The sequence below is a fragment of the Oryzifoliimicrobium ureilyticum genome (genome assembly GCF_037199735.1).
Taxonomy (GTDB): domain Bacteria; phylum Pseudomonadota; class Alphaproteobacteria; order Rhizobiales; family Rhizobiaceae; genus Rhizobium; species Rhizobium ureilyticus.
In genome coordinates, this window is sequence record NZ_JBBBVQ010000022.1 from 1 (window position 1) to 105717 (window position 105717).

Below are 105717 nucleotides of genomic sequence, written 5' to 3' on the forward strand. Positions count from 1 at the left end.
ATCGAAGACGCTCATCCATGACCGAAGTCTCTCTCCACGGCATCTACACCTCCCGATAAAGTCGGAAAGTGTAACCCATGTCTCCGGTACGATTTGTCACCTATCTCTCAGGTCGCACAAATTTCCCGTATGTGTCATGCAAACCTATCGCAGCGCCGTTTTTGCAATGCGTTGAGCCAGGCGGCGCCTGCGACATCCGCATAACCGACCAGGCAGCGTGGTATATGCACCGCGCTGTCGTTCAATGCGTTGTTTGGGATCTGCAGCAGGATCGTCCAGCTATTCAAGACAAGATGGGGATGCGCGATAGGCGTAGATCGCTTTACCGCGATAGGCACCATTTGCCGGACTCCATGTCTCGACAAGGCTGGCTTTGTCCGCTTGGCAGGCAAAAGGACGCGTCGTAACAAAGAGGACCTCGTTAGCAACAGAAGCCGGCAGAGGAAATTCCTGCTCGTAATAGTTTTCAGGAAAGGCTTTCGGGCGCGGAGCGTAAAACCGAAAAGGCTCACTCCTCAGCGTATAGAAAAAGTCTGCATTGAGATCGCGGCTGTCCGTCACAATGACATTCAATCCGGTTTGCCGCGCCAGATATGCGACGTGGTGACTGATCTCCGCCCGACCGAGATAGCGCTGCATGATCTGCCGTCCGTTCGGAAGCGTGAGGCTCTGCGGAAAGATTGTCAGAAACGGAAAGACAAGACAGATGGCTCCGTTGATCCCGAAGGAGATGCGAAGCCCCTGCGGCCAAAGGCGCTCGAAAACAATAACCGCAAGGATCGTACCGGCCACATAGGCCGTCACAGCCCAATTTGCGTAGGCGCCACCGAGAAGAGCCTGCAAGGTAATGAGAAAAACTACCGGCACTGAAAGCAGGAGCAAGAGCTTTTCGTCTTCCTGACTTTTATTCCGCATGAGGCGCACGAGCGCCCAAAGAAGGGCAACAAACACGAGCGGTCCGACGACGGCAAATTGCGCCGCAAAGAAAGTGAGGCCGTCTGCGACCCTGATTTTGAAGTCGCCCCAATGCGCGATGTTCTGTGTGTGCCGGATGGTGGCATTGCTGTGCAAGGCGTTCCAGATCAGGTTGGGCGACACGGTAAGAGCAGCAGTTACCACCGCGACGAGAAAGTCGCGTATTGCAATTCGCGCGCGCGGGATAAGATACGGCGCTGTAGCTCCGCCCGGGAGCAGGAAAAGCAGAGCGTATTTGGAAAGGAAGGCAAGGCCAACGGCGGCACCGAAGCCTACCGCGCCACCAAGGGATGGCCTTAGCGTCAGCCGCAGATAAGCAAACAGCGCGAGCGCCACGAAGAAAAGCAGGACGACATCCGTTGAGAAAAAGACGGAGGAGAAGGCGACGCCCGGCAGCGTAATATAGGTCACGCCGACCCAGCCCTGGTTCCTGGAGCTGACGAAGCTCTGCGAAGCCCTCATGAGAAGTATGGCGGTTGCAGCATGCAAGATAGGCCCCGGCAGGCGCAGCCAGAATATATCGTTCGAGCCCGAAAGACTTGTTGAAAGCCACAGAACCCAGGCAATCATAGGCGGCTTTGAGTAATAGCCGAAATCAAGATGTTGCGACCAAAGCCAATACTGCGCTTCGTCAACGAAGAGGTTGGTTCTGTCGAAGAAAAGGCAGGCAACCCTGAAAACCGTCAGGGCAAGGATAATAAATAAGCCACGACTTACAGACATGGTGAGCGCTTTCGACTGAAAACTGCGCGCCCGATATATCGGCCTCGGCAAAAATGCCAGAGACCGGGCTATGCCGGATCGCGCAAATCCTCGTCATCAGCATTTTCAAGGCTGACCGCGGCTTTCTGGTCACGGTTTGCCTTGTCGAAGGCCTCGACAACCCAATCAAGAACGGCGGTGACATTCAAATCGCCGTTCGTTTCGATTGCCATCACCGGTGAAATGGCCATCGGTTTTGCGTGCCTTGCAAGTTCGACCAGTTCGGGGACATAGGCTAGGCCGGGATGGCCCGGGAGCCTTTCGGCGGCCCTAGCCGCATATCGCTCTCCGACAAGGTCCGGCGGCGCATGGCACCAAACTTCAGCAATTTTAGTCACCCCTGCGGTTTCGATGTGATCGCGCAGCACCTCCAACGGCTGAAATCCGAACCAAGCATCCACGATAAACGTAGAGCCGGGCGGCGCATCGCCGATGGTGGAAAAGATGGCTTTGTAGCTTGCCCGTCCCAAGACGCGGTTGAAGGGACGATCAACTCCGTCAATGAGCTCGAGAAAGGGGTTCTTGATCGTGTCGAGGGCCAGCAAAGGCCATCCGCTTCGCACGGAAAGCTCCCTTGCAAGCAGACTCTTTCCCGATGCCGGCACGCCATTGACCATAACGAGGCGCTTGCCCTCTTTGAGCACGGATCCCTTTTCAGCGCTGAGGTCCAGCGCCGCGAAACCTGCGCCGATGACACCGGCGTCGTCTTGTAAGGATGCGCAGCGTATGTCGATGTCGTACCAGCTCGGTTCAGCTGGTAGAAATTCCAACGCCTGGCAGGCAGCTGCGCCCATCCCACCGCCCAAGAGCACAAGCTCTGGATCGAATGCGGCCGAAAGGCTCTTGATAGCAGCACGCAGGGGAACGGCCCAGGCATGAATGACCGATATTGCTTGCCGATCGCCATCCCGTGCTTTGGCCAGGACATGTTCGAAGCGCGTATCGGCCTGGTAGCCGGCTTCTTTGATATGAAGCCCGAGCGCGGTGCCCGATGCCTCAGTTTCGACGCAGCCTTTTTGCCCGCAAAGGCAGGCCTTGCCGGCGCTATGGTTGACGATAATATGGCCGAATTGGCCGGCCGTCTTCTTGCCGTTGACAATACGACCGTCGTAAAGCACCGCGCCGCCGATGCCTGTTCCGATCGTCAACATCAGGACGTTGCGGATACCGGCTGCCGCGCCTACACGCGCCTCGCCGATCAAGGCCATGCTGCAATCATTGGCAACGATGGTGGGAAGATCGAAACAGCGCTCGATTTCGCCTTTCAAATCGACCTTCGACAGATCGAGATAGCCGCCGGAAAGAACAGCGCCGGTCCAGCCATCGACCCGACCTGGAACTCCGATCCCGATCGCCGCGACATCGTCCGCCCCTAAGGCGGTAATCAGGTTCTTGATAATCCGCAGAGCTTCATCGGGGCTTCGGCTGCCGGCAACGGCATGCTTTTGGACGATGGCACCATCATGCGAAATCTTGGCAGCTCGAATATTAGTGCCGCCGATATCTACACCTATTCCACAAAAGCCTGCTGACATGAGGCACTCTACGCGGCAACGCTTTGCTGGCGGTAACGGCGAATGATTGCCTGAAGGTCGCGCAAGCGAGACACGGCAACCGTCGAGAGTTTCTCGCGAGACACGTTCCGATCGAGCGAAATGCAATCTTTCCACAAGGAACGGCCGGCAATAACGCCGCAAGCGCCGTTTTTCATAGCCGCCTCGACTTGGCCCAGGAAGGTCTCGTGATCGACACCAGCAGAAAGGACGGCCCACGGAACGTCACCGGCAATGCGCGTTACTTCCGCGCAGGAGGCCTCAGACCCAGGATAAGGAAGTTTCAGCACCTTGGCGCCCGATGCCAGGCAGGCGCGGGTGCCTTCCTGGATAAGCATCGGGATCTTCGCCTCGTATTCTTCCTTGCTTTCGTTCTCCAAACGGTAGGTCAGGAACTCGACAACCAGAAGCAGGTCTTCGCTGGCGAAATCCTCGATCACGTTCTTCAAGGTTTGCAAATTTTCCGTATTGGCTGCCTCATGATCCATCCGCAGGTAAATCATGATCTTGCCGCCCGTGCCGCCCAGTTCGCGAACGCGGCGAGCATTAATTCCTTCCACCATCTTCGATATGCGGTAGCCTTCCGGCGTCGTATCATAGCCGGATGCGTCAATGCCGATCAGAAGCGCGGTATCGCGGGGCAAGATGTCCCGATCGATCAAGTGAGGAACGGCACAGATCGGATCAACGAGCACGCAACCAGCCTCTGAAGCAAGATAAAGCGCAATATCGGCCTTGGTGTCGCCAAGCACTTCATTGCTGATCTTCGCCTGCTCCTGCGGATCCGAAGCGAGAACTGCCCTCATTCCGCCGCGTTGATCGCAGGCAATCACCATCATCGAGCCCGTCTCGTCACAAATCTGTTGATAGCCCCGGCGTTCAGCGGTTGTCATTGCGGCCATGCTGTGATCCTCCTTAGAATGTATCGACACCGAAGGGGCCTGGGCCATTGGCGATACAGCCTTTTCCTCAGCATTCGGAGCCACTCGATCACGAGCAAAGTTTTCTGTCGTCGATTGAGTTCGATCTGGCTTCGGTGTAACTTCGATAGCGTGTAACACATTGCAGAAAGGAATTGCAAGCTGGTTCAGCGACCGATCAACGAATCTCCGGCGTCGCGCGCAACGCTTCATATGGTTGCCAAGCTTCACTACGAAGCCGACATGGCGCAGGTCGACATCGCCCGAAAGATCGGCGTGTCGACGGCGACAGTGTCACGATTGCTGCAAAAAGCCCGCGCGCTCGGTATCGTCAGGATCGAGGTTCTGGATATTGCAAGTCCGGAAGAGATGATGCGCGAGTTGGTCGACGTGCTCAAACTCAAACGCGCCGCCGTGATCGATCGTCCCTCAACGAGCGTTCTCGGTGCGCTGGCGGGACCGCTTGGCAAGCTTCTCAAGGAGGAAAATCTTTCACCCGGTGCCGTGATCGGTTTCGGATGGGGCCGCGCCGTGCGCGAGGTCCTGTCGGCAGGACTGCCGAAGATCCCCGGGACGTTGGCGGTGGCGTTGAACGGCGGCATGCAGCAAGCCGCGCCGCATTTTCAGATCAACGAGTTTGTGCGTCAGGCAGCCGAGCAACTTGGTGGCAGCGCCCACTTCCTGCATGCGCCATATCTTTCTTCGGCAGAATTGAGGGAAGCCTTCCTCAACGATCCTTCCGTGCGCGAAACAGTATCCCTCTGGGACCGGCTTGATTGCGCGATCGTCGGCATCGGACTGCCGCATGCCATCAATCCGCCGGAGGCGAGCGCTGCGACCGAGGATGAACAGGCCATTGGCGGCGCGGTTGGCGACGTCATCCGGCATTACGTCGACGTCGACGGAAAAATCCTGTCATGGGACGGCGAGGAGCGGATGATTGCGGCCTCGGTCGAGCAACTGCGTAAAGTGCCTCTCTCCGTTGGCGTTGCCGCTACGGTCGAAAAAGCTCCCGGGATCGTTGGTGCTGTGCGTTCAGGCATGATCAATGCCTTGGTCACCGACACTCCGACGGCTCAAGCAATTCTAGATTTTCTCTCAACATCAGAGGCTTAGATCTGAAGAACAGATACGATTTCAGTACGAAATAATTTTCTGGAATAAATTACTTGACGCGGAATTGAGCTTTGTTCCATGATCATGCGGCCGACGGGAACAGGAATTCGTCGGAAAGAAAGAATGAAGGCTGCTCGCATAGGGGAGGAAATTATGCAGCGTCGCTTATTCATGAAACAGGCATCTGCTCTTGCTGTTGGTGCGCCGATCGCCCTTGCTGCAACAAAATCTTATTCTGCCGACAAAAAATACTCCATCGCATTGATTCCTGGCCTCACCACTGACGCCTTCTACATCACCATGCGCAAAGGCGCTGAGGCGGCGGCAAAGGCCGTTGGTGCACAGATTGTCTTTCAGGGCGCGCCCGATTTCAATCCGGTGACGCAGGTGCCGGTTCTCGATGCTGTGATTGCGAAAAAACCGGATGCGATCCTGATCGCGCCGACGGACGTCAATCAGCTCATTCAACCGCTGAAAAAGGCTGCCGATGCCGGCATTCCGGTGATTACCGTCGATACCTTTATCGGCACGGGAAAATATCAGACCGGGTCCGGCGACGCAGATTTCCCGCTGGCCTATGTCGCATCGGACAACGTTCTCGGTGGTGCGATTGCTGCGCGCGCGCTTGCCAAAGCCGTTGGCGAGAAGGGCAAAGTCTATGTGTCCAACGTCAAGCCCGGCATCTCCACCACGGACCAGCGTGAGCTCGGCTTCAAGGAAGAGATGAAAAAGTTTCCGAACATCACCGTGCTGGAAACCCAGTTTAACGACGATGATGCGAACAAGGCCGCATCCCAGTTGCAGGCCGTCTATGCCCGGAACTCGGACCTCGATGGTGTGTTCGGTGCGAACTTGTTTTCCGCGCTCGGCGCTGCCAACGGCGTCCAGCAAGCCGGCCAGAGCGGCAAGATCAAGGTCGTTGCCTTTGATGCACCGACGTCGATCGTCGACAACCTAAAGTCCGGGCTGGTGGATCTTGCCATCGCCCAGCATCCGGCGGAAATCGGCTATTTCGGCGTGATTTCAGCCTATGCCCATCTGACCGGAAACTCGATTCCGACAACCATCGGCACCGGCTTTACGGTCATCGATAAGTCCAACGTCGCCGACCCGGCGGTCGCTAAGTTCATCTACTCCGATTAAGCCTCCGTGCGTGTCCCTCGGCGCTCGATGCAATATCGGTGCCGGGGGCTGCTATGTCCAAGAAGACGAATGCCCTTACCCGGCATCGTCGAGCTGTGCGGAATGATCAATGTCAGAACAGCAGGCTCTGTCGCCCGATGCGGCGGTTCAACCACCGAAACATGTTGCGCCACAGGCAGACCATGCCGATGTGAGCAAGACGATCATCCAGAAAATCGCGCAACTGCGTGCCTGGCTATTTCTTGGTGCGCTCATTGTCGTCTTTGAAATCTGGGCGCGTATCGATTTTGGCGGGACGTTTCTCGGCTCGCCTTTCAACTGGCAATCGGTGGCGGTCTTCGCCGTGGCGCCGCTGCTCCTGGCGACCGGCCAGACATTCGTCATCATTTCCGGCGGTATCGACCTTTCGGCCGGCTTTATCATGGGTCTTGCCGCTGTCGTTGCCGCCCACATCACCAATATCGCGGGGCTTTACCTGCCCTTGCCGCTGGCCATGCTGGTGGGCATCGTTGCGGCGATGTTGGCCGCGTCCGTTCCCGGAACGATCAACGGCCTGTTGATTTCCCGCCTGAAGGTACCTCCTTTCATCGGAACGCTCGGGATGTACGGCGTGGCGCGCGGCGCCGCGTTCCTTCTTGCCGCCGGAACGACGGTCCCGGTCAAGAACTCGTCTTTCGCCGAGCTTGGAAATGGCCGAATTTTCGGTATTCCGTATCTTGTGATCGTTACAATCTGCTTCGTGCTGATCATGCACTATCTGCTCAGCCAAACACGCTTTGGCCAGCATAACTATGCGATTGGCGCGAATGCGCAGGCAGCGCGGCGCGCAGGCATCGATATCAAGCGCCACCTTCTGAGGCTTTACGTCCTGTCGGCCGTGTGCGCTGGCCTTGGCGGAGCGCTTTATGCCGCCCGCTTCACGGCCGGTGCGGCGCAGGCCGGCGAACCGCTCTTGCTCGATAGCGTTGCAGCGGTCGTTATCGGCGGTGCAAGCCTGTTCGGCGGTTCAGGTACGATTGCCGGAACAGTCGCCGGGGCTCTCGTCATTGCCGTCATCCAGTACGGCCTCGTCTTCATGAATGTCGAACCCTTCTGGCAGTTCATCGCTGTTGGCGTCGTTATCATCATCTCGGTGTTGATCGACCAGGCACAGCGTCGGCTCAGCGGAGCGAAATACGATGAATAGCGCTCAACCTCTTCTGGAAGTTCGCAACCTCTCCCGCTATTTCGGCGCAGTCAAGGCTCTCGACGACTGCTCGATGGTGGTGCGCCCCGGCGAAGTGGTGGCGCTTGCCGGCGATAATGGTGCCGGCAAAACGACTATGATCAAGGCGATATCGGGTGTTTATCCGCCGACATCGGGTGAAATTCTCATCGAGGGGAAGCCAGTGTCATTCTCCTCACCGCAGGATGCGCGAGAAAAGGGCATCGAGACGATCTATCAGGATCTTGCCCTTGCAGATAACCTGACGATTGGCGCAAACATCTTCCTTGGCCGCGAGCCGGTGAAGAAACTCTTCGGGTTTCTTCCGGTCATCGATCGAAAAGCCATGGCAAATGCGGCGCGCGAAACGATGGCGACGCTCGATTTCCACGTCAAACGTCTGGACGCTCCCGTCAGCAATTTCTCGGGCGGGCAGCGCCAGGCTGTTGCCATCGGCCGGGCCGTCTATTGGAACGCGAAAGTTCTGATCATGGATGAGCCGACCGCAGCGCTCGGCGTGCCGGAACAGCGTAAAGTCGTGGCGCTGATAAAGTCCCTGAAGGCGCAGGGCCGCGGCGTCGTCTTCATCTCGCATAACATGCAGGACATCTTTGCCGTTGCGGACCGCATTGTCGTGCTCAGACGCGGCATCGTGGCGGGAGAGAGGAACATTGCCGACACCAACCACGACGAAGTCGTGAAACTGATGGTCGGCGGATAGCAGCAGGGTTCTCGACGCGGCGAGACAACATAGCTTGCGTTAAAGATTATGAATATTGGGGAATTGGCGGCTCGCTCGCTGAGCCGGCACTGTTTTTCATGAAGGAGCTTTCGATGTTTGGGCTGGATGGACGGAAAATCTTGGTGACCGGCGCGAGCGGGGGCATTGGCGGAGCCACCGTTCGTCAACTGGTTGATGCCGGCGCTCAAGTCTATGCTAGCGGACGCTCCGTCGAGGCCTTGAAAACGCTGTCTTCACAGACTGGCTGCGAAGTTCTTCCCTTCGATCTAGCCTCCGAGGACAGCATCAAGGGTGCCCTCGATGGGCTGGACGTATGGGGCGTTGTCAATTGCGGCGGCTTCGGCGGCGAGATCGCAACGCCGATGGAAACCGATATCTCCGTGTTCGACCATGTCATCAGCGTCAACGCACGCGGCGCGTTGCTCGTCATCAAATATGCCTCCCAGGCAATGATCCGGGCCGGCAAGGGAGGCTCGATCGTCAATGTCTCGAGCCAAGCATCCCTTGTCGGCCTGGCTGGGCATATTTCCTATGGATCGTCCAAAGCGGCCCTCGACAATATCACCAGGGTTTCGGCCTTGGAGCTTGGAAAGTACAATATCCGCGTCAACAGCGTGAACCCGACGGTAGTAATGACAGAAATGTCGGCCTTTTACTGGGGTAGACCTGATATCGGGGAGCCCTTCCTCAAGCAGATGCCACTCGGCCGGTGGGCAACGGAGGACGAGATCGCAGCTCCGATCGTCTTCCTGCTCGGCGATGGTGCTTCTATGATTTCAGGCGTATCGCTGCCGATCGATGGCGGCTTTACCGCTTGCTGACAAGATCAGGCGCATCATCGTGAGATAAAAAGCAGAACGATGATGCTGGATCTCTTGAAACTTTGGGGTTCATATCCCAGATCAATCAGGACCCGCTAGTCCGGGCCCCTCTGGCGAGAGAATCGGCGCTCTCGTGATGTCGGACTACTACCCGACACACGTGCCGACCAGAGGAATACAGCATGGACATGTCCGTGTTTTTCGTCGAGTGGCTTGGTAAGCCGCTCTGGATGTGGGCAAGCTTCCTGGCTCTCGTCCTTGCCATCTTGTCATTCGACCTTGGCATCCTTCACAAGAAGAACAAAGAAATAGAAATCAGCGAGAGCATCAAGCTCTCAGCGTTCTATATAGCGCTCGGTCTCGCCTTCGGCGGCTGGGTCTGGTGGTATTTGGGATCTGACGCCGGCCTTGCCTATATGACGGGCTTCGTCGTTGAAAAAACCCTGGCGTTGGATAACGTCTTTGTCATTGCGCTGATCTTCTCGTTCTTCGCCGTGCCGCGCCTTTACCAGCACCGCGTTCTGTTCTGGGGTATCCTGGGCGTCATCGTCTTACGCGCGATCATGATTGGCGTCGGCGCGACACTGGTCGCCGAATTCTCTTGGGTTCTTTATATCTTCGCCGCCTTTCTGATCTTCACCGGCATCAAGATGCTGGTCATGAAGGAGGCCGAGCCGGATGTCTCAAAGAACGCGGTCGTCCGCTTCATGCGCAGCCGGTTCAACGTCACGGATGAACATCATGGCGAACATTTCTTCGTCAAGCAGCAGAACCCGAAGACTGGTAAGCTGTCGTGGTTCATGACGCCGCTCTTCATGGCGCTGGTCTTGATTGAAGTCGCCGACGTTGTCTTTGCCGTCGATTCCGTGCCCGCGATCTTCGCGATCACCACCGACCCGTTCATCGTCTACACGTCCAATATCTTCGCCATCCTTGGCCTGCGTGCACTTTACTTTGCCCTGGCAGCGATGATCCACCGCTTCCGCTATCTGAAGCCTGCGCTGGCGGTGGTTCTGGTCTTTATCGGCTCCAAGATCTTCGTTGCTGATCTTCTCGGCCTCGAAAAATTCCCCGCCGCGCTGTCGCTCGCCATCACCTTCGGCATCATCATCAGCGGCGTCGTTTGGAGCCTATTGAAGACGCGCAACCAGCCGGCTTCTTAAGATCTGCCGAAAGATGCTCGAGCCGACGCATTGGGGCGTCGGCATCGAAAAAACCGCTGAAGTCCAACTCTTCGTTTTCATAGGAGGCAAAAACAATGTCTGAATTTTTTGCATGGATCTTCTCCATACTGGTCGTTTCCCCGCTTCAGGCGGATATTGCCGAGCAGACGCGCAATGCCGGCGCGACACTGAACATCATCCAGCAGTCGCAACAATGCATCGCCTCTCAAGCACCCAAGCTGATCGAGCGTGCCGGGAATGACATGTGGTGGGCAAGCACGACCGCGATCGGCGTCACGGCAGGCTGGACAGATCCTGTTTCTCTTCTCGATCGGCGCGATCCTGCCTGTTCGGCTCTCGTCGGACTGATCAAACAACCGGGAGACGATGTTTGAGACGAAATGCAGAAACTGCCCTCATCCGAAAGGAAGAGCGAATGAGAGATGATAGCGCGACACCCGATAGAGGGCAGGAAGGCGTTGCCTCAAGCCGCCTTCGCGATGTCGCAAAGCTCGCGCGGGAAGATGGCGGCCTTTCGATTTCGGAAATCATTGCCGTCATGGGCCCCGCCGGCAAAGCCTTCACCATCCTTGTTCTCGCACTGCCCGCGCTGACGCCCATTCCTGGACCGTTTGGCATGGTGTTCGGCACGGCGCTGGCGCTGGTCTCGCTTCAAGTGGCAACAGGCCGCGAGACTTTGTGGTTGCCGAACATATTGGGAAAACGCCGCCTGTCCGCACGCGTTCTGGAGATTATCGTCAACCACACTCTGCCGCTGGTCTCCAAGGTCGAGCGCGTCGTGTGCTCGGGCAGGCTGAAAAGCCTCACCGGTCGGAAGGCAGAAGCGCTTATTGGCATCCCTGTCTTTCTTCTGGCCGTGGCGATTGCTCTGCCTATTCCCTTTGGCAACTTCTTGCCGGTTATTGCCGTCATGACCCTTGCCGTAGGTCTAATGGAGCAAGATGGCTTGGTGACCCTTATCGGGCTTGGCATGACCTTGCTGGCGGTCATCGCAACCATATTCCTGCTTTACGGGGCAGCATCGCTCGTCAGCGGAATCGGAGCCTAAGGCACGGTCGTAAGATGAATGACTTATGCGGGCTCTATTCTGTTACAAACGCAGGGGCCCGCGATCGACACCGCAATCTCTGTGGCGCGATCGATGGCCCTGGGGGAAGAAGCCGTGCCTTCCAGGAAAACCATGCCGGCCATCTCGCGAACACGAATTGACGAATTTTCAAGTCCATCCGAATAGGCAAGAGTCGTTGCAATTGTCTCTGCCGTTTCTGCGAGCTTAGAGGCAACTGAACGTGTCGTAGATGTCAAAATAGAGAACATGGAACACCTCCTGCTAGCTCAACGCCGGCAGGAAAAATTTGTTCATATTCCATTCATAAAGCAGCTATCTTTTTGAAAGGACAATGCTTTTACACGCTCAGGATGTGATCGACACGATCTTCACTACCAAAAACTTTGAGGTATCGGTCGACCTCGCCTGGATCGCCCGTCGCCTTTTGCGGGTTATCTGACAGCTTGACAGCTGGTCTTCCATCCGCATCACTCACCTTGCAAACGATGGAAATCGGGTGAAGCCCAGAAATCTCTGTCGGGGCGCAGCCGGTAAAGTCGTTGGTGAGGTTCGTACCCCAGCCGAAGCTCATACGCACACGGCCCTCAAAATGCTTATAGGTATCGATGATGGCGTCGACATCGAGGCCATCGGAGAAAATGAGAAGCTTCTGGCGTGGATCGCGCCCCATCTTCTTCCACCAGGACACGATCTTTTCGCCGCCCTCGATCGGCGGGGCGCTGTCAGGGCGAAAGCCCGTCCAGTCGGCGACCCATTCAGGAGCGTCACGCAAGAAGGCGGCCGTGCCGAAGGCGTCTGGAAGAACAATCAGCAGATTGCCGCCGTAGAGCTTGTTCCAGTCCTGCAAAACCTTGTACGGCGCCTTGCGCAAGTCTTCGTCACTGGTTGCAAGGGCTGCCGCGACCATCGGAAGTTCATGGGCATTTGTCCCAACCGCTTCAAGATCGGAATCCATAGCCAGCAATACATTGCTGCTGCCGGTAAAAGCCGGGCCGATGCCTTCCTTTAGTGCTTCCACGCACCAGCGCTGCCACAGGAAGCTGTGCCGCCGCCGGGTTCCAAAATCGGAAATGCGCAGATCGGGCAATTCCCGGAGCCGCTCAACCTTCGACCACATCTTGGCTTTCGCGCGGGCATAGAGCACGTCCAGCGTAAAGGGCCCGAGCGCTCGCATCGCCGAGCGTGAACGCAGCTCATTGATGATCGCCAAGGCCGGAATTTCCCACATGGTCGTCTCCTTCCACGAACCGTGGAAGTCGAGGACGTACTGTCCATCGCGCCGTGACAGTTCATACTCAGGCAGCTGAAAATGCGACAACCAAGCCAAGAACTCCGGCTCGAAAATCTGGGCACGGCCATAAAAGCTGTTGCCCGCAAGCCAGATCATTTCCTTTTTGGACAGACGCAGCGAGCGGGCATGATCGAGCTGTTCGCGCAGTTCGCCTTCGTCGATTTCGTCTGTCAGTCTCACACGTTTGGTGCGGTTGATCAGCGTAAACGTCGCGTTGACATCCGGATAAAGCTTCCAGATCATCTGCAACATCAATAATTTATAGAAATCCGTATCAAGGAGGCTGCGAACTATCGGATCGAGTTTCCAGGTGTGATTATAAACGCGCCGCGCAATATCCGTCTTCATTCAAGATCCGCCCAAGTCCCTCGTCCGGAGAGCCCGGCCCCTGCTCAAACCGCCGCAATGACAGTTCCGCCAATTCCCACTGTCGCTTCTCCTCGATATCGGATCGCGACGCCTCGGCAGATCCCTAAGTTCGATCTGTCGGGTCTTTATCGGAAAGTCGGATTAGAATGTCCAGCCCTCAGAATGAGAAAGGCTCTGCCGCAAATGCGACAGAGCCCAATGGTGTTTTCGGCAACTTGCAGCGAGTGAGTTAAATGCCATTACCGGGATCCGAGCGGCTGTGCCGGAGGATTGGTCGCCGACGGCTTGTTCGCATCGGTCGATTGGGTCGTCGATTGAGGCTGCGCATTTTCCTCTTGCTTGTTCCCCCAGATCTCCACAGGGATCCAGACGATAAACGCAAGCACCAACGCCGATATCAGCACTGTAAGAATTCGCTTTCCCGTATTGCCTTGCTTAGCTGCAACGGGGCTGATCTCCTGCTCTATGTGCAGACGACCGTCTTCCTTGCGTTCGACGTGGCTTTCCATTTGCGTCGCCATCTTCGCCTCCTCTATCAGAGGGCGCTATTCGCCCCTGAAAACGTCTGAAGACTCAACGGGCAGGAGAATGGAATGTTCCGAGGGATCAGTAGCCGGCCCTTCGGTCGACCAGAAATTCCAGAGGCTGTCCGCTTTCAAACCGGCCAATCTGTCTTTCGACATGCGCAAATAGGGCCTTCTCGTCAGAAACCGCCGCATCGTGTGGTGTGATGAAGACATTGTCGAGATCCCACAAGGGGCTGCCGGGCGCCAAAGGTTCGACCTCGAACACGTCAAGAGAAGCGCCGCCCAAGATGCCATCGTTGATTGCTGAAACGATGTCGGCCTCCACTTGACTGCCGCCACGGCCAGCGTTCAGAAAAACCGGTCGGCCAAGCGCGCCGTCGTGTCTCAGCTTTTCAAACAGGCCACGGTTGTAAAGGCCTTTCGTTTCCGCCGTCAGCGGTAAAAGCCCAACAAGAATATCGGTTTGGTGAAGAAAAGCGTCGAGCTCCTCGCTGCCATAGGTTTCGACGCCGGGAACGGCTTTCTTGGAGCGCGACCATCCGGCTACGTTGAATCCAAGCGTCGTCAATTTCATCGCAGCATCCTGGCCGAGAACGCCCATACCCATAATACCAACCGTCACGTCCGCCGCCTCTGGAGGAACCATGTCACCCCATTGGTGGTGGCGCTGGGCCTTTTCGTGCGCGTGCTGGCCTCGCAGATGCATCAGGCAATGCAATACGACCCATTCGCTCATCCGAGTTGTCAAGCTGTGGTCTACGAAGCGGACAATGGGAATATCGGGTAGATTTGGTATTCGCAGAATACTGTCGACGCCAGCACCGCCGCAAAAGATGACCTTCAGGTTGGTCGCACGCTGGAAGAGGTCGGCGTCCGGCTTCCACACCAGCGCATAATCAATGGACGAAAGGTCTGTATTGCGGCTTTCCGGGTCGGCAAGATTGATACTTCCACGATCCTCAAAGGCTGTCTCAAGAAGCGCAGCAAGACGCTCCGGGTTGAACTTCAGATCGACGAGAACGGGTGAAGGCACGGGATTCACATCTTATTGTTGGACGGCCGGGATTGAAGACGCCTCAATATGAAAGGCGGCGGCAAGGAGCGCCTTGGTGTAATCATCCTTGGGCGCATTGAAAATTTGCGCTGCCGGACCCTGCTCCACCACTTTGCCAAACCGCATGACAATGAGGTAGTTGGCAAGCGCCTTAACGACCTTGAGGTCGTGGCTGATGAAGAGATAGGCGAGATCATGACGCCGCTGGAGATCGCGCAGCAGGTCCACGACCTGCGCCTGTACGCTCATGTCGAGCGCCGAGGTTGGCTCGTCCAGCATCACAAAGCGCGGCTTCAAAACCATGGCGCGGGCGATCGCGATGCGTTGACGCTGACCGCCGGAAAATTCATGCGGATAACGAAAGCGGGTTGCAGGATCCAAGCCGACCTCTTGCAGAGCCCAGCAGACGCGCTGATCGCGGTCTTGATGCGAGAGCTCGCGCTCATGAACCTTAAGTCCTTCCGCAATGATGTCGCTGACGGACATACGCGGGCTGAGCGAACCGTAGGGGTCCTGGAACACGACTTGCAACTGGCGTCGCAGCGGGCGCATTTGCGAAAATGAATAGCCCGCTATGTCTTTTCCAAGGAATGCAATGCGGCCCTGCGAGGAGATCAGCCGTGTCAGGGCAAGCCCGAGCGTTGTCTTACCGGACCCCGATTCACCGACGACGCCGACCGTCTGACCAGCACGCATAGCAAGATCGATGCCGTCGACAGCTTTGACGTGATCGCTGACACGGCGCAGGAACCCAGTCTTGATCGGGAACCAGACCTTGACCTGCTCACCCTCCATTACAACCGGCTTCGTCACATCGATGGCCGGCGGCTCACCGCGCGGTTCTGCGGCTAGCAAATGCTTCGTATAATCATGCTGGGGGGAGTTGAAGACCTCCTCGACTGTTCCGGTCTCAACGATCTTTCCCTTGGTCATCACGCATACACGGTCGGCGAACCGCCGCACGATCCCAAGATCGTGCGTGATGAACAGCATGGACATGCCGTGTTCACCCTTAAGATTGCGCAAAAGTTCGAGGATCTGCGCCTGTACAGTGACGTCGAGCGCCGTGGTCGGCTCATCGGCAATCAGAAGTTCGGGCCGGTTGGCGAGCGCCATGGCAATCATCACACGCTGGCGCTGGCCTCCGGAGAGCTCATGCGGATAGGCCTTCAGTCTTTTTTCCGCTTCACGAATTCCGACCTGGTTCATCAGTTCGAGAACACGGCGACGCGCAGGCTCGCCCGTCAGGCCTTGATGCAGCGCAAGCACTTCAGCAATCTGCTTTTCGATCGGATGGAGCGGATTGAGGGAGGTCATCGGCTCCTGAAAGATCATCGTGATATCGTTGCCACGCACCGAACGCATCTCCTTGTCGGAGACCTTCAGCAGATCTTTCCCCTTGAAGAGGATTTCGCCAGAAGGATGGCTGGCGGCTGGATATTGCAACAGGCGAAGAACGGAGTTCGCCGTCACGGATTTCCCTGATCCGGATTCGCCCACCAAGGCCATCACCTCGCCCTTGGCGATATCGAACGAGACGCGGTCGACAGCAAGCGATGTCGCGCCCCCTTGATGGAAGGCGACGGACAGATCACGAACCGATAACAAAGCCTCAGACACGCGCATAGAGTTCAAACAGATATCTCCCTCATCGGAACGTCTTGCGCGGGTCGAAGGCGTCACGGGCCGCCTCCCCAATGAAAACCAACAACGACAGCATGATCGACATAGTTAGGAAGGCTGTGATGCCGAGCCATGGCGCTTGAAGATTGGCCTTGCCCTGCGCAATCAACTCACCCAGCGAAGGCGAACCTGGTGGCATGCCGAACCCGAGAAAGTCGAGCGAGGTCAAGGTTGTGATGGAGCCTGACAGGATGAACGGCAGGAAGGTCAAAGTGGCTACCATGGCATTCGGCAAAAGGTGCCGCCACATGATGGTTCGATTACCAACACCGAGAGCTCTGGCAGCGCGCACATATTCGAAGTTTCGCGCCCTTAGGAATTCTGCCCTGACGACACCGACGAAACCGACCCAGGAAAACAACAGCATGACGCCCAAGAGCACAAAGAAGCCCGGCGGCAGCATGGCGGCGATAATTAACAAGATGTAGAGTACCGGCATCGAGGACCAAATCTCGATGAAGCGCTGCATCAAGAGATCAGTCCAGCCGCCGAAATAGCCCTGGACTGCGCCAGCAAGCACGCCAACGATTGCAGAGCAAACCGTCAGCGTCAGACCAAACAGAACGGAAATGCGAAAACCGTAAAGAACTCTTGCGAGTACATCGCGTGCTTGATCGTCGGTGCCGAGCCAGTTCATATTCCCGAGCGTACAATTTGGATCTTTCGCCCCCTGCGGATAGCCGGCACAGCGCTCATCGGGGCTCATCATCCAAAAAGGCGCCGTTGGCGCGGAATGAGGGATGTTTGAATTGGCGGATCGGTACGAGTAATGGATCGGCGGCCAAATCATCCATCCGTGAGCATTGATCTCTTCTGAGATTACGTCCGAACGGTAATCGGTTTCCGCCAGAAACCCTCCGAACTTCTCTTCCGGATAATTCACAACAACCGGAAACAGGATCTCGCCTTTGTAATAGGCGATGATCGGTCGGTCATTGGCAATGAACTCCGAAATCAGGGACAGGAAGAACAAGATTAGGAAAAGCCAAAGCGACCAGTAGCCGCGACGATTGGCTTTAAAATTCTGCCAGCGCCTGCGATTGGTCGGTGAAAACAGGCCGCGGCGCGGTGGAGCGACCGGACCGGACGTTGCATTGACCGCGTCCATCACACTTCCCTCCGCTCAAAGTCGATGCGGGGATCGATCCAAGTATAGATCAGATCCGACAGGAGACTGACGAAAAGACCAAGTAACGAAAAGATGTAGAGTGTTGCAAAGACGATTGGATAGTCCCGATTCACAATCGACAGATAACCGAGACGGCCAAGACCGTCCAAGGAGAAGATATTTTCGATCAAGAGCGAGCCAGTGAAGAAAGCCGAAATGAATGCACCCGGAAAGCCCGCGATGATGATCAGCATGGCATTGCGGAACACATGACCATAAAGGACCTGCCGCTCGTTCAAACCTTTCGCCCGCGCCGTCACGACATATTGCTTGCGAATTTCCTCGATGAAAGAGTTCTTGGTCAAAAGCGTGGTTGTTGCGAAGGCCCCGAGCACGAGTGCAGTCAAGGGCAGCGTCAGATGCCAGAAGTAGTCGACAATCTTTTGCCACCAGGTCAATTGATCGAAATTATCTGACACGAGGCCGCGCAACGGGAACCAGTCATAAAAAGACCCGCCGGCAAAGAGAACGATCAACAAGATACCAAACAGAAAGCTCGGCACGGCATAACCGATGATGACGATTCCCGAAGTCCAGACATCGAATGTCGAGCCATCGCTGATCGCCTTGCGGATACCGAGGGGGATCGAGATAGCATAGGAAAAGATCATGATCCACACGCCGAGCGAGACCGAGACCGGGAGCTTGTCTTTAATCAAGTCGAGTACGGGCGTATTGCGGAAGAAGCTCTCGCCGAAATCGAAGCGAATGTAGTTCCACATCATATCCAGAAAACGGGTCAGAGGCGGCTTGTCGAAGCCGAACTGTTTTTCAAGTTTCTTGATGAACTCCGGATCCAGGCCCTGTGCGCCACGATATTTCGAGCTATCGTCGAAAGCCTGACCGCCCATCACATCGCCGCCGCCGGACAAGCGGGCATCTGCGCCTTGCCCATCGCCAGTAATTTGAGAAATCACCTGCTCAACTGGACCGCCTGGCGCAAACTGAATGACCAGAAAAGAGATTCCCATGATGCCGATGATGGTCGGGATCATCAGAAGCAGGCGGCGCAAGATATATGCAGCCATCAGATGTCATCCCTCGATATCAGGATATGTGACAGTTCCGGTCCTTGTTTAATCAACCCTCAGCCCTTCCAGTCGGCCGCCGGCATTTCGCCACTGCGCCCCGATTCGCCTATTTATTGGGAGCGCAGGCTCGTTCGCAAGACACGCGGTCTCACTTTGCATCTTTCGACCACCATATGTCGGGAAAACCGATCGCATATTCCGGCAGCTCTGCCGGACGCGCCAGCTTATCAGAATAAGCAAAGTTCTGCGTTCTGGCATAATAGAGAGGGACGACATAGTGCCTTTCTAAAAGCACGCGATCCATGGCTTTGACGGGAGCTACCTGCTCTTCGCGGTTTGGGGCGAAAATGATCATCTTGACCAAGGCATCGACCGCAGGATCGGCAATACCGGCATAGTTGTGCGAGCCTTGCTGATTGACTGATTTGGAGCCCCAATAATCAACTTGTTCATTGCCAGGGTTCAGCGTCTGCGCCCAGACATACCAGGTCATATCGAAGTCGAAGCTGCGCATGCGGCTGACATACTGCGATGCATCCACCGTGCGCACGCGCGCATCGATGCCGATTTTCCGCAGGTTATTGGCATAGGGGACTGCAGCCCTTTCCAGAGCGGCGCTGTTCAAAAGAATTTCAAACGAAAGCGGTTGGCCCGTCTTCGTGTTGACCATCCGGCTGCCCTTGATGTCGTAACCAGCTTCTTTCAAGAGCGCCACCGCCTTGCGCAGGTTGTCGCGGCTCTTCTGCGGATCACCGCCGATAGGGTTGGCATAAGGCTTCGTAAAGATCTCTGACGGCACTTGATCCTTCATGCCGTTGAGGATCTCGAGCTCGCGGCCTTGCGGCAAGCCGGACGAGGCAAGCTCGGTGCCATAAAAGAAGCTGTCGCAGCGCTGATAAGCACCGAAAAACACGGTTCGATTCAACTCCTCGAAGTCGAAGGCGTAATTCAAAGCTTCGCGCACACGTTCGTCCTTGAACATGTCGCGCCGCATGTTGGGAACCATGGCCTGCATGATGCCGACGCCGCGTAGCCCGTTCGGTAGCTGTTCACGCTTGAGGCGCCCATCTTTGACTGCGGGAAAATCATATCCGGTGGCCCAGCGGCTAGCCTGATTTTCCTGCCAGAAATCGATGTTGCCGCCTCGAAGAGCCTCGAACTCGACGGCGCGATCGCCGAAGAAGGTCACGGAGATGGTTCTGAAATTGTTCTGGCCGACATTCACATTGATGTCCCGACCCCAATAGTCGTCGCGCCGCTCATAGGTCACTTTGCTGCCGGCGGAGAAAGACGCGATTTTGTAGGGACCCGACCCCATGACCGGCTCCAGCGTGGTCTTGGAGATATCGCGCTGCGTGCCATCTGCCGCTTTTCCTTCCCACCAAGCTTTTGGAACAACGACCAACTGACCGAGAATGTTGGGAAGCTCCTTGTTGCCTTTTTCGTCGAAGGTGAAGGTCACGTCTCGCGGGCCGGTCTTTTCCGCCTTGGTCACGTGTCCATAGTAATTGGACGCCAGCGGGTTGAGCTCCTTGCTCTTGTCGAAGCTGAAGATGACATCTTCGACCGTCACGGGCGACCCGTCTGCCCATTTTGCCTCCGCTCTCAGGCGGAAAGTGGCACTTGAGACATCGTCAGGAAAGCTGACCCCTTCGGCCAAAAGGCCGTAGGACGTCAGAGCCTCGTCGAGGGACGACTTCATGAGTGTTTCAAATACGAGCGAATTTTGAATGGTGGGGCTTGGGGCGACGCCAGCGGGCGCGCTCCCTTTGCCAAGGATGGGGTTGAAGCTATCGAAGGTCCCCGTCTGCGAAAGCTGAAGGTCGCCACCCTTGGGGGCGTTCGGATCTACATAGTCGAAATGCGCGAAACCTGGCTTGTACTTGACTTCGCCGATCGAGGAAACGCCGACGCGAAATTGCGGCTCCTGTGCCGAGGCAGGGGAAAGCGAGATTGCCATCCCAAAGATCATCAAGAGTAAACCCAGCCTCGATCGCGCCATTCAAACCACCTTTTCATTTTTCCTGCAGCTTAAAGCGAATGTCGGCGAAAAGCAGGAACGGAATGAATTTTTTTAAATAAATGCAATCGCATTGATCCTTTTCAGATGCATCTGCCCTGCAGACGGCACCAATGGCAAAGACATCGGTTTGCGATGCGGGCAAATCAGTCTAGGTTCCCGGCTACCGCTTTGCGGATCAGGCGCGCTTTTCAGGATTGCTATGATTTTCACGAATGCTTCTCCCTTTGGTGTCATTGTCCGTTTCGCCGTATCGGGCATCATTGCCGCAGGTGTCATGGCGGCCGATGCCATGGCCCAGCAAAAGCAACCGAGCCCTGGGAGCGCAAAAGCGCTTTTCGGTGCAGTACAATTGCCAAGCAATCAAGAATCGCAGCCGATCGGCTTTTACGCCAAAGGCTGCATGGCCGGCGGCGTCGCGCTGCCCGCCGATGGTCCGACATGGCAGGTCATGCGCATGTCGCGCAACCGTCGCTGGGGCAATCCAGCAACGATTGCGCTGATCGAAAAGCTCTCGCGCGATGCGCGCCAAGACGGCTGGCCGGGGCTTCTCATCGGAGACATGTCCCAGCCGCGGGGCGGCCCGATGTTCAATGGCCATGCATCGCATCAGATCGGTCTCGATTTCGATGCCTGGTTCAGACCGATGCCGGCGCAGCGCCTGACAATTGCCGAACGCGAAACCTATCCCTTCGTGTCGCTGCTTCAGAAAAACAAGTTCCTGACCGTCGATGACAGACTTTGGACGCAGGCGCATGCGCGCTTGCTGATGCGCGCGGCGAGTTATCCTGAAGTAGAGCGCATCTTCGTCAATCCTGCCATCAAGAAAAAGATGTGCGACACCTGGAAAGGCGACCGCACCAACCTTGGCAAGATCCGCGCGCAATACGGTCACGACGAACACTTCCATGTCCGCTTGCACTGCCCGCCTGGTGCCACGGCCTGCAAACCGCAGGCGCCGGTTGCGCCGGGGGATGGCTGCGACAAGTCGCTGGCTTGGTGGTTCAGTCCTGCGCCCTGGGCGAAGCCAAAACCCCCAGTGCCCGGTGCGCCGCCGCCAAAGCCGCCGCGCGAGGTAATGGTTTCGGATCTGCCGGCAGCCTGCGCAGCCGTGCTGCACGCGCCGTCAATCTCGCCGGCAAAGGCAAAAGCCTATGGCGTCGAAGGCGCGCCCAGCGCCAGCCGGGCACAGCCTTCAAGAAACGCGAACGTTCCACAAGCGGAGGTGCCGGTGCAGGAGGATCAGCCCTCGGCGGAGTAAGCACGGGCTGTCGGCGCCAATGCATGTCGCGTCGGATCGTCTCATTCGTGCGATGCGAACAGACATAAGATCGAAATCCTGCAGTGATTTGCCAATAAACGAATTGCGGATCGCTACAGAGTGTCGTTGCCGACAGTTCTTCTCCAAGCGCTTCACGCTGCCGCTTTCAAATCCCTGATGTCTCGTATAGAAGCGGACCAAACGATTGAAATAGGGACTGTCATGGCCGGATGCATCGCGTTGATCGCGCATGATCAGAAAAAGGACGATATGGCAGCCTTTGCCCAGCGCAATGCAGATACGCTTCGTCCCTGGGCGATCGTGGCGACAGGAACGACCGGCGGCCGCGTTCTGGATGCCGCGCCCGATCTCAATGTTACGCGGCTGAAAAGCGGGCCTTTGGGCGGCGACCAGCAAATCGGCGCCATGATTGCGACCGGGAATATCGACGCACTGATCTTCTTCGTCGATCCGCTGACGCCGATGCCCCATGATGTCGACGTCAAAGCGCTGATGCGTCTTGCCATCGTCTATAACATTCCCATGGCGCTGAACGAGGCGACAGCGGAAAAACTTCTTCCTACACTTCGTGCCTGAGACGTCAGGACACTTCAGAACGGGTTACGCCATGTCCAGCAAGATCGACAATGCCATGCCTTTTCCCATCATGATCGGCGATATCGGCGGGACAAACGCCCGCTTTTCGATCATTCATGATGCGCAGGCCGAGCAGGTGCATCTACCGAATATCCGTACGGCAGACTTTGAGACGATTGACGAGGCCATCCGCCAGACGGTGCTTCCAAATGTAAAGCAAGCGCCCCGTTCGGCGATTCTGGCTTTGGCAGGCCCCATCAACGGCGACGAAGTTCCTCTGACCAATTGCGACTGGGTCGTTCGTCCGAAGACCATGATCGCTGGCCTCGGCTTTGAGGACGTCCTGCTCCTCAACGATTTTGAAGCACAGGCTTTGGCCATCGCCGACCTGACGGATGAGCATCTCGAGCGCTTGGGTCCGGTCTCCGGTCACCGGGTGGATTCACGCCTCGTCCTTGGACCTGGCACAGGTCTTGGCGTCGGCGGCCTCATTCATATCGAGGACAGGTGGATCCCTGTTCCGGGCGAAGGCGGCCATGTCGATCTTGGTCCTCGTACTGAGCGCGATCTTCAAATCTTCCCGCATCTTGAAACCATAAAGGGCCGCATCTCGGCCGAACAGGTGATCTGCGGGCGCGGTATCGTCAACCTCTATCGGGCGATCTGCAAGGCCGACGGCAAGCAAGCACTCTATGCCGATCCGGCTGACGTGACATCGCATGCTCTTGCCGGTTCCGATCCACAGGCGGTCGAAACACTTTCGCTGTTTGTCACTTATCTCGGCCGCATTGCTGGGGATATGGCGATGATTTTCATGGCGCGCGGCGGCGTTTACCTTTCGGGCGGTATTTCTCAAAAGATCCTGCCGGCTTTGCAAGGCCCGGAATTTCGCGCAGCATTCGAGGACAAAGCGCCGCACAACGCCCTTATGGCAAGCATTCCCACCTATGTCGTCACCTACCCGCTGGCAGCCCTATCCGGCCTTGGTTCCTACGCGCGGCGACCCGAACGCTTCGGTGTGTCGACAGATGGACGCCGCTGGCGGGCGTGAGTGCCGAAGTCCCGCATCACGGTGCGGGCTCTAGCCAATCAGACCGTGAGCGATTATAGAGCCGCAGGTCCTGCAATCCGCGGACCTGCCTATCGCAAGACAGGAAGCCGAATTATTGCAGCGAACCAACAGCCGCAAAACGACCGTTGATAGTGACACCGTCACCAGTGTCCTGAAACGTGTTATTGCCGAAAACGGCCGCGAACACATTAGAGGTTACGCCTTTGCCATTGTTTGCCTGATCATCGTCGCTTTATCGACGGCGTTTACCGCTTGGATCATGCGGGCAATCATCGACCAAGCCTTTGCCAACCGCCGCGCCGATGTCGTCTGGATCATCTGCCTTTCCATCTTCATCGCGTTCGTGATGCGCGGCTTTGCAAGCTATGGTCAAGCGGTGGCTTTGTCGAAGATCGGCAACAACATCGTTGCCACCTACCAGCGCCGGCTTTACGCCCACTTGATGACGCTCTCAGTGGGCTTCTTCAACGAGGCGCGTTCGGCACAGATTGCGGCACAGGTCAGCCAGAACGTCAGCGGGATCCGCGACGTCCTCAACCTGACGATTACCTCAACTGTACGCGATCTCCTGACATTCGTGTCGCTGCTCGGCGTCATGATCTTTCAGGACTGGCGCCTCAGCTGCGCGGTCTTCATCCTTGCGCCGCCTCTTCTTTTGACGTTGCGCTATCTTTCCAAACGGCTGCGCACGGCGACGAAGGAAGCCATCCACGTCAACAGCCATGTGTTGGGCGCCATGCAGGAGACGATCCAAGGTATTTCCATCGTCAAAGCCTTTACGATGGAAGAAGAGCTGGAAAACAAGGTTAACAAACTGATCACATCGGCGGAACATCGCGCCAACCGCATCGCGCGCTTGTCCGAACGAAATACGCCGCTGACCGAAAGCTTTGCTGGCTTTGCTGTTGCGAGCGTTCTCGCCTATGCCGCCTATCGTTCGATTTATCATAATATACCGCCGGGGGCCTTCTTCTCCTTTGTCACGGCGCTCCTGCTTGCCTACGACCCGGCACGCCGGCTTGCCAAGCTGCAGGTCCAGATGGAGCGTGCCGTCGTCAACGCGAAAATGATTTACGACATTCTCGACATGGAGCCGCGCCAGCGCGATAAACCCGACGCCCGGCCGCTCTCCGTCAGCGATGCCAAGATCGAGTTTAAAAACGTCGTCTTCGCCTATGGTAAAGAACCGGTCCTCAGCGACGTCAGCTTCACGGCAGAGGGTGGCAGGACGACAGCGCTGGTCGGCCCGTCCGGTGCGGGGAAATCGACGGTCATCAACCTTATCCCGCGGTTTTTTGACCCGTCGGACGGCGAAATTCTGATCGATGGGCAGGATATTGCCCATATCACGAAGCAGTCGCTGCGCCAGCAATTGGCCTATGTGTCCCAGCAGCCTTACATGTTCGAAGGCAGTATCCGCGACAACATCCGCTATGGCAGGCCCGAGGCCACGGATGCGGAGGTGGAGGAAGCGGCCCGTCTCGCCTTTGCACATGATTTCATCCTTGCTCAGCCGGAAGGATACGATACGCCCGTGGGTGAAAACGGCGTCACTCTGTCCGGCGGCCAGCGCCAACGGCTATCCATCGCACGAGCGCTGGTGCGCAATGCGCCGATCCTGCTTCTCGACGAGGCGACCTCTGCGCTCGACACGGAATCGGAAGCGGCGGTGCAGAAGGCGCTCGATATCGCAATGCGCGGACGCACGGTGGTGGTCATTGCTCACCGGTTGTCAACCATCAAGCGCGCCGACAAGATTGTCGTGATGCAGCAAGGACGTGTGGTCGAAGAAGGCACGCATGAGATGCTTGCGAACCGCGTGGACGGGCTCTACGCTCGCCTCAACAACCTTCAAGCTCCCAGTGGGAGTGCCGATCACCAGCATGGAGAACTTCAAGCGAAATGAACGATGCTCCCATGAAGCTGGTGGTTGTCGGCGCAAGTGGACGGATGGGGCAGAGCCTGATCCGCCTCATTCATGAGACCGATGGCGTAACGCTCCATGCCGCAGTCGGCCGTCCCGGCTCGCACTTTATTGGCCAGGACGCTGGCGAATTGGCCGGGCTTGGCAGGATTGGTGTGACGATCAGCGATGATCCGCTGACAGCTTTCCTGGAGGCAGAGGGTGTCGTCGACTTTACGACTCCCGCGACGACCAATGTCTTTAGCGAATTGGCAGCTCAGGCGCGCATCGTTCATGTCATCGGTACCACAGGATGCTCGCTTGACGACGAAGCAAGGATTGCGGCGGCAGCCCGTCACGCGCGCGTCGTCAAGTCGGGCAATATGAGCCTTGGCGTCAATCTTCTCAGCGTCTTCGTGGAACAAGCAGCCAAGGCGCTTACGCCTGCGGCCTGGGATATCGAAGTCCTCGAAATGCATCACAAACGGAAAGTCGATGCGCCCTCGGGCACTGCGCTGCTTCTCGGGCAAGCTGCCGCACGCGGTCGCGGTATCGATCTTGCCTCAGCTTCCGTGCGGGTCAGGGATGGCCATACCGGTGCCCGCGAAAGCGGGACAATTGGCTTTGCCACCTTGCGTGGCGGGTCGGTCGTTGGCGAACATTCAGTCTATTTCGCAAGCGAAGGCGAGTTGCTGACGCTCTCGCATAGCGCCGGCGATCGTTCAATTTTCTCTCGCGGCGCAATCGCTGCCGCCCTTTGGGCGCGCGACAAAAAGCCCGGCCTTTATTCCATGCTCGACGTGCTCGGCCTCGCCGGCGCCTGATTTTCTCACGGAGGTAATTTCATGACTGGCACTCTCGTCCTCGTTCGCCACGGGCAGAGCGATTGGAACCTTAAAAACCTCTTCACAGGATGGAAGAACCCGGAGCTCACAGAGCTTGGCGTCCAGGAAGCCACGACCGGTGGCAAGGCGCTCGCCGATTACGGTATCAAGTTCGACATCGCCTTCACGTCGGCATTAAAGCGCGCCCAGGATACCTGCCGCATTATTCTCGATTGCGTTGGTCAGCCTGATCTTGAAACTATCAGGAACGAGGCGCTGAACGAGCGCGATTACGGCGATCTGTCCGGCCTCAACAAGGACGATGCCCGCGCCAAATGGGGTGAGGAGCAGGTTCATATCTGGCGTCGTTCTTACGATGTCCCGCCCCCAGGCGGCGAAAGCTTGCGCGATACGGGCGCTCGCGTCTGGCCATACTATCTGACTGATATCTTGCCGCGTGTCCTTTCAGGTCAGAAGGTTCTCGTGGCCGCCCATGGCAACTCGCTACGCTCGCTCGTCATGGTTCTGGACAAGCTTTCCAAGGAACAGATCCTGGCGCTCAACCTCGCCACCGGCGTTCCCATGGTTTACAAGCTGAACGCCGACTCCACCGTTTCGGCCAAGGACGTGCTGGGCGATATGTCCGGCGCTCACTGATATATCGGTCCAGGCGCTCGAGCCGACGAACAGCCTTGAGCGCCCGGACTAATTTTCGACGCTGAACTGCACGCGATCGGCGGCAAAGCGCGTTATGGAGAACTGCACAGGCATGCGCTCCAGATCTGTATTGAGAGCGCGGGTCACGAGAACGATCGCGCCAGCAGCCAGTTCGAGGCTTTTCATATCGGCGGCATCGGCATGTTCCGCCGAGATTTCGGTTTTGGCCCTGATATAATCCGATAGTCCGAGTGCCGCGAAGGACGCGGTGACGGATTGCGTCTCGCGATAAATTTCTGCCAAACCTGGAAAACGGTCTGCTGGAAACCAGGATACCGCCGAAGAAATCGGCTGCTCGTCCGCAATGCGCAAGGTCTCCAGCCGTAAGATCTTCGCTCCCGGTTGAAGCCCGAGCTTTGACGCGATGTCGGCAGAGGCCGCTTCCTGCTTATCGCTCAGCAGCAGACCCCTTGTGTGGCGTACCTGATCGGCTACGCCGCTGGTAAAGCGTGTGCGCAAGCCGATCGGAAAATTCAGACGGTCGCGCCTCTCGATCGCCGTCCCCCTGCCCTGGACAGCACGAACGATCCCTTCTTGCGCCAAGGCGGCAAGCGCGCTGCGTACCGTATGCCGGTTGACGCCAAATTGTGCGGCTAGAACGGTTTCGGGGGGCACCATACCTGTCTGGTCGTACGCCCCTGCCGCGATAGAGGCGCGGATACGATCGGCTATCTGCCGCCAGAGCGCGACTCCGTTCTGTCTTTGCACCTGTCCAGCCATCTCATTCCTTCTATCGGCGTCACACGCTTGTCACGCCGGGATTTTAAAGATAAATCTATGTTGTCTAGTTGTCTATATAAATAGACATTTTGGAGAATGCAATGATTTCTCATGAACCCGATCGCCAACCCGGAAGAAAGCGTGTCGCCGATCTTTTGGCAAAGGCGGAAATGAGCGAACTGAATGCGACTTGGGCCGATGTCGACCCTAAGCCCGCAGTCCAGCCAATTCGAGGGCCTGAAACCGGGCTTGTGATGATCAAGGGGCGCATCGGCGGCGGCGGCTCGCCTTTCAACCTTGGAGAAGCGACGGTAACGCGGGCGACTGTCCGCCTTGAGACTGGCACCGTTGGCCATGCACATGCGCTTGGCACCGACCGCGAGAAGGTCCAACTCGCTGCCATCTTCGAAGCTCTTTGGCAGGAAGCGGAAACACAGAGCTTGGTCGAAGAGAGGCTTCTGAAGGCAATCGAGGCGAGATTGGCAGCGGCAGACAGTCAGAAAGCCGAAGAGACCGCTGCAACGCGCGTCGACTTTTTCACCATGGTTCGCGGGGAAGATTGATGACGATGACATCTGAAGCTCTTACAGGCGGCTTCGACGATCCAGTCTATAATAGCCAGAGCGTGTTTCGCATGATGATGGATGCGATGGCTCTGCCCGGCTCAATCATGACCGTTCGCGCCGATGCCGCGCCGCCTCCGCCCTTTGGACTTGCGGCGGCGATGATTGCTCTGACCGTCTGCGATCACGATACACCGGTTTTTCTGTCTGATGCTTTTGCAGCGTCGCAAGCGCCGGCATGGTTGCGGTTCCACACGGGCGCGCCTCTTGTGTCAGATCCGTCTGAGGCAGCATTTGCCTTTGTCGATGCAACTGCACCCTTTCCGGACTTCGAGCACTTTTCCTTCGGAACGCAGGAATACCCGGACCGGTCCACGACGATCGTTCTGGAGGTCGGATCACTCGTCGGCGGTCATCCTTTGACATTGAAGGGCCCCGGCATTCGTGAAAGCGAAACAATCGCGCCGCTTGGCCTTCCAGGAGGATTTACCGGGATATGGGCTGGCAATCGCGCCCTTTTCCCACGCGGCGTCGATCTAGTTCTGGCCGCGGGCGTCCAGTTCCTTTGCCTACCTCGCTCCCTGTCAATCCAAGCCATGGAGGGCTGATCCCATGTATGTTGCCGTCAAAGGCGGGGAAGCCGCCATTGCCAATGCCCACCGTCTTTTGGCCGACCGCCGGCGCGGGGACAGGACGCTCCCTTCGATTGGTATCGATCAAATTGTCGCGCAGTTGTCGCTCGCGGTCGATCGGGTCATGGCCGAAGCCTCCCTCTACGATACCAAGCTTGCCGCGCTCGCCGTGCGCCAGGCGCGTGGGGATATGATTGAGGCAATCTTCCTGCTGCGTGCCTATCGAACGACGCTGCCGCGCTTCGGGTCTTCTGTTCCACTGGACACGGCAAAGATGAAGATCGAACGCCGCATCTCAGCCACCTATAAGGACCTACCGGGTGGACAACTGCTGGGCCCCACCTTCGATTATACGCACCGCCTTCTCGATCCTTCCCTCCTTGAAGAGGCTGTGATCGATGAACCGGTGAAACGACCTGCCGGCACCGAGCGCGTCATGCGTGTTTCGGAAATTCTTGCCGAGGAAGGGCTTATCGAAGGCGATGGCAGCACTCCCGATGAAGGCAAGGATCGCGATCTGACGCGCGAGCCAATGGAATTTCCGATGCCGCGCGATCTTCGGCTGCAGGCGCTAGCCCGTGGCGATGAGGGCTTTCTGTTGGCGCTTGGTTACTCCACCCAACGCGGCTATGGCCGGAACCATCCCTTCACCGGTGAAATCCGCATCGGCGAGGTGGAGGTGGAGCTGGACGTTCCCGAGCTCGGCTTTGCCGTGTCGCTCGGGACAATTCGCGTGACGGAATGCCAGATGGTCAACCAGTTTAAGGGTTCGGCCAAGGCACCCCCTCAGTTCACGCGTGGCTATGGTCTGGTGTTCGGGCAAAGCGAGCGAAAAGCCATGGCCATGTCGCTTGTCGACCGGGCCCTACGCGCCGAAGAACTCGGCGAAGATATCACCGCGCCGGCACAGGACGAAGAATTTGTCATCTCGCATTGTGACAATGTTCAATCCACAGGCTTCGTCGAGCATTTGAAGCTGCCGCATTACGTCGACTTCCAGGCCGAACTCGATTTGGTGCGGCGCATGCGGCGTGAGTATGAGGCAAAAACCGCAGGCAATCATGACGCCGCGCAGGAGGCTGCAGAATGAGCAATCTCGCAAGCTATAACTTCGCCTATCTCGACGAACAAACGAAACGCATGATCAGGCGAGCTATCCTCAAGGCAATCGCGATCCCCGGCTATCAGGTGCCCTTTGCTTCTCGCGAAATGCCGATGCCCTATGGATGGGGGACCGGGGGCGTTCAAGTGACGGCTGCCATCATTGGTCCTGACGATGTTCTTAAGGTCATAGATCAGGGTGCAGACGACACAACCAATGCCGTTTCGATTCGGGCATTTTTTCAAAAGGTTGCGAAGGTTGCGGTCACCACCCATACGCCGGATGCCACCATCATACAGACGCGGCATCGAATACCGGAAGCAAAGCTCGGTGCGCACCAGGTGCTTGTCTATCAGGTGCCGATCCCTGAGCCGCTTCGGTTCTTGGAACCACGCGAGACGGAGACTCGGAAAATGCATGCCCTCGAAGAATATGGGCTGATGCATGTCAAGCTTTACGAAGATATTGCTCGCAACGGGCGTATCGCCACCACCTACGCCTATCCGGTCAAAGTGGCAGGGCGTTATGTGATGGATCCTTCGCCCACACCGAAATTCGACAATCCCAAAATGCATATGTCGGAAGCGCTGCAGCTGTTCGGTGCGGGCCGCGAAAAACGCATTTACGCGGTTCCACCCTTTACCGAAGTGGTGAGCCTCGACTTCGAAGATCATCCCTTCGAAGTGCAGAAGTTCGAAAAGCCGTGCGCACTGTGCGGCGCCCATGGCGTCTATCTCGATGAAGTCATCCTGGATGACAAGGGTGGGCGCATGTTCGTGTGCTCCGATACGGACCACTGCGAAGATCGGCGCGAGCAAGGCCATCGCGGCGAAATGCTGGCAACGAAGGAGGCCGCCGAATGAGCGACTTACCGCTTTTGAGGGTTAAGGATGTTTCAAAACTCTACGGCAGCCGTATTGGCTGCACCGAAGTCTCCTTCGATCTTTGGCCGGGCGAAGTTCTCGCCATCGTCGGCGAATCCGGTTCAGGCAAGACGACCCTTCTAAACTGTATCTCCACCCGCTTGATGCCATCGAGCGGCACCGTCGAATACCGGATGCGCGATGGCCTGTACCGCGAACTCTACCACATGAGCGAGGCTGAGCGCCGGTTCCTGATGCGTACGGATTGGGGTTTCGTGCATCAGAACCCAGCGGACGGCTTGCGCATGACCGTTTCAGCCGGCGCCAATGTCGGCGAGCGCTTGATGGCGGTGGGTCATCGCCACTATGGAAATATTCGCTCGACGGCACTTGACTGGCTCGATCGCGTGGAAATCGATACGGACCGTATCGACGATCAACCGCGTGCCTTTTCCGGCGGGATGCGCCAGCGCCTGCAGATTGCGCGCAACCTGGTGACCGGACCACGGCTTGTCTTCATGGACGAGCCGACAGGGGGGCTCGATGTCTCCGTTCAGGCACGTCTTCTCGATCTCGTTCGCCGACTGGTCAATGATCTTGGTCTGGCAGCTATCGTTGTCACTCATGACCTTGCCGTTGCCCGCCTTCTGTCTCATCGCATGATGGTGATGAAGGACGGCCGCGTCATCGAACATGGCCTGACTGACCGGGTGCTGGACGATCCGCGCGAGCCCTATACGCAACTGCTTGTCTCCTCAATCCTTCAGGTCTGAGCGGACCGTAACCGGGAAAACCGCTATGAACACCCCCCTCGTCGTCTCTCATGTCGCCAAAAGCTTCACCATGCATCTGCGCGGAGGCATCCGCCTTCCTGTCGTCTCCAACGTGTCCTTCTCCGTCACGGCCGGTCAGTGCGTGGTTCTTGGAGGACCATCCGGCATTGGGAAAAGCTCTCTGCTCAAGATGGTTTACGGCAACTATGCCGTGGACAGCGGCAAGATCGAAGTTCTTCACAATTCGACCATGGTCGATCTTGCGACTGCCGATCCTCGCACGATCCTTGATGTGCGCCGTCGCACGCTAGGTTACGTCAGCCAGTTCCTGCGCACCGTGCCACGCGTTTCCGCCCTCGATGTCGTTGCGGAGCCCTTGGTCGCCAGGGGTCAGGAAGAAAACTCAGCCCGCGAGCGCGCCGCAGAGCTCCTTAGCCGGCTTAATCTTCCTGAACCTCTTTGGCAGTTGCCTCCTGCTACGTTTTCGGGCGGAGAGCAGCAGCGGGTCAACATCGCACGCGGCTTCATCACCGACCACAGCATTCTCCTCCTCGATGAGCCTACAGCGTCGCTCGATGCCCAGAACAGAGCTGTGGTCGTCTCGATGATTGCCGAAAAGAAGAAAGCTGGCACAGCCCTTCTTGGAATCTTTCACGATGAGGAAGTTCGGCAAGCCGTGGCTGACCACATTCTGGACGTTCAGGCATTCTCGCCAAGAAAGCCGGTGGCAGCATGAAAAAGCTCGGCGAAACACCATTCATTCATGAAACGGCGGTCGTGACGAACTCCACCTTTGGGCGCTACACCGAAGTTGCCGAGCTTTGCCGCATCGACGAGGCCGAGTTCGGAGACTACTCCTACATCATGCAATATGGCATGGTCTGGTGCGCGACGATCGGCAAGTTCGCGAATATTGCGGCAAGCGTACGGATCAATGCCACGAACCATCCGACTTGGCGGGCCACGCTGCATCACTTCACATATCGCGCCAGGGATTACTGGCCGGATGCTGACATGGATGAGGACTTCTTCGCATGGCGACGGGAAAATCGTGTCCATATCGGTCACGATGTCTGGATCGGCCATGGCGCGACTATCCTGCCGGGGGTCCGGATCGGCAATGGCGCGGTCATTGGATCCGGTGCCGTGGTTTCCAAGGATGTGGAGCCATACATGATCGTCGGAGGCGTTGCCGCAAAGCCGATCCGCGAGCGCTTTCCCCGCGATATCGCCGAACGAATGGACCGCCTTGCATGGTGGGACTGGGACCATGAGCAGCTGCGTATTGCCCTTGAAGATTTTAGATTCCTTGATGCGGCAGCATTTCTGGATCGTCATGAGGCATAACGACAAGTTTGTGACAGAATCGACATCAAACTGACATCCAACTTTCATGCTGGAGGCCTATGCAAATTCAGGATTTGCTAACAATCAGACGAGGGCATGATGCTGGAACTGAGGGATGTCACGCGCCGGTTCGGCAAAAAGACAGCCGTCGATAGCGTTACTCTCGACGTCCCACAGGGTCAGATGGTCGGCATCATTGGCCGCTCAGGCGCTGGCAAGTCGACCCTTCTGCGGATGATCAACCGATTGGAGCAGACTAGCGCCGGGGAAATTCGCTTCGGCGATCGTCAGATTTCTTCGCTTCGCGGGACGGCTTTGCGGGAGTGGCAACGCGACTGCGCGATGATCTTCCAGCAATTCAATCTCGTGCAGCGCCTCGATGTTATGACAAATGTCATGCTGGGACGCCTCAATCACCGCTCGACAACCATGAGCGTCCTCGGCCTTTTCACCCGCGAAGAGCGCATTGAGGCGGTCGCGGCGCTGGAGCGACTCGGGATCGAACAAACTGCGCTGCAGATGGCGGGAACGCTGTCCGGCGGTCAGCAGCAGCGTGTCGCGATCGCTCGCGCGCTGATGCAGAAGCCAAAGATGGTGCTGGCAGACGAGCCGATCGCGTCTCTCGACCCGTTGAACGCCAAGATCGTCATGGATGCATTGCGTGACATCAACGAACGCGAAGGCATTACCGTCATTACCAATCTTCATACCCTCGATACCGCACGCACCTATTGCGAGCGTATCGTAGGAATGGCGGCTGGACGGGTGGTCTTCGACGGTCCTCCAAGCGAACTTACAGCAGATGCCGTTCGGGCCATCTACGGCACGGACCGCGATGGCGGCAGCATTGACGAACGCATGACCTCGACATCGCTGGACAATGTTCCGGCCAACGCCAGCCTCGCCACACGAAGCCCGCTGGCCGTTGCGGGGCACTGATACATAATCATCGATACCTCAGGGCGATCGATGAAGACCTCAGCAAAACACACCGGACAGACCGGTTTTATCAGGAGAACGACATGTTGAAGAAAACATTCTTCGCCGCTGCGACGCTGCTCGCGCTCGCCGGCGGTAGCCAAGCTGCAGACCTAAAGGAATTGCGCATCGGCATCCTCGGCGGCGAAAACGAAGCCGACCGTCTTCGCAACTACGCATGCCTTTCAGAGCACCTGAAGAAGGAGTTCGGCTTCGAGAAGGTCTCGCTCTTCCCGGCTGCCGATTACAACGGCGTGATCCAAGGCCTGCTCGGCGGAACGCTCGATGTGGCCGAGCTCGGTGCATCCGGCTATGCTGCCACCTACATTAAGGATCCAAAGGCCGTCACGCCGATCCTCACCACCGAACAGACGGACGGCTCGACCGGCTATTATTCGATCGGACTTGCGCTTAAGTCTTCCGGGATCAAGTCGATCAAGGACGCCAAGGGCAAGACGCTCGGCTATGCCGATCCGGATTCCACGTCTGGCTATCTCATCCCTTTGACGCAGATTCCGAAGGATACTGGCAAGCCGAACGACCAGTACTTCGCCAAGACACAGTTCAACGGCGGCCACGAGAACAACCTTCTTGCCGCTTATGATGGCAAGGTCGACATTGCTGTCGACGATTCTTCCGGCATCGGCGAATTCCAGGACGGTTACACCTCCGGCACCTTCCGCAAGCTCGTCGACAAGGGTTCGGTCGATCCGAACAAGCTCGTCGAAGTATGGCGTTCGCCGCTGATCCCGAACGGGCCGATCGTCGTGCGCACCGCCATGGGCGAAGACTGGCAGAAGAAGCTCGCAGACTTCTACACGGCTCTCCCAGCCAAGGATCAGAAGTGCTTCAACGCCATCGAAGGCGGCGACTTCAAGGGCTATGTTCCTGTGAAGGCTGACTTCTACCAGGCGATCATCGACGCTCGCAAGGCGGCAATCGGCGGCTGAGCCTGTCCGCATTTTTATGGGGCGACCTTTTCAAGGTCGCCCTTTTTCTTGATGGAGTATTCATGGCGATCAGCGATACGAAATTCGGCTCCGACTCGGCACGCGAAATTGTCGAGACCTGGAGCGGCATGGTCGCGAAACGCCGGTTTTATACCGTCCTTGGATTGGCTCTTCTCATCGCGGCCTTCATTGGCTCCGTTCGCTACGCTGACGAAGCCAATGCCGGACACTTCTTCGAGCGACTTCCGCATCTCTTCGACTTTCTGAGCTGGCTCGTCCCGAAGGACTGGAACGACGTTTGGCGCGCGCTTCTCGGCTTTAAGAGCCCAAACGACACAGGCGGAGAGGAGTATAACTTCGCCATTGGAAACGTTCCCGTTTCCGGCGGATTCTACATTCCCCACTACATCCAGCTGATGATCGTCACCATCAACATTGCGATCGTTTCCACTCTGATCGGCTTTATCTTTGCCGTTCCGATGAGCTTTCTGGTGGCACGCAACTTTTCTCCGTCATGGCCGCTTCGCATCGTGACGAAGCGATTCATGGAAATTCTTCGTGCGTTTCCGGAGATTGTGATCGCCGGAATTTTCTCGGCGATCCTCTCCATCGGCCCTGTTGCAGCCATTATCGCTGTCAGTCTGCACACCATCGGAGCGCTCGGAAAACTCTTCTACGAGGTGGTGGAGAATATCGATATGAAGGCCGATGAGGGGATTAGGGCCGTGGGGGCCAACTGGAGCGAGCGCGTCCGCTTTGCCGCCATACCGCAGGTGATGCCCAATTTCATCTCCTACGTCATGCTTCGCCTTGAGATCAATGTGCGTGCATCGACTATTATCGGTGCCGTCGGCGGCGGCGGTATTGGCGAAGAATTGAAGCTTGCGATTTCGCGCGGCTTCGGAGCCAAGACTGTTGCGCTCGTGCTGCTCCTGTTCACAACCATCATCGCGGTCGATCAGTTTTCGGCCTGGATCCGCCGCCGCCTCGTGGGCGAGCGCGCCTTCCTTCTGCAACATTGAGGCCTGCCATGACGGTGCTTGACGCCAGCCGGATGCATGAAATCGAGACGCGCTACCCAGAGTATTTCCATCGTTCATTCCGCCAGCGCTTCGGTGGCTTGGTGATCGCCATCGCCACGCTTTGCTATGCGATCTACGCCGTGTGGTTCTTCGACCTTCCGAAGATCCTCGGGGACGCGCATTGGGAACGTCTTGGCATCGCAATGACCCAGTGGGTCAGCTATGAGGTGCAACCGGAGTTCAGGATCAACGAGAACGGTATTCAGGTTCGCTATCCACGCTTTTCGCCGCTAGGGGACAATCCGAACCCGGAATGGATCAAGACGAACCCGGATGGGTCGCTTTTGGTTAATGTCTCCGGTACGCGCGAGGCCGTCGCGATTTCTAAAGATAAAATCATTATGACCGCCGGGAGCGAAGCTGTCTCCGTCGATATCACCACAGACCTTCCAAAGATCAGTGGGCCGATGCCGAACTGGGTCAATATGCACGAAGACAACGTCACGGCCGATCTCGGCTTTTACGGCGATGTCAGCATTACTTCCCACCGCGTCAAGATCCGCAAGCGTTTTCTGGGATGGCCGAACTTCGTCTTCGACACCGACTCGCCCTATTTCGGCAAGTCGACAGGTGAGGTCGTCAGCCTCATCGCGTCCGGACCACGGCTTGATCCGGCGCAATCCAATTTCTCGCTGGCGCTGGACAATATCTGGAATAATCACGCCTGGCAGCATGGCGACGTCTGGACCAAGCTTTTCCAGACAATCGTCATGGCCTTTCTGGGCACGCTGATGGGCGCAGTGGTTGCTTTTCCGCTGGCATTCTTGGCGGCCCGCAACATCACGCCGAACCGGCTTCTCAATCAGGTTTTGAAGCGGTTTTTTGACTTCCTTCGTTCGGTGGACATGCTGATATGGGCGCTGTTCCTGACGCGGGCATTTGGTCCTGGGCCGCTGGCGGGCAGTGGCGCAATCTTCCTGACGGAGACCGGCACGCTCGGAAAGCTTTATTCTGAAGGGTTGGAGAATATCGATGACAAGCCGCGAGAGGGAATCAAATCTACCGGCGCATCCGGCTTGCTCGTCCAGCGCTACGGCGTCATGCCTCAAGTCGTTCCCGTCATTGTCAGCCAGACGCTTTACCAGTGGGAATCGAATGTTCGTGGCGCGACCATCATCGGCGCTGTCGGCGCAGGCGGTATCGGCCTGAAGCTTTGGGAAGCAATGCGCACCAATGCAAACTGGGCAAACGTCGCCTATATGGTGCTTCTTGTGCTCATCGTGGTGTTCCTGTTCGATGCGGCATCGAGCGCGCTGCGTCATCGCCTGATCGGCGACGACCGGCGTTAGGAAGAACTTGCTACGCTGTTCCTCCCGACAGGAGAACGGACGCGGTGCAAGCTTTCAGGAAAATTGCGGGCGAGGAGAACAAAGCGCGCAATCATCATCATTCTGTCACGGTAATCTTTTAGCCGATCCATGCTTGCGGTTGGCTGACAAATCGCGGCAAAGTGCAAAGCAACCCCCCTTCTGATTCCAGGACTCCACTTTTGCGTTACGCTCTTTATTTCACACCGCCGCAGGATCATCCTTTGACCGTTGCGGCGGCTCGGTGGCTTGGCCGTGACGCTTTCACCGGTGACGAGTTTCCGCGCCGGGATTATCAAGGGCTTGAAGCGAACCAGCAGTCGGCCTTGACAGCCGATCCCCGGCGCTACGGCTTTCACGCCACGCTGAAAGCTCCCTTCCATCTCGTTTCGACGGAAAGCGAAGCGCAGTTGCTGGCGTCCGTTGACGCCTTTGCCACCAAGACAGCGCCTTTTTCCATTCCTCAACTCGTCCTCGGCCAGCTTGGACGTTTCTTTGCTTTGGTTCCCGCATCGCATTACGAGCCACTGCAGTCATTTGCCGCGGCAGCGGTGCGCGATTTTGAGCCACTGCGCGCACCTCTTTCTGAAAGCGACATCGCGCGCCGGAAGCCCGAGAAGCTGAGTGAACGCCAGCGGGAAAATTTGATGACATGGGGTTATCCCTACGTCATGGAAGAGTTTCGCTTCCATATGACGCTGACCAACGAAGTTCCGGACGAGCAAAGCGCCGTGATGCGCACAGTCTTAGAGGACCTCTTCGACGGCTTTATCGGGCGTCCGCTCGACATTTCCGGGATTGCCGTTTTCCGCGAGGAAAGCCGCGGCACACCTTTCAAGGTTCATCAATGGCTGCCTCTCCGAGGCGCCTGACACAAGAGAAGATCGATATGACCAGAGAAACCGTTTTTTCTAATGCTCGCATCGTCCTGGAGGACGAGGTCATTCATGGCTCGCTTCTCGTTCGCGATGGCATGATCGAGGACATATCAGCCGGCTCGTCGCATCTTGGTGAAGACTTTGAAGGAGATTATCTCATTCCCGGTCTGATCGAACTGCATACGGATCATCTTGAAGGTCACTACTCGCCGAGGCCGGGCCTGCGCTGGAACAAGACGGCCGCCATCCAGGCACATGACGCACAGATCGTTACATCCGGCATCACCACTGTCTTTGATTGCCTTCGCATGGGATCCGACGAGGACGGCGGTTTCGATAAAGGCGAAATGCGCGACATGGCCGATGCCATTCAGAAGGCCGAGGCGGAAGGCCGCCTGAGGGCGGAGCACCTGCTTCACCTGCGCTGCGAAGTCTCTGCCGATAATGTCATGGATCATTTTGCCGATTTTGAGAATGATTCGCACGTGCGTTTGGTATCACTGATGGATCACGCACCGGGTCAGCGTCAGTTCCAGACGATGGACCAATATATCTTCTACTATCAGAAGAAGCGCGGTCTGAGCGATGCGGAGTTTGCGATCTTCGTCGACAAGCGCGTGGAAGAGTCGCAGCGCAACTCGACCCCGCACCGTGTCGCTATTTCCGAAGTCTGCCGCCAGCGCGGGATCACCATTGCCAGCCATGACGACGCAACCCTGACCCATGTCGAGGAAGCGATCGAAAACGGTGTGCGACTGGCGGAATTTCCCACCAGCATCGAAGCTGCAAAGGCCTCACATGCGAATGGCATGAGTGTTTTGATGGGCGCGCCGAACATCGTGCGCGGCGGATCGCACTCCGGCAATATCGCAGCGAAGGATCTTGCCGAGCATGATGTGCTTGATGTCCTTTCGTCGGATTATGTCCCGCTCAGCCTGCTTTACGCGCCATTCCTTCTGGTCGATCAGGTTGAAAGCATTACCCTGCCAAAGGCAATTTCCATGGTCACAGCCACACCTGCCCGCACGGTCGACCTCAACGATCGTGGCCGGATCGCTCCTGGCTTGCGCGCCGATGTTGTTCGGGTCTTCCGAGACGAAGGCGTTCCGGTTTGTCGCTCCGTTTGGCGCCGGGGACGCCGTGTCGCATGACGCAACAGCAGAATGCGAATCCGTCGGCCGGCAGTGAAAATGGTATCATGGCAGTGGTTGTCGGACCCAGTGGGGCTGGCAAGGATACGCTGATATCGCTTGCCACAGAACATTTTACGAATCATCCTGACGTCCATTTCGTGCGCAGGGTGATCACGCGTGACGGCGATGCAGGCGGAGAAGATCATATTTCCGTCAGTCAGGAAGGTTTTGCCGCGATGCGGCAAGCCGGCAGCTTTGCCGTCTGGTGGGAAGCGCATGGATTGAAATACGGGATCCCTGCCGAAGTTTCGTCTTCGCTCGCGCGAGGCCAATTGGTCGTGGCCAATGGATCACGTTCGGCCCTCCACTTGTTTCAGTCTGCCTTCCCCCGGTTGAAAGTCGTCAACATCACCGCGAGGGCGGAAGTCCTTGCCGGTCGTCTGCAGGCGCGTGGGCGTGAAACTCATGACGAGATCATGGCCCGGCTGGCACGTGGACCGCTGACGGTTCGCGGCGATTTCGACGTCGTCGAGATCGACAACAGCGGGTCGATCGAGGAAGCAAGGCTCAACGTGATCAGGGTTTTCAACGGCTTCCTGCAGGACCTTAAGCAAGGCTGAGCATAAACGCGAAAGGCCGGACGGTGCCCGGCCTTTCTCAATCTCTATCTCAGCCTATCAGCCTTCGAAGAATTCCTTCATTCGGGCAAAAAAGCCGGTCGATTCCGGATTATTTTCTTTCGACGAAATCTGCTCGAATTCCTGCAGCAATTCGCGCTGCCGCTTGGTGAGTTTCTGCGGCGTTTCGATCTGCACCTGGATATAGAGATCGCCGTTCTGGGTCGAGCGCAGGACAGGCATGCCCTTGCCCTTCAAGCGAAACTGCTTTCCAGCCTGCGTTCCTTCGGGCACCGTCACCCGCGACTTTGTTCCGTCGAGGGTGGTTACATCAAAAGTGCCGCCAAGCGCTGCCGTGGTCATGGAGATCGGCACGGAACAGTAAAGATCTGCACCGTCGCGTTGATAGAATTCATGCGGCTTCACCGAAAGGAAGATGTAAAGGTCACCCGCTGGACCGCCGCGCACACCTGCTTCTCCCTCGCCCTGCAGACGGATGCGTGTGCCGTCCTCAATGCCCGCAGGAATATTGACCGACAGCGAGCGCTCTTCCGTGATACGGCCATGTCCATGGCACTTCTGGCACGGATCGGGAATGATCGTTCCACGTCCGTGACAAGTCGGGCAGGTCCGCTCGATCGAGAAGAAGCCTTGGGCTGCACGAACGCGACCGGAACCTTGGCAGGTGCCGCATGTCTTTGGCTGCGTCCCAGGTTTCGCACCGGAACCCGAGCAGACGTCGCATGTTACGGAGGTCGGTACCCGGATTTGCGCGGTTTTGCCGGTAAAGGATTCCTCGAGCGTAATTTCCATGTTGTAGCGCAGGTCAGCACCGCGCTCACGTCCCGATGAGGAGCGCTGCCGCTGCCGGCCACCACCCATCATTTCGCCGAAGATGTCTTCAAAGATGTCGGAGAAACCGCCGCCGGAGAAACCACCAGAGAAACCGCCGCCCATTCCGCCTTGTTCGAAGGCAGCATGGCCGTAACGATCATAGGCAGCCCGCTTCTGCGGGTCCTTGAGCGTCTCGTAGGCCTCGTTGATTTCCTTGAATTTTACTTCAGCAGTGTGATCGCCTGGATTGCGGTCCGGGTGATACTGCATCGCCAGTTTGCGGAAGGCGCTCTTCAGCTCCTTTTCGTCCGCCGTCTTGGACACGCCCAGCGTTTCGTAAAAGTCCGCCTTAGCCAATTTCAACCCCGCAATGTGTTTCCGGCTGCCTTCGAAGGCAGCCGGAATGCAACACTCTCAATTCACCCGTTCAAAGCCGGTTATGCCGACTTCTTACGGTCATCATCCTTGATCTCTTCGTAATCGGCATCGACGACGTTGTCATCACCCGAAGAGGAGGTATTGCCACCGGCGGAGGCGCCGGCACCAGCTTCAGCCTGATTGGCTTCATAGATGGCCTGACCAAGCTTCATGGAAACTTCCATCAAAGTCTGGGTCTTGGCCTTGATATCGTCGCCATCCGGCTCGCTTTTTTCGACGGAGGCCTTGAGAGCCGCAATCGCATCGGAGATGGCCGTACGGTCAGCTTCCGAGACCTTGTCACCATAATCCTTCAGCGACTTTTCCGTCGAGTGGATCAGGCTTTCAGCCTGATTCTTGGCTTCGACGCCTTCGCGACGCTTCTTGTCATCGGCAGCATGCGCTTCTGCATCCTTGACCATCTTTTCGATATCGGCGTCGGAAAGACCGCCAGAAGCTTGAATGCGGATCTGCTGCTCCTTGCCCGTGCCCTTATCCTTGGCAGATACCTGCACGATACCGTTGGCGTCGATGTCGAAGGTCACTTCAATTTGCGGAACGCCGCGCGGAGATGGCGGAAGACCGACGAGGTCGAACTGACCGAGCAGCTTGTTGTCTGCGGCCATTTCGCGCTCGCCCTGCGAGACGCGGATTGTTACAGCCTGCTGATTGTCTTCTGCCGTCGAGAACACTTGGCTCTTTTTCGTCGGGATCGTTGTGTTGCGCTCGATCAGGCGTGTGAACACACCGCCCAGCGTTTCGATACCAAGCGAAAGCGGTGTCACGTCGAGAAGCAGTACGTCCTTGACGTCGCCCTGCAGAACGCCACCCTGAATAGCCGCGCCCATGGCAACGACTTCGTCCGGGTTCACGCCCTTATGGGGCTCCTTGCCGAAGAGCTGCTTGACGACTTCCTGGACCTTGGGCATGCGGCTCATACCGCCGACCAAAACCACTTCGTCGATTTCAGCTGCAGTTACGCCAGCATCCTTCAAGGCTGCCTTGCACGGAGCAACGGTGCGCTGCACGAGATCGTCGACCAGGCTTTCCAGCTTCGCGCGCGTCAGCTTCAGCGTCAGGTGCTTCGGACCGGTTGCATCTGCCGTGATGAAGGGCAGGTTGATTTCGGTCTGCTGTGAAGAGGAAAGTTCGATCTTCGCCTTTTCGGCAGCTTCCTTCAGACGCTGCAGAGCAAGCTTGTCGTTCTTGAGGTCGATGCCGTTGTCCTTCTTGAACTCGCCAACGAGATATTCGACAAGACGCATGTCGAAGTCTTCGCCGCCGAGGAAGGTGTCGCCGTTTGTCGACTTCACTTCGAAGACGCCATCGCCGATCTCGAGGATCGAAATATCGAAAGTACCGCCACCCAAGTCGTAAACGGCGATCGTCTTGCCGTCCTTCTTGTCGAGGCCGTAAGCGAGCGCTGCAGCAGTCGGCTCGTTGATGATGCGAAGAACATCAAGGCCTGCGATGCGGCCTGCATCCTTCGTTGCCTGACGCTGCGCGTCGTTAAAATAAGCAGGAACCGTAATGACGGCTTTTTCAACCTTTTCGCCGAGATAGGATTCAGCGGTTTCCTTCATCTTCTGAAGGACCATCGCCGAGATCTGCGAGGGCGAATAAGGCTTGCCATTGGCTTCAACCCAAGCGTCGCCATTGTCGCCGCGCACGATGTTGAAGGGAACGAGGCCCTTGTCCTTCTCAACGGTCGGATCTTCGTAGCGGCGGCCGATCAGGCGCTTCACTGCAAAAAGCGTGTTCGTCGGATTGGTAACAGCCTGGCGCTTTGCCGGCTGACCAACGAGACGCTCGCCGTCATCGCTGAACGCGACCATCGAAGGGGTCGTACGCGCGCCCTCGGCGTTCTCGATCACCTTTGCGTCTTTGCCGTCCATGACAGCGACGCAGGAGTTCGTCGTTCCAAGGTCGATACCAATTACTTTTGCCATATCATTCTTCTCCTTGAAGCAAGCTGCCCGAACCCTTGAAAGGCATTTCCTGGACAGCCCCTTACGGGATGGTTCTGTGGGATTAACGCAATCGTGATTGCGTTCATGGGGCGTATATAAGGAGCGGTTTTCGCGACTGCAAGGCAAGAGTCTACGCGAAAAGAAGCAAAACGGAATAGCGCCCTAACTTTTTAAAATATGCGCGTTTTGCCTTCCATCGCAGATCAAAACCATATCGGCATCATCGTCCCGTTAGGAAATCAAGAAGCGTTCCGCGCCGATGGTGGGTGGGAACAGGGCCTTCGAGAACCGCATCCGGCGGCACATCGGATGGAGGCACCTCCCTATAGCCCCTTCTGTCTCGATACTGCCCTGCATAGGGATCTCCATCCCCATAAGGATCGCCGTAAGGATCACCTTCCGCAACATCGGCGGGCGGGACCGGTGCTCGCGGATAGACAGGCTGCTGGCGCGCGGCAGAACGATAATCAGGGGGCGGATAATCCTGAGGTGGATAATCTGACGCCGGATAATTCGGAGCAGGGGCCGGGCGTTGGGTTCCCGCGCTTGGCGCAGCTGGTCTGGGTGGATAGTGCTCTTCTTCCCCACCACCAAAGACGCCGGATAAGATGCTTCCGATCGTCGACGGCTTCCACTGACGCGCATCGTCGGATGCCACGGCGGGCCCACCGTCGGGCTCGGCTGGCTGGACAGGCTGTTGCGGGTCCTGCTGCGGCGCGCCAGGCGAGACGTCGTAACGGCCGCCACCAAACAAGGGTGCCGGGGACAGACCCTTATGCGCGGCCACCATGAACTCCTGCCAGGCTTTCGCGGGAAGGCCGCCACCAGTGACCTTCTTCATGGGCTTTCCATCATCGTTGCCGAACCAGACACCGGTTGTGAGGTTGGACGTGAAGCCAACGAACAAGGCATCGCGGGAATTTTGGGTGGTGCCGGTTTTTCCTGCCGCCTGCCAGCCCGGTAGACGTGCACTTCGGCCCGTTCCCTGGTCGATGACACCCATCATCATGGTGTTCATGGTCGCAGCAACCTGCTCGGAGAGCACGCGCGGCGGATTGTCATAGGTGTTTTCGTACAGAACCTTGCCATCAGCAGTGCTGATGCGGCGGATCACATGGGGCGTTGCCTTATAACCGCCGTTCATGAACGCTGCGTAAGCGCCCGTGAGTTCCTCGAGCGTAACCTCGGAGGTCCCAAGCGCAATCGATGCATTAGCCTGCAAATCCGACTCAATGCCCATGCGATGCGCGAGTTTGATGACGTCATCCGGTCCGTCATACATGACCAGCTGAGCCGCGATCGTGTTCAGGGACTTGGCGAGCGCTGTGGCTAGGGTAACCTGGCCATAATATTTCTTTTCGTAGTTTTCCGGAGTCCAATCGCCGATCTTGATCGGTGCATCGTTAAGAACGGAGAACGGCGTCAGACCCTTTTCGATGGCCGCCGTGTAAACGAACGGCTTGAACGAGGATCCCGGCTGGCGCTTTGCCTTCACGGCCCTGTTGAACTGGCTTGTTGCATAGTCGCGCCCACCCACCAGCGCGCGGATGGCACCGGTACCGTCCAGCGAGACCAAGGCAGCCTGAGAAGCGTCAAACTTTCCGCCCTCTTTCGCAAGGATTTGCTCGATGACCTGCTCGGCTTTCTTTTCCAGACCTTTGTCGACGGTGGTATCGACAACAATGTCTTCCTTGACGTTGCCGATCAGCGCCGGCAGATCGTCCATAACCATATCGGCCACATAGTGCCCTGCGCCAGTCCAATAGCTTCTCGCCTTGGCCGGCGTCTGTGACATGGCTGTCTTGACTTCATCGTCCGTAATGTAGCCCTGATCGCGCATCGCCTGCAGGACAACCTGGGCGCGGGAATTGGCCGCCTTGGGATCATGCGCCGGCGACAATCGGGAAGGTGCTTTCACCAGACCTGCGAGCAGCGCAGCTTCGGCAAGATTGACGTCACGCGCCGATTTATTGAAGTAGCGGCGAGAGGCGGCCTCCACACCATAGGCACCCGAACCGAAGAAGACCCGGTTGAGATACATCGTGAGGATTTGTTCTTTGGTGTAGTTATGTTCAAGCCAAAACGACAACAGAACTTCCTGGACCTTTCGCTCAAGCGTTCGCTCCGGCGACAGAAACAGGTTTTTGGCGAGCTGCTGCGTCAGCGTCGATCCTCCCTGGATCGGCTGCCCAGTCAAATTATTGACGACGGCACGGCCAAGACCATAGGGGTCGACCCCCCAGTGGGAATAAAACCGTTTGTCTTCAATCGCAACGATCGCTTCGGGAAGATAGGGCGACATTTCCTCGAGCGAGAGCGCCTCGCCACCTGTGGCACCGCGATTTGCAATGACCGTCCCGTCGACTGCCGTGATCTTCACGTTCGGCGGACGAGCGGGCACCGTCCAGGTGCTGGCACTTGGCATGCGCGAGCCGTGATACACGACCACGCCAGCAACGGCGATCGTCGCCCAGATCGACGCGATCAGGCCCCAGTAGAATAAGCGGCGAATGAAGCCAAAAAAACCCGTGCTCTGACGGCTCTCTTTGACGCGGCGAGATGATTTTGCAGGCGCAGAGCGAACAGGTCTTCCGCGCCGGCTGCCTTCGGCAATACGATCATCATCGTCCAACGAAAAGTCATCGTCGTCGCGGCGATCACGGCCGCTGAAAGATGGTTCAATTCTGTCGTTCGATTTCTTTTTGCCTGCCATTCTCGACGGTCTTTAATCCCTTGCCAGTGGCGCAACTTAGGCGCCCTGCCCCATGTGGCCCAGCGCATCCGGTTGGACTTTAAATGCGGCGATTTAAGGGGTGGTAAACAATCTCTTACGATGCGTGATGTTCGCGTGCTGAGATCAGATTTTGCGCCTGAGTGCAAGAATTTTCCGGCCTTCAGCCTTCACGTGCTTGTCATAGCCCGCCATGCAAGTGCCATATTTAGTTCAGCGACGGTTCATTTTGGAGGGTATTTACTTCGAACAAGGGACATAGAAAATAAGAGGTAACGATATGTTGCTGAAAGTTCTTACTCTTGCTGTCGGGTTTGCGACAGCTGGTCTTACAGTGGCCGAGGCTATGCCAATTGCCTCCGTCTCCGAACCGTCTGCCGCGCCAGTTGTGAAGGTTGATTATGCCTGCGGCCGAGGCTTTCATCTCTCGCGATGGGGCGATTGCCGGCCGAATTGGGGTGGACCGCCGCCACGCCGGTATATCTACCGTGACTATGGTTGGCGCCATCGTCCGCCACCGCCACCATGGGCACACGGATGGCATCGTCCTCCACCCCGCCCCTGGCGCGACTGGTGATCTGCGAGGTGGAAGCGAGGATTTCTCGCTTCCACTCCTATACTCATCAAATCGCGATAAATGCTTAAACGTCGATAAGTCGTGACTGAACAAATTTGGTCACGACTTTTTACGTTCTGGGCGGCAAAGCTTCCGATGGCCGCTCTGCAAAAAGAGACGCAATCTGTTTCAAGAGCGGCGGAACCTTTGAGATTATCGCGTGTTATTGAAGCAGCGGAACAACCCCTCGCGTTCCGCAACGATCGCCCACTTCCCCTCATGTGGTCGATCCAAATTGGGCCCGGTGCTTCCTCAGGTGCACCGGGCCTTCGTTATTTTCACAGTGTGGATGCTCAGCAAAGAAGAAGCGACAAGAAAGAAAAATGCGCCGCGTGGGCGCATTTCGCTTCTTGGTAATTTGATCAGCAGTTTTGCGGTGTATCAGGCGCGCAACCACGATAATTTCGCGACGGTGGCTTTGGTACAACGCGCTCTGGCTGACCCTGAGGTTGGACTTGGGGTTGCACTTGAGTTTGAACCTGCGGCTGCACTTGCGGAGGCACGGCACCTGGCTGCGGCGGAGGTGCCGGACGATCAGCACCGGGCGGAGGCCGACGATCAGGACGCTGACGGTCGTCATTGGGACGCTGACGGTAGTCGTCAGGGCCGCGGTCCCAAGATTGGCGTCTATCGCCGTCGCGATCGCGATCTAGATCCCTATCCCGCTCCCATTGGCGACGACGGTCGCCGTCTCTGTCCCAATCTCTTGGGTCGCGGTCGCGGTTACGATCCCAGTCGCGTCTTCGTGAATCATCCCGGTCCCAGTTGGGCGGTGGCGCATCTCTGTCAAAGCGCGGCGGCGGGCCGTCCCAATCGGGCCTCGGGGGGCTGCGGCGCCAGCGGTCCCTCTCGCGATAGAAATCCCGATCGCGGTAGTAACGATCCCAATAGTTTCCAACACTGAATTGGATCGTCGGAATCCCCAAGGGCCGATAGTATTCGGGCCCGACATAAACGCGACGTTGGCGGTAAGCGACCTGGACATAACGGCCCGCGACCCAGCCGCGCCCGCCGTAAAAGCTAACGTCGCACCAGGGAACTTCAGCCAAACAACCGTGAATGTCGAGCGGCGCACCGACCGGAATCACCACGACCGCAGGATAAGCCGTGCTTGGGCCAGCACGCATGTTCACGTTGGCCGTCGCAAAGCCTTCTGCTGCCTCGGCAATTGCCGGAGCAAGCAGCAACGCGCCAGCAGCTGCGATTTTGAGCAATGTTCTTTTCAACATCCACCTCTTTCAGCGGCATCCGAAAGGCCGCAAACCATTCTTCAGTCGACGGACACACCCGAATAATCGAGTCCTGGTTCGACTTCTGAAAATTCGTAACCGACAAGAAATGAACCCGGCTTGAACGGCCGTTTCTGGTTCTGTTCACAATCAAGCCAGTCGGTATCTCCTCCTATGAACAGCGCGGATGATGACGAAAGGCATCTTCGACAGCTGCTCGAAGCTAAAGAATGGATCAGGATCGCGCTTGTTCAAGAACCGCCAAGTTGAAGGTCCCAAAAACTCGAGGTCGTCGGCCGATTTGTTCTTGCTAATAAAGCGTTAACCATTTGTTAACCTTTTTCGCGCAATCTTTGAGGACGTCTGATTTGCTCCTGACCACGGATGTACTGGCAGGGCCGCAGATCGACGACAAAAGGCCGGAGATTCCGGCCTTTTTCTTTTTTCCAACATCGGTCCATCTCTATAGCAAGCGGCCATTGAAGCTTGCCAATGAGGGCTCATGCAGCCCTGAGATACCGCGCATCGCTTTTACAGCACACGGTGTCTGGTCTGGCTCAACCGGAAAAGGTCGAGCCAATTTTGGATCAGGCAGCCAAAGCATTCAAAATACGAATCCAGGAGCGGATACCCTTGTGGAAGGAGACCAGCTCATATTTCTCGTTGGGGGAGTGGATGCGGTCGTCCGCAAGGCCAAACCCTACCAACAGTGACTCCATGCCCAGCATTTTCTGGAAGTCGCCGACGATAGGAATTGAGCCGCCCATTCCGATGACCACGGCAGGTTGCGGCCATTCGTCAGAGAGCGCCTCTTTGGCTTTGCTCAAAAACGGCGAGTCGTAGGAAAGCTGAATGGCGGGCGAAGCACCGTGCGGGTGAAACTCCGCTGTACAGTCGGCCGGAAGCTTGCTGCGCACATAGGTGCGGAAGCTTTCCCGGATGGCTGCAGGATCTTGCTTTCCGACAAGACGAAACGACACTTTGGCGGATGCCTTCGAGGCAATGACTGTCTTGAAGCCTTCGCCGGTATAGCCGCCCTGGATGCCGTTTACTTCGGCAGTCGGACGCGCCCAGGTCATTTCCAGCACCGAACGTCCCTTTTCGCCTGCAGGTACGGAAAGGCCGATATCAGAGAGGAAGGTTTCAGCACTGCGGCCAAGTGTTTCCCACGATTGCTTGATGTTTTCCGGTGTTTCTTCAACGCCATCGTAAAAGCCTGGCAACGTCACACGGCCACTATCGTCGTGCAGTCCTGCCAGGATCGACGAGAGGATATGGATCGGGTTGGCCGCTGCACCGCCGTAGAGCCCTGAATGAAGATCGCGGCTAGCGGCCGTGACAATCACTTCTTCGCCAACGAGGCCGCGCAGAGCTGCGGCGATCGCAGGCGTTTGGCGATCCCACATGCCCGTATCGCAGACCAGAGCATAGTCCGCTTTCAGCTCTGCCGCATTGGCTTCGAGGAAAGGTTTCAGGGATGGTGAGCCGGATTCTTCCTCACCTTCGAACAAGATCGTGATTTCGATGGGCAGCGTACCATTGGTCTCTTTATAGGCGCGGCATGCTTCGACGAAGGTCATCAGCTGGCCTTTGTCGTCCGAGGTCCCGCGACCCGTCAGCACCTTGTGGCCAGCTGCGACCTCCTTGATGGTCGGCGAGAAAGGATCGTTTTCCCAAAGCTCAATTGGATCGACCGGCTGCACATCATAATGACCGTAGAACAGAACATGCGGTGCACCAGCCACCCCAGCGGCGTGGTGAGCGACGACCATGGGATGGCCTGGGGTCTCGCGCAGGGACGCATCAAAGCCAAGGCCGGTCAGATAGGATACCAGCCATTCAGCAGCCTGCTTGCAGTCAGCCTTGAAAGCGGGATCCGTAGAGATCGATTTTATGCGCAGAAGCTCGAAAAGCTTCTCCAGGCTCGAATCAAGGTTTTGGTCGGCGCGAGACAGCGCTCCTTCGATATCGGTCATCGCGATACTCCTTTCGAATGACGATGCAGCATCGGAAGAGAACGGCGCTGCAGAGCTGAGATGACGCTGGTTATGGCCGCGCATCAGCGCAGACGCAACAGACATTCGCCCCGACGATAGTTCAAGGCTCCGGCGCTTTCGGGGCGAAAAAGAAAAAATGATGCTATGCCTTACCGAGCCGTTTTCAGAGATTCTCGAGCTTATGGGCGTTTTCGATCAAGCGGCGCATGTATTCGAGCGCAAGCTCGCGCTCGAAATTCCTAAAACCGTTGAACAAAGCCCTATCAGCCTCCCGCGCAGCCTGAAGCGCGTCGTCGCGCATCGTTTTTGCTCTTTCGGTCAAATAGATCAAACGGGCACGCCGGTCGGTCGGATGAGCTCTGCGCTCGATCAAGCCGTCGCGCTCCATCCGGACGAGCGTATTTGCGACCGTCGCCTGCTCGACGTCCAAACGGTCGATCAGCTGCTTTTGCGTCAACCCCTCGTTCGTCCATAATTCCAGGAGAACCGGGAATTGACCGGGTAGAAATCCGAGATGGGCGGCGTGCTGCTGCAAAGAGCGCGAAAAGACCTTGGCAAGTTGGCTTGCCAAATAAGATCCCGAATCTTTGCAATCAAAAGCCATGATAGGAATTAGGCTGATAATCCTGTCAAAAACAATGGCGCAGCTTTGAAAACATGGAAAGGCAAAATTAAAGCCGCCATGGCCTGGAGGGGGGACCATGGCGGCTCAATTTGGGGACAAAGGCCCGGAGAGGGGGATGAGGCCTTTGCCCAGTCTGACATGGCGGGGGACAAGCCATTATCAGACCCGCGACGCTATCAACGTCGGTGAGATCCAAGTGTGATCCGAAATGTGGTTTTTCAAGGAAATTGGCCGGGCGGCATCGTTACAAATTGGTAACAGTTCGGTGAGCGACAAACCGAACCTTGCTCGGATTTGCCAGTAGCGACGGGATTCGGCAATAGACCTTTGGCGACGGGCGCGCTATCCATGCGGCATGAAAAAAGGCGATCATCTTTTCCTTGTCGACGGCTCCGGCTTCATCTTCCGTGCATTCCATGCGCTGCCACCTCTCACGCGCAAATCCGATGGGCTGCCTGTCGGTGCGGTGTCCGGCTTTTGCAACATGCTTTGGAAGCTGCTGAAGGACGCTCGCAACACGGAAGCTGGTGTCACGCCGACGCATCTTGCAGTGATTTTCGATTATTCGTCGCAGACATTCCGCAAGGACCTTTACGACGCCTATAAAGCCAATCGCAGTGCGCCTCCCGAAGATCTGGTTCCCCAGTTCGGCTTGATCCGGGAAGCAACGCGCGCCTTCAACCTGCCCTGCATCGAGACGGAAGGTTTCGAAGCAGACGACATTATTGCCACTTACGCCCGTCAGGCCGAAGCCATCGGTGCAGACGTGACGATCGTCTCCTCCGATAAGGACCTGATGCAACTCGTCACTCCAGCCATTCGCCTTTACGACAGCATGAAGGACAAACGGATCGGCATTCCCGAGGTCGTGGAAAAGTGGGGTGTCCCACCCGAAAAAATGATCGACCTGCAGGCGATGACAGGGGATTCGGTTGACAATGTTCCGGGGATCCCCGGGATTGGCCCAAAGACTGCGGCGCAGCTTCTCGATCAATATGGCGATCTGGATACGCTTCTCGATCGCGCCCATGAGATCAAGCAGGAAAAGCGGCGGCAGACGATTATTGAAAATGCCGATAAGGCGCGGCTCTCGCGCGAACTGGTGCGGCTGCGGGACGACGTGCCGCTCGACTTGAAGTTAGAGGATCTCGTTCTTCACCCGCAAGACGGTCCCAAATTGATTGCCTTCCTTAAGGCAATGCAGTTCACATCCCTGACGCGCCGCGTAGCGGAGGATTGTGATTGCGACGCGTCCGTAATCGAAGCTGCTGTGATCAACATCGAAAAGGGCGCAGCAGCGCATGGTCCCGATCTCGATGTCGAGAAGCCAGAGCCTGTGGCAGGGGCGACGCCTAAGCTTGATGGTGAAGCTGTTCCCGTACCAGACAAGGCAAAAGCGAAAGCGCCTACCGGCACTTATGCGCCGGCTAATCTTGCGCAGGCCCGCGCCGAAAGCTTTGCCGCGCTTCCCTTCGATCATGCGACTTATGTAACGATCCGCGACGTTGAAACGCTCGATGCGTGGATTGCCGATGCGCGGGAAACAGGTCTCGTTGCCTTTGACACGGAAACAACCTCGCTCGATGCAATGGTCGCTGAACTCGTGGGCTTTTCGCTTGCGATTGCCGATAATGCATCAGACCCCAAAGGCATGCGAATTCGTGCAGCTTACGTCCCTCTGCTGCACAAGAATGGCGTTGGCGATCTGCTGGGCGGCGGCGAGCTTGTTGCCGATCAGATTCCCTTCGAGGCGGCCCTTAGCCGCTTCAAGGCGCTGCTTGAGGATGAATCAGTCCTTAAAGTCGCGCAAAATCTCAAATATGATTATCTCCTCCTAAAGCGGTACGGCATCGTCACCAAAAGTTTCGACGATACGATGTTGATCTCCTATGTGCTTGATGCTGGAACCGGTGCACATGGCATGGATCCGCTATCGGAAAAATTCCTCGGCCACAAACCCATCACCTTTAAGGAAGTGGCCGGAAGCGGTCGAACAGGTGTCACCTTCGACCTCGTCGATATCGAAAAGGCAACGCATTATGCGGCCGAAGATGCCGATGTGACGCTGCGACTGTGGATGGTTCTCAAGCCTCGGCTTGCGGCCGAAAGGCTGACTGCCGTCTACGAGAGACTGGAAAGACCGCTGCTGCCGGTTCTGGCTGATATGGAGGAACGTGGCATCACGATCGATCGGCAAATTTTGTCGCGGCTGTCGGGCGAACTTGCACAAGGCGCGGCGCGGCTTGAGGACGAAATCTACACGCTCGCAGGCGAGCGATTTACAATCGGCTCGCCAAAACAGCTCGGCGACATCCTGTTCGGTAAGATGGGACTGCCTGGAGGCACGAAAACCAAGACGGGGCAATGGTCGACCTCGGCCAGCGTTCTGGAAGATCTGGCGGCTGCAGGCGCGGAACTGCCGCGCAAGATTGTTGATTGGCGCCAGATCACGAAGCTGAAGTCCACCTATACCGACGCGCTGCCCGGCTATGTTCATCCGCAAACGAAGCGGGTTCACACATCTTACTCTCTGGCTTCAACCACAACGGGACGATTGTCGTCCTCCGAACCCAACCTTCAAAATATCCCGGTGCGAACGGCCGAGGGCAGAAAGATCCGTACCGCGTTTATTTCAACGCCCGGTCACAAGCTCGTTTCTGCCGATTACAGTCAGATCGAGTTGCGTGTGCTCGCGCATGTCGCCGACATTCCCCAGTTGCGACAGGCCTTTGCAGAAGGGATCGATATTCATGCCATGACGGCTTCTGAAATGTTCGGTGTCCCGGTCGAAGGCATGCCGTCAGAGGTACGAAGACGCGCGAAGGCAATCAATTTCGGGATTATCTACGGGATTTCCGCCTTCGGTCTTTCCAACCAGCTTTCGATCGAGCGTTCTGAAGCCAGCGATTACATCAAGAAGTATTTCGAGCGTTTCCCCGGCATTCGCGACTATATAGAAAGCCGCAAGCAGATGGCGCGCGATAAGGGCTATGTCGAGACGATCTTTGGGCGCCGAATCAATTATCCCGAAATTCGCTCATCTAATCCTTCCGTGCGCGCCTTCAATGAACGAGCGGCCATCAATGCGCCTATCCAGGGCTCCGCGGCAGATATCATTCGCAGAGCCATGATTCGCATGGAGCCCGCTCTTGCCGAAGTCGGCCTTGGCGAGCGTGTCAGGATGCTTTTGCAGGTCCACGACGAACTGATTTTCGAAGTGGAAGACGCTGATGTGGAAAAGGCCATCCCGACCATTGTTTCCGTGATGGAAAATGCGGCCATGCCGGCCCTTGAAATGCGGGTGCCGCTCAAGGTTGATGCACGCGCTGCGAGCAACTGGGATGAGGCGCATTAGCCCATCCCGGAATTTCCTGCAATTTTCGGTTCGTCGCTTGCTTAGCGCTCAAGACTTCCCAGCTCAGCCCATGGCCGCATTTAGCTCTCAAGCCGGCGTCCATCAGCGCGGATACGAAGACAAGGAGTGCGCAAACCCTCAATTTTAGTCAAATTTTTCATGACGTAATAAGTCTTTGTTTCTACTCAATTATCTCCTTGTTCTGCCTGAAGGGCCTTCCGTAAAATAAGGAACTTATTAACCTTCGTTTCCTATTCGATGAAGGCTGAATGCCAATCAATGAGTGAGAAGCGGGTCGCATGCGTTTTCCTCGAACTAACCTGACGGATGCCGGTGAATTTTCGACGGAGGTCGAAACGCAACCGTCGGAAGAATTTGTCGGCGAAAGACCGGAATTGCCCGTGTGGCAGAGCAACTTTCGTCTGGCACCCAATGTGCGCTTCACCCGTACTCCCGAAGCCCTGCTGCCAAAGCGTCGCCAAACCGAAGCGCCGGCGATGGTGGCAGAGATCATCGACGATGCTGCCGCAGAAGTCGATTGCCCCAAAGCCCCCTCTGGCCGGCTGATCGAGGTTCCTGACATCATCGAAACAGCGGATGAGCCGATTTCGATCGATGTTCCCTTCGATGTCTTTGCAGAAGAAGGCCCCATCGCAGTCATCGCGGCCGCGAGCGCTGCCGGTCACGAGGAGCAACCGCTCCGCCAGGGCCTGCCCTACATTCATGAAGTCTTTGATATCTCCTCTATTGAGGCCGTAATGCCGATACCTGTACCCGAGCCGTCCCAAGCAGAACATGGATTTTCGGCGCTGTCCGATTTTGCGTTCTGGGAAGCGATGGCTTTCGAAGGTGGCGAAGCCGCCTTCCCTGCCGCCTCTTCACCCCAGCAGCTGAAGCGCTCGCCGTTTTACGTCAGTCCTGAAACGATCGTCCGCCATTTCCGCGTCATGGAATGGCGATCGGGCGGTTCGGCCGACGCTCCCGCGCCAAGACATATGGAAATCTTGCCTTCCGCCATCGTTGAAGCTGCTCTAGCTGCCATGCCGGAACAGCAGGAAAAGCAGGTCGAAGTGGCACCTCCTCCTGTCATCGCGGAAGAACAAACGGTGGAGGTATCAGCGCCTGAGCCGGTAATCGAAATCGCCGCACCGGTCAGAACCGTGAGCGCGCGCCCGCCACAAAATGCGTTCCGCTCCCACCAATTGCCGCCGGTGATGCGCGGTGAAGTGACTGCATCGGGCTACGAGTTCCCGCCCCTGTCTCTGCTGCAGCAAGCACCCGAACGCTCCGCCGAGATCATGACGCAGGAGATGCTCGAGCAAAATGCCGGACTGCTGGAAAGCGTGCTGGAAGATTTCGGCATCAAGGGCGAGATCATCCACGTGCGTCCCGGTCCGGTCGTGACCCTTTACGAATTTGAACCTGCGCCAGGCGTGAAATCATCGCGGGTGATCGGTTTGGCCGACGATATCGCGCGCTCGATGAGCGCGATCTCAGCGCGCGTCGCTGTCGTACCAGGGCGCAACGTGATCGGTATCGAACTGCCAAATGCAACGCGGGAGACGGTTTACTTCCGCGAAATGATCGAAAGCGACGATTTCCGCACCAGCGGCTATAAGCTGGCGCTGGGTCTTGGAAAGACGATCGGCGGCGAGCCCGTCATTGCAGAGCTCGCCAAGATGCCGCATCTGCTGGTGGCCGGCACGACCGGATCCGGCAAGTCCGTTGCGATCAACACCATGATCCTGTCGCTGCTCTATCGCATGACGCCGGAACAGTGCCGCCTCATCATGGTTGACCCAAAGATGCTCGAGCTCTCCGTCTATGACGGGATTCCGCATCTCCTTACGCCTGTGGTCACAGATCCGAAGAAAGCAGTCATGGCGCTGAAATGGGCCGTGCGGGAAATGGAGGACCGTTACCGGAAGATGTCCCGGCTCGGCGTGCGCAACATCGATGGCTACAACGCCCGCCTCGCGCAGGCTCGCGATAGCGGCGAGGTCTTGCGCATCCTCGTTCAGACAGGTTTCGACAAGGGAACCGGTGCGCCCATCGAGGAAGAGCAGGATCTTGATCTTGCTCCTATGCCCTACATCGTCGTCATCGTCGATGAAATGGCAGACCTGATGATGGTGGCCGGCAAGGAAATCGAAGGAGCGATCCAGCGTCTGGCACAGATGGCGCGCGCCGCCGGCATTCACCTGATCATGGCAACGCAGCGTCCGTCTGTCGATGTCATTACCGGTACGATCAAGGCCAACTTCCCAACGCGTATCTCCTTCCAGGTGACCTCCAAGATCGACAGCCGTACGATCCTGGGAGAACAGGGGGCCGAACAACTGCTCGGTCAGGGCGACATGCTGCATATGCAAGGCGGCGGACGCATTGCCCGCGTTCACGGTCCATTTGTTTCAGATGCCGAAGTCGAAAAGGTCGTTGCGCATCTGAAGACACAGGGTCGCCCTGAATATCTGGAAACGGTAACCGCCGACGAAGAAGACGAGGGTGATGTCGAGGACACGGCCGTATTCGACAAGAGCGACATGGGCGCTGAAGACGGCGATGACCTTTACGACAAGGCCATCAAGGTCGTCATGCGCGACAAGAAATGCTCGACCTCCTATATCCAGCGACGACTGGGTATCGGCTACAACCGTGCAGCTTCACTCGTTGAGCGCATGGAAAAGGAAGGCTTGGTCGGCCCGGCCAACCATGTGGGCAAGCGAGAAATCGTTGCCGGTCGAGGGGCTGAGGTCTAAGCGCCTTTACAGGTCTCCAAGGGGCCCGCTCGTGCGGGCCTTTTGCATTTGGCCACGTCGCATTCGAAGCAATTGCGACGTTGCTTCTGTGTGCCGCCTTCCCTTGCCATTCGCACCGGCGCAGCCTACAGCATCGGGAAGATGCCGCAAAAGACCGCCCTTCATCGATTGACCTTGACAGACTTCCGCAATTACCAGTCGGCAGGACTGGTGCTGGAAGGGCGTCATGTCGTTCTGACCGGGGACAACGGGGCGGGGAAAACCAATCTTCTTGAAGCGATCTCGTTTCTCTCCCCAGGACGCGGATTGCGCCGCGCCGCCTATCTCGATGTCATCCGCAATGATGCGGCGGCAGGCTTTTCCATCTTCGCCAAGATCGATGGGATGGAGGGTGAGGTCGATATCGGAACGGGCGTCGAAGCGCTGGACGAGAGTGCAGCACGCCGGCTACGGATCAACGGAACTGCCGCGAAAACGATCGACGAGTTGACCGAGCACCTTCGCGTCCTGTGGTTGACACCTGCTATGGATGGGCTTTTCACCGGTGGATCATCGGACCGGCGCCGTTTTCTCGATAGGCTCGTTCTGTCGATCGATCCCGCCCACGGTCGGCGCGCCAGCGATTTCGAGCGCGCCATGCGCGGGCGCAACCGACTCTTGTCGGAGGGGCGGTTCGACCCCTCTTGGCTTGCCGGCATCGAGGAGCAGATGGCCAGCCTCGGCATTGCCATGGCGCTGGCACGCCAGGAAATGCTTGATCTTCTGGCGCATCTGATCGAGGCAACGCGCGATGCCTCTCCTTTTCCTTCAGCATCACTTTCTCTTTCTGGCTTTATGGATGAGGGTTTGTCCCGCCCAGCGGTGGACTTGGAAGAAGAGTATGCCGCAATGCTCGCTGAAGGGCGCTACCGCGACGCAGCTGCCGGTCGGACGTTGACAGGCCCGCATAGGGCGGATGTTCTGGTCTTGCACCGCGAAAAGCAGATGGACGCTGCACGCTGCTCCACGGGAGAGCAAAAGGCCCTTTTGGTCGGACTTGTCCTCGCACATGCAAGACTCGTCGCCAATCTGACTGGCTTCGCACCGGTTCTTTTGCTTGACGAAATCGCTGCCCATCTAGACGAAGGCCGGCGAGCGGCGCTTTTCGATCTCGTTGACGGGCTCGGCGGACAGGCGTTCATGACCGGAACGGATCGCGCTATGTTTTCCTCGCTTGGTGAAAGGGCGCAGTTTATCAATGTCGCCGATGGCAGCCTTTCATCAGAAGCGCCTTGAAGGATCAGATCATCAAGGCGTTGTGCGCACGGTCGATAGGATGGAATTTACGATGACCAGTCTTTCTCCAGACGAGATTGCCCGCTATCAGCGCCATATTCTGCTTCCCGAAATTGGCGGGGCCGGGCAACAAAAACTGAAAGCGTCACGCGTTCTCGTGATTGGCGCAGGAGGGCTTGGTGCGCCTGTGCTCCAATATATTGCGGCAGCCGGTATAGGCACGATCGGCATCATCGATGATGACCGTGTATCGTTGTCCAATCTCCAGCGGCAGGTTATCCATGACACTGACCGTATCGGCACGTCGAAAACCGAAAGTGCGGCTCGAAGCATCAAGGCATTGAATCCGCTGGTGAACACGCGGCTGTTCAACCAGCGTTTTACCCTCGCTAAGGCAGGCAATCTCCTGTCTGATTTTGATCTACTGATCGACGGCTCGGACAATTTTGACACACGGTACGCGGCCGCCGACGCTGCCGAGGCAGCTAAAATTCCCCTTGTGACCGGGGCCGTCGGACGCTTTGATGGATCACTGACGGTTTTGAAGCCTTACGAGACGAATTCCGAGGGACGATTGAACCCCGGTTACCGCGATCTCTTTCCGGAAGCTCCCCCTCCGGGTGTCGTTCCCGCCTGTGCCGAAACCGGGATTGTGGGTGCGCTGACAGGGGTGATTGGTACGATGATGGCAATGGAAGCCATCAAAGTCATCACCGGTGCCGGCGATCCATTGATCGGACGGTTGATGCTCTATGACGGGCTTGCCGCGCGCTTTGATGTGATCGGCTACAAGCGGCGCAGCGCCTCTCGCTGACAGTGCTTAAAATTCTGAAAGAAGGCCGCAATGTCGTTTGCGCCGCCACTTGATAAAGGGCGACTGCATATCCACCTGACGCCCGAATTTATCCTGTCACACTGGAACTATAGAGGGACACTGATTCATGACAACCGTTGCGGACAAGCCGGCTGAAAGCCATGTCTTCGAGGCTGATGTAGCGCGCCTTCTGCACATGATGGTGCATTCCGTTTATTCGGATAAAAACGTCTTCCTGCGCGAGCTGATCTCCAATGCCGCCGACGCCTGCGAAAAGCTGCGATATGAGGCGATCTCAAACTCAAACCTGAACGCCGGGGATGCTGAAAGCCGGATAACGATCCTGCTCGACGAGGAGACGCGCCGCGTCACTGTCGAGGACAACGGCATCGGCATGAGCCGCGAAGAGATGATCGAGGCGCTCGGAACCATCGCAAGGTCCGGCACGCGCGCTTTCATGGAGCGCATCGAGGCAAGCAAACAAGGCGAAGGCGCACAATTGATCGGCCAGTTCGGCGTCGGCTTTTACTCGAGCTTCATGGTGGCGGACCGTGTCGACGTTTTGTCTCGCCGCGCCGGATCCGAAGAAGCCTGGCTGTGGTCCTCGGACGGCAAAGGCAGTTACAAGATTTCACAGATCGATCCGATACAGGCGCCGCCGCGCGGCACACGGATCGTTCTTCATCTGACTGAAGACGCAAAGTCCCATGCCTCCCGCTGGACCGTCGAGCGGATCGTCAAGGAGCAGTCCGGGCATGTCCCAGTGCCGATCTTCATCGTGGAAAAACCCGGCGCCGAAGTTGCACGCCTGACGGATGGCACTGCACTCTGGACCAAATCGCGAAATGACATCAAGCCTGAGGAATATACGGATTTCTATCGTAGCGTTTCGGGCCAGTATGACGAGCCGGCCATGACGGTTCACTTCCGCGCCGAAGGTCGTCATGAATATACGGCGCTGACCTTCGTTCCTGGTTCCAAACCTTTCGATCTTTACGACCCGGATCGCAACGGTCGTGTAAAACTTTACGTCAAGCGCGTCTTCATCACCGATAGCGCAGAGCTTCTTCCGCGCTATCTTCGCTTTATCCGCGGCATCGTGGATACCTCTGATCTTCCTCTCAATATTTCACGTGAAATGCTGCAGGAAAGCCCGCTTCTGGCTTCTATCCGCAAGGGCGTAACCAATCGGCTCCTGAAGGATATCGAAAAGCTCGCCGAAAGCGATCTGTCGGCTTATGAGAAAATCTGGGACAATTTCGGCGCTGTCATCAAGGAGGGCATCCACGAAGACTTCGAACGTCGCACCCAGCTTCTTGCGCTCTCGCGTTTTCGCACGACGTCGTCCGGCGAGGGTCATCGTTCATTGGCAGACTACATCAAGGATGCCAAAGAAGGACAGAAGTCGATCTACTATCTTGTCGGCAGCAGCCTTGAGCAGTTGAAAGCCTCCCCGCAGCTGGAAGGCTTCCGCGCCCGCGGGATCGAGGTCCTGCTATTGACGGATTCCGTCGATAGTTTCTGGGTGACGATGGCGCCTGAGTTCGAAGGCAAGGGCTTCAAATCGATCACACAGGGCGCATCCGATCTCAGCGAACTGCCAAAGGCAGAGGGAGAGAACTCGAAGCCGGCCGAAGCCAGCGAGGATATTGCAAGCTTCCTGAGCTTTGCGAAGGAAAGGCTTTCGGATCAGGTGTCCGACGTCCGCAGCTCAGACCGATTGACGGAAAGTGCGGTGTGCCTCGTCGCGTCCGAACAAGGCTACGATCGCCAGTTAGAGAAGATCCTGCAGGATGCCGGCCGCCTCAATTCGGCGGCAAAGCCTATTCTTGAGATCAACCCTGATCATCCAACGGTAAAGGCAATTGCCACTACGAAGGATGACACCTTCCGCGAGGATGCGACACTTCTTCTGCTCGACGAAGCCCGCGTGCTCGATGGCGACAAGCCTTCTGATCCCCGCGCCTTTGCGGAAAGACTGTCACGGCTCTTTGCGCGTGCCATGCACTGAATGAACACCAAGGCTCGGCTGAGGGTAAGCCAAGCCGATGGATTGCATTTGAGATGGCCGCCTCCTGTCAGGCGGCCATTTTCGTTCAGGCGATGCCCTCTTTTAAAGCATGCCCGAAAAATTAGCATCGATAGCACGATATCTCTGGAGCGGCGATCAAAGGGCACCTACATTAACGGCAACCGAACAAACACTCCTTTTATGGAACGATAAAGATGAGCCGCGATCCTTACACCGTGCTTGGCGTGAAGCGCGACGCCACGCAGAAAGAAATACAAAGCGCCTTTCGAAAACTTGCGAAGAAATGGCACCCCGATCTCAATCCCGGGGACAAGAAGGCTGAAGAGCATTTCAAGGAAGTCTCCGCAGCTTACGAGCTGATCGGCGAGGAAGATCAGCGCGCCCGGTTCGACCGGGGCGAAGTTGACGCAAGCGGGACGGAGCAACCGCGCTACCAGCGGGGCCAATATCGCGAGTATGCCTCGGCAGGAAACGATCCCTTCGGCGGCGGGTTCTCGAGCTTTGGCGACGTGGACGATATTCTTTCCGGCATATTTTCGGGTCGCAAACGTGGCGGCGCTGGTGGTGGCATCAAATCGCGCGGCGAAGACCGGCGCTTTTCGATGGATGTCGATTTCCTGGAGGCAGTCAACGGTGCGCGAAGCGAGGTTCGCCTGCCGAATGGACCAACATTGGATGTGCAAGTCCCGCCAGGAACGCGCGATGGCCAGGTTCTGCGTTTGAAGGGCAAGGGTGAGCCGGGGTTTGGCAACGGACCTGCCGGGGATGCGCTGATCGAGATCCGCGTCAAGCCGCACCCCTATTTCACTCGTGATGGCGACGACATCAAGCTCGATATTCCAGTGTCCCTCAAGGAAGCGGTTCTCGGCGGCAAAATCCGGGTTCCGACCCCGACGGGAGCCGTTCATCTCTCCCTGCCCCCCAATTCAAGTTCTGGAAAGGTCTTGCGGGTCAGAGGCAAGGGTGCGCCGAAAAAGGGCGGCCATGGCGATCTCTATGCTACCGTGAAGGTCGTTCTGCCAGAGCGCCCAGACGCGAAGCTTGAGGAATTCATGGAGAGTTGGGAGACCGCTGACCCGCGCCGCGGCATGTAAATCTATCAATGACGGCGTCCCGGCTTGTTCGGGGCGCGCGATCTTCTATGGTGGGGGCTCTATCTTGTCGTTCCCGACGATACCCTGGCGCTGGCCCTCTCCACCCGAGTCTTCCGATGTCTGCTGTTTTCTTCGATGTGCTGCCGATCTTCATCATGATTTTGATCGGCTGGGCGATCGTTGAAACGCGTCTTCTCAAGGCTGAGATCGGAGATGCGCTCAGCGAATTCGTCTTTAAGATCGCCGTTCCGATGCTGCTCTTCAGGACGGTCGCCGAGGCAGACTTTCAGGGCGCCTCGCCGATCCGGCTGTGGATCGCCTACTTCTCCGGGGTCGCCGTGACATGGACGGCAGGACATCTGCTTGCCAGACGTCTGTTTGATCAAGATGCACGCATCGGCGTTCTGTCTGGAGTATCGTCCGCATTTGCGAATACGATCTTCATCGGCCTTCCTTTGGTTGAGCGAACGGTTGGCCAAGACGGCGTCGTCGCCCTTTCCATTCTCATTGCCGTTCATTTGCCCGTGATGATGATCGCAGGAACGGTCATGATGGAACGCGCCGAGCACGCGACCTCAGGCAAACAGGACCGAAACGTTTTCAAGCTGCTACAACAAGTCGCCAACAACCTCATCCGCAACCCACTCGTCGTCGGCTTGGCTGCGGGTGCCTTCGTACATCTGACCGGTCTCAAGATCCCTATCGTCGTCAAACCGATTTTGTCGCAGATCGCCGATGTTGCCGCGCCCGTTGCACTGATTTCGCTCGGGATGGCGCTGAAGCGCTACGGGATCTCCGGGAGCGCGAAACTCGCCTGTCTGACATCCTGCCTCAAGCTGATCCTTCTACCGGCTTGCGTCTGGCTATTCAGCCTGCTGCTGGCTCTCAGTCCGGAGTGGCGGTCTGCTCTGGTTCTGATCGCGTCGGTGCCCAGCGGCGTCAACGTCTGGCTCATCGCCAACCGCTTCGGCGTCGGGCATGGACTTGCAGCCTCGACCATCACGATCACCACTGCGCTCGGCGCCGTCACCGTCACGCTTTGGGCCTATATTTTGGGCGTATCAGCGCAATGAACTCCGCCCTGGATCAAGACGGAGTCCTCAAATTACACGCTCATCGATTGTTGTGCTGATCTTACTGTGTGGCTGCCGGTGCGTTCGGATCGGGAAGAGGCACGGGCGAATCAGACAGCGTGTGTAGATAGAGAATCACATTGGCCCGATCGGTATCTTTTGGAAGTCCCGCAAAGCCCATCGCTGTCCCAGCGATGTATTTCTTTGGCGCGGTCAGGAAGTGGTTCAGATGGTCAAATGTCCACTTCTCGCTTCCACCTTTTGAAAAGTCCTTCATCGCGCTCGAATACGCAAAGCCTTCGTGAGATGCGATCGGACGATCCACGACGCCGTAAAGGTTCGGCCCGACCTTGTTGGGACCGCCTTTGGTGCCGTCATGACAGGCCTGACACTTCTTGAAGACGGCCTCGCCCGCCTTTGCGTCTGCTTTGGCCAGCAGCTGTGCAATCGGAACCGCTGCAGCCGGCGCAGCCTCACCGGAGCCGCCGGCCGGCGCCGCATCTTGCGCGACAATCGCAAAACCCTCTTTTTCCGGGGCTTCAGAGTGGAAGAAACCCTCCGAAGAAATCGAAATACTCATAAGCACGAATACCGTCCCAAGCAGCGCTCCCAACGCTGTGTTGACGTATGAATTCATCTGCAACGCTCCCCTTTGCAGCCGGATACCAAGGCCGAACCATCTTGAAATAAAGCAAAACCTATGTCTTTTGACTGCGCGTGGCAACTGTGGAACCGGTCTTGCACATGAGACCTTTTGACACCTTTCCGCCCGAATTAGAAGGCCCTGAAGAATGGAATTGATTCCCGACGATGTCGTTGTCCTTATTCCCGCGCGATTGGCGTCCACTCGCCTGCCAGGAAAGCCGCTCGCGGACATAAATGGCCTTCCAATGATCGTTCAGGTCGCGCTGCGCGCCCGTGAAGCAAACGTGGGCCGCGTGATCGTGGCCGTGGACGACAAGGCGGTTTTCGAAACCGTTTCCAATGCCGGCTTTGAGGTCGTGATGACCGGGCAAAACCATCAATCGGGTTCGGACCGGATCTATGAGGCGCTGTCGGTCGTCGATCCTGACCGCAAGGTCAAGACCATCATCAACGTGCAAGGTGATCTGCCGACCATCGAGCCGCAGGCAATTGCCGCCGCGCTGAAGCCGCTCTCCGATCCGGCTGTCGATATCGGTACGCTTGCCGTCGAAATTACCGACGAGGCGGAAAAGACCTTGCCGCAGGTGGTCAAGATCGTCGGCTCGCCGCTTTCTCCTTCACGATTGAAGGCTCTCTACTTTACCCGTACGACAGCACCTTATGGCCAGGGGCCGCTTTATCATCACATCGGATTGTATGCCTATCGCCGCGAGGCGCTGGAACGATTCGTGTCTCTCTCGCCCTCTGTTCTTGAAAAGCGCGAAGCGCTGGAACAGCTCAGAGCCCTTGAAGCCGGCATGCGGATCGATGTCGAAGTTATCGAGACCGTTCCGCTCGGTGTCGACACTCCGGCCGATCTTGAAAAGGCTCGGGATATCTTATCCTCGAAGAAGGTTTGAGCGGATGAAGCCGAAGACAAATCGTATTGCGTTCCAGGGCGATGTCGGAGCCAATTCGGATATGGCCTGCAGGGACATGTTCCCGAGCATGGAGCCGCTGCCCTGCCAGACGTTCGAGGATGCGTTTACGGCGCTCGCAAATGGCGAAGCCGATCTTGCCATGATACCGATCGAAAACACCATTGCTGGCCGGGTCGCAGACATCCATCATTTGTTGCCGGAGTCGCATCTGCATATCGTCGGCGAATACTTCATGCCGATCCATTTTCAGTTGATGGTACTGCCCGGGGTGACCGCTTCAGAAATCAGAACCGTTCACAGCCACATCCATGCACTTGGCCAATGCCGTAAGGTGGTTCGCGCGAATGGCTGGAAGGCGGTAATTGCAGGCGATACGGCAGGCGCCGCGAGAATGGTGCGTGATACAGGGGACCGGTCGATGGCGGCGCTCGCGCCGCGGCTTGCCGCCGATCTCTACAATCTCGATATTATTGCCGAAAATGTCGAAGACACCGAAAACAACGTCACGCGGTTCGTCGTCCTGTCCCGCGACGAGCGCTGGGCGCAGCGCAAAGCGCCGGAAGAAAAGGTCGTCACCACCTTCGTCTTCAATGTGCGCAATATCCCGGCGGCGCTTTACAAGGCCTTGGGCGGCTTTGCGACGAACAATATCAACATGACGAAACTGGAGAGCTATCAGCTCGGCGGTCGGTTCGTCGCGACGCAGTTTTACGCCGATATCGAGGGACACCCGAACGACGCCAACGTGCAGCGCGCACTGGAGGAACTCGGCTTCTTTTCCGAAAAAGTCCGGATTCTCGGCGTTTACAAGGGGCACCCGATGCGCGGTGTTTTGCAAAAGCAGCCTGTCGAGTAGGACGGCAGCGATCAGAACTGATTGTCTTGTGTGGAGCTCAAACCTGGCGGTCAGGCCTTGGTCGCCTTCAGGTCTCCGGTTCGCAGACCCTTAGCCGATGCCCATCTGGATCGAGCACCACGAAGGTCGGCCCGAAGTCCATCCGGGTCAGCTCTTGAGCGAACGGTAAACCGAGGCTCTGCCATTCACGGTATCGGGCTTCGACGCCCTCACTACCAGGAACCATGAAGGCGACTTCACCGCGGTAGCCGATCGCCGATGGTTGCGGCACCACCTTGCTTTGCCGCCAGAGGCCGAGCGTCACGCCGTTATCGAACGAAAAGGCGATGAAGTTCTCAGAGACGGCGACGGGCTCGCTTCCAAAAATTTTCCCGTAGAATTCCGCGCTCGCCAGGGGATCGCGGACATAGAGAAGAATGAGATTGGGGCTGAGCATGGTGAAGGTCCTCCTTGCAGTGGTCGCGATGAGGAAGACTAGCCAAAGCTCCTGTCAAATTCTGGCAGCAGTCTGCGAGAACACTGCAGCCGCCTCAATTTTCGACCTCCATATCGACGATGATCCGCCATTCTTTGAGAAGCTGATGACGACGCTTCGGATAGCGGCGACCGGTCGATGTCATTGCCGTAATGCGATCGGTTCGAAAATGACGAAAATCATTGCGCAGCTCGCACCATGCGACGAGAAGGCGCGTTGTTTCGAAGTACCCTAACGCAAAAGGCCAGACGAACCTTTGCGAAGTACGTCCACCTTCGTCACTGTAATTCAGCGCCAAAACCTGCTCATTGCGGATCGCCTGCCTGATGGCCGAAAGGTCCGCTACGTCTTCCTCGGTCTTGCGTTTCGCCCCCGCCATCAGCGTAGTCGTATCGATACTCAGCCGCAAATCGGAAGGCAGAACGGCAGCGATCTTTGCCAGCGCATCGTCTGCCGCTTTGGACAATCGGGGTTCGGCCACCTTCGACACCCAGCGAGAACCCAGGACAAGCGCTTCGATTTCCTCCTCGCTGAAGGTCATGGGGGGAAGCATGAAACCTGGTTTGAGGAGATAGCCGACACCCGCCTCCCCCTCGATGACCGCGCCCTGAGCCTGAAGAGTTGCAATATCGCGATAAAGCGTGCGGATGCTCACACCCGTTTCTTCAGCAAGAACGGCGCCGCTGACCGGGCGCCGGTAGCGGCGCAGAGCCTGCAGGAGGGCAAGAAGCCGCTCGGAGCGTGACAGCCGCCCTTCCGATTTTGGCGAGGTTGATGGGGCTGGCAAGCGAGCTCCGTCTTCAGAGTTTACGTTCGACCCAATCGCGCATCAGCCGATGCGCAATGGCGCCTTTCGGCGGGGATGCCTTACCATTCGTTCCCGGCCTTTCCAGCACCTCCAACGTTTCCTCACGGGTGAACCATCGGCAGTCCTCAAGCTCCTTCTCATCACGGTGAATCTCCGTATTGAGGGCCTGCCCATAGCATCCGATCATCAGGGAGTGTGGCATTGGCCACGGTTGCGACGCGTGATAGCGGACGCGGCCGACCTTGATGCCAGCCTCCTCCAATGTTTCGCGGCGGACGGCATTTTCCATTGTTTCGCCTGGCTCCAGGAAGCCGGCAAGACAAGAGTACATACCGGGCGCGAAATGCGGCCCGCGGCCAAGAAGACAAAGATCGCGCGCTTCATCGATCACCAGCATGATGACGACAGGATCCGTTCTTGGAAAAATCATGTGATCGCAGGAGACACAGGCCCGCTTGTAACCGCCGATACGAAGCTCCATTGCCCCACCACATCGGCCACAAAAGCGATTATCTCGATTCCACCGTATCAGGCTTGCAGCCTGAGCAAATTCGCCAAGCAGCGCCTCATCCATCAATTCGTCGCGATACAACGTGCGGCCATCGACCACCTTAAAATGTGAGGCAAGAGATTCCTCGGGCACTTTGAGCGGCACCGCAAGGCGCGGTTCACCGTTCCGGCGATGGCCGAGCAGCACCGTCTCGTCCCAATCCGGAAGAAGATCGACCAGCTCATAGCGCGAGAACAGAGGATCGACGATCTGACCATCATGCTTCAGGATCAAGTTGCCTTCGCAAAAGGCGAAGATATGCGCACCTTCCGTCTTTAGGGCTGCAGCAACCGTTTCTTCGTCGCGATGTTCCGAATCACGAATCAGATCGTTTCCGGCAAATGCCGTCAGACTGCTGGGCTCCAAATGATTCAAGGCCCCATCGAAAAGCGATGTCATGACGAAAGAGCCTCCCTTATTCGCATCATCAATTCTTCCTGCTTTTCAGCATCGTAGGCTTCGGCGACGCCATGTCCCCAGACCGGGCCGGGCCAGCCCGGATCGCCCTCGAAACGCGCAACAATATGCACGTGCAATTGACGAACAATATTGCCAAGCGCACCGATATTGATCTTTGTCGGATTCGTCACTTTTTTCAAAGCGGCACTCGCCGTCTCGATCTCGAATGTCAGCATCACCTGGTCTAGCGGCTTGAGATCGGTGATTTCGCTGACGTCGGCCCGCTGCGGCACGAGGATAAGCCATGGCCAGCGCGCATCTTTCGACAGGCGCAGTTCACAAAGAGAAAGGCGAAGCAGAAGCAGGCTATCCTGCTCAAGGCGTGCATCCAGCGCGAACTCTTTCACAATCGGCCTCCCTTTTTTGTCGGGTGTAGCAGTTTTTTTTCAGCTTGGCTTGCTTTTGATAGCGAGATTGCCGATATGTGCAGCCGGGAGGTTGGTGGTGGACGAGCCACTCGCCAACCGGGTCAGGTCCGGAAGGAAGCAGCCCCAACGAGCCCGGCACGGGTCATCGTGCCAGCCTCCCACCTTCTCCTCCAAAGCGCCCGATTGATCGCGGGCGATGAAGCAGGGCGATGAGCGATACCGAGCGACAGTCACAGGACGCCGCGACGGGCACCGGCTACCGGGTCTTAGCCCGCAAATACCGCCCGAAAGATTTCAACGACCTGATGGTCGGGCAAGAACCGATGGTGCGGACGCTGACGAACGCGTTCGAGACCGGCCGCATCGCCCAAGCCTATATGCTCACCGGCGTGCGCGGTGTCGGCAAAACGACGACGGCGCGCATTCTGGCGCGTGCGCTCAATTACAAGACAGCCGATATCGATAAGCCGACTATCGATCTGAAGGTTCCGGGCGAGCATTGTCAGGCCATCATGGAAGGCCGCCATGTCGATGTCATCGAAATGGACGCTGCCTCGCATACCGGTATCGACGATATCAGAGAGATCATCGAGCAAGTCCGCTATCGCCCTGTGTCGGCCCGCTTCAAAGTCTACATCATCGACGAAGTCCACATGCTCTCGACTGCCGCGTTCAACGGCCTTCTCAAGACGTTGGAAGAGCCGCCGGAGCATGTAAAGTTCATCTTCGCGACGACAGAGATCCGCAAAGTCCCGATCACCGTTTTGTCGCGTTGCCAGCGCTTCGACCTCAGGCGTATCGGCGCGGCCGATCTGGTTGGGCTTTTTTCCACGATCGCGGCAAAGGAAGGCATTGAGGCGGAAGCCGAAGCTCTCGCAATGATTGCCCGCGCTGCCGAAGGTTCGGCTCGCGACGGTCTTTCGCTTCTCGATCAGGCGATTGCCCACGGCAGCGGCATTGTCAGGGCGCAAGCCGTTCGCGATATGCTCGGTCTTGCCGACCATGCCCGCATCGTCGATCTCTTCCAGCATGTGGTGAAAGGCGACGTCGCGTCAGCGCTCAAAGAATTTCAGGCGCAGTACGAGGCTGGCGCCAATCCAGTGGTGGTGCTGACTGACCTTGCCGACTTCACGCATCTCGTAACGCGCGTCAAATATATCCCGGAAGCCGGTAACGATCCCTCACTGAGCGAGGTCGAGCGCACCAAGGCAGCGGAATTTTCCACTTCCGTCGCCGTGACGACCTTGTCGCGCCTATGGCAGATGCTGCTCAAGGGCATCCCTGAGACAGAGAGCGCCGCCCGTACGGCGGGCGCTGCCGAAATGGTGCTGATCCGGCTTGCCCATGCGGCGCATTTGCCCGCGCCCGAAGATGCGGCCCGCCGCCTCTTGGAACTTGCAAACAATGGCGAGGCAGGCGGGCCTGTCCGTCCCGCGTCACGCAACACGAATTCCACTGGTCCCTCTGCGGCAGTGCGGAGCGAGACGTCTGCTGTCGCGTCTCAGCCGATGACACGCCAACCGCAGGGCAGCGGCGCGACCATGTTGCGCTCGGTTCCTGCCGCCGAGCCCCAGCTTGAGCGGCCAACCTTGCCGCAGGTGAAGCCAGCGGAGCAGCCGAAGCCGCGTGTTGCTGTCCATTCCGTAGACGATATCGTCAATCTTGCGACAGAGCATCGCGACCCGAAACTGAAAGCGCTGGTTCGCAACTTCCTGCGTCCAGTGAAAATCGAGCCCGGCAGGCTGGACGCCGCCCTTTCCGAAGGCGCGCCGACGACCCTGCTCAACGATCTCTCGGTACGCTTGAAGGAATGGACCGGCGTTCACTGGATTGTCAGCCTTAGCCGCGAACAGGGTCAGCCGACGATGGTGCAGGCCGAGGCTCTTGCCAAGGAGCGCCAGGTCAACGATGCACGTCAGGACCCCGACGTCGCCGCCATTCTTGCCCAATTTCCCGGCGCCAAGATAACCGACGTTCGCGTGCGCGCCCCTGAGCCGGAAGAAGAAAACGTAGTGCCGCCAGCAGTCGCAGAATCGGAAGAAGGCGACATCCTGCCTGGCGATGACATAGAGTTTTAGAGATAACGACAAGAAGGAGAGGCCGATGCGCGACATCATGGGAATGATGGGCAAGGTCAAGGAAATGCAGTCCAAAATGGAACAGATGCAAGCCGAGATCGCCGAACTGACGGCGGAAGGCAAGTCGGGCGGCGGGCTCGTCACGGTCGTTCTGTCGGGCAAAGGCGAGATGAAAAGCCTTAAGATCGATCCATCTCTCTTCAAGGAAGACGACGCCGAGATTCTAGAAGATCTGGTGGTTGCCGCGCACAAAGATGCAAAAGACAAGGTCGAAGCGATCGCTGCGGAAAAGACCCGCGCCCTGACCGCTGGCCTGCCAATTCCTCCCGGCTTCAAGATGCCGTTCTAAGACGGTTTGTGTGAGCGCTGGTGCTCTTTGTGCGCGGCTGAAGTTAGGCTCTCGTTGCAGGGGTGCGCGAAACACGCTCCTTCCACCGCCCGGATACCGGAGCTTCAAGGTGACGCCGTTGTTCGTCAGCTGAGAGACGGCGCGCGTAGCTTTCCATGAGGAACGGCATCGAAAGTCGTTCGCCGGAATAAGGCTTGTAGGCAACGATCAGTCCGGCTTCGATCATGCCGCTTTTCAAAACCCGGCAGTAGATGCCAGGACGGCCTGCCTTGGTATAGCGTTTGACGAAACCGGGATCGTCCATGCGTGCGGCTAAGGTGGCGCAGGGCATTCGTGGCGCTGTTGCCTGAAGGACGACATCGCCAGCCGTGAAAAGGTCACCGGCCGCCACATCGCGATTGTCCAGCCCATCGATGGCAAGATTTTCGCCGAAGGCGCCCGGCTCCATTTCGATGCCGAGCGTTATCCCCCACCAGGCAAGGCTTATGCCGCCTTCAATGTAAATGGCCTGATCCGGGCCGCCATGATGCTTTGTATTGCAAATGGCATCGCCGACCAAACCATGTGCGTCGACCATGACGGGGCCTTGCCGTGAATTTTTGAAGATCCCTGTTTTGTAAGTCTTTTTCGGCAGCCTCTCCGGCAGTCCGCTGCAAACGGCAAGGATTTTCATCATGACACTCCGAGGGTCTTTTCGTTTTTCATCCTTATGAGCTAAGAACGACCCATGGCAAAGCGAGTCACCGGACCCGAGATTGAAAAATTGATCCAGCTTTTGGCAAAGGTGCCGGGCCTCGGGCCCCGTTCGGCACGCCGGGCAGCGCTGCACTTGATCAAAAAGAAGGACCAGTTGCTGGGACCTCTTGGACATGCCATGGGCGAGGCCTTCGACAAGGTGAAGGTTTGTTCTCGTTGCGGCAATGTCGATACGAGCGATCCATGTACTGTCTGTATCGATCCGCAGCGTGACCAAAGCGTTGTCATTGTCGTTGAAGACGTTTCAGACCTTTGGGCGCTGGAGCGTGCCGGCGCCATGAATGCCGCCTATCACGTTCTCGGAGGAACATTGTCTCCGCTCGACGGTGTTGGTCCCGACGATCTCAACTTGCGCAGCCTGATCGACCGAGTGGCCGAAGGAAGCGTCCGAGAGGTTATTCTGGCCGTCAATGCGACTGTCGAAGGGCAAACGACAGCGCATTATGTGACCGATCAACTTGCTGGGTTCGACCTGAAGATCACCCGCCTTGCCCATGGAGTGCCTGTTGGCGGCGAGCTCGATTATCTAGATGAGGGAACGCTGGCTGCTGCTCTACGCTCCAGAACAGCAATATGAGGAGAAGTGGATTGGCATTGAACCTCGTGAAGGCCCAAACAGGGAACAGGACGCGTAGCATCGCTCTGCTCGTGGCCGTGATGGCAAATTTTCTCCCAGCCTGCGTAAAGGCGGAGCCTTCGAAGATAACAGTGGAAGCCCAGTTCGAGCGTTGGATGCGCGATGACCTTCGACCCCGTGCCCGCCAAGACGGTATCTCGGATAAGACGCTCAATGTCGCTCTGGATGGCGTGACCTTGGACTGGTCGCTGGATGACCTCGCACCACCCGGCTTTCCTCCCGCTAAAGAGCGCAAGCAGACACAAGCGGAATTTTCTTCGCCAGCGCCCTATTTCAATGAGGACCGCTTGCAACGTCTTGCTGTCACAGGACGCGGACTTGCAAGCCAGTATGGCTCCACGTTGAAGCGGATTGAAAAGACCTATGGCGTGCCGGGCGAAATCGTCCTCGCGGTCTGGGGCCGTGAGACAGGATTTGGCGCTGCGAAGCTTCCGAAGCCCGCTTTAAACGTTCTAGCCACCAAGGCTTTCATGTCGACACGCAAGGACATGTTTCGGACAGAGTTGATCGCCGCACTTCATATCATCGACCGCGGTGACGTTTCCCCCGCGGAATTTCGCGGCTCGTCGGCAGGAGCGCTTGGCCAGCCGCAATTCATGCCGACCAGCTATCTGAAATATGCGGTGGATTTTGACGGAGACGGGCACCGCAATATCTGGACCTCCGTTCCCGATACGCTTGCCTCCATCGCCAATTTTCTGGCGCAGAAGGGCTGGCAAAGAGGGCGCGGCTGGGGCTACGAAGTGACGATCCCAAACGCTGTTTCCTGCGCTCAGGAAGGACCAGACCTTGCCCGTCCGATTGCAAAATGGGAGGCCATGGGCATCAAGCGCATCTCCGGAAAGGCCTTTTCTTCCGGTGAAGCGAAAGCCGATGGGATGATGCTCGTGCCAGCCGGTCGCGACGGACCTGAATTTATTGTCACACCGAACTTCTACATTCTTAAAGAATATAACAATTCCGATCTTTACGCGCTTTATATCGGCAACCTCGCCGATCGCATCGCTTCGGGATCAGGCGCCTTCAAAGGAACATGGGGCGACGTCGGCAAAATGCTGCGATCCGACGTGGCGAACATGCAAAAAGCTCTTGAGAAGCAAGGATACGATGTCGGAGGAACCGACGGGTTGCCGGGCTATAAGACGCGCCGGTCGATCGGCAAGTGGCAGGAGAAAAACGGACTATCGCTGACTTGCTATCCGGAGGCATCCTTCAAAGGCCGCCTGCATTAGACCCTGCGTCTTTGACGACTGCAGCGCGATGACTTGCAATTGCACGCAAAAGCGCTTATATCGCCGTTAAATCTTGATCGTATGATGAAGAGTGGGCCGCAAGGACCCGCTCTTTTTTATTACCGCGATCATCCCTATCTTACGACTCTGCGAGGAGCAGCGCTTGTCGGAAACGACTCAAACCGAAAACGAGCCGCGGCTGATTACGGAAACTGGTCTTGACCAAAGGCTCGCGGAGATCGTCGAGCCTGTGATTATGGACATGGGCTATCGGCTTACCCGCGTTCGCATGATGAACCAGAACGGATCGACGCTGCAAATCATGGCAGAGCGGCCTGATGGCACGATGACTGTCGAGGATTGCGAAAAGCTTTCTACGGCAATTTCTCCGGTCTTGGATGTGGAAGATCCGATCGATCGGGAGTATCATCTGGAAGTATCCTCGCCCGGCATCGACCGCCCGATGGTCCGCAAGTCGGATTTCACGCGCTGGCAAGGTCACCTGCTGAAGTGTGATACATCGGTGATGATCGGCAATCGGAAGCGTTTCCGCGGCGTGATCGTCAAATCGGACGATGAGACGTTCACGATCGAGTCCGATCAGCCGCTCTACGGCGAGGATCGAACCATCGCCATTCCGTTCAGCGCGCTGAGCGATGCAAAATTGATTTTGACCGACGATCTGATCCGCGAGGCATTGCGGGCCGATAAGCTGGCGAAGGCAGAAGCTGCCAATCAGAACGAGACGGACGAAGACCAAGACTAACGTAAACGGCGTATCCTGGCCAAAGATGCCGGAACACCAAGACGGAGAAACCAGACAATGGCAGTGAGCGCGAACCGGCTTGAACTTCTGCAGATTGCAGATGCTGTGGCACGCGAAAAGGTGATCGACCGCGAGATCGTTCTCGCTGCGATGGCCGATGCAATTCAAAAGGCAGCTCGCTCCCGTTACGGATCGGAATCCAATATCCGTGCCGACATCAATCCGAAGACCGGCGAAATTCGTCTTCAGCGTCTTCTCGAAGTTGTCGACAAGGCGGAAGACTATTCGACGCAGATCCCTCTTGAGCTGGCGCGGGATCGCAACCCCGATGCGCAGCTCGGCGATTTCATTGCCGAGCCGCTGCCGCCGATGGATTTTGGCCGTATTGCCGCCCAGTCTGCCAAACAGGTAATTGTTCAGAAGGTACGCGAAGCCGAACGCGACCGCCAGTTCGATGAGTTCAAGGATCGCGTCGGAGAAATCGTCAACGGTACCGTCAAGCGCGTCGAGTACGGTAACGTGATTGTCGATCTTGGCCGCGGGGAAGGCATCATTCGCCGCGACGAGATGATTCCGCGCGAAAATGTCCGTTACGGCGACCGCGTTCGTGCTTATGTCTATGATGTTCGGCGCGAACAGCGCGGTCCGCAGATCTTCCTGTCGCGTACGCATCCGCAATTCATGGTCAAACTTTTCACCATGGAAGTGCCTGAAATCTACGACGGCATCATTCAGGTGAAGTCGGTGGCACGCGATCCTGGCTCGCGCGCTAAGATCGCCGTTATTTCCAACGATTCCTCAATTGATCCTGTCGGCGCCTGCGTCGGTATGCGCGGTAGCCGCGTTCAGGCTGTCGTCGGCGAATTGCAGGGTGAAAAGATCGACATCATTCCTTGGTCGCAGGACCCTGCGACATTCGTCGTCAACGCTCTGCAGCCGGCTGAGGTTGCCAAGGTGGTGCTGGACGAAGATGCCGAGCGCATTGAAATGGTCGTCCCCGACGAACAGCTTTCGCTGGCCATCGGCCGCCGCGGACAGAACGTACGCCTCGCTTCCCAGCTGACCGGTTGGGATATCGACATCATGACCGAGGCCGAAGAGTCCGAGCGTCGCCAGAAGGAATTCAACGAGCGCACAAATCTATTTATGGACGCGCTCGACGTTGATGAAATGGTCGGCCAGGTCCTTGCATCTGAAGGTTTCGCTGCTGTCGAAGAACTTGCCTATGTCGATCTCGACGAAATTGCCTCCATCGATGGTTTCGATGAGGAAACGGCACAGGAAATCCAGCAGCGTGCTCGCGAGTATCTTGAAAAGATCGAAGGCGAGATGGACGAAAAGCGCAAGGCGCTGGGTGTATCCGACGAGTTGCGGCAGATCGATGGCCTCAATGGGCGCATGATGGTGGCGCTCGGCGAAGACGGCATCAAGTCGATCGAGGATTTTGCAGGCTGCGCGGCAGACGATCTCGTCGGCTGGACGGAGCGCAAGAACGGCGAGACCAAGAAGTTCGAAGGTCTCTTCTCCAAGTTCGACGTTTCACGCGTCGAAGCAGAACAGATGATCGTCCAGGCGCGCCTCTTGGCCGGCTGGATCACCGAAGAAGATCTCGCGCGTCAGGCAGAGGTCGAGGATACGGACGCCGAGACGGCCGCAGAAGCATGATGGCCGCGGCCGATGCGTCTTCTCACGATGACGGGCTTGCCGACTATGACGGCAACAGCCGCATGTGCATTGTGACGCGAGAAACGGGATCGCCCGATGAACTGATCCGGTTTGTCGCGGCGCCTGACGGAAAAGTGGTTCCCGATCTGAAGCGTACGCTTCCGGGCCGGGGATGCTGGGTAAAAATCGATCGAACGCTGGTCGAGCGTGCGGTTGCAAAGAAGTTCTTCGGGCGCGCCCTGAAGCGAGATGTAGAGGTGACCGACAGCCTGCCCGCCGAGGTGGATAAGCTTCTGTCGCTGCAAGTGATGCAGATGATGAACATGGCGCGCAAGGCGAGCCAGTTCATCACCGGCGCAGCAAAAGTGGACGTTGCCATTCGCAGCGGTTCCGCAATTGCCGTCTTTCACGCCACCGATGCGGCTGAAGATGGTGTGCGGAAGATCAATCAGGCCCGCAAGGCCTGGCATCTCGGCACTGACGCCGAGGAAGAAATACCGTCCTTTTGTCTCTTCTCGGAGAGCGAAATGGCGGAAGTGATGGGCCAGAATGCTTTTATCCATGCTGCAGCGCTTGCGGGGCAGGCAGGAGAGGGTGTAGTGAAGCGCGCAAAGATGCTCGAACAGTACCGCAACGGCGGTCAGTCCCGGGCACCGGGCGGCGCTGGCCGGCAAAAGCAATGACAGGGTCACCGGACATGTCCGGCTTCCTTTCATTGATCGACAGTATGTGAACGATAGGGATTAAAGGCGTCATCGCTTCCCTGTCCGAAGGAACGGGAACGAATGACCGATAGTAATGACGACAAGACGCTGAGCGTAACGGGCAAGAAGACTCTCACCCTGAAGCCATCAGGAATGAGCCAGGGCACCGTGCGCCAGGACATGGGTCGCGGCCGCACGAAGGCTGTCGTCGTCGAGACGAAAAAGCGGCGCCCAATACGGCCTGAGGACGAGCGTCCAGTCGTGAGCGCGCCAGCGCCGCGTGCTGCCGAACCGGCTCCAGCACCGCAACCACCAAGGCCACCGCAGCAGACACGCGGCTACCAGCCGAGCGGACAACCTTCGCGTCCGCAACCGTCTGCGCGCCCGCAGCAGCCTTCACAGCCGCCGCGTCAGCAGGATCGGGCACGGCCCGTCGTGCTGAACGGCCTTTCTCCGGAAGAAATGGATCTTCGCCGTCGCGCGCTTGCCATGGCCCAGGCCCGTGAAGCGGAAGATGCCGTTCGTCGTGCCGAGGAAGAAAAGCGCCGCGCCGAACAAGACGCCATTCGCAAGGCTGCGGCCGAGGAAGAGGCACGTCGTCAGGCTGCCGAACAGGCCGCTGCAGCGGCCTCCGCAGCTCTTGAAGCCAAGACGGCAGAGGTTGAACCCCAACCGGCTGCCGCTCCTGCACCCGCTGCTGTCGAGCGCCCCGCCGTTGTGGCTCGCAACGATGCGCCGAGAAACCAACCAGCTGCCCCGACGCGCCCTGCCCCTTCGCAGGCACGCCCAGCACCCGCGTCTCCGGCGCCGGCCGGCAGAGGTCGTCATAACGACGGCGACGAGGACGATCGCGGATCNTGTGGCTCGCAACGATGCGCCGAGAAACCAACCAGCTGCCCCGACGCGCCCTGCCCCTTCGCAGGCACGCCCAGCACCCGCGTCTCCGGCGCCGGCCGGCAGAGGTCGTCATAACGACGGCGACGAGGACGATCGCGGATCGCGCGGTGGCCCACAGCGCGGCCGCGTTGTTCGTCCTGAGCCCGCTAAGCCGGTCACGACACGTCCGAAGGGTGAAGAAGATCGCCGCCGTGGCAAGTTGACTGTCACAACGGTTAGCGAAGATGAGGACGGTACGTCACGCGGTCGTTCGTTGGCGGCCATCCGCCGCCGTCAGGAGAAATTCCGCCGCAGCCAAATGCAGGAGACTCGCGAGAAGATTTCGCGTGAAGTCGTTCTGCCCGAGACCATCACGATCCAGGAACTGTCACAGCGTATGTCCGAACGGGCTGTCGAAGTGATCAAGTATCTGATGAAGGAAGGTCAGATGATGAAGCCGGGTGACGTCATCGACGCCGACCTTGCTGAAATCATCGCGACCGAATTTGGTCACACGGTCAAGCGCGTATCGGAGTCTGACGTTGAAGAAGGCATCTTCAACATCAATGATACCGACGGCGAGATGCAGTCCCGTCCGCCGGTCGTGACCATCATGGGTCACGTCGACCACGGTAAGACATCGCTGCTTGACGCCATCCGCAAAGCCAATGTGGTTTCCGGGGAAGCTGGCGGTATTACCCAGCACATCGGTGCTTATCAGGTCGAGCATAACGGCCAGAAGATCACCTTCATCGATACACCGGGCCACGCCGCGTTTACGGCAATGCGTGCTCGCGGTGCTCAGGTTACCGATATCGCCATTCTGGTGGTTGCCGCCGACGACAGCGTCATGCCGCAGACGATTGAATCCATCAATCACGCCAAGGCGGCCGGCGTTCCGATCATTGTTGCGATCAACAAGGTCGACAAGCCTGCTGCCAACGCACAGAAGGTTCGCACGGAACTTCTTCAACACGAAGTCTTCGTGGAATCGATGGGCGGCGAAACGCTTGACGTCGAAGTATCGGCAAAGACCGGTCACGGTCTCGACAAGCTGCTTGAAGCAATCCTGCTTCAATCCGAAATTCTGGATCTTAAGGCCAATGCGAACCGCACGGCTGAAGGATCTGTCGTTGAAGCCAAGCTCGACCGCGGTCGCGGTTCGGTTGCGACGGTTCTGATCCAGAAGGGAACCTTGCGTCCTGGGCAGATCATCGTCGCCGGCGATGTCTGGGGCCGTGTTCGCGCTCTCGTCAACGACAAGGGCGAGCATATCAAGGAAGCTGGCCCTGCCATGCCGGCCGAGGTTCTCGGTCTTTCCGGCACGCCTCAGGCAGGTGACAAGTTTGCCGTGGTCGAAAACGAAGGCCGGGCACGCGAGATCTCTGAATACCGTCAGCGTCTGGCCCGCGATAAGGCGGCTGCACGCCAGTCCGGTCAGCGTGGTTCGCTCGAACAGATGATGACTCAGCTTCAGACGGCTGGTGTCAAGGAGTTCCCGCTGGTCATCAAGGGTGACGTGCAGGGCTCTATCGAAGCCATTGCTGGTGCTCTGGACAAGCTAGGCACGGATGAAGTGCGCGCCCGGATCGTCCATTCGGGCGTCGGCGGTGTAACCGAGTCGGACGTTTCGCTGGCAGAAGCCTCCAACGCGGCCATCATCGGCTTCAACGTCCGCGCCAACGCGCAGGCACGATCCGCTGCAGAGCGCGCCGGCATCGAAATTCGCTACTACAACATCATCTATGACCTCACGGATGATGTTAAGGCTGCGATGTCCGGTCTTTTGTCTCCGGAACGGCGCGAAACGTTCCTCGGCAATGCCGAGATCTTGGAAGTGTTCAACATCACCAAGGTCGGCAAGGTCGCAGGTTGCCGCGTTACCGAAGGCAAAGTGGAGCGTGGTGCAGGCGTTCGCCTTATCCGCGACAACGTCGTCATCCACGAAGGCAAGCTCAAGACGCTCAAGCGCTTCAAGGACGAAGTTTCCGAAGTGCCTGTCGGTCAGGAATGCGGTATGGCCTTCGAAAACTACGAAGATATCCGCGCTGGCGATGTGATCGAGTGCTTCCGCGTCGAGCATATTACCCGTACGCTCTAATTATCGGCGTGACAAAATAAGGATACGGGCGCCGGATGACTATCCGGCGCCCGCCTTTTTAAGCATGGCGCATTTTTGAAGAATGAGGCCAGCTTACTTCTCTGTTGGCATGCATGTATTGCCGTAACCGGCTCCCGCTTCGGCGGGACATGCTGTAGGATGAAAAGAACATGGCAAAAAAGACCACATCCTCCGCTCCGTCCCAGCGTATGCTGCGGGTTGGCGAGCAGGTTCGCGCCGCAATTACGCAGGTGTTGCAGCGTGGCGAAGTGCGGGATGATCTCATCGAACGCACCGTCATATCCATATCGGAAGTTCGCATGTCGCCCGATCTCAAGATCGCCACGGCCTATGTCACGCCACTTGGCGTTTCCGACCACGGCACCGTCATCGACGCCCTTAATCGACATGCGAAATTCATTCGCGGCCGTATGGGATCAGATTTGCGGCAGATGAAGTATATGCCCGAAGTTCGGTTCCGCGACGACACCAGCTTCGACAATTATAGTAAAATCGACGCGCTGCTACGCTCTCCCGAAGTGGCGCGCGATCTCGACAGCGACGACGCAAAAGACGAATAGCGAAAACATAAAACATGTCTAAACCTCGCAAGCCCAAGGGCCGGCCTGTTTCCGGCTGGCTTATCCTCGACAAGCCGGTCGATTTTGGCTCGACCGAAGCCGTTTCAAAGATCAAGTGGCTGTTCAAGGCTCAAAAATGCGGCCATGCCGGCACACTTGATCCCTTGGCCTCCGGTATGCTCCCAATCGCTCTTGGGGACGCGACGAAGACCGTTCCTTATGTGATGGATGGTCGCAAGATATATGAATTCACGGTGACCTGGGGCGAAGAACGCTCTACCGACGATCTGGAAGGCGAAGTTACGCACCAATCCGATAACCGGCCGCATGAGGAAGATATCCGCGCGTTGCTGCCTTCCTATACGGGCATCATCAATCAAATCCCCCCTCAATTTTCGGCAATCAAGATTGGCGGCGAACGTGCTTATGACTTAGCGCGTGAAGGTGAGGCCGTTGCCATTCCAGCGCGCGAAGTTGAGATTTTCCGCCTGACGCTTTTGTCTTGCGAAACGAACAGGGCGCACTTCGAGGTAGAATGCGGCAAGGGGACCTATGTTCGAGCGCTTGCACGCGACTTTGGCCGCGAGCTTGGCTGCTTTGGCCATATCTCTGATCTGCGTCGAACATTCGTTGCGCCATTTTCCGAAGACAGCATGGTGGCACTTTCGGAGCTCATCGCGCTTGAGAAGATCGAAGACGCGGACGAACGGCTCGCCGCCCTCGACGCCTTGTTGATCGACACAAGCGAGGCTTTGTCCACCTTGCCGCATCTGGTGATTAACGACGACCAAGCACATCGGCTGCGGATGGGCAATCCTATCCTGGTTCGCGGCCGGGACGCGCCCGTAGCCGAAAGCGAGGCTTATGCCACCGCCAGAGGCAAGCTGGTCGCGATCGGTGAAATCGGACAGGGCGAATTCCGTCCGAAGCGGGTGTTCGTATAAAGCTGTAGCCTCGCTTGGCCAAGTTCATCGCCGGGACGCTTGCAGACCGACTCGGCCAAAGGCCTTATGGTGTTTTTTCTTTCCATAGCGCTGCATTTCAGTTATAGGCAGCGCCAACTAGTCTTCAGAGGCTAGCTATTCACGGCCAAAGCTGGACGACATCCCGGCTTATGGCGTCCCGTTATCCTCTTTTAGAAAGGATCTACCGATGTCGATCACTGCAGAGCGCAAGCAAGCTCTTATCAAGGAATATGCACGTTTCGAAGGCGACACCGGCTCTCCGGAAGTTCAGGTCGCAATTCTGACCGCGCGTATCAATAACCTGACGGAACACTTCAAGGACCACAAAAAGGATAACCATTCCCGCCGTGGCCTGTTGACGCTGGTTTCCAGCCGTCGTTCGCTTCTTGACTACCTCAAGAAGAAGGATGAAGGCCGTTACACCTCGCTGATCGGTAGCCTGGGTATCCGCCGCTAAGGTTTTCAGGCGGGCGCTCCATCAGGAAGCGCCCGCCTTTATTTTAAAGGGCATTGCCCATCGTCAGCCGCGGCACTTTGGCAGCGGCATACAAAGGCGGATCCGGATGGGCCGGTTTCGCCAAAATAACCGCAGACCTGTCATGGGGCAGGATTGCTGGATGCTTTCGGCGGACGCTATACCGCCACGCTTCTGAAACGAAGTATTTGCAAAGCTTCCTGTTGTCTTGCCCGTGATGCGTCGCACCAATGCGGTCGAAAGCCCGCTCTGCCCGTTTTTTTAAACCAGGCGTGCTTTCCCGTATGAAGGACAAGAATATGTTTGATACACATAAAGTTGAAATTGAGTGGGCAGGCCGCCCGCTGAAGCTGGAAACGGGTAAGATCGCGCGTCAGGCCGATGGCGCTGTTCTGGCGACCTACGGCGAAACCGTCGTGCTCGCCACGGTCGTTTCGGCAAAGGCTCCGAAGCCGGGGCAGGACTTCTTTCCGCTGACCGTCAATTATCAGGAAAAGACCTATGCTGCCGGTAAAATCCCTGGTGGCTACTTCAAGCGTGAAGGCCGTCCTTCTGAAAATGAAACGCTTGTTTCGCGTCTGATCGACCGTCCGATTCGTCCGCTCTTTCCTGAAGGCTACAAGAACGACACCCAGGTCGTCGTAACTGTTGTCCAGCACGACCTGGAAAACGATCCAGACATCCTTGCGCTGGTTGCAACCTCGGCCGCTCTGACGCTCTCTGGCGTTCCTTTCATGGGTCCCGTTGGCGGTGCGCGTGTCGGCTATATCAACGGCGAATATGTCCTCAATCCGCATCTCGATGAGATGGACGAGTCGAGCCTTGATCTGGTTGTGGCCGGAACGCAGGAAGCCGTTCTGATGGTTGAATCCGAAGCCAAGGAACTGCCGGAAGACGTCATGCTCGGCGCCGTCATGTTCGGTCATCGCGGTTTCCAGCCGGTCATCGATGCGATCATCAAGCTTGCCGAAGTTGCTGCCAAGGAACCACGCGACTTCCAGCCGGAGGATTATTCCGAACTCGAAGGCGAGATGCTCAAGCATTTCGAAACCGAGCTGCGCGAAGCCTACAAGATCACGCAGAAGGCGGATCGTTATGCTGCCGTCGATGCCGTAAAAGCAAAGGTCAAGGCCCACTTCTTGCCAGAAGAAGGCGAAGCCAAGTACACGGCCGAGGAAGTCGGTGCGATTTTCAAGCACCTGCAAGCCAAGATCGTTCGCTGGAACATTCTCGATACCAGCTCGCGTATTGACGGTCGCGACCTCAGCACCGTTCGTCCGATTGTTGCTGAAGTTGGCATTCTGCCACGCACGCATGGCTCTGCGCTGTTCACGCGCGGCGAAACGCAGGCACTGGTTGTCGCCACCCTCGGCACCGGCGAGGACGAGCAGTTCGTCGATTCCTTGACGGGCATGTACAAGGAGCAGTTCATGCTCCATTACAACTTCCCTCCCTACTCGGTGGGTGAAACAGGCCGTATGGGTTCTCCGGGTCGCCGCGAAATCGGTCATGGAAAGCTCGCATGGCGCGCCGTCCATCCGATGCTGCCCCAAGTCGAGCAGTTCCCCTACACACTGCGCGTCGTTTCCGAAATCACCGAGTCAAACGGTTCTTCCTCGATGGCCACGGTCTGCGGTACGTCACTGGCATTGATGGATGCGGGCGTTCCGCTTGCAAAGCCGGTTGCCGGTATCGCCATGGGCCTTATCAAGGAAGACGAGCGTTTCGCTGTTCTTTCCGACATCCTGGGCGATGAAGATCACCTTGGCGACATGGACTTCAAGGTCGCCGGTACCGATAGCGGCATCACTTCGCTTCAGATGGACATCAAGATCGACGGTATTACCGAAGAGATCATGAAAGTCGCTCTGAACCAGGCCAAGGACGGACGTCTGCATATCCTCGGCGAAATGGCCAAGGCTATCTCCGAAAGCCGCGGCCAGCTCGGCGAATTTGCACCGCGTATTGAAGTCATGAACATTCCGGTCGACAAGATCCGCGAAGTCATCGGCTCCGGCGGTAAGGTTATCCGCGAAATCGTTGAAAAGACCGGCGCCAAGATCAACATCGAAGATGACGGCACCGTGAAGATCGCGTCTTCTTCCGGCAAGGAAATCGAAGCAGCCCGTAAGTGGATCCACTCGATCGTAGCTGAGCCGGAAATCGGTCAGATCTACGAGGGTACCGTTGTCAAGACGGCCGACTTCGGCGCATTCGTCAATTTCTTCGGCTCACGCGACGGTCTTGTTCATATTTCGCAGCTTGCGAGCGAGCGCGTTGCAAAGACGACGGACGTCGTGAAGGAAGGCCAGAAGGTCTGGGTCAAGCTGTTGGGCTTCGACGAACGCGGCAAGGTTCGCCTTTCCATGAAGATTGTCGATCAGGCAACGGGTGTTGAAATCGTCGCTGAGAAAAAGAAGGATGAAGCGGCCGAATAAGCCCGTCTTCTTCTCGATCAGTCGGGCGCGGGAGGTCATTCCGCGCCCCTTTTTATATGATAGTGGTTGGTGCCATGAGCCTCGATACGTTGAAGACCTTGTTTCATCCCTTTGCCAGCCAGACGCTAGACGCGCCGCAGGAAGGTGAGCGTGTGCTTTTTCTCGGCGCCGAGGCGGGTTTTGCGCTGCCCAAGGACTTTACTGCCGAACTGACGGCGGTCCAGCCGCTCCGTCCGCTCTACAGGCAGCTTGCGGCGCAGCGCATCGACGTCCATCCGACCTTGCCAGGCGCTTCTTACGACATGGCTCTGGTTCTGTGCAGCAAGCACCGCGGTGCCAATGAAAACAATATCGCGACGGCGATCGCAGCAACGCGCGATGGCGGCCTCATCATCATTGCAGGCGGCAAGGAAGACGGCATTCAATCCCTGCGCAAGCGTGTGGAAGGAATGGGCCTTCATGTCGAGCACATGCCGAAGTATCACGGCGTCGTTGTCTGGTTCCAAAAATCGGCGGCGGCTGAGCAGGTGGGTCAAAAACTCAAAGGTCATCCCGTCGATGTCGATGAGCGATTCAAAACGGCAGCCGGCATGTTCTCCCACGACCGCATCGATGCAGGCTCGGAGCTTCTGGCGAGCCGCCTGCCGACAGGACTGACGGGTGACGTGGCAGATTTTGGCGCAGGTTGGGGTTATCTGTCTGTCGAGCTTGCCGAACGGTCTCCAGGCGTTTCTCGTCTTGATCTTTATGAGGCCGATTATGCAGCGCTCGAAGCCGCCAAAGACAACCTCAATAGGAACTGCCCTGATGTGGCTGCGCGCTTCTTCTGGCACGATCTTTCCGGCGAACCCATCAAGGACAAGTATGATTTCGTCATGATGAACCCGCCCTTCCATGAGGGCCATGCGGCTGATCCCGCAATCGGACAGGCGATGATCAAGGCTGCGGCTGGTGCTCTAAGGGGTGGAGGACGCCTCATGTTGGTCGCAAACCGCGGCTTGCCCTATGAGGAAATCCTGTCCGGCAATTTCCGCGAAAGCGGCGAAACATGCAGGAACGCCCGTTTCAAGATCCTTTGGGGCAAAAAATAAGTACATACGAGATCCGCTGTCTCGATCTACTTCATCCCCTAGCAAAAATAGCTTTAGAGCCTAGTAAATCCTTCATTAACTGACTCTCATGCGGCTTCTTTTACCACTGTTCGGTAGAAGTGCGTCATGTTTGAAACGCTGTCTCTGCTGATCGGTACTCACGCTCCGTGGTTTGTCGTCGCGGCTGTCTTCATCTGCCTGATTGGTGCGTGCTTGGTTTCCGACCTGAAGCACAGCTATTCGCACTTGGGTCGCCCATATCGATATCTTTGGTTGATCGGTATCGCGTTGACAGCGGGTCTTAGCGTCTGGACGACGCATTTCATCGCCATATTGGGATACCGGCCGGATTTCGTGCTCGGCTTCGACGGTCCGATCACGCTGATGTCCGCGGTCGTCGCCATCACCGCCGTTGGCATTCCACTGGCTCTGTCTGTCATAAGGCCCGGCTTGATCTGGCGAGCAGGCCTCGGCGCTATTGGCGGATTTGGCATCGGCGCGATGCACCAAACCGGCATGCTGGCTATTACAGGATGTGTCGTGCGAACATCCGCGGGCACGAATATCTTCGCTTTGCTGATGGGAGCTTTCTTTCTGTCGCTATCTTGCCTAGTGCAGAGGACAAAGCTTTCCAAGATCCTGTCGCCTTTGTGTTTTGCACTTGCCGTCTCTTCCACCCATTTCGGAGCTCTGCTCGGGACCTATATGTTCCATACGCATGCCTTCGCCTCCGGCGCGGACGAACACCTTCTCCTGACCGTTTTCACCGGCGCTGGCGCTGCGATCCTGTTTCTCGGGGCGATTGCTGTCATGGCGATGGCTCGGAATCTCGAAAGCAAGCAGAAAGCCCACTCGATTGCCCTTTCGACGGCGCTCGACAACATGTCGAACGGCCTGATCATGATTGATCGGCGGAACTGCCTTGCCCTATTCAACAAGCGTTTCATGGAGATGAACAGACTTGGACGGGGCGACATCTGGATCGGCATGTCTGTGGACCGCCTTCTCGACGCCTTGCATCGGTCTGCACGCTGGTCGCCCGAGCATCGCCAAAAAGCAGAACAGTCCCTACAACGTTGGCTGACGCTGGCGGATGGTGATACGGACGAATTTATCGCCGGTGATGGGCGGGTCATCGAGGTGAACTCTCGCACAACGGAGGTCCGCAGTGGTGTGGTCGTGACCTTTGACGATATCAGCCGGGAGCGCGAAGCACAAAAGCGCATCGCCGATCTTGTCTATATCGATCCGCTGACAAAGCTCGGTAACAGACGGGCTTTACAGCGACAGATGCAGGAGGATTTCGATCCCAAAAAGCGCTTCAAACTCGTTCTGATCGATCTGGACGGGTTCAAGTCTGTCAATGATACCTACGGGCACCATGTCGGAGATCAGATCCTTTTCGAGGCCGGCCAGAGGATTGTCGTAACATCAGGGGTAAACGGTCTTGTGGCGCGCCTCGGCGGCGATGAATTGGCAGTTCTGGTTTACGGCGATTTCGACCAATCCATGGACGTCGCGACGAGGATTCTTGCGGCGGTGAACGACCCATTCGTCGTCGACAACCAGATGATCTCGATCGGCTGCAGCATCGGGATTTGCTGTTCTGACGATACAATCGACGTACAACACGTCATGCAGCAGGCCGACATCGCACTTTACGAAGCCAAGCGAAGCGGTGGGGCAAAGATCTGCATCTATAAACCTGGAATGTTGGAAGCTGTCGCAGAGCGCCAGAGGCTTTCAGATGACATGCGCCAGGCAATCGACCGAGGACAACTGCATCTCGTCTATCAGCCGGTCTACGCCTTTTCCCGCGATTGCATCATCGGCTATGAAGCGCTGCTGCGCTGGCAGCATCCTGAAAAGGGCCCGATATCTCCTGACATCTTCATTCCGCTCGCGGAAGAGAACGGCCAGATCTTCGAGATGGGCAAATGGGTGCTGGAAGAGGCATGCCGGGAGGCAGCTTCCTGGCCAAACGACCGCTATGTTGCCGTGAACGTGTCTGCAACACAGCTTAGATCCCCGCTCCTACTAGCCCATCTCACCGGTGCGCTGGCAAAGAGCGGATTGTTGCCGCACCGACTTGAGATAGAGCTGACGGAAACTGCGATGGTGACGGATCGGAAAATGATCTGCGGCATCTTCCATTCTCTGAGGCAGCTCGGGATTACGGTCGCGCTGGACGACTTTGGCACCGGCTATTCCTCGCTCGCGCATCTTAAGGACTTCTCTTTCGATCGCATCAAGATCGATCGAAGCTTCGTTGCGTCGGCTGAAGCAGATCCGCAGGCCTTGGCCGTTCTGCGAGCGATCGCACAAATTGGCAAAGAACTGAAGATATCGATCCTGTCCGAGGGCGTCGAGACAGACAGTCAGCTCGCTCTCGTGCGGGCGGTCGGATGCGATACCGTTCAAGGTTATCTCATTGGCAGACCCGACAGGCTGGTCGCGGAAGAAAAGCGGCTGACGGCTTGAGCGCCGAAATGAGCATCTTAGCCTGCACCAAGCAACAAGTGGCAATGATTCGCTGGCCGTCAAACGGTCATGCTCAATGCGGCTGCAATCCTTTGCCGGCGCAGCCGCATTGAGTCATGAATTCGAACCCGCTTTTTCAAGCGGCTATTCGGTGTCGGCAAACCGCAAGGTTTCAAGCGTCGGCATCGACGTAATGTTGTAGCCCGCGTCGACGAAATGGATCTCGCCGGTTACACCGGTCGACATGTCCGAGAGAAGATAAAGCGCCGAATTGCCGACCTGATCGATGGTGACCGTCTTGCGCAAGGGGGCGTTACGTTGGTTCCACGCCAGAATTGCACGGGCGTCGGAAATGCCGGCACCTGCAAGCGTACGGATCGGGCCAGCAGAGATCCCGTTAACGCGGATGCCTCGTGGGCCATAATCGGCCGCGAGATAGCGTACGGAGGCTTCCAGCGCGGCCTTAGCAACACCCATGACGTTATAGTTCGGGATGACCCGCGTGGAGCCATTATAGGTCAGCGTCAGCATCGCACCGCCATCTTCCATCAAAGGTGCGCAGCGCTTTGCTATTTCCGTAAAGGAAAAGCATGAAATAACCATGGTCCGGCTGAAGTTTTCACGGGTCGTATTGGCGTAAAGCCCCTTCAGCTCGTTCTTGTCGGAAAAACCGATCGCGTGGACAACAAAGTCCAACCGACCCCAGCGCGTGGCAATCTCTTCCACGACAGCGTCAATGGAGGAGATATCCTCGACGTCGCAGGGCAGGAGGAAGTCTGAGCCGAGTTCCGCCGCCAGCGGCTTGACACGCTTTCCGAGGGCCTCGCCCTGATAAGTGAAGGCGAGCTCTGCACCGGCAGCGGCGACAGCCTTTGCGATACCCCAGGCGATGGAGTGATTGTTTGCGACGCCCATAATGAGCCCGCGCTTGCCCTGCATGATTCCCGTCATATTTTTTATCCGTTATAGCGCTGGAACACGAGCGTGGCGTTGGTGCCGCCGAAGCCGAAGGAATTGGAAAGAGCGATATCGATCTTGGTATCGTCGATCCGCTTGCGGACGACCGGCACACCTTCGAATTCCGGATCCAAGGTCGCGATATGCGCGCTTTCGCCGATAAAGCCGTTCTGCATCATCAGCAGCGCATAAATGCTCTCCTGAACGCCTGCAGCACCGAGGGAGTGGCCTGTCAGCGACTTGGTGGACTGGACATGCGGGATCTTGTCACCAAAAACTTCACGGATGGCACCGATCTCCTTGCTGTCTCCGACGGGCGTGGAGGTGCCATGCGTGTTGATATAATCGACGTCGCCCTTGATGGTGGAGAGCGCCTGCCGCATGCACCGGACCGCGCCTTCGCCCGATGGGGCGACCATGTCGTATCCGTCTGAGGTTGCGCCGTAGCCAACGATCTCAGCATAGATTTTGGCGCCACGCGCCTTGGCATGTTCGAGTTCCTCGAGAACGAGAACGCCTGCCCCCCCAGCGATGACAAAACCGTCGCGATCGACGTCATAAGCGCGAGAGGCTTTCTCAGGCGTCTCGTTGAACTTGGAAGACATCGCGCCCATGGCGTCGAAGAGGTTGGACATGGTCCAGTCGAGATCTTCGTGACCGCCGGCGAACATCATGTCCTGCTTGCCCCACTGGATCATCTCCGCCGCATTGCCGATGCAGTGCGCTGATGTCGAGCAGGCAGAAGAGATGGAATAGTTCACGCCGTGGATCTTGAACCAAGTCGCAAGCGTGGCGGAAGCGGTCGATGACATGGCCTTCGGCACTGCGAAAGGACCGATACGCTTCGGACTGGTATTTTTGCGGGTCGTATCGGCAGCTTCCACGACGGTTCGGGTCGAAGGACCGCCGGACCCCATGATGATCCCCGTCCGCTCGTTGGCGGCGTAGTCCTTTTCTTCGAGACCGGCATCGGCGATGGCCTGGTTCATCGCGACATGGTTCCAGGCTCCGCCCTGAGACAGGAAGCGCATGGCACGACGATCCACCAGATCCGTGGTGTCGAGATTTGGACGACCCCAGACCTGGCACTTGAATCCGTGCTCGGCAAAATCAGGCGAGAAGGAAATCCCTGATTTCGCGTTCCGTAGCGAGTCCGTAACTTCGGTGGCATTGTTTCCAATGGAGGAAACAACACCAAGACCCGTGACAACTACCCGTCTCATTTCGTTCGACCTTTTCGTTGTTCTATCGTGAAACCAGATGCGCGATCGCTATTACGCGGCCTTTTCCTGGAAAAGGCCAACACGCAGATCGGTCGCCTTGTAGATGACCTCGCCATCTGCCTTCATCCAGCCATCTGCGATGCCGAGGACAAGCCGTCCACGCATCACACGCTTGAAGTCAATTCCATACTCAACGAGTTTCGTCTTGGGCGTGACCATACCGGTGAATTTCACCTCGCCCGTCGAAATCGCTCGTCCTTTGCCAGGTTCACCAAGCCAACCGAGGAAAAAGCCGGTCAGCTGCCACATTGCATCAAGCCCAAGACAACCAGGCATCACGGGATCACCTTGGAAATGGCAGGGAAAAAACCACAAATCAGGCGTGATGTCGAATTCGGCGCGCACGAAGCCTTTTCCATGCGGGCCGCCATCTTCCGAAATTTGAGTGATCCTGTTGAACATCAGCATCGGCGGCAGCGGAAGCTGTGCGTTGCCGGGGCCGAACAATTCGCCGCGCCCACAGGTTAGGATCTCCTCATAATTGAAGCTTGATTGTCTGGTGGTCATGAACGTTAAAGATTCCCCGCAAAGTGCCGTTGATGGAGTGTTTAGTGCAAGTGTGGCGGAAAATGAAGCATTAGCATGGCCGGCCCATCCGCTTGTCTTGGTTAACACCCAAGTTGGTGGTCGCATACAGCAAGGGCAAGGCAACAGCCAGACCAATTTTCATCATCAGGTCGCTGGATGAGCTGTTTTTCGGGGTCCGGGCGCCATTGTGCCTATTGAAAGCCTTTTTTGTAAAAGTTATATGGCTTATAGAAACATGATTAAATGACGATAGATTTTCAGGGTTCTCCGATGGCGATTGGAACGCCGATACCGATCGAGACACGGCTGCGTAAGGCGGGGCTTCGTCCAACGCGCCAGCGCGTCGCGTTGGGAGAACTACTTTTTGCGAAGGGCGACAGGCATCTGACCGTTGAAGAGCTTCACGAAGAAGCGCAAGATGCGGGTGTGCCGGTGTCGCTAGCGACCGTCTACAACACGCTTCATCAGTTCACGGAAGCGGGTATTCTGCGCGTTCTTGGCGTCGAGAGTGCAAAAACCTATTTCGATACCAATGTTTCCGACCATCATCACTTCTTCATCGAGGGCGACAACGAAGTTCTCGATATCCCGATCAGCAACCTGACGATCGATAACGTTCCGGAGCCGCCGGACGGCATGGAAATCGCGCATATCGATGTCGTCATTCGTCTGAGGCCGAAGCGCTAGATTATAGTGCGTTTCGACATTTATCCTCTACATCACGTCATCGGGATGACGGCCTGGTTGGTGCTTATAGGTGGGAAAGCTCCAGCCGAAGTAGAGGGCGCCTCCGCGCACGGCAAAAGCCGCAGCCACTCCGACGGCTGAAGACGCCAGCGATGGGAAGCTGAGATAGCTGGCAGTGGTGAAGGTTGCCGCGCCGACGATGGCAGCCGTGATGTAGATTTCCGGCCGGAGCAAAACCGAAGGCTCGTTTGCAAGAAGATCTCGAAGCACGCCCCCGAATGTTGCGGTCAACGCGCCAGTTACGATGGCAATCGTGGGAGAACCCGTGGCGGCCAGCCCTTTGGCGGCGCCCATGACGCAGTATGCAGCCAATCCGACCGCATCAAGCCAAAGCAGGAGCTTGTAACGCGATTCGAAAAGATGCGCGGTGAAGAAGACAACCAGCGCGACAGCGCAGCAGACCACGATGTAGACCGGATTCAAAACCCAAAAGACCGGCACACGGCCTAAAACGATATCGCGAATGGTCCCGCCGCCGATGCCGGTGGCGGTTGCAAAAAAGAAGAAACCGATCAGATCCAGCTGCTTTCGAGAGGCGGCAAGCGCGCCCGTCGCGGCGAACAACGCCACGCCCACATAATCAAGATAAGCCAGAAATGACATAGACCGCTCCGGACGCCCCCGCTCGGATAAAAACCATGGCCGCAAGACCGACGCAAGGCGATCGTGCGAAAATGGCTGATAACCCTGGCGTCCCTGCACGAGAAAGCTTGAGTCTTGAAGAAGCGTTTTGCGATTATCAGCCTTTGCCTTTTGACCTTGGCCTCTTCCTATGCCGCCGCCCAACAATCCCTGGTCGACGATCCGGTCGCCTTTGAGCAAAAGCATTTTCAGGCGCAGTGCAAAGAGGCATCCTTTTCAGGCGCATTCGCGAGCCGTATCGACATCAACAACGACGGCCTGACGGACGTTGTCATCAATGAAGGGGAATTGACCTGCGAGGGCGAAAAGGGACCGCAATGCAATGACGACGGATGCCCCTATAACTTTTACGTTCAAGTCGCAGAAGGCGGCTATCTCCTGATCGCGACAGCCCAGATGTTCGGCTACGAGATGGAAAAGCGCTACGGCAATATGGTGCTCGATATGAAGATGAATCCGCGCTTTTGCGACCGTAGCGGCGGCGATCCCTGCGTCATCATCTCACGCGTGCGCGGCGTCAAGTTCTTCACCATTTCTAAAAAGTAGCCGTGCCACGCTGATCGCGAGATCAGCGTGGATAGAGTTCCGACGTTCGTCCGGCGAGGTAATAGCCGACAAGTCCGAACCACTCGCGAACGGTCGTCGAGAGATTCTGGACATTGAGGCTTGGCTGCGTGAAGTCGAGCGCAAAGCGGACTTGCCCATCGGTGCGGTAATCTGTTGGCCAGGGGATGATATCGATGCTTAACTTACGGAAAATTCCAACCGAACGCGGCATGTGATAGCCAGATGTGATCAGCAGGCAGCCAGTCAGGCCGTTATCGGCCAAGAATTGCTTGGTATTGATGGCATTTTCGAATGTCGTTCGCGAGGTTTTCTCGCTGATGAGCCGATCTGCAGGGACCCCGAACATGGGAAAGAAGCGATCGGCTGCGGCAGCATCGCCCTCATAGACGCCGGAAAGGGAGCCGTCCCCGCCGGAGATCAAAATCTTTGATGCCGGATATTTGCGGGCGAGACGCAAAGCCTCAATGAAGCGATCGGCGCCGGCATTAAACTCTATTCCATGCCTGACTGTGTTGACCTCATTTTCAAAGGCTCCGCCGAGCACGATCATGCACTTGACGTCAGGGGGATCGGACGGCTTCGGAAAGCGGTTTTCCAGCCCTTCCATGAGAAAATTGCCGGCCGACGTGAAGAAGGCGACGAACAGTATCGCTGTTGCAAGGGCTGAACAGCCCAGGGAAAGTGCCCGCCTCCGCAAAATGATCGCAACGAGCGTCAAAAACACCAGGAAGAATGCCACTGACAAGGGCTGGCCGAAGACCCAGGCGAGTTTGGACAAGACGAACACATCGATCTCCGAAAGAGGAAGGCAGCCTTCGCTCTATCAGCTTTGGCTATGTCGGGAGTGTGACAGCTACCGTATTCGCTCGATGGCCGGAACCGATTTCTTCAACGTGACACGCCGGCGACGGAACGATGACGTGTGGGCTTTAAGCCGCTACGCCGTCTTATTCAACAGAAACCGCAAGAGGCTGACGGCTTCAGGATTCAAACGACCCGTGGTACCGATTGTCTTGCACCTTGGTCTTCATATTGAGAGCATCATGAAAAGCTTGGCTGATGACGGAGAACTTAATCGCCTGCCAATATCGATAGGCACGAATGAGATCCGTGGATAACCAGCAGTCACCGCGATAGCCTTGTTCCGACCAGCCGAAATAGCCCTGTTCACGCGCCTTGGAAAAAAGCCGTGACGTGTGGCTTGATGATATCGAGTAGCGTTTGGCCATGAGGCTCGGCGAGACGGTGCCAAGCGAAACGCGCGCATGCTCCCTCCAATCATCGGGCGCTGCCATCACAAGGTCATGAAGGATGCTGCTGCCTGAATCGGATTTCACGAAGTTTGCCACGCCGGGCGCCGGGCGAAACCAGTCATCCCGATTGCGAAGCAACCTCATCATCCTTGGATGCGCATAGCAGATCAAGCTCAGGTCTGCATTCGACAAGTCGATCCGTGATCCGCCGTCGATCAGATCCAATGCCTCAAGATGCGCATGGAACCAGACGCGAATGAGTTGCTCAGCCATTTCGCTGACTTCGAAGACACGCTGTCGACGGTCATGGGAGGCGACCTCCTCCACATAACGACGATGGCGCATCTCCATCAGGAAAGACAGAATCGTATTCCTGCTCGCAATCGGCAATCCGTCGAAAAAGCCCACAACGTTACCAGGCGTCACCGGCGGCTTCATCGGGTCAAGCTTTCGCTCGAAATGCAGCGCGATGGTCGCCTGGCTGACCATCCATCGCTGAATGTCGGCGAAATGGCGAACTTCGCGCGGAAGGCGCTGATGCAAATCGAGTAGGGTCTGAATGGTGTGCACAAGCGCAGTAGAGAAGTTGCCCGACTGGACAAGCTCCTCAGGGGAATAGAATGAAGCACCAATCGCGTGCTCTGGCGTTCTTCGCTCTGCTGGCAACATATGATTGTCCACGAGATTGCTTCGCCTTTTTCCGACATACGATGGGACGGGAAATGAGGCAAGGAAGCAGCAGACGAGATGCCTGAAAAGTGAGAATGAGGTGCAATTTCTCTTAAATTTGCAACTTAAAATAGCACGATCGGGCAAAAGATTTGATCATCAGAAGCGTGAGATAATTTTTAAGGAAATTTGGTGGAGCTAAGCGGGATCGAACCGCTGACCTCTTGCATGCCATGCAAGCGCTCTCCCAGCTGAGCTATAGCCCCATCAGGGTGGTCCGGCATACCGGTCCTTGGGAACCCTGCAGTTCATCGCCCTGCGGGGTGGCGGCTTATTACTTCTGGTTCTGCCAGATAGCAAGCCCAAAAAAGAAGGTCCGGCACTTTTTTAGCCGGACCTTGCCGATGATCAAACTTCGTCGTCGTCGCGCGAGCCGATGAGGTCGCTCATGTCGTCGTTGTCGTCGTCTTCGTCTGCTTCGAGGAAGGTATCGTCATCGCCTTCGATTTCGACATCATCGTCGCCGATATCTGGAATATCGTCGCCGGATGCCGGATCATCGGCATCCTCGAGCGCGACGAGTTCAACTTCCGGATTTTCCGTATCAACTTCGGCGACTTCGTCTTCTTCTACCACTTCCTTCAGAGCAGATGTCTCTTCAAAGAAAGAAAGCGGATAAGACTTTCCGGTGTAGGGAGAAACGATCGGATCCCGGTTCAGGTCGTAAAACTTCTTGCCGGTTTCCGGATCGGTACGCTTGGTTCCAAGTTCAGCTTTCGCCATAACGCGCCTCGTAAGTAGCCGAATGCACAATTCGGCAAGTGCCGTGCAAGCCGGCTTTCCGTTCAGATAGATAAGGTCGGTCCCATAATTGCTGCGGAAGGCGATGTCAAAGCTAAACTTCACGATGGCGCCGGCAATGGAACGCGCACGTACCGCGGACAGCACCAATGGCGTAAGAAGACTTGGCCTTCCCCTGCATTGCCGTTATGACGCTCAAAACCGAACACGGCGCGTTGAATGATGAGCAAAGGCCGATGACAGCAACCTTTACGATTGCAATTGATGGACCGGCCGCCGCCGGCAAAGGGACCTTGGCGCGCTGCCTTGCCGAAACCTATGGTTTCCATCACCTTGATACCGGACTGACCTACCGCGCGACGGCCAAGGCGCTGCTTGACGCCGGGATGCCCTTGGACAACGAACTCATTGCCGAGAAGATCGCGCAGCAAGTCGATCTCGCTGGTCTCGACCGGAGCATCCTTTCCACGCACCAGATTGGCGAGGCCGCATCGCGAATTGCCGTGATGCCGGCCGTGCGCCGGGCACTTGTGGAGGCGCAACGGCATTTTGCCCTTAAACCTCCGGGCGCTGTCCTCGATGGCAGAGACATCGGCACCGTTGTGTGCCCAGACGCGAACGTCAAACTTTACGTTACGGCAGCCGCCAATGTGCGGGCAAAACGACGCTACGAAGAAATCATCGGCAACGGACTTGCTGCCGACTACGACGAAATCTTCAAGGATGTGCAAAAGCGGGATGCGCGCGATTCAGAGCGCGCCGATAGCCCAATGCGACCGGCAGCCGACGCACACTTGCTTGACACCTCGAAAATGAGTATAGAGGCCGCGTTTCAGACTGCAAAATCGATCATCGATGCTGCGCTGATCAGAAATAAGACATAGCTGGGCGTTTGCATCAAGCTTAAAAGTTTGAGCCTTGCCTGCTGAAAATAAGCCTGAAGCTCCGTCCACGCGCCGGATGTCCCAGAAGGGACGGACTGGACTTCAGGCACGTTCAACACAAACCAACGGCGCATTCGCGGTATCTTGATAAAGATGCCGTTCAGGAGATTTTATGTCAGTAGCTACCCCCTCTCGCGAGGATTTTGCGGCCCTTCTCGAAGAATCCTTTGCTCAGCATGACCTGGCCGAAGGTTATGTCACCAAGGGCATCGTGACCGCCATTGAAAAGGACGTCGCCGTTGTCGACGTCGGTCTCAAGGTTGAAGGCCGTGTTCCGCTGAAGGAATTCGGTGCAAAGGCCAAGGACGGTTCGCTGAAGGTCGGCGACGAAGTCGAAGTTTATGTCGAGCGCATCGAGAACGCCCTCGGCGAAGCTGTTCTTTCGCGCGAGAAGGCTCGCCGCGAAGAAAGCTGGATCAAGCTCGAAGCCAAGTTCGAAGCTGGCGAGCGCGTTGAAGGCGTTATCTTCAACCAGGTCAAGGGCGGCTTCACCGTCGATCTCGACGGCGCTATCGCCTTCCTGCCACGCAGCCAGGTCGACATTCGCCCGATCCGCGACGTCACCCCGTTGATGCACAACCCGCAGCCCTTCGAAATCCTCAAGATGGACAAGCGCCGCGGCAACATCGTCGTATCGCGCCGTACGGTCCTCGAAGAGTCCCGTGCTGAGCAGCGCTCTGAAATCGTCCAGAACCTCGAAGAAGGCCAAGTCGTAGATGGTGTCGTCAAGAACATCACCGATTACGGCGCATTCGTGGACCTCGGCGGCATCGACGGCCTGCTGCACGTTACCGACATGGCATGGCGCCGTGTGAATCATCCGTCGGAAATCCTGTCCATTGGTCAGCAGGTCAAGGTGCAGATCATCCGCATCAACCAGGAAACGCATCGTATCTCGCTCGGCATGAAGCAGCTCGAGAGCGATCCGTGGGAAGGCATCCAGGCCAAGTATCCGGAAGGCAAGAAGATCTCCGGTACGGTCACGAACATCACCGACTACGGTGCGTTTGTTGAGCTGGAGCCAGGCATCGAAGGCCTCATCCACATCTCTGAAATGTCCTGGACCAAGAAGAACGTACATCCCGGCAAGATCCTGTCCACGAGCCAGGAAGTCGAAGTTGTCGTTCTCGAAGTCGACCCGACGAAGCGCCGTATCTCGCTCGGTCTCAAGCAGACCCTCGAGAACCCATGGGCTGCCTTCGCTCGCAACCATCCGACCGGCAGCGCCGTTGAAGGCGAAGTTAAGAACAAGACGGAATTCGGCCTGTTCATCGGTCTCGATGGCGACGTCGACGGCATGGTGCACCTCTCCGATCTCGACTGGAATCGTCCGGGCGAGCAGGTCATCGAAGAGTACAACAAGGGTGACATGGTCAAGGCTGTCGTTCTCGACGTCGATGTTGAGAAGGAGCGTATTTCGCTCGGCATCAAGCAGCTCGGCCGCGATGCTGTCGGTGAAGCTGCTGCTTCCGGCGAACTGCGCAAGAACGCTGTCGTTTCGTGCGAAGTCATTGCCGTCAACGATGGCGGCATCGAAGTGAAGCTCGTCGACCACGAAGACATGACTTCGTTTATTCGCCGTGCTGATCTCTCCCGCGATCGCGATGAGCAGCGTCCAGAGCGCTTCTCGGTTGGTCAGGTTGTCGATGCTCGCGTCGTCAACTTCTCCAAGAAGGACCGCAAGATCATGCTTTCGATCAAGGCGCTTGAAATCGCTGAAGAGAAGGAAGCCGTTGCACAGTTCGGTTCGTCCGACTCGGGCGCATCGCTCGGCGACATCCTGGGCGCAGCCCTGAAGAATCGCGGCGAATAATATCACCGCTCTAAAATGCAAGCCGCCGGATCGACATCATCGGTCCGGCGGCTTTTTTTTGTTTCAACGCAAGGCCAGCTTTCAACCGCTAGTCCAAATGCGCCATCTGCTCATAAAAGCTGAAGGCGATGCTGGAATTTTGCGGAGCCAAACGGGCAGGCTCTTCGGTCTGACGACTTGCGCCGTCGCGCGCTTCTTGCTTCTCATCGTCTGACGGCACTGTCTCGGAGATCTGCGGCTCATCGTGCTGCTCTTCTTGTGGACCCTCTCCGGTCTCCTCACCGTCCTCGGATTGGTGTTCATCACGGTTCGCGTCTTCACGATAGAACGCGCCGGGATCTTCATCCGCTTCAATGCCACCTGTAAACGGATAGGGTTGCGGGACATAGGCAATGCCATCGAACACACGGACGGCCGGGGGCGCCGAGCGGTTCGTGAACACCTCCTGAGCGGTCATGTCGGGATCCTCGCTTGGCAATGCGAGAGCCTGCTCCTCATGAAGAACGCCAGCCGCAGGAGACGCCCCGCTCTGGGGGGCCGCGCGGGTTGATGAATTGACGAGCACTGCCGCGTCCTCGTGATTTTCTCTCAAAGCTTCGTGGACCGCAGCTTCGATCTCTTCAACCGCGTGCATATCCAGTATGGGCAGACCGCCCTCCAACATGATCTTCAGTGGCCGCGCTGAAAAGAGGGTTGCCAACTGTTCGGAAGAGATCCTCGAAAAGACCGCAGCAATTCCTGGCCACGCCTTCGGTACTGCCGGTTCTGATAATACGGCCGCCTTTCCGACCGGCTGATCTTCGTTCGCGCGCGCCGTTAGCTGCTGTTGCGCATCCTCTCTTGGGGACGGCACGCTTGCTGTATCTTGTAAATGATGGGCCGGGGCTTGGTCGGCTAGTTTCGTGCCGCTCTGGGCTCCTGTGAGGCCTGCCGCAGGCTGGCTATGGAGATCTCTCGTTGGCTCAGTGGCACTCGCTAATAATTGATGCCCGCTTTGGGGTTCTGGGGCAGTCGCAGAAGAAGGCCTGGTTTGGACGCTGGCCGCGGTAAGCGGCGGCCGTGAGGCCATCTGTGCCTGTCCGCTTCTTCCACTATCAGGTGATGGCTGGCGGTTCAAAACGGATCGATCAACGACCGTCGGGGATGCCGGCTCCTCTTCGCCTGCGGAAGGAGGCAATTGTTCAGCGTCGACTAACGGCTCTTCGTCCGCGGGAAAGGCCAGAGAGCTTTGCTGTTCCAAAGGATCCGCCTCGATCATGGAATAGGCAGCAGTGAGCGGCGGTCTGTTCAAGGTTTCGAGATAGGTGATCACCTTCTGCGCCTGGGGGCCAGCGGGATTGGCCAGCGCATCGGCCAAGATGCGTAAGGGAACACTCGCCGCCTTGTCGGCAGCTAGAGGAAGATCAACGCTGTCAGTCGCGTTTCCATCCATTTTGGAAATGGCTTCGGCGACCCGTGCTGCGAAAGCGGCATCGCTTTCACCCTGACGGCGGATCAGCCCGAGGGATTTGCTGAGTTGCTGAAGGACATCGAGCAGTGCCTGGATCATCTGCGTGCGGACCGCGAGGACCAGCATGTTCAATTTCCCGGCAACCGGCGAATTGAGCGTCGCGGCCTGCAATTGAGATGTCGGGATAAGGATGGAGCCGTTCCTAGCGGAGGTCGCAGCTTCGGCAGGCGCGGTCTCAGCCCCAGGCATTCGATCAATAGTGGACGCAGGGCGCACGGGAGACAGCATCGCATTCTCCTTCAGGACGGGCGACATCTTGAATTGAGCGAGCCGTGATCATCCGGCGCTGGGCACAACATCGTTACGCAGCGAAAAGGCCGCACTTGAAAAGGCAGCCTGATTATCTTCGATAGTGGTTAACCATCCTATAACGACCGAACATCAGCTATGCGCAAAGATGTCGGTTTCCTCCCAGCCAAGAAGGTCGAGCTTGGCGCGCGTCGGCAGGAACTCGAAACAGGCCTTTGCATGCTCCAGCCGCCCGTCTCGCGTGAGCCGCTCCGTCAAACGATCGCGCAGTGCGTGAAGGTAAAGGACATCCGAAGCGGCATATTCCAATTGTGCCTGAGAGAGCTTTGCAGCTGCCCAGTCCGACGACTGCTGTGCTTTCGAGATGTCTACTTCCAGCATCTCTTTCAGATTGTCTTTAAGGCCATGACGATCGGTGTAGGTTCGTGACAGGCGCGAGGCAATCTTTGTGCAGAAGACAGGCGTAGTGGTGACCCCGAAAGTATGGAATAGGACCGCGATGTCGAAGCGGGCGTAATGAAAAATTTTCTGACGGTTCGGATCGGCAAGCATGGCCGCGAGACGAGGCGCTTGTGTCTGGCCCGCTGCTATCCGGATGATATCCGCAGTTCCATCGCCCGGCGACAATTGCACAACACAAAGGCGGTCTCTGCGTGGCACCAGCCCCAGCGTTTCCGTGTCGATGGCAATGGCATCGGTGTAGCGCGCGGCATCTTCTTCTGAAATGTCACCTTCGTGATAGCGGATTGTTGCGGGCATCTCGTTTTCCGTCGATTCCATCTTTATCTGAGGCTATAGTGCAGAGAGGGGCTCTGCGGTGTATCTTTGGCCTTGCATGACAGTGCTCAGTAATGCGGCGGCTTGGTGATGGCCGGAGCCTCTAGTGCCTGCTCCTCGAGTTCCAGGAACCGGTCTGTGAGGCGATCGAGCTTATGCTTTGTCTGCTCGAGAAGCTTCCATTGCTCGGCAAGTTGATCAGACAGTTCGTCAATCGTCTTTGCTTGATGCGCGATTGTTTCCTCCAGAACGAGGAGGCGCTGGTCGTATTCCTGCATGAACTACCTCCTGAAGATGCCATCGTCGCCTTCGAAACGCTTGGCCTATCGGTCACCGCAATCCGTATTTTCAATCTTGGCTTCGTCCGCGCGCGCAACAATGAAATCATGTTCTGTCTATTCTGCTGCCAGCCGCGGGTCCACAGCGAATTGAAAACTTCCTCCGGGAGATCCTCCAGCGTTTAAACTCGCCTTGTCGATGCATCATTTGTGCGCTAGCCCTTTTTGCGATTTTTCCAGTATTCGCATCTTTTGGGAGGGGCGCGGATGGCCGCGACGCGACTTCAGTCACTGACCAATTTGAACATCGCTGTTCGTCAGCCTGCCTACGATCGCGACGCGACCAAAGTCGGGATCTTTCATTTCGGACCCGGCGCCTTCTTTCGCGCTCATCTTGCCGCCTATACGGAAGACAGTCTGTCGTTGCTGGGCGGCGATTGGGCGATCGACGCAGCCAGCCTCAGATCTGCCGAGACTGCAGAAACGCTGAACGAACAGAACGGTCTTTACACACTGCTCGTGCGTGACGACGAACAAACATCGGCGATCGTGGTCGGCGCGTTGCATCATACCTATGTTGCGCCGCGCGACCCAAACGCAGTGCTTGAACGGCTCGCTGATCCCGATATCAGGATCGTCAGCCTGACGATTACAGAAAAGGCCTATTGCATCGATCCGGTGAGCGGCGGGCTGGATTTTAACCATCCTGATATCCGTCATGACCTCGAAACGCCTTCATCACCCAAAACGGCGATCGGCTTTCTTGTAGAAGGATTGCGCAGGAGACATATTGCCGGCAATCTTCCTTTCACGCCGCTGAGCTGCGACAACCTCCCCGACAATGGCGGCATGTTGCGGCGGCTGGTTCTTTCTTTCGCAAATCATCTTGATGCCGATTTCGCGAACTGGATTGATAGCAACGTACCTTTCCCAGCCACCATGGTGGACCGCATCACGCCTGCAAGCACCGATGAGACCTATGCCGATGCTGAAAGGCTGACAGGGCAGCGTGATCTTGCCGCCATCGAGACCGAACCGTTTCGGCAATGGATCATCGAAGATCACTTCGCCTGCGGAAGACCTCAGTGGGAAGAGGTCGGCGCCCTTATCGTCGAAGATGTCGAAGCCTATGAGAAAATGAAGTTGCGCATGCTGAACGGCGCACATTCCCTTCTTGCCTATCTCGGCTTTATAGCCGGCTATGAATATATCCGTGACGTGATGGGAGACCCTGGTCTTGCGGCCTTGGCGCGCCGCCACATGAGGGCAGCCGCGAGTACGCTTGGAACCGTCCCCGGCATGGACCTTGAAGCCTATGCCGACGAGCTCATAGCGCGCTTTGCAAATCGCGCCATCGCGCATAAGACCTATCAGATCGCGATGGATGGCACGCAGAAATTGCCGCAGCGCCTCCTGTTTCCGGCAAACGAAGCGCTCGAGGGGGGCGATGCCGCTGAAACCTATGCGATCGCTGTTGCGGCCTGGATGCGCTATGCGCTCGGCGAGGATCGGCACGGAAAGACCTATGCGCTGCGCGATCCGCGTGAAGCAGAGATTGCGGAAAGGCTTGAAGGGGTCGCCAGAAATGGCGCCGCTGTCTCGCAGGCGCTCCTCCAGTTGCCCGGTCTTTTTCCACCTGCGCTTCTGGCTCATCCACGCTGGACGGACGACGTCGCCAACAAGCTCGAACTCTTGATCCAGGATAACTGCCTGCCCTTGATCTAGACGCCGCGCTGAGCATCACAGAGGCGGGAGCAACGAGAAACGGCGATGCGGTGCTGCCAGTTCATCCGTGGTCAGCATCGCATCGCCCATGCACGTTGCGTCTGAACAAACTTGTTCGGGCGAAACATGCATTGTGCAAGCCATGCGGCGGTTTCGGCGCCAAGAGACGCGCCGCAGCATAGATCGGATAAGTATCGACCTTTGCTGGAAAGGCTAGCGATCGGGCGTAACGGACCTGTGACATTTCCTTTTATTTTTCGTGACATTTGCGGGAGGGTCGTCTTTCTGCTTTCTTCTCTCGGAAATTCCGGTAAGACCGAAGTCCGGGTCTCATCAACACCGGACTTTACTTTTCATGATCAAATTCGACGTTCTCACCATCGGCAACGCTATCGTTGACATTATCGCGCGATGCGACGACCAGTTCCTGTCCGATAACGGCATCACGAAAGGGGCAATGAACCTCATCGATGCAGAACGTGCCGAATTGCTTTACAGCCGTATGGGTCCCGCTGTTGAGGCTTCCGGCGGAAGCGCGGGCAATACAGCGGCCGGTATCGCCGGTTTCGGCGGCAAGGCAGCCTATTTTGGAAAGGTCGCTGAGGACCAGCTGGGCGCGATCTTTACTCACGATATCCGCGCACAGGGCGTTCACTATCAAACCAAGGCCAAAGGCACCTTCCCACCGACAGCCCGCTCGATGATCTTTGTGACCGAAGACGGCGAGCGGTCGATGAACACCTATCTGGGTGCCTGTGTGGAACTCGGTCCTGAAGACGTCGAAGACGAGATCGTTGCACAATCGAAGGTCACCTATTTCGAAGGCTATCTTTGGGATCCGCCAAAGGCAAAGGATGCAATTCGCGAATGCGCGCGCATCGCCCATAAGAACGGCCGCGAAGTCGCGATGACCTTGTCGGACAGCTTTTGCGTGGACCGCTATCGCGAAGAGTTTCTGGACCTTATGCGCAGCGGCACGGTCGATATCGTCTTTGCCAATGAGCAGGAGGCACTAGCCCTTTACGAAATCGAGGATTTTGAGCAGGCACTCAAGGCCATTGCCAACGATTGCAAGATCGCTGCCGTCACTCGCAGCGAGCACGGCGCCGTCATCCTCAAAGGCAGCGAACGCTATAAAATCGATGCAATTGCACTTCAACAATTGGTGGATACAACAGGCGCTGGCGACCTGTTCGCATCGGGCTTCCTCTATGGTTACACGAACGGCCATTCGCTGGAAGACAGCGGAAAGTTGGGTTGCCTTGCCGCAGGTATCGTCATCCAGCAGATCGGACCCCGTCCGATGATATCGCTCGCCGACGCCGCCAAGAAGGCTGCGCTTATTTAAAGGCTTCGCCTGGATAAGCGCCCCAGATTTCGGATTGCGCAACCCAGCCTTCAGCGCCGTCCGTTTTGGCAAAGCACCAATTGCCGTTGCATTCCTTGATGTGAACGAGAACGCCTGGTTCCAGTTTAGCCGTGACGGTGGAAGATGGCAGGGCGTCTCGACGCATATTGACGAAGACGTTCTTACCCTTGCCCTTCATCCATGGCGCCGCGATTGCGGCCCTGGAGCCTGACAAAAGCGACTGGTTCACCCAGCCTTCAGTGCCATCAGCATCGCGGATCTGCCGCCAGTTGTCATATTCCTGGACGATCTCGACCGGCAATCCCGCCTTCATGTACATCCACGACGTGGCATAATCCGTTCCGGGTCCAATGCGCAGATTGACGCGTTTCGACTTCAAGGTCACGAAACGAGGCAGGGGCAGTCCGCTCGGACCTTTGGCCGCTTGTGCATGAGCCACCTCAAGACCGCTGCCAGTCAGGACCATGGCAACTGCCAAAATTAAAGAAGACCTGAAAACTCTGTGACGCATCGTACCGTTCTTTCGATAGGGCATCCGGCTCATGTCAGCCCGCCGCGCGTGCGCATCCGACCAAGTGCGGTCGAGAGTTCTGTTGTCTTCGCTGGCGGGTCTGGTAGAAATTGCCCGACTGGGGAACTATCCAGCATCTTGGTTAAAGACCTCTAAACAAGGCTATGCCGCCGCTATGACAGTGAAGAAAAAACCGACGGTTTATATCACGCGTAAGTTGCCGGACGCGGTGGAGACGCGCATGCGCGAACTCTTCGACGCGGAGCTTAATATCGATGATGCGCCGCGTTCGCGGCAGGAGCTCTCTGCGGCGCTGAAGACGGCGGACGTATTGGTCCCAACGGTCACCGATAGGATCGACGCCGAGTTGATCGAGGCCGCGGGGCCACAACTGAAACTGATTGCCAGCTTCTCGAACGGGACGGACCATATCGACGTGGAAGCGGCCGCGCGTAAGGGGATCACCGTCACCAACACGCCCAACGTGTTGACGGAGGACACCGCCGATATGACCATGGCACTAATATTAGCGGTGCCGAGAAGGCTTGGCGAGGGAGCCCGTGTCCTCACCCAACATCCGGGTGACTGGGCGGGCTGGTCGCCAACATGGATGCTGGGCCGCCGCATCCATGGCAAGAGAATCGGCATTGTCGGGATGGGACGGATTGGGACCGCCGTGGCGCGGCGTGCCAAGGCTTTCGGGCTTTCCATCCACTACCATAATCGCAAACGCACGAGTGCGGCGACAGAAGAGGAACTTGAGGCCACCTACTGGGAGAGCCTTGATCAGATGCTGGCGAGAGTCGATATCGTTTCCGTCAATTGTCCATCAACGCCGGCAACTTTTCACCTAATCTCGGCGCGACGCCTTGGGCTGCTTCAGCCAACAGCCTATATCGTCAATACGGCGCGCGGCGATGTGGTCGATGAAGCGGCGTTGATCAAGTGCCTTCGGGAAGGCCGTATTGCCGGTGCAGGCCTTGATGTTTTCGAAAACGAACCAGCCGTCAATCCGAAGCTGGTGAAACTCGCCAATGAAGGGAAAGCCGTCCTTCTTCCTCATATGAGTTCGGCGACCATCGAAGGTCGCATCGATATGGGCGATAAGGTCATTATCAATATACGCACCTTCTTCGACGGACACCGGCCACCGAATCGGGTTTTGCCAGGGATCTGAATTTTCTAGATGGATCGAGCGCCCACACACGCGGGTGATTGGAACTCTCCTTGCCTCTTCCGGTTCGATCTAGAGGAGGAAGATAATGGAAGAGGCTTGGGTCCATTTATGTATTGATGTCCAGAGGATGTTCGCGGAGGACACGCCTTGGCATGTTCCGTGGATGGCAAGGGTCGTTCCGAACATCGTCGCTGTCGCGGACCGTCATCCAGAAAAGACGATCTTTACGCGCTTCGTCCCGCCCACCAATGCAACCGCGATGAGCGGATCGTGGCGACACTATTATGAAAAATGGCATGTGATGACGCGCGATGAGATGCCGAGCGAACACATCAACCTCATCGCCCCGTTGCAAGATTTTGTGCCGCCGGCGTGCATCTTCGACAAGATGACCTATTCGCCGTGGGTCGACGGCCGTCTTCATGCCACTCTTGTGAAACGTGGAATTGATGCCATCGTTCTCACCGGTGGAGAAACGGAAGTCTGCGTTCTCGCGGCCGCTCTCGGAGCGATCGATCTTGGTTACCGCATCATTCTTTTACGGGACGCGCTTTGCAGCGGCGCAGACGAGACGCACGACGCGATCTTGAAGGTCATGGAAGACCGGTATTCGGTTCAGGTCTCCATTATGCAAACGGAGGAGTTTCTACAAATGGCGAGGCCTGCCCTTTCGTCGTCTTAGATCTTAGACTGGGCCTGTCGTCGGCAAAAGCTGGTCGGACGTTCTATCCAGTTCGATCCGAATTCACGCACGTCCTGCAATCGGCCCGCCTGTCAGTACTTGAAGCCAATAATGCCTTTGCTCACCACGATGTTTCGAGAACGGGGTCCTGCTACTGGACGGACCGTTTCCGTGGCGAGCAGCCGCT

95 protein-coding genes, 1 tRNA gene, 1 other RNA gene and 2 pseudogenes are annotated in these 105717 nt (G+C 57.1%); 63 read left to right on the forward strand and 36 right to left on the reverse strand.

Features of this window, described 5'->3' with window-relative positions; all coding sequences use genetic code 11:
* Positions 1 to 279: 279 nt before the first annotated feature.
* The 3 genes from VQ830_RS23375 to VQ830_RS23385 form a co-directional block, all read right to left on the reverse strand.
* Positions 280 to 1698 carry an ArnT family glycosyltransferase gene (locus tag VQ830_RS23375; protein ID WP_337270573.1) on the reverse strand — a complete coding sequence of 473 codons (1419 nt, stop codon included), beginning with the start codon at positions 1696 to 1698 and terminating at the stop codon, positions 280 to 282.
* 68 nt (positions 1699 to 1766) lie between these two features.
* Positions 1767 to 3272: an ROK family protein gene (locus VQ830_RS23380; protein WP_337270574.1), complete on the reverse strand. Its 1506-nt coding sequence runs from the start codon at positions 3270 to 3272 to the stop codon at positions 1767 to 1769.
* A gap of 8 nt (positions 3273 to 3280) precedes the next feature.
* Positions 3281 to 4192, reverse strand: coding sequence for a tagatose-bisphosphate aldolase (locus VQ830_RS23385; protein WP_337270575.1), 912 nt, complete (start codon positions 4190 to 4192; stop codon positions 3281 to 3283).
* A gap of 231 nt (positions 4193 to 4423) precedes the next feature.
* On the opposite strand from VQ830_RS23385, the gene VQ830_RS23390 reads away from it, so the two are divergent.
* The 8 genes from VQ830_RS23390 (at position 4424) to VQ830_RS23425 (ending at position 11468) form a co-directional block, all read left to right on the forward strand.
* Positions 4424 to 5326, forward strand: coding sequence for a sugar-binding transcriptional regulator (locus VQ830_RS23390; RefSeq protein ID WP_337270576.1), 903 nt, complete (start codon positions 4424 to 4426; stop codon positions 5324 to 5326).
* A 153-nt stretch (positions 5327 to 5479) separates the two neighbouring features.
* Entirely contained in the window at positions 5480 to 6469 is a 990-nt protein-coding gene (locus VQ830_RS23395; protein WP_337270577.1) for an ABC transporter substrate-binding protein, read from the forward strand.
* Between the two features lie 109 nt (positions 6470 to 6578).
* Positions 6579 to 7655, forward strand: a complete 1077-nt coding sequence (locus VQ830_RS23400; RefSeq protein WP_337270578.1) for an ABC transporter permease subunit — start codon at positions 6579 to 6581, stop codon at positions 7653 to 7655.
* Entirely contained in the window at positions 7648 to 8394 is a 747-nt protein-coding gene (locus VQ830_RS23405) for an ATP-binding cassette domain-containing protein (protein WP_337270579.1), read from the forward strand. Before VQ830_RS23400 ends, VQ830_RS23405 begins: the two co-directional genes overlap by 8 nt.
* Positions 8395 to 8507: 113 nt before the next feature.
* Positions 8508 to 9236 carry an SDR family oxidoreductase gene (locus VQ830_RS23410; RefSeq protein WP_337270580.1) on the forward strand — a complete coding sequence of 243 codons (729 nt, stop codon included), beginning with the start codon at positions 8508 to 8510 and terminating at the stop codon, positions 9234 to 9236.
* 188 nt (positions 9237 to 9424) lie between these two features.
* A complete protein-coding gene (locus VQ830_RS23415) occupies positions 9425 to 10399 on the forward strand; it encodes a TerC family protein (protein WP_438618593.1) in 975 nt (324 codons plus the stop codon).
* 95 nt (positions 10400 to 10494) lie between these two features.
* The gene (locus tag VQ830_RS23420; protein WP_337270582.1) at positions 10495 to 10794 is read left to right on the forward strand and encodes a hypothetical protein; all 300 of its coding nucleotides are present in this window, start codon (positions 10495 to 10497) and stop codon (positions 10792 to 10794) included.
* Between the two features lie 41 nt (positions 10795 to 10835).
* Positions 10836 to 11468 carry an exopolysaccharide biosynthesis protein gene (locus VQ830_RS23425; protein WP_337270583.1) on the forward strand — a complete coding sequence of 211 codons (633 nt, stop codon included), beginning with the start codon at positions 10836 to 10838 and terminating at the stop codon, positions 11466 to 11468.
* Positions 11469 to 11491: 23 nt separating this feature from the next.
* On the opposite strand, the gene VQ830_RS23430 is transcribed toward VQ830_RS23425, so the two are convergent.
* The 8 genes from VQ830_RS23430 to VQ830_RS23465 all read right to left on the reverse strand — a co-directional run bounded on the left by VQ830_RS23430 (position 11492) and on the right by VQ830_RS23465 (position 20614).
* Positions 11492 to 11737 carry a BON domain-containing protein gene (locus tag VQ830_RS23430; RefSeq protein WP_337270584.1) on the reverse strand — a complete coding sequence of 82 codons (246 nt, stop codon included), beginning with the start codon at positions 11735 to 11737 and terminating at the stop codon, positions 11492 to 11494.
* 89 nt (positions 11738 to 11826) lie between these two features.
* Positions 11827 to 13128, reverse strand: coding sequence for a nicotinate phosphoribosyltransferase (gene pncB, locus VQ830_RS23435; protein WP_337270585.1), 1302 nt, complete (start codon positions 13126 to 13128; stop codon positions 11827 to 11829).
* 260 nt (positions 13129 to 13388) lie between these two features.
* On the reverse strand, positions 13389 to 13670 hold the full coding sequence (locus VQ830_RS23440) for a flagellar basal body-associated FliL family protein (RefSeq protein ID WP_337270586.1): 282 nt from the start codon (positions 13668 to 13670) through the stop codon (positions 13389 to 13391).
* Positions 13671 to 13755: 85 nt separating this feature from the next.
* Entirely contained in the window at positions 13756 to 14718 is a 963-nt protein-coding gene (locus VQ830_RS23445) for a 2-hydroxyacid dehydrogenase (protein ID WP_438618567.1), read from the reverse strand.
* A gap of 3 nt (positions 14719 to 14721) precedes the next feature.
* Complete coding sequence (locus tag VQ830_RS23450; protein ID WP_337270664.1) at positions 14722 to 16356, reverse strand: ABC transporter ATP-binding protein; 1635 nt, start codon at positions 16354 to 16356, stop codon at positions 14722 to 14724.
* A 22-nt stretch (positions 16357 to 16378) separates the two neighbouring features.
* Positions 16379 to 17521, reverse strand: a complete 1143-nt coding sequence (locus tag VQ830_RS23455; RefSeq protein WP_337270588.1) for an ABC transporter permease — start codon at positions 17519 to 17521, stop codon at positions 16379 to 16381.
* Complete coding sequence (locus VQ830_RS23460) at positions 17521 to 18609, reverse strand: microcin C ABC transporter permease YejB (RefSeq protein WP_337270589.1); 1089 nt, start codon at positions 18607 to 18609, stop codon at positions 17521 to 17523. The genes VQ830_RS23455 and VQ830_RS23460 overlap by 1 nt, the downstream gene beginning before the upstream one ends.
* 151 nt (positions 18610 to 18760) lie before the next feature.
* Positions 18761 to 20614: an extracellular solute-binding protein gene (locus tag VQ830_RS23465; protein WP_337270590.1), complete on the reverse strand. Its 1854-nt coding sequence runs from the start codon at positions 20612 to 20614 to the stop codon at positions 18761 to 18763.
* A gap of 220 nt (positions 20615 to 20834) precedes the next feature.
* On the opposite strand from VQ830_RS23465, the gene mepA reads away from it, so the two are divergent.
* The 6 genes from mepA to VQ830_RS23495 all read left to right on the forward strand — a co-directional run bounded on the left by mepA (position 20835) and on the right by VQ830_RS23495 (position 26946).
* Positions 20835 to 21893: a penicillin-insensitive murein endopeptidase gene (gene mepA / locus VQ830_RS23470; RefSeq protein ID WP_337270591.1), complete on the forward strand. Its 1059-nt coding sequence runs from the start codon at positions 20835 to 20837 to the stop codon at positions 21891 to 21893.
* A gap of 222 nt (positions 21894 to 22115) precedes the next feature.
* Positions 22116 to 22490 (forward strand): methylglyoxal synthase, encoded by a 375-nt coding sequence (locus VQ830_RS23475; protein ID WP_337270592.1) that lies wholly within the window; start codon positions 22116 to 22118, stop codon positions 22488 to 22490.
* A 31-nt stretch (positions 22491 to 22521) separates the two neighbouring features.
* A complete protein-coding gene (locus VQ830_RS23480) occupies positions 22522 to 23541 on the forward strand; it encodes a glucokinase (RefSeq protein WP_337270593.1) in 1020 nt (339 codons plus the stop codon).
* A 115-nt stretch (positions 23542 to 23656) separates the two neighbouring features.
* Positions 23657 to 25468 (forward strand): ABC transporter ATP-binding protein, encoded by a 1812-nt coding sequence (locus VQ830_RS23485; RefSeq protein WP_337270594.1) that lies wholly within the window; start codon positions 23657 to 23659, stop codon positions 25466 to 25468.
* Positions 25465 to 26289 (forward strand): 4-hydroxy-tetrahydrodipicolinate reductase, encoded by an 825-nt coding sequence (gene dapB, locus VQ830_RS23490; RefSeq protein ID WP_337270595.1) that lies wholly within the window; start codon positions 25465 to 25467, stop codon positions 26287 to 26289. The genes VQ830_RS23485 and dapB overlap by 4 nt, the downstream gene beginning before the upstream one ends.
* Positions 26290 to 26310: 21 nt before the next feature.
* The gene (locus VQ830_RS23495) at positions 26311 to 26946 is read left to right on the forward strand and encodes a 2,3-bisphosphoglycerate-dependent phosphoglycerate mutase (protein ID WP_337270596.1); all 636 of its coding nucleotides are present in this window, start codon (positions 26311 to 26313) and stop codon (positions 26944 to 26946) included.
* A 48-nt stretch (positions 26947 to 26994) separates the two neighbouring features.
* Here the strand turns inward: VQ830_RS23495 and phnF are convergent, their stop codons facing one another.
* The gene (phnF, locus tag VQ830_RS23500; RefSeq protein ID WP_337270597.1) at positions 26995 to 27726 is read right to left on the reverse strand and encodes a phosphonate metabolism transcriptional regulator PhnF; all 732 of its coding nucleotides are present in this window, start codon (positions 27724 to 27726) and stop codon (positions 26995 to 26997) included.
* A gap of 101 nt (positions 27727 to 27827) precedes the next feature.
* Between phnF and phnG the strand changes: the two genes are divergently transcribed.
* From phnG to phnN, 14 genes are all read left to right on the forward strand, one after another.
* Positions 27828 to 28289, forward strand: coding sequence for a phosphonate C-P lyase system protein PhnG (gene phnG, locus VQ830_RS23505; RefSeq protein ID WP_337270598.1), 462 nt, complete (start codon positions 27828 to 27830; stop codon positions 28287 to 28289).
* Positions 28289 to 28897 carry a phosphonate C-P lyase system protein PhnH gene (gene phnH, locus VQ830_RS23510; RefSeq protein ID WP_337270599.1) on the forward strand — a complete coding sequence of 203 codons (609 nt, stop codon included), beginning with the start codon at positions 28289 to 28291 and terminating at the stop codon, positions 28895 to 28897. The genes phnG and phnH overlap by 1 nt, the downstream gene beginning before the upstream one ends.
* Before the next feature lie 4 nt (positions 28898 to 28901).
* A complete protein-coding gene (locus VQ830_RS23515) occupies positions 28902 to 30011 on the forward strand; it encodes a carbon-phosphorus lyase complex subunit (RefSeq protein ID WP_337270600.1) in 1110 nt (369 codons plus the stop codon).
* On the forward strand, positions 30008 to 30886 hold the full coding sequence (locus VQ830_RS23520) for an alpha-D-ribose 1-methylphosphonate 5-phosphate C-P-lyase PhnJ (RefSeq protein ID WP_337270601.1): 879 nt from the start codon (positions 30008 to 30010) through the stop codon (positions 30884 to 30886). Before VQ830_RS23515 ends, VQ830_RS23520 begins: the two co-directional genes overlap by 4 nt.
* On the forward strand, positions 30883 to 31659 hold the full coding sequence (phnK, locus tag VQ830_RS23525; RefSeq protein WP_337270602.1) for a phosphonate C-P lyase system protein PhnK: 777 nt from the start codon (positions 30883 to 30885) through the stop codon (positions 31657 to 31659). Before VQ830_RS23520 ends, phnK begins: the two co-directional genes overlap by 4 nt.
* A gap of 25 nt (positions 31660 to 31684) precedes the next feature.
* Positions 31685 to 32395 carry a phosphonate C-P lyase system protein PhnL gene (phnL, locus tag VQ830_RS23530; protein WP_337270603.1) on the forward strand — a complete coding sequence of 237 codons (711 nt, stop codon included), beginning with the start codon at positions 31685 to 31687 and terminating at the stop codon, positions 32393 to 32395.
* Positions 32392 to 33006, forward strand: a complete 615-nt coding sequence (locus tag VQ830_RS23535) for a DapH/DapD/GlmU-related protein (RefSeq protein ID WP_337270604.1) — start codon at positions 32392 to 32394, stop codon at positions 33004 to 33006. Before phnL ends, VQ830_RS23535 begins: the two co-directional genes overlap by 4 nt.
* Positions 33007 to 33105: 99 nt before the next feature.
* Positions 33106 to 33945, forward strand: coding sequence for a phosphonate ABC transporter ATP-binding protein (phnC, locus tag VQ830_RS23540; protein ID WP_337270605.1), 840 nt, complete (start codon positions 33106 to 33108; stop codon positions 33943 to 33945).
* Positions 33946 to 34028: 83 nt separating this feature from the next.
* The gene (gene phnD / locus VQ830_RS23545; protein ID WP_337270606.1) at positions 34029 to 34934 is read left to right on the forward strand and encodes a phosphonate ABC transporter substrate-binding protein; all 906 of its coding nucleotides are present in this window, start codon (positions 34029 to 34031) and stop codon (positions 34932 to 34934) included.
* Between the two features lie 62 nt (positions 34935 to 34996).
* On the forward strand, positions 34997 to 35956 hold the full coding sequence (phnE, locus tag VQ830_RS23550) for a phosphonate ABC transporter, permease protein PhnE (RefSeq protein ID WP_337270607.1): 960 nt from the start codon (positions 34997 to 34999) through the stop codon (positions 35954 to 35956).
* 8 nt (positions 35957 to 35964) lie between these two features.
* The gene (phnE, locus tag VQ830_RS23555; RefSeq protein WP_337270608.1) at positions 35965 to 37305 is read left to right on the forward strand and encodes a phosphonate ABC transporter, permease protein PhnE; all 1341 of its coding nucleotides are present in this window, start codon (positions 35965 to 35967) and stop codon (positions 37303 to 37305) included.
* Positions 37306 to 37505: 200 nt separating this feature from the next.
* On the forward strand, positions 37506 to 38195 hold the full coding sequence (locus VQ830_RS23560; RefSeq protein ID WP_337270609.1) for a DUF1045 domain-containing protein: 690 nt from the start codon (positions 37506 to 37508) through the stop codon (positions 38193 to 38195).
* Positions 38196 to 38212: 17 nt separating this feature from the next.
* A complete protein-coding gene (locus tag VQ830_RS23565) occupies positions 38213 to 39352 on the forward strand; it encodes an alpha-D-ribose 1-methylphosphonate 5-triphosphate diphosphatase (RefSeq protein ID WP_337270610.1) in 1140 nt (379 codons plus the stop codon).
* Positions 39349 to 39954, forward strand: a complete 606-nt coding sequence (gene phnN / locus VQ830_RS23570) for a phosphonate metabolism protein/1,5-bisphosphokinase (PRPP-forming) PhnN (RefSeq protein ID WP_337270611.1) — start codon at positions 39349 to 39351, stop codon at positions 39952 to 39954. The genes VQ830_RS23565 and phnN overlap by 4 nt, the downstream gene beginning before the upstream one ends.
* A 57-nt stretch (positions 39955 to 40011) precedes the next feature.
* Here phnN and dnaJ read toward each other — a convergent pair whose 3' ends face one another.
* The 3 genes from dnaJ to VQ830_RS23585 form a co-directional block, all read right to left on the reverse strand.
* The gene (dnaJ, locus tag VQ830_RS23575; RefSeq protein ID WP_337270612.1) at positions 40012 to 41142 is read right to left on the reverse strand and encodes a molecular chaperone DnaJ; all 1131 of its coding nucleotides are present in this window, start codon (positions 41140 to 41142) and stop codon (positions 40012 to 40014) included.
* An 80-nt stretch (positions 41143 to 41222) separates the two neighbouring features.
* The gene (dnaK, locus tag VQ830_RS23580; RefSeq protein WP_337270613.1) at positions 41223 to 43151 is read right to left on the reverse strand and encodes a molecular chaperone DnaK; all 1929 of its coding nucleotides are present in this window, start codon (positions 43149 to 43151) and stop codon (positions 41223 to 41225) included.
* 241 nt (positions 43152 to 43392) lie between these two features.
* Positions 43393 to 45885, reverse strand: coding sequence for a transglycosylase domain-containing protein (locus tag VQ830_RS23585; RefSeq protein ID WP_337270614.1), 2493 nt, complete (start codon positions 45883 to 45885; stop codon positions 43393 to 43395).
* Between the two features lie 298 nt (positions 45886 to 46183).
* Here VQ830_RS23585 and VQ830_RS23590 point away from each other — a divergent pair, with 298 nt between their 5' ends.
* Entirely contained in the window at positions 46184 to 46480 is a 297-nt protein-coding gene (locus tag VQ830_RS23590; protein WP_337270615.1) for a GCG_CRPN prefix-to-repeats domain-containing protein, read from the forward strand.
* Positions 46481 to 46561: 81 nt separating this feature from the next.
* A complete protein-coding gene (locus VQ830_RS23595) occupies positions 46562 to 46876 on the forward strand; it encodes a hypothetical protein (protein WP_337270616.1) in 315 nt (104 codons plus the stop codon).
* Positions 46877 to 46881: 5 nt separating this feature from the next.
* Here the strand turns inward: VQ830_RS23595 and VQ830_RS23600 are convergent, their stop codons facing one another.
* From VQ830_RS23600 to VQ830_RS23610, 3 genes are all read right to left on the reverse strand, one after another.
* Positions 46882 to 47748 carry an SH3 domain-containing protein gene (locus VQ830_RS23600; protein WP_337270617.1) on the reverse strand — a complete coding sequence of 289 codons (867 nt, stop codon included), beginning with the start codon at positions 47746 to 47748 and terminating at the stop codon, positions 46882 to 46884.
* A 587-nt stretch (positions 47749 to 48335) separates the two neighbouring features.
* A complete protein-coding gene (locus VQ830_RS23605) occupies positions 48336 to 49724 on the reverse strand; it encodes a M20/M25/M40 family metallo-hydrolase (RefSeq protein ID WP_337270618.1) in 1389 nt (462 codons plus the stop codon).
* A 184-nt stretch (positions 49725 to 49908) separates the two neighbouring features.
* Positions 49909 to 50349: a MarR family winged helix-turn-helix transcriptional regulator gene (locus tag VQ830_RS23610; RefSeq protein ID WP_337270619.1), complete on the reverse strand. Its 441-nt coding sequence runs from the start codon at positions 50347 to 50349 to the stop codon at positions 49909 to 49911.
* A gap of 376 nt (positions 50350 to 50725) precedes the next feature.
* On the opposite strand from VQ830_RS23610, the gene polA reads away from it, so the two are divergent.
* The 7 genes from polA to VQ830_RS23645 all read left to right on the forward strand — a co-directional run bounded on the left by polA (position 50726) and on the right by VQ830_RS23645 (position 62772).
* Entirely contained in the window at positions 50726 to 53725 is a 3000-nt protein-coding gene (gene polA, locus VQ830_RS23615) for a DNA polymerase I (RefSeq protein ID WP_337270620.1), read from the forward strand.
* 299 nt (positions 53726 to 54024) lie between these two features.
* On the forward strand, positions 54025 to 56484 hold the full coding sequence (locus VQ830_RS23620; protein WP_337270621.1) for a DNA translocase FtsK: 2460 nt from the start codon (positions 54025 to 54027) through the stop codon (positions 56482 to 56484).
* Between the two features lie 141 nt (positions 56485 to 56625).
* A complete protein-coding gene (gene recF / locus VQ830_RS23625; protein ID WP_337270622.1) occupies positions 56626 to 57759 on the forward strand; it encodes a DNA replication/repair protein RecF in 1134 nt (377 codons plus the stop codon).
* Between the two features lie 52 nt (positions 57760 to 57811).
* The gene (gene moeB, locus VQ830_RS23630; protein ID WP_337270623.1) at positions 57812 to 58573 is read left to right on the forward strand and encodes a molybdopterin-synthase adenylyltransferase MoeB; all 762 of its coding nucleotides are present in this window, start codon (positions 57812 to 57814) and stop codon (positions 58571 to 58573) included.
* Between the two features lie 127 nt (positions 58574 to 58700).
* Positions 58701 to 60584 (forward strand): molecular chaperone HtpG, encoded by a 1884-nt coding sequence (htpG, locus tag VQ830_RS23635; protein WP_337270624.1) that lies wholly within the window; start codon positions 58701 to 58703, stop codon positions 60582 to 60584.
* A gap of 215 nt (positions 60585 to 60799) precedes the next feature.
* Complete coding sequence (locus VQ830_RS23640; protein ID WP_337270625.1) at positions 60800 to 61699, forward strand: DnaJ C-terminal domain-containing protein; 900 nt, start codon at positions 60800 to 60802, stop codon at positions 61697 to 61699.
* A 116-nt stretch (positions 61700 to 61815) separates the two neighbouring features.
* Positions 61816 to 62772, forward strand: a complete 957-nt coding sequence (locus tag VQ830_RS23645) for an AEC family transporter (protein WP_337270626.1) — start codon at positions 61816 to 61818, stop codon at positions 62770 to 62772.
* 61 nt (positions 62773 to 62833) lie between these two features.
* Here VQ830_RS23645 and VQ830_RS23650 read toward each other — a convergent pair whose 3' ends face one another.
* A complete protein-coding gene (locus VQ830_RS23650; protein ID WP_337270627.1) occupies positions 62834 to 63409 on the reverse strand; it encodes a c-type cytochrome in 576 nt (191 codons plus the stop codon).
* A gap of 154 nt (positions 63410 to 63563) precedes the next feature.
* Here VQ830_RS23650 and VQ830_RS23655 point away from each other — a divergent pair, with 154 nt between their 5' ends.
* Positions 63564 to 64316 (forward strand): 3-deoxy-manno-octulosonate cytidylyltransferase, encoded by a 753-nt coding sequence (locus VQ830_RS23655; protein WP_337270628.1) that lies wholly within the window; start codon positions 63564 to 63566, stop codon positions 64314 to 64316.
* A gap of 4 nt (positions 64317 to 64320) precedes the next feature.
* Positions 64321 to 65193, forward strand: a complete 873-nt coding sequence (locus VQ830_RS23660) for a prephenate dehydratase (RefSeq protein ID WP_337270629.1) — start codon at positions 64321 to 64323, stop codon at positions 65191 to 65193.
* A gap of 67 nt (positions 65194 to 65260) precedes the next feature.
* Here the strand turns inward: VQ830_RS23660 and VQ830_RS23665 are convergent, their stop codons facing one another.
* The 4 genes from VQ830_RS23665 to VQ830_RS23680 form a co-directional block, all read right to left on the reverse strand.
* A complete protein-coding gene (locus VQ830_RS23665) occupies positions 65261 to 65629 on the reverse strand; it encodes a VOC family protein (protein ID WP_337270630.1) in 369 nt (122 codons plus the stop codon).
* Positions 65630 to 65723: 94 nt separating this feature from the next.
* On the reverse strand, positions 65724 to 66455 hold the full coding sequence (locus VQ830_RS23670; RefSeq protein ID WP_337270631.1) for a helix-turn-helix transcriptional regulator: 732 nt from the start codon (positions 66453 to 66455) through the stop codon (positions 65724 to 65726).
* Positions 66456 to 66468: 13 nt separating this feature from the next.
* Positions 66469 to 67425: an NAD(+) diphosphatase gene (gene nudC / locus VQ830_RS23675; protein ID WP_337270632.1), complete on the reverse strand. Its 957-nt coding sequence runs from the start codon at positions 67423 to 67425 to the stop codon at positions 66469 to 66471.
* Positions 67422 to 67832 (reverse strand): HIT family protein, encoded by a 411-nt coding sequence (locus VQ830_RS23680; RefSeq protein ID WP_337270633.1) that lies wholly within the window; start codon positions 67830 to 67832, stop codon positions 67422 to 67424. The genes nudC and VQ830_RS23680 overlap by 4 nt, the downstream gene beginning before the upstream one ends.
* An 86-nt stretch (positions 67833 to 67918) precedes the next feature.
* On the opposite strand from VQ830_RS23680, the gene ffs reads away from it, so the two are divergent.
* The 3 genes from ffs to VQ830_RS23695 all read left to right on the forward strand — a co-directional run bounded on the left by ffs (position 67919) and on the right by VQ830_RS23695 (position 70280).
* Positions 67919 to 68015: signal recognition particle sRNA small type (gene ffs / locus VQ830_RS23685), an RNA gene on the forward strand.
* 47 nt (positions 68016 to 68062) lie between these two features.
* Positions 68063 to 69931, forward strand: coding sequence for a DNA polymerase III subunit gamma/tau (locus VQ830_RS23690; RefSeq protein ID WP_337270634.1), 1869 nt, complete (start codon positions 68063 to 68065; stop codon positions 69929 to 69931).
* A gap of 25 nt (positions 69932 to 69956) precedes the next feature.
* Positions 69957 to 70280 carry a YbaB/EbfC family nucleoid-associated protein gene (locus VQ830_RS23695; protein ID WP_337270635.1) on the forward strand — a complete coding sequence of 108 codons (324 nt, stop codon included), beginning with the start codon at positions 69957 to 69959 and terminating at the stop codon, positions 70278 to 70280.
* Positions 70281 to 70323: 43 nt separating this feature from the next.
* Here the strand turns inward: VQ830_RS23695 and VQ830_RS23700 are convergent, their stop codons facing one another.
* On the reverse strand, positions 70324 to 70953 hold the full coding sequence (locus VQ830_RS23700) for an MOSC domain-containing protein (RefSeq protein ID WP_337270636.1): 630 nt from the start codon (positions 70951 to 70953) through the stop codon (positions 70324 to 70326).
* Between the two features lie 54 nt (positions 70954 to 71007).
* On the opposite strand from VQ830_RS23700, the gene recR reads away from it, so the two are divergent.
* From recR to VQ830_RS23765, 13 genes and pseudogenes are all read left to right on the forward strand, one after another.
* The gene (recR, locus tag VQ830_RS23705; RefSeq protein ID WP_337270637.1) at positions 71008 to 71613 is read left to right on the forward strand and encodes a recombination mediator RecR; all 606 of its coding nucleotides are present in this window, start codon (positions 71008 to 71010) and stop codon (positions 71611 to 71613) included.
* Positions 71614 to 71693: 80 nt separating this feature from the next.
* Positions 71694 to 72905, forward strand: a complete 1212-nt coding sequence (locus tag VQ830_RS23710) for a lytic murein transglycosylase (protein WP_337270665.1) — start codon at positions 71694 to 71696, stop codon at positions 72903 to 72905.
* 163 nt (positions 72906 to 73068) lie between these two features.
* Positions 73069 to 73671, forward strand: coding sequence for a ribosome maturation factor RimP (gene rimP / locus VQ830_RS23715; protein ID WP_337270638.1), 603 nt, complete (start codon positions 73069 to 73071; stop codon positions 73669 to 73671).
* A gap of 57 nt (positions 73672 to 73728) precedes the next feature.
* Complete coding sequence (gene nusA / locus VQ830_RS23720; protein WP_337270639.1) at positions 73729 to 75336, forward strand: transcription termination factor NusA; 1608 nt, start codon at positions 73729 to 73731, stop codon at positions 75334 to 75336.
* The gene (locus tag VQ830_RS23725; protein WP_438618585.1) at positions 75333 to 76019 is read left to right on the forward strand and encodes an RNA-binding protein; all 687 of its coding nucleotides are present in this window, start codon (positions 75333 to 75335) and stop codon (positions 76017 to 76019) included. Before nusA ends, VQ830_RS23725 begins: the two co-directional genes overlap by 4 nt.
* 102 nt (positions 76020 to 76121) lie before the next feature.
* Positions 76122 to 76860, forward strand: a pseudogene (locus VQ830_RS23730) (translation initiation factor IF-2 associated domain-containing protein); the annotation flags it as partial.
* Positions 76861 to 76937: 77 nt separating this feature from the next.
* Positions 76938 to 79017 (forward strand): annotated as a pseudogene (infB, locus tag VQ830_RS23735) (translation initiation factor IF-2); the annotation flags it as partial.
* Positions 79018 to 79187: 170 nt separating this feature from the next.
* A complete protein-coding gene (gene rbfA, locus VQ830_RS23740) occupies positions 79188 to 79598 on the forward strand; it encodes a 30S ribosome-binding factor RbfA (RefSeq protein WP_337270642.1) in 411 nt (136 codons plus the stop codon).
* Between the two features lie 14 nt (positions 79599 to 79612).
* Positions 79613 to 80542, forward strand: a complete 930-nt coding sequence (gene truB, locus VQ830_RS23745) for a tRNA pseudouridine(55) synthase TruB (protein WP_337270643.1) — start codon at positions 79613 to 79615, stop codon at positions 80540 to 80542.
* 208 nt (positions 80543 to 80750) lie between these two features.
* Positions 80751 to 81020, forward strand: a complete 270-nt coding sequence (rpsO, locus tag VQ830_RS23750) for a 30S ribosomal protein S15 (RefSeq protein ID WP_337270644.1) — start codon at positions 80751 to 80753, stop codon at positions 81018 to 81020.
* 317 nt (positions 81021 to 81337) lie between these two features.
* Positions 81338 to 83476 carry a polyribonucleotide nucleotidyltransferase gene (gene pnp, locus VQ830_RS23755; protein WP_337270645.1) on the forward strand — a complete coding sequence of 713 codons (2139 nt, stop codon included), beginning with the start codon at positions 81338 to 81340 and terminating at the stop codon, positions 83474 to 83476.
* 74 nt (positions 83477 to 83550) lie between these two features.
* The gene (locus VQ830_RS23760) at positions 83551 to 84567 is read left to right on the forward strand and encodes a class I SAM-dependent methyltransferase (protein WP_337270646.1); all 1017 of its coding nucleotides are present in this window, start codon (positions 83551 to 83553) and stop codon (positions 84565 to 84567) included.
* A 126-nt stretch (positions 84568 to 84693) separates the two neighbouring features.
* Positions 84694 to 87048: a bifunctional diguanylate cyclase/phosphodiesterase gene (locus VQ830_RS23765; protein WP_337270647.1), complete on the forward strand. Its 2355-nt coding sequence runs from the start codon at positions 84694 to 84696 to the stop codon at positions 87046 to 87048.
* A 144-nt stretch (positions 87049 to 87192) separates the two neighbouring features.
* Here VQ830_RS23765 and fabI read toward each other — a convergent pair whose 3' ends face one another.
* From fabI to fabA, 3 genes are read right to left on the reverse strand one after another with little or no spacing between them, the layout of a single operon-like run.
* Complete coding sequence (fabI, locus tag VQ830_RS23770; protein ID WP_337270648.1) at positions 87193 to 87999, reverse strand: enoyl-ACP reductase FabI; 807 nt, start codon at positions 87997 to 87999, stop codon at positions 87193 to 87195.
* 5 nt (positions 88000 to 88004) lie between these two features.
* Positions 88005 to 89228 carry a beta-ketoacyl-ACP synthase I gene (fabB, locus tag VQ830_RS23775; protein ID WP_337270649.1) on the reverse strand — a complete coding sequence of 408 codons (1224 nt, stop codon included), beginning with the start codon at positions 89226 to 89228 and terminating at the stop codon, positions 88005 to 88007.
* A gap of 51 nt (positions 89229 to 89279) precedes the next feature.
* Positions 89280 to 89795, reverse strand: a complete 516-nt coding sequence (fabA, locus tag VQ830_RS23780) for a 3-hydroxyacyl-[acyl-carrier-protein] dehydratase FabA (RefSeq protein WP_337270650.1) — start codon at positions 89793 to 89795, stop codon at positions 89280 to 89282.
* Between the two features lie 291 nt (positions 89796 to 90086).
* On the opposite strand from fabA, the gene irrA reads away from it, so the two are divergent.
* The gene (irrA, locus tag VQ830_RS23785; protein ID WP_337270666.1) at positions 90087 to 90503 is read left to right on the forward strand and encodes an iron response transcriptional regulator IrrA; all 417 of its coding nucleotides are present in this window, start codon (positions 90087 to 90089) and stop codon (positions 90501 to 90503) included.
* Between the two features lie 27 nt (positions 90504 to 90530).
* Here the strand turns inward: irrA and VQ830_RS23790 are convergent, their stop codons facing one another.
* Entirely contained in the window at positions 90531 to 91166 is a 636-nt protein-coding gene (locus tag VQ830_RS23790) for a trimeric intracellular cation channel family protein (RefSeq protein ID WP_337270651.1), read from the reverse strand.
* A gap of 114 nt (positions 91167 to 91280) precedes the next feature.
* Here VQ830_RS23790 and VQ830_RS23795 point away from each other — a divergent pair, with 114 nt between their 5' ends.
* The gene (locus VQ830_RS23795; protein ID WP_337270652.1) at positions 91281 to 91751 is read left to right on the forward strand and encodes a hypothetical protein; all 471 of its coding nucleotides are present in this window, start codon (positions 91281 to 91283) and stop codon (positions 91749 to 91751) included.
* Positions 91752 to 91773: 22 nt separating this feature from the next.
* Here VQ830_RS23795 and VQ830_RS23800 read toward each other — a convergent pair whose 3' ends face one another.
* The 4 genes from VQ830_RS23800 to VQ830_RS23815 form a co-directional block, all read right to left on the reverse strand.
* Positions 91774 to 92559 (reverse strand): YdcF family protein, encoded by a 786-nt coding sequence (locus VQ830_RS23800; RefSeq protein WP_337270653.1) that lies wholly within the window; start codon positions 92557 to 92559, stop codon positions 91774 to 91776.
* Between the two features lie 193 nt (positions 92560 to 92752).
* A complete protein-coding gene (locus VQ830_RS23805; RefSeq protein WP_337270654.1) occupies positions 92753 to 93694 on the reverse strand; it encodes a hypothetical protein in 942 nt (313 codons plus the stop codon).
* Between the two features lie 190 nt (positions 93695 to 93884).
* Positions 93885 to 93960 (reverse strand) — tRNA-Ala (locus VQ830_RS23810).
* Positions 93961 to 94102: 142 nt separating this feature from the next.
* Entirely contained in the window at positions 94103 to 94477 is a 375-nt protein-coding gene (locus VQ830_RS23815) for a TIGR02300 family protein (RefSeq protein WP_337270655.1), read from the reverse strand.
* 254 nt (positions 94478 to 94731) lie between these two features.
* Between VQ830_RS23815 and cmk the strand changes: the two genes are divergently transcribed.
* Positions 94732 to 95379 carry a (d)CMP kinase gene (gene cmk / locus VQ830_RS23820; protein WP_337270667.1) on the forward strand — a complete coding sequence of 216 codons (648 nt, stop codon included), beginning with the start codon at positions 94732 to 94734 and terminating at the stop codon, positions 95377 to 95379.
* Between the two features lie 172 nt (positions 95380 to 95551).
* Positions 95552 to 97252 (forward strand): 30S ribosomal protein S1, encoded by a 1701-nt coding sequence (gene rpsA, locus VQ830_RS23825; RefSeq protein ID WP_337270656.1) that lies wholly within the window; start codon positions 95552 to 95554, stop codon positions 97250 to 97252.
* A gap of 88 nt (positions 97253 to 97340) precedes the next feature.
* Here rpsA and VQ830_RS23830 read toward each other — a convergent pair whose 3' ends face one another.
* The 3 genes from VQ830_RS23830 to VQ830_RS23840 form a co-directional block, all read right to left on the reverse strand.
* Entirely contained in the window at positions 97341 to 98990 is a 1650-nt protein-coding gene (locus tag VQ830_RS23830) for a hypothetical protein (protein ID WP_337270657.1), read from the reverse strand.
* Between the two features lie 153 nt (positions 98991 to 99143).
* A complete protein-coding gene (locus VQ830_RS23835; protein ID WP_337270658.1) occupies positions 99144 to 99770 on the reverse strand; it encodes a ribonuclease D in 627 nt (208 codons plus the stop codon).
* Between the two features lie 86 nt (positions 99771 to 99856).
* A complete protein-coding gene (locus tag VQ830_RS23840; RefSeq protein ID WP_337270659.1) occupies positions 99857 to 100066 on the reverse strand; it encodes a SlyX family protein in 210 nt (69 codons plus the stop codon).
* A 267-nt stretch (positions 100067 to 100333) separates the two neighbouring features.
* On the opposite strand from VQ830_RS23840, the gene VQ830_RS23845 reads away from it, so the two are divergent.
* Both VQ830_RS23845 and VQ830_RS23850 read left to right on the forward strand, forming a co-directional pair.
* Complete coding sequence (locus VQ830_RS23845; RefSeq protein ID WP_337270660.1) at positions 100334 to 101791, forward strand: mannitol dehydrogenase family protein; 1458 nt, start codon at positions 100334 to 100336, stop codon at positions 101789 to 101791.
* Positions 101792 to 102146: 355 nt separating this feature from the next.
* Complete coding sequence (locus VQ830_RS23850; RefSeq protein ID WP_337270661.1) at positions 102147 to 103139, forward strand: adenosine kinase; 993 nt, start codon at positions 102147 to 102149, stop codon at positions 103137 to 103139.
* Here VQ830_RS23850 and VQ830_RS23855 read toward each other — a convergent pair.
* Positions 103132 to 103671 (reverse strand): SH3 domain-containing protein, encoded by a 540-nt coding sequence (locus tag VQ830_RS23855; RefSeq protein WP_337270668.1) that lies wholly within the window; start codon positions 103669 to 103671, stop codon positions 103132 to 103134. The two genes, VQ830_RS23850 and VQ830_RS23855, sit on opposite strands and share 8 nt — an antisense overlap.
* A gap of 175 nt (positions 103672 to 103846) precedes the next feature.
* Here VQ830_RS23855 and VQ830_RS23860 point away from each other — a divergent pair, with 175 nt between their 5' ends.
* Both VQ830_RS23860 and VQ830_RS23865 read left to right on the forward strand, forming a co-directional pair.
* Positions 103847 to 104848 (forward strand): 2-hydroxyacid dehydrogenase, encoded by a 1002-nt coding sequence (locus tag VQ830_RS23860; protein ID WP_337270662.1) that lies wholly within the window; start codon positions 103847 to 103849, stop codon positions 104846 to 104848.
* An 85-nt stretch (positions 104849 to 104933) separates the two neighbouring features.
* Complete coding sequence (locus tag VQ830_RS23865) at positions 104934 to 105530, forward strand: cysteine hydrolase family protein (protein WP_337270663.1); 597 nt, start codon at positions 104934 to 104936, stop codon at positions 105528 to 105530.
* Positions 105531 to 105717 lie beyond the last annotated feature (187 nt).

Bases quoted from the DNA above. Each gene is read 5' to 3' on its own strand.
- VQ830_RS23425 (WP_337270583.1), top strand. From the start codon at position 10,836: ATGAGAGATGATAGCGCGACACCCGATAGAGGGCAGGAAGGCGTTGCC.
- VQ830_RS23620 (WP_337270621.1), top strand. From the start codon at position 54,025: ATGCGTTTTCCTCGAACTAACCTGACGGATGCCGGTGAATTTTCGACG.
- fabB (WP_337270649.1), bottom strand. From the start codon at position 89,228: ATGAGACGGGTAGTTGTCACGGGTCTTGGTGTTGTTTCCTCCATTGGA.
- VQ830_RS23830 (WP_337270657.1), bottom strand. From the start codon at position 98,990: ATGCTGTCTCCCGTGCGCCCTGCGTCCACTATTGATCGAATGCCTGGG.
- VQ830_RS23400 (WP_337270578.1), top strand. From the start codon at position 6,579: ATGTCAGAACAGCAGGCTCTGTCGCCCGATGCGGCGGTTCAACCACCG.
- VQ830_RS23450 (WP_337270664.1), bottom strand. From the start codon at position 16,356: ATGCGCGTGTCTGAGGCTTTGTTATCGGTTCGTGATCTGTCCGTCGCC.
- phnG (WP_337270598.1), top strand. From the start codon at position 27,828: ATGATTTCTCATGAACCCGATCGCCAACCCGGAAGAAAGCGTGTCGCC.
- VQ830_RS23840 (WP_337270659.1), bottom strand. From the start codon at position 100,066: ATGCAGGAATACGACCAGCGCCTCCTCGTTCTGGAGGAAACAATCGCG.
- VQ830_RS23860 (WP_337270662.1), top strand. From the start codon at position 103,847: ATGACAGTGAAGAAAAAACCGACGGTTTATATCACGCGTAAGTTGCCG.
- VQ830_RS23850 (WP_337270661.1), top strand. From the start codon at position 102,147: ATGATCAAATTCGACGTTCTCACCATCGGCAACGCTATCGTTGACATT.
- VQ830_RS23700 (WP_337270636.1), bottom strand. From the start codon at position 70,953: ATGAAAATCCTTGCCGTTTGCAGCGGACTGCCGGAGAGGCTGCCGAAA.
- VQ830_RS23385 (WP_337270575.1), bottom strand. From the start codon at position 4,192: ATGGCCGCAATGACAACCGCTGAACGCCGGGGCTATCAACAGATTTGT.
- VQ830_RS23515 (WP_337270600.1), top strand. From the start codon at position 28,902: ATGTATGTTGCCGTCAAAGGCGGGGAAGCCGCCATTGCCAATGCCCAC.
- VQ830_RS23790 (WP_337270651.1), bottom strand. From the start codon at position 91,166: ATGTCATTTCTGGCTTATCTTGATTATGTGGGCGTGGCGTTGTTCGCC.
- phnL (WP_337270603.1), top strand. From the start codon at position 31,685: ATGAACACCCCCCTCGTCGTCTCTCATGTCGCCAAAAGCTTCACCATG.
- VQ830_RS23375 (WP_337270573.1), bottom strand. From the start codon at position 1,698: ATGTCTGTAAGTCGTGGCTTATTTATTATCCTTGCCCTGACGGTTTTC.
- VQ830_RS23405 (WP_337270579.1), top strand. From the start codon at position 7,648: ATGAATAGCGCTCAACCTCTTCTGGAAGTTCGCAACCTCTCCCGCTAT.
- VQ830_RS23695 (WP_337270635.1), top strand. From the start codon at position 69,957: ATGCGCGACATCATGGGAATGATGGGCAAGGTCAAGGAAATGCAGTCC.
- fabA (WP_337270650.1), bottom strand. From the start codon at position 89,795: ATGACCACCAGACAATCAAGCTTCAATTATGAGGAGATCCTAACCTGT.
- VQ830_RS23395 (WP_337270577.1), top strand. From the start codon at position 5,480: ATGCAGCGTCGCTTATTCATGAAACAGGCATCTGCTCTTGCTGTTGGT.
- VQ830_RS23845 (WP_337270660.1), top strand. From the start codon at position 100,334: ATGGCCGCGACGCGACTTCAGTCACTGACCAATTTGAACATCGCTGTT.
- cmk (WP_337270667.1), top strand. From the start codon at position 94,732: ATGACAGCAACCTTTACGATTGCAATTGATGGACCGGCCGCCGCCGGC.
- phnF (WP_337270597.1), bottom strand. From the start codon at position 27,726: ATGGCTGGACAGGTGCAAAGACAGAACGGAGTCGCGCTCTGGCGGCAG.
- irrA (WP_337270666.1), top strand. From the start codon at position 90,087: ATGGCGATTGGAACGCCGATACCGATCGAGACACGGCTGCGTAAGGCG.
- nudC (WP_337270632.1), bottom strand. From the start codon at position 67,425: ATGACATCGCTTTTCGATGGGGCCTTGAATCATTTGGAGCCCAGCAGT.
- moeB (WP_337270623.1), top strand. From the start codon at position 57,812: ATGACCAGTCTTTCTCCAGACGAGATTGCCCGCTATCAGCGCCATATT.
- VQ830_RS23765 (WP_337270647.1), top strand. From the start codon at position 84,694: ATGTTTGAAACGCTGTCTCTGCTGATCGGTACTCACGCTCCGTGGTTT.
- mepA (WP_337270591.1), top strand. From the start codon at position 20,835: ATGATTTTCACGAATGCTTCTCCCTTTGGTGTCATTGTCCGTTTCGCC.
- rpsO (WP_337270644.1), top strand. From the start codon at position 80,751: ATGTCGATCACTGCAGAGCGCAAGCAAGCTCTTATCAAGGAATATGCA.
- nusA (WP_337270639.1), top strand. From the start codon at position 73,729: ATGGCAGTGAGCGCGAACCGGCTTGAACTTCTGCAGATTGCAGATGCT.
- VQ830_RS23600 (WP_337270617.1), bottom strand. From the start codon at position 47,748: ATGTTGAAAAGAACATTGCTCAAAATCGCAGCTGCTGGCGCGTTGCTG.
- fabI (WP_337270648.1), bottom strand. From the start codon at position 87,999: ATGACGGGAATCATGCAGGGCAAGCGCGGGCTCATTATGGGCGTCGCA.
- VQ830_RS23725 (WP_438618585.1), top strand. From the start codon at position 75,333: ATGATGGCCGCGGCCGATGCGTCTTCTCACGATGACGGGCTTGCCGAC.
- VQ830_RS23760 (WP_337270646.1), top strand. From the start codon at position 83,551: ATGAGCCTCGATACGTTGAAGACCTTGTTTCATCCCTTTGCCAGCCAG.
- truB (WP_337270643.1), top strand. From the start codon at position 79,613: ATGTCTAAACCTCGCAAGCCCAAGGGCCGGCCTGTTTCCGGCTGGCTT.
- VQ830_RS23590 (WP_337270615.1), top strand. From the start codon at position 46,184: ATGTTGCTGAAAGTTCTTACTCTTGCTGTCGGGTTTGCGACAGCTGGT.
- VQ830_RS23380 (WP_337270574.1), bottom strand. From the start codon at position 3,272: ATGTCAGCAGGCTTTTGTGGAATAGGTGTAGATATCGGCGGCACTAAT.
- recR (WP_337270637.1), top strand. From the start codon at position 71,008: ATGGCAAAGCGAGTCACCGGACCCGAGATTGAAAAATTGATCCAGCTT.
- VQ830_RS23690 (WP_337270634.1), top strand. From the start codon at position 68,063: ATGAGCGATACCGAGCGACAGTCACAGGACGCCGCGACGGGCACCGGC.
- pncB (WP_337270585.1), bottom strand. From the start codon at position 13,128: ATGAAGACGGATATTGCGCGGCGCGTTTATAATCACACCTGGAAACTC.
- VQ830_RS23585 (WP_337270614.1), bottom strand. From the start codon at position 45,885: ATGGCAGGCAAAAAGAAATCGAACGACAGAATTGAACCATCTTTCAGC.
- polA (WP_337270620.1), top strand. From the start codon at position 50,726: ATGAAAAAAGGCGATCATCTTTTCCTTGTCGACGGCTCCGGCTTCATC.
- VQ830_RS23640 (WP_337270625.1), top strand. From the start codon at position 60,800: ATGAGCCGCGATCCTTACACCGTGCTTGGCGTGAAGCGCGACGCCACG.
- VQ830_RS23535 (WP_337270604.1), top strand. From the start codon at position 32,392: ATGAAAAAGCTCGGCGAAACACCATTCATTCATGAAACGGCGGTCGTG.
- VQ830_RS23835 (WP_337270658.1), bottom strand. From the start codon at position 99,770: ATGCCCGCAACAATCCGCTATCACGAAGGTGACATTTCAGAAGAAGAT.
- VQ830_RS23610 (WP_337270619.1), bottom strand. From the start codon at position 50,349: ATGGCTTTTGATTGCAAAGATTCGGGATCTTATTTGGCAAGCCAACTT.
- VQ830_RS23440 (WP_337270586.1), bottom strand. From the start codon at position 13,670: ATGGCGACGCAAATGGAAAGCCACGTCGAACGCAAGGAAGACGGTCGT.
- VQ830_RS23565 (WP_337270610.1), top strand. From the start codon at position 38,213: ATGACCAGAGAAACCGTTTTTTCTAATGCTCGCATCGTCCTGGAGGAC.
- VQ830_RS23660 (WP_337270629.1), top strand. From the start codon at position 64,321: ATGAAGCCGAAGACAAATCGTATTGCGTTCCAGGGCGATGTCGGAGCC.
- rbfA (WP_337270642.1), top strand. From the start codon at position 79,188: ATGGCAAAAAAGACCACATCCTCCGCTCCGTCCCAGCGTATGCTGCGG.
- VQ830_RS23655 (WP_337270628.1), top strand. From the start codon at position 63,564: ATGGAATTGATTCCCGACGATGTCGTTGTCCTTATTCCCGCGCGATTG.
- VQ830_RS23415 (WP_438618593.1), top strand. From the start codon at position 9,425: ATGTCCGTGTTTTTCGTCGAGTGGCTTGGTAAGCCGCTCTGGATGTGG.
- phnC (WP_337270605.1), top strand. From the start codon at position 33,106: ATGCTGGAACTGAGGGATGTCACGCGCCGGTTCGGCAAAAAGACAGCC.
- VQ830_RS23460 (WP_337270589.1), bottom strand. From the start codon at position 18,609: ATGGCTGCATATATCTTGCGCCGCCTGCTTCTGATGATCCCGACCATC.
- VQ830_RS23455 (WP_337270588.1), bottom strand. From the start codon at position 17,521: ATGGACGCGGTCAATGCAACGTCCGGTCCGGTCGCTCCACCGCGCCGC.
- VQ830_RS23520 (WP_337270601.1), top strand. From the start codon at position 30,008: ATGAGCAATCTCGCAAGCTATAACTTCGCCTATCTCGACGAACAAACG.
- VQ830_RS23645 (WP_337270626.1), top strand. From the start codon at position 61,816: ATGTCTGCTGTTTTCTTCGATGTGCTGCCGATCTTCATCATGATTTTG.
- VQ830_RS23665 (WP_337270630.1), bottom strand. From the start codon at position 65,629: ATGCTCAGCCCCAATCTCATTCTTCTCTATGTCCGCGATCCCCTGGCG.
- phnE (WP_337270608.1), top strand. From the start codon at position 35,965: ATGACGGTGCTTGACGCCAGCCGGATGCATGAAATCGAGACGCGCTAC.
- VQ830_RS23650 (WP_337270627.1), bottom strand. From the start codon at position 63,409: ATGAATTCATACGTCAACACAGCGTTGGGAGCGCTGCTTGGGACGGTA.
- dnaK (WP_337270613.1), bottom strand. From the start codon at position 43,151: ATGGCAAAAGTAATTGGTATCGACCTTGGAACGACGAACTCCTGCGTC.
- phnH (WP_337270599.1), top strand. From the start codon at position 28,289: ATGACGATGACATCTGAAGCTCTTACAGGCGGCTTCGACGATCCAGTC.
- htpG (WP_337270624.1), top strand. From the start codon at position 58,701: ATGACAACCGTTGCGGACAAGCCGGCTGAAAGCCATGTCTTCGAGGCT.
- dapB (WP_337270595.1), top strand. From the start codon at position 25,465: ATGAACGATGCTCCCATGAAGCTGGTGGTTGTCGGCGCAAGTGGACGG.
- VQ830_RS23465 (WP_337270590.1), bottom strand. From the start codon at position 20,614: ATGGCGCGATCGAGGCTGGGTTTACTCTTGATGATCTTTGGGATGGCA.
- VQ830_RS23390 (WP_337270576.1), top strand. From the start codon at position 4,424: ATGGTTGCCAAGCTTCACTACGAAGCCGACATGGCGCAGGTCGACATC.
- VQ830_RS23710 (WP_337270665.1), top strand. From the start codon at position 71,694: ATGGCAAATTTTCTCCCAGCCTGCGTAAAGGCGGAGCCTTCGAAGATA.
- VQ830_RS23815 (WP_337270655.1), bottom strand. From the start codon at position 94,477: ATGGCGAAAGCTGAACTTGGAACCAAGCGTACCGATCCGGAAACCGGC.
- recF (WP_337270622.1), top strand. From the start codon at position 56,626: ATGCCGCAAAAGACCGCCCTTCATCGATTGACCTTGACAGACTTCCGC.
- pnp (WP_337270645.1), top strand. From the start codon at position 81,338: ATGTTTGATACACATAAAGTTGAAATTGAGTGGGCAGGCCGCCCGCTG.
- VQ830_RS23475 (WP_337270592.1), top strand. From the start codon at position 22,116: ATGGCCGGATGCATCGCGTTGATCGCGCATGATCAGAAAAAGGACGAT.
- phnD (WP_337270606.1), top strand. From the start codon at position 34,029: ATGTTGAAGAAAACATTCTTCGCCGCTGCGACGCTGCTCGCGCTCGCC.
- phnK (WP_337270602.1), top strand. From the start codon at position 30,883: ATGAGCGACTTACCGCTTTTGAGGGTTAAGGATGTTTCAAAACTCTAC.
- VQ830_RS23805 (WP_337270654.1), bottom strand. From the start codon at position 93,694: ATGTTGCCAGCAGAGCGAAGAACGCCAGAGCACGCGATTGGTGCTTCA.
- VQ830_RS23495 (WP_337270596.1), top strand. From the start codon at position 26,311: ATGACTGGCACTCTCGTCCTCGTTCGCCACGGGCAGAGCGATTGGAAC.
- phnN (WP_337270611.1), top strand. From the start codon at position 39,349: ATGACGCAACAGCAGAATGCGAATCCGTCGGCCGGCAGTGAAAATGGT.
- VQ830_RS23605 (WP_337270618.1), bottom strand. From the start codon at position 49,724: ATGACCGATATCGAAGGAGCGCTGTCTCGCGCCGACCAAAACCTTGAT.
- VQ830_RS23430 (WP_337270584.1), bottom strand. From the start codon at position 11,737: ATGTTCTCTATTTTGACATCTACGACACGTTCAGTTGCCTCTAAGCTC.
- VQ830_RS23865 (WP_337270663.1), top strand. From the start codon at position 104,934: ATGGAAGAGGCTTGGGTCCATTTATGTATTGATGTCCAGAGGATGTTC.
- VQ830_RS23410 (WP_337270580.1), top strand. From the start codon at position 8,508: ATGTTTGGGCTGGATGGACGGAAAATCTTGGTGACCGGCGCGAGCGGG.
- VQ830_RS23480 (WP_337270593.1), top strand. From the start codon at position 22,522: ATGTCCAGCAAGATCGACAATGCCATGCCTTTTCCCATCATGATCGGC.
- VQ830_RS23420 (WP_337270582.1), top strand. From the start codon at position 10,495: ATGTCTGAATTTTTTGCATGGATCTTCTCCATACTGGTCGTTTCCCCG.
- VQ830_RS23855 (WP_337270668.1), bottom strand. From the start codon at position 103,671: ATGCGTCACAGAGTTTTCAGGTCTTCTTTAATTTTGGCAGTTGCCATG.
- rpsA (WP_337270656.1), top strand. From the start codon at position 95,552: ATGTCAGTAGCTACCCCCTCTCGCGAGGATTTTGCGGCCCTTCTCGAA.
- phnE (WP_337270607.1), top strand. From the start codon at position 34,997: ATGGCGATCAGCGATACGAAATTCGGCTCCGACTCGGCACGCGAAATT.